The organism is Streptomyces sp. NPDC096310 (genome assembly GCF_044763125.1).
Taxonomy (GTDB): domain Bacteria; phylum Actinomycetota; class Actinomycetes; order Streptomycetales; family Streptomycetaceae; genus Streptomyces.
The window spans coordinates 79084-189563 of sequence record NZ_JBIWFO010000012.1; the positions used below are offsets into that span (position 1 = coordinate 79084).

General features: G+C 69.9%; 102 protein-coding genes and 3 pseudogenes. 58 read left to right on the plus strand and 47 right to left on the minus strand.

Features of this window, described 5'->3' with window-relative positions:
- The 7 genes from ACIQ7D_RS22465 to ACIQ7D_RS22495 form a co-directional block, all read left to right on the plus strand.
- A partial coding sequence (locus ACIQ7D_RS22465) for a hypothetical protein (RefSeq protein WP_403940157.1) occupies positions 1-253 on the plus strand: 253 nt, incomplete at its 5' end.
- A gap of 189 nt (positions 254-442) precedes the next feature.
- Complete coding sequence (locus ACIQ7D_RS22470) at positions 443-1261, plus strand: cupin domain-containing protein (protein WP_403940158.1); 819 nt, start codon at positions 443-445, stop codon at positions 1259-1261.
- Complete coding sequence (locus tag ACIQ7D_RS22475; RefSeq protein WP_403940160.1) at positions 1258-2283, plus strand: hypothetical protein; 1026 nt, start codon at positions 1258-1260, stop codon at positions 2281-2283. Before ACIQ7D_RS22470 ends, ACIQ7D_RS22475 begins: the two co-directional genes overlap by 4 nt.
- Positions 2280-3266 carry a hypothetical protein gene (locus ACIQ7D_RS22480; RefSeq protein WP_403940161.1) on the plus strand — a complete coding sequence of 329 codons (987 nt, stop codon included), beginning with the start codon at positions 2280-2282 and terminating at the stop codon, positions 3264-3266. The genes ACIQ7D_RS22475 and ACIQ7D_RS22480 overlap by 4 nt, the downstream gene beginning before the upstream one ends.
- Complete coding sequence (locus tag ACIQ7D_RS22485; protein ID WP_403940163.1) at positions 3263-3808, plus strand: hypothetical protein; 546 nt, start codon at positions 3263-3265, stop codon at positions 3806-3808. Before ACIQ7D_RS22480 ends, ACIQ7D_RS22485 begins: the two co-directional genes overlap by 4 nt.
- A 96-nt stretch (positions 3809-3904) precedes the next feature.
- Positions 3905-5719 (plus strand): asparagine synthetase B family protein, encoded by a 1815-nt coding sequence (locus ACIQ7D_RS22490; RefSeq protein ID WP_403940165.1) that lies wholly within the window; start codon positions 3905-3907, stop codon positions 5717-5719.
- A 58-nt stretch (positions 5720-5777) separates the two neighbouring features.
- A complete protein-coding gene (locus ACIQ7D_RS22495; RefSeq protein ID WP_403940167.1) occupies positions 5778-7169 on the plus strand; it encodes an aldehyde dehydrogenase family protein in 1392 nt (463 codons plus the stop codon).
- A 15-nt stretch (positions 7170-7184) separates the two neighbouring features.
- Here the strand turns inward: ACIQ7D_RS22495 and ACIQ7D_RS22500 are convergent, their stop codons facing one another.
- Genes ACIQ7D_RS22500 through ACIQ7D_RS22515 form a run of 4 tightly spaced genes read right to left on the minus strand, consistent with a single transcriptional unit; the run spans position 7185 to position 12779 of the window.
- Positions 7185-8507, minus strand: coding sequence for a CHAT domain-containing protein (locus tag ACIQ7D_RS22500; RefSeq protein WP_403940169.1), 1323 nt, complete (start codon positions 8505-8507; stop codon positions 7185-7187).
- A complete protein-coding gene (locus ACIQ7D_RS22505) occupies positions 8501-10270 on the minus strand; it encodes a hypothetical protein (protein ID WP_403940171.1) in 1770 nt (589 codons plus the stop codon). Before ACIQ7D_RS22505 ends, ACIQ7D_RS22500 begins: the two co-directional genes overlap by 7 nt.
- Complete coding sequence (locus ACIQ7D_RS22510; RefSeq protein WP_403940173.1) at positions 10270-11358, minus strand: hypothetical protein; 1089 nt, start codon at positions 11356-11358, stop codon at positions 10270-10272. The genes ACIQ7D_RS22505 and ACIQ7D_RS22510 overlap by 1 nt, the downstream gene beginning before the upstream one ends.
- Entirely contained in the window at positions 11358-12779 is a 1422-nt protein-coding gene (locus ACIQ7D_RS22515) for a hypothetical protein (RefSeq protein ID WP_403940175.1), read from the minus strand. The genes ACIQ7D_RS22510 and ACIQ7D_RS22515 overlap by 1 nt, the downstream gene beginning before the upstream one ends.
- A 121-nt stretch (positions 12780-12900) precedes the next feature.
- Between ACIQ7D_RS22515 and ACIQ7D_RS22520 the strand changes: the two genes are divergently transcribed.
- Positions 12901-13698 carry a hypothetical protein gene (locus ACIQ7D_RS22520; protein ID WP_403940176.1) on the plus strand — a complete coding sequence of 266 codons (798 nt, stop codon included), beginning with the start codon at positions 12901-12903 and terminating at the stop codon, positions 13696-13698.
- Positions 13699-13713: 15 nt separating this feature from the next.
- On the opposite strand, the gene ACIQ7D_RS22525 is transcribed toward ACIQ7D_RS22520, so the two are convergent.
- Both ACIQ7D_RS22525 and ACIQ7D_RS22530 read right to left on the minus strand, forming a co-directional pair.
- The gene (locus tag ACIQ7D_RS22525) at positions 13714-14337 is read right to left on the minus strand and encodes a TetR/AcrR family transcriptional regulator (protein ID WP_403940178.1); all 624 of its coding nucleotides are present in this window, start codon (positions 14335-14337) and stop codon (positions 13714-13716) included.
- Positions 14338-14465: 128 nt separating this feature from the next.
- Positions 14466-15182 (minus strand): hemolysin III family protein, encoded by a 717-nt coding sequence (locus ACIQ7D_RS22530; RefSeq protein WP_403940180.1) that lies wholly within the window; start codon positions 15180-15182, stop codon positions 14466-14468.
- A gap of 335 nt (positions 15183-15517) precedes the next feature.
- Between ACIQ7D_RS22530 and ACIQ7D_RS22535 the strand changes: the two genes are divergently transcribed.
- On the plus strand, positions 15518-17395 hold the full coding sequence (locus ACIQ7D_RS22535; RefSeq protein ID WP_403940181.1) for a phosphoenolpyruvate carboxykinase (GTP): 1878 nt from the start codon (positions 15518-15520) through the stop codon (positions 17393-17395).
- Between the two features lie 93 nt (positions 17396-17488).
- Here the strand turns inward: ACIQ7D_RS22535 and ACIQ7D_RS22540 are convergent, their stop codons facing one another.
- The 5 genes from ACIQ7D_RS22540 to ACIQ7D_RS22560 all read right to left on the minus strand — a co-directional run bounded on the left by ACIQ7D_RS22540 (position 17489) and on the right by ACIQ7D_RS22560 (position 22853).
- Positions 17489-18727 carry a DUF6183 family protein gene (locus ACIQ7D_RS22540; protein WP_403940183.1) on the minus strand — a complete coding sequence of 413 codons (1239 nt, stop codon included), beginning with the start codon at positions 18725-18727 and terminating at the stop codon, positions 17489-17491.
- A gap of 175 nt (positions 18728-18902) precedes the next feature.
- A complete protein-coding gene (locus ACIQ7D_RS22545) occupies positions 18903-19163 on the minus strand; it encodes a hypothetical protein (protein WP_403940184.1) in 261 nt (86 codons plus the stop codon).
- A gap of 7 nt (positions 19164-19170) precedes the next feature.
- Complete coding sequence (locus ACIQ7D_RS22550) at positions 19171-19434, minus strand: hypothetical protein (protein ID WP_403940186.1); 264 nt, start codon at positions 19432-19434, stop codon at positions 19171-19173.
- Positions 19435-19498: 64 nt separating this feature from the next.
- A complete protein-coding gene (locus ACIQ7D_RS22555) occupies positions 19499-21685 on the minus strand; it encodes a hypothetical protein (protein ID WP_403940188.1) in 2187 nt (728 codons plus the stop codon).
- A complete protein-coding gene (locus tag ACIQ7D_RS22560) occupies positions 21624-22853 on the minus strand; it encodes an ALF repeat-containing protein (protein WP_403940190.1) in 1230 nt (409 codons plus the stop codon). Before ACIQ7D_RS22560 ends, ACIQ7D_RS22555 begins: the two co-directional genes overlap by 62 nt.
- Here ACIQ7D_RS22560 and ACIQ7D_RS22565 point away from each other — a divergent pair.
- A complete protein-coding gene (locus ACIQ7D_RS22565; RefSeq protein ID WP_403940192.1) occupies positions 22782-23504 on the plus strand; it encodes a hypothetical protein in 723 nt (240 codons plus the stop codon). The genes ACIQ7D_RS22560 and ACIQ7D_RS22565 overlap by 72 nt on opposite strands.
- 79 nt (positions 23505-23583) lie before the next feature.
- Here the strand turns inward: ACIQ7D_RS22565 and ACIQ7D_RS22570 are convergent, their stop codons facing one another.
- Positions 23584-23835, minus strand: a complete 252-nt coding sequence (locus ACIQ7D_RS22570; protein ID WP_403940194.1) for a DUF397 domain-containing protein — start codon at positions 23833-23835, stop codon at positions 23584-23586.
- The gene (locus ACIQ7D_RS22575; RefSeq protein WP_403940195.1) at positions 23832-24707 is read right to left on the minus strand and encodes a helix-turn-helix domain-containing protein; all 876 of its coding nucleotides are present in this window, start codon (positions 24705-24707) and stop codon (positions 23832-23834) included. Before ACIQ7D_RS22575 ends, ACIQ7D_RS22570 begins: the two co-directional genes overlap by 4 nt.
- Before the next feature lie 198 nt (positions 24708-24905).
- Between ACIQ7D_RS22575 and ACIQ7D_RS22580 the strand changes: the two genes are divergently transcribed.
- Together ACIQ7D_RS22580 and ACIQ7D_RS22585 are read left to right on the plus strand one after the other, a co-directional pair.
- Positions 24906-25298 carry an ATP-binding protein gene (locus ACIQ7D_RS22580; protein ID WP_403940196.1) on the plus strand — a complete coding sequence of 131 codons (393 nt, stop codon included), beginning with the start codon at positions 24906-24908 and terminating at the stop codon, positions 25296-25298.
- 44 nt (positions 25299-25342) lie between these two features.
- Positions 25343-25624: a hypothetical protein gene (locus ACIQ7D_RS22585; protein WP_403940198.1), complete on the plus strand. Its 282-nt coding sequence runs from the start codon at positions 25343-25345 to the stop codon at positions 25622-25624.
- Between the two features lie 53 nt (positions 25625-25677).
- Here the strand turns inward: ACIQ7D_RS22585 and ACIQ7D_RS22590 are convergent, their stop codons facing one another.
- From ACIQ7D_RS22590 to ACIQ7D_RS22610, 5 genes are all read right to left on the minus strand, one after another.
- Positions 25678-26106, minus strand: a complete 429-nt coding sequence (locus tag ACIQ7D_RS22590; protein ID WP_403940200.1) for a hypothetical protein — start codon at positions 26104-26106, stop codon at positions 25678-25680.
- 97 nt (positions 26107-26203) lie between these two features.
- Positions 26204-27415, minus strand: coding sequence for a pyridoxal phosphate-dependent aminotransferase (locus ACIQ7D_RS22595; RefSeq protein WP_403940202.1), 1212 nt, complete (start codon positions 27413-27415; stop codon positions 26204-26206).
- 90 nt (positions 27416-27505) lie between these two features.
- Positions 27506-28336, minus strand: a complete 831-nt coding sequence (locus ACIQ7D_RS22600; RefSeq protein WP_403940330.1) for a polysaccharide deacetylase family protein — start codon at positions 28334-28336, stop codon at positions 27506-27508.
- Positions 28337-28673: 337 nt separating this feature from the next.
- Complete coding sequence (locus ACIQ7D_RS22605) at positions 28674-30323, minus strand: amidohydrolase family protein (protein ID WP_403940204.1); 1650 nt, start codon at positions 30321-30323, stop codon at positions 28674-28676.
- A gap of 16 nt (positions 30324-30339) precedes the next feature.
- On the minus strand, positions 30340-31614 hold the full coding sequence (locus ACIQ7D_RS22610) for an alanine racemase (RefSeq protein WP_403940206.1): 1275 nt from the start codon (positions 31612-31614) through the stop codon (positions 30340-30342).
- A gap of 211 nt (positions 31615-31825) precedes the next feature.
- On the opposite strand from ACIQ7D_RS22610, the gene ACIQ7D_RS22615 reads away from it, so the two are divergent.
- The 23 genes from ACIQ7D_RS22615 to ACIQ7D_RS22725 all read left to right on the plus strand — a co-directional run bounded on the left by ACIQ7D_RS22615 (position 31826) and on the right by ACIQ7D_RS22725 (position 53692).
- Entirely contained in the window at positions 31826-32950 is a 1125-nt protein-coding gene (locus tag ACIQ7D_RS22615) for a sugar kinase (protein ID WP_403940209.1), read from the plus strand.
- A complete protein-coding gene (locus tag ACIQ7D_RS22620) occupies positions 32947-33762 on the plus strand; it encodes an IclR family transcriptional regulator (protein ID WP_403940211.1) in 816 nt (271 codons plus the stop codon). The genes ACIQ7D_RS22615 and ACIQ7D_RS22620 overlap by 4 nt, the downstream gene beginning before the upstream one ends.
- Positions 33759-34187, plus strand: a complete 429-nt coding sequence (locus tag ACIQ7D_RS22625; RefSeq protein WP_403940214.1) for a RidA family protein — start codon at positions 33759-33761, stop codon at positions 34185-34187. Before ACIQ7D_RS22620 ends, ACIQ7D_RS22625 begins: the two co-directional genes overlap by 4 nt.
- A gap of 130 nt (positions 34188-34317) precedes the next feature.
- On the plus strand, positions 34318-35826 hold the full coding sequence (locus ACIQ7D_RS22630) for a GntP family permease (protein ID WP_403940215.1): 1509 nt from the start codon (positions 34318-34320) through the stop codon (positions 35824-35826).
- Between the two features lie 157 nt (positions 35827-35983).
- Positions 35984-37366, plus strand: a complete 1383-nt coding sequence (locus ACIQ7D_RS22635) for an Nramp family divalent metal transporter (RefSeq protein WP_403940217.1) — start codon at positions 35984-35986, stop codon at positions 37364-37366.
- 539 nt (positions 37367-37905) lie between these two features.
- Complete coding sequence (locus ACIQ7D_RS22640; protein ID WP_403940219.1) at positions 37906-38784, plus strand: hypothetical protein; 879 nt, start codon at positions 37906-37908, stop codon at positions 38782-38784.
- Between the two features lie 238 nt (positions 38785-39022).
- Entirely contained in the window at positions 39023-39727 is a 705-nt protein-coding gene (cpaB, locus tag ACIQ7D_RS22645) for a Flp pilus assembly protein CpaB (RefSeq protein WP_403940221.1), read from the plus strand.
- Between the two features lie 7 nt (positions 39728-39734).
- On the plus strand, positions 39735-41021 hold the full coding sequence (locus ACIQ7D_RS22650; protein WP_403940223.1) for a CpaE family protein: 1287 nt from the start codon (positions 39735-39737) through the stop codon (positions 41019-41021).
- Positions 41022-41182: 161 nt separating this feature from the next.
- Positions 41183-41566, plus strand: coding sequence for a TadE family protein (locus tag ACIQ7D_RS22655; protein ID WP_403940332.1), 384 nt, complete (start codon positions 41183-41185; stop codon positions 41564-41566).
- 4 nt (positions 41567-41570) lie between these two features.
- Positions 41571-41966, plus strand: a complete 396-nt coding sequence (locus ACIQ7D_RS22660; protein WP_403940225.1) for a TadE/TadG family type IV pilus assembly protein — start codon at positions 41571-41573, stop codon at positions 41964-41966.
- Between the two features lie 77 nt (positions 41967-42043).
- Complete coding sequence (locus ACIQ7D_RS22665) at positions 42044-43381, plus strand: CpaF family protein (protein ID WP_403940333.1); 1338 nt, start codon at positions 42044-42046, stop codon at positions 43379-43381.
- A gap of 10 nt (positions 43382-43391) precedes the next feature.
- The gene (locus ACIQ7D_RS22670) at positions 43392-44330 is read left to right on the plus strand and encodes a type II secretion system F family protein (RefSeq protein WP_403940226.1); all 939 of its coding nucleotides are present in this window, start codon (positions 43392-43394) and stop codon (positions 44328-44330) included.
- Positions 44331-44344: 14 nt separating this feature from the next.
- On the plus strand, positions 44345-45229 hold the full coding sequence (locus ACIQ7D_RS22675) for a DUF5936 domain-containing protein (RefSeq protein ID WP_403940228.1): 885 nt from the start codon (positions 44345-44347) through the stop codon (positions 45227-45229).
- Positions 45230-45275: 46 nt separating this feature from the next.
- The gene (locus ACIQ7D_RS22680) at positions 45276-46589 is read left to right on the plus strand and encodes a sensor histidine kinase (protein ID WP_403940230.1); all 1314 of its coding nucleotides are present in this window, start codon (positions 45276-45278) and stop codon (positions 46587-46589) included.
- 61 nt (positions 46590-46650) lie between these two features.
- Positions 46651-47760, plus strand: a complete 1110-nt coding sequence (locus ACIQ7D_RS22685) for a response regulator (protein WP_403940232.1) — start codon at positions 46651-46653, stop codon at positions 47758-47760.
- A 344-nt stretch (positions 47761-48104) separates the two neighbouring features.
- A complete protein-coding gene (locus tag ACIQ7D_RS22690) occupies positions 48105-48335 on the plus strand; it encodes a Flp family type IVb pilin (RefSeq protein WP_385117911.1) in 231 nt (76 codons plus the stop codon).
- On the plus strand, positions 48335-49015 hold the full coding sequence (locus ACIQ7D_RS22695; protein ID WP_403940234.1) for a pilus assembly protein TadG-related protein: 681 nt from the start codon (positions 48335-48337) through the stop codon (positions 49013-49015). The genes ACIQ7D_RS22690 and ACIQ7D_RS22695 overlap by 1 nt, the downstream gene beginning before the upstream one ends.
- A gap of 31 nt (positions 49016-49046) precedes the next feature.
- Complete coding sequence (locus tag ACIQ7D_RS22700) at positions 49047-49643, plus strand: hypothetical protein (RefSeq protein ID WP_403940235.1); 597 nt, start codon at positions 49047-49049, stop codon at positions 49641-49643.
- Positions 49644-49651: 8 nt separating this feature from the next.
- Entirely contained in the window at positions 49652-50302 is a 651-nt protein-coding gene (locus ACIQ7D_RS22705) for an OmpA family protein (RefSeq protein WP_403940335.1), read from the plus strand.
- 241 nt (positions 50303-50543) lie between these two features.
- Positions 50544-51002 (plus strand): hypothetical protein, encoded by a 459-nt coding sequence (locus ACIQ7D_RS22710; protein ID WP_403940237.1) that lies wholly within the window; start codon positions 50544-50546, stop codon positions 51000-51002.
- Positions 50999-52552: a hypothetical protein gene (locus ACIQ7D_RS22715; protein WP_403940239.1), complete on the plus strand. Its 1554-nt coding sequence runs from the start codon at positions 50999-51001 to the stop codon at positions 52550-52552. The genes ACIQ7D_RS22710 and ACIQ7D_RS22715 overlap by 4 nt, the downstream gene beginning before the upstream one ends.
- 35 nt (positions 52553-52587) lie before the next feature.
- Positions 52588-53199, plus strand: a complete 612-nt coding sequence (locus tag ACIQ7D_RS22720) for a hypothetical protein (protein WP_403940240.1) — start codon at positions 52588-52590, stop codon at positions 53197-53199.
- A gap of 55 nt (positions 53200-53254) precedes the next feature.
- Positions 53255-53692, plus strand: coding sequence for a DUF3592 domain-containing protein (locus ACIQ7D_RS22725; protein ID WP_403940242.1), 438 nt, complete (start codon positions 53255-53257; stop codon positions 53690-53692).
- A 22-nt stretch (positions 53693-53714) separates the two neighbouring features.
- On the opposite strand, the gene ACIQ7D_RS22730 is transcribed toward ACIQ7D_RS22725, so the two are convergent.
- Positions 53715-54086 carry a DUF192 domain-containing protein gene (locus ACIQ7D_RS22730; protein ID WP_403940243.1) on the minus strand — a complete coding sequence of 124 codons (372 nt, stop codon included), beginning with the start codon at positions 54084-54086 and terminating at the stop codon, positions 53715-53717.
- A 126-nt stretch (positions 54087-54212) separates the two neighbouring features.
- Between ACIQ7D_RS22730 and ACIQ7D_RS22735 the strand changes: the two genes are divergently transcribed.
- Positions 54213-55262: a prepilin peptidase gene (locus ACIQ7D_RS22735; RefSeq protein ID WP_403940245.1), complete on the plus strand. Its 1050-nt coding sequence runs from the start codon at positions 54213-54215 to the stop codon at positions 55260-55262.
- A gap of 85 nt (positions 55263-55347) precedes the next feature.
- Positions 55348-56154: a class I SAM-dependent methyltransferase gene (locus tag ACIQ7D_RS22740; protein ID WP_403940247.1), complete on the plus strand. Its 807-nt coding sequence runs from the start codon at positions 55348-55350 to the stop codon at positions 56152-56154.
- A 589-nt stretch (positions 56155-56743) separates the two neighbouring features.
- Here ACIQ7D_RS22740 and mgrA read toward each other — a convergent pair.
- A complete protein-coding gene (gene mgrA / locus ACIQ7D_RS22745) occupies positions 56744-57781 on the minus strand; it encodes an L-glyceraldehyde 3-phosphate reductase (protein WP_403940249.1) in 1038 nt (345 codons plus the stop codon).
- 149 nt (positions 57782-57930) lie between these two features.
- Here mgrA and ACIQ7D_RS22750 point away from each other — a divergent pair, with 149 nt between their 5' ends.
- The 4 genes from ACIQ7D_RS22750 to ACIQ7D_RS22765 all read left to right on the plus strand — a co-directional run bounded on the left by ACIQ7D_RS22750 (position 57931) and on the right by ACIQ7D_RS22765 (position 63168).
- A complete protein-coding gene (locus ACIQ7D_RS22750) occupies positions 57931-58692 on the plus strand; it encodes an isoprenyl transferase (protein ID WP_403940337.1) in 762 nt (253 codons plus the stop codon).
- Positions 58693-59108: 416 nt separating this feature from the next.
- On the plus strand, positions 59109-60434 hold the full coding sequence (locus tag ACIQ7D_RS22755) for a PhoH family protein (RefSeq protein ID WP_384913042.1): 1326 nt from the start codon (positions 59109-59111) through the stop codon (positions 60432-60434).
- Between the two features lie 387 nt (positions 60435-60821).
- Positions 60822-61547, plus strand: a complete 726-nt coding sequence (locus tag ACIQ7D_RS22760; protein WP_403940250.1) for a transglycosylase SLT domain-containing protein — start codon at positions 60822-60824, stop codon at positions 61545-61547.
- 151 nt (positions 61548-61698) lie between these two features.
- Positions 61699-63168, plus strand: a complete 1470-nt coding sequence (locus ACIQ7D_RS22765; protein WP_403940252.1) for an AI-2E family transporter — start codon at positions 61699-61701, stop codon at positions 63166-63168.
- 116 nt (positions 63169-63284) lie between these two features.
- On the opposite strand, the gene ACIQ7D_RS22770 is transcribed toward ACIQ7D_RS22765, so the two are convergent.
- Together ACIQ7D_RS22770 and ACIQ7D_RS22775 are read right to left on the minus strand one after the other, a co-directional pair.
- Positions 63285-63830: an alkyl hydroperoxide reductase gene (locus ACIQ7D_RS22770; protein WP_403940254.1), complete on the minus strand. Its 546-nt coding sequence runs from the start codon at positions 63828-63830 to the stop codon at positions 63285-63287.
- Positions 63831-63836: 6 nt separating this feature from the next.
- Positions 63837-64391, minus strand: a complete 555-nt coding sequence (locus ACIQ7D_RS22775; RefSeq protein ID WP_329829033.1) for a peroxiredoxin — start codon at positions 64389-64391, stop codon at positions 63837-63839.
- Positions 64392-64524: 133 nt separating this feature from the next.
- Here ACIQ7D_RS22775 and ACIQ7D_RS22780 point away from each other — a divergent pair, with 133 nt between their 5' ends.
- Positions 64525-65604: a LysR substrate-binding domain-containing protein gene (locus tag ACIQ7D_RS22780; protein WP_403940256.1), complete on the plus strand. Its 1080-nt coding sequence runs from the start codon at positions 64525-64527 to the stop codon at positions 65602-65604.
- A 16-nt stretch (positions 65605-65620) separates the two neighbouring features.
- Here ACIQ7D_RS22780 and ACIQ7D_RS22785 read toward each other — a convergent pair whose 3' ends face one another.
- The 7 genes and pseudogenes from ACIQ7D_RS22785 to ACIQ7D_RS22815 all read right to left on the minus strand — a co-directional run bounded on the left by ACIQ7D_RS22785 (position 65621) and on the right by ACIQ7D_RS22815 (position 69616).
- Positions 65621-65758: a hypothetical protein gene (locus ACIQ7D_RS22785; protein ID WP_403940258.1), complete on the minus strand. Its 138-nt coding sequence runs from the start codon at positions 65756-65758 to the stop codon at positions 65621-65623.
- Positions 65759-65763: 5 nt separating this feature from the next.
- Positions 65764-66909, minus strand: coding sequence for an FtsX-like permease family protein (locus tag ACIQ7D_RS22790; protein ID WP_403940339.1), 1146 nt, complete (start codon positions 66907-66909; stop codon positions 65764-65766).
- Positions 66906-67244 (minus strand): hypothetical protein, encoded by a 339-nt coding sequence (locus tag ACIQ7D_RS22795; RefSeq protein ID WP_403940343.1) that lies wholly within the window; start codon positions 67242-67244, stop codon positions 66906-66908. Before ACIQ7D_RS22795 ends, ACIQ7D_RS22790 begins: the two co-directional genes overlap by 4 nt.
- Positions 67245-67266: 22 nt before the next feature.
- Positions 67267-67724: pseudogene (locus ACIQ7D_RS22800) on the minus strand (ABC transporter ATP-binding protein); the annotation flags it as partial.
- Positions 67721-68245, minus strand: a complete 525-nt coding sequence (locus tag ACIQ7D_RS22805) for a PadR family transcriptional regulator (protein WP_403940260.1) — start codon at positions 68243-68245, stop codon at positions 67721-67723. The gene ACIQ7D_RS22805 and the pseudogene ACIQ7D_RS22800, both read right to left, overlap by 4 nt.
- A gap of 115 nt (positions 68246-68360) precedes the next feature.
- The gene (locus tag ACIQ7D_RS22810; RefSeq protein WP_403940341.1) at positions 68361-68702 is read right to left on the minus strand and encodes a hypothetical protein; all 342 of its coding nucleotides are present in this window, start codon (positions 68700-68702) and stop codon (positions 68361-68363) included.
- Entirely contained in the window at positions 68648-69616 is a 969-nt protein-coding gene (locus ACIQ7D_RS22815; RefSeq protein ID WP_403940262.1) for an SPFH domain-containing protein, read from the minus strand. The genes ACIQ7D_RS22810 and ACIQ7D_RS22815 overlap by 55 nt, the downstream gene beginning before the upstream one ends.
- 271 nt (positions 69617-69887) lie before the next feature.
- Between ACIQ7D_RS22815 and ACIQ7D_RS22820 the strand changes: the two genes are divergently transcribed.
- The gene (locus tag ACIQ7D_RS22820) at positions 69888-72122 is read left to right on the plus strand and encodes a transglycosylase domain-containing protein (RefSeq protein ID WP_403940264.1); all 2235 of its coding nucleotides are present in this window, start codon (positions 69888-69890) and stop codon (positions 72120-72122) included.
- Between the two features lie 81 nt (positions 72123-72203).
- Here the strand turns inward: ACIQ7D_RS22820 and ACIQ7D_RS22825 are convergent, their stop codons facing one another.
- From ACIQ7D_RS22825 to ACIQ7D_RS22845, 5 genes are all read right to left on the minus strand, one after another.
- On the minus strand, positions 72204-73667 hold the full coding sequence (locus tag ACIQ7D_RS22825; protein WP_403940266.1) for a catalase: 1464 nt from the start codon (positions 73665-73667) through the stop codon (positions 72204-72206).
- A 230-nt stretch (positions 73668-73897) separates the two neighbouring features.
- A complete protein-coding gene (locus ACIQ7D_RS22830) occupies positions 73898-75772 on the minus strand; it encodes a SpoIIE family protein phosphatase (RefSeq protein WP_403940267.1) in 1875 nt (624 codons plus the stop codon).
- 430 nt (positions 75773-76202) lie between these two features.
- Complete coding sequence (locus ACIQ7D_RS22835; RefSeq protein ID WP_403940269.1) at positions 76203-76868, minus strand: DUF402 domain-containing protein; 666 nt, start codon at positions 76866-76868, stop codon at positions 76203-76205.
- 62 nt (positions 76869-76930) lie between these two features.
- A complete protein-coding gene (locus ACIQ7D_RS22840) occupies positions 76931-78328 on the minus strand; it encodes a class II fumarate hydratase (protein ID WP_403940271.1) in 1398 nt (465 codons plus the stop codon).
- Positions 78329-78428: 100 nt separating this feature from the next.
- On the minus strand, positions 78429-80114 hold the full coding sequence (locus tag ACIQ7D_RS22845; protein WP_403940272.1) for a fumarate hydratase: 1686 nt from the start codon (positions 80112-80114) through the stop codon (positions 78429-78431).
- 185 nt (positions 80115-80299) lie between these two features.
- On the opposite strand from ACIQ7D_RS22845, the gene ACIQ7D_RS22850 reads away from it, so the two are divergent.
- The gene (locus tag ACIQ7D_RS22850) at positions 80300-81016 is read left to right on the plus strand and encodes a DUF1707 domain-containing protein (RefSeq protein WP_403940274.1); all 717 of its coding nucleotides are present in this window, start codon (positions 80300-80302) and stop codon (positions 81014-81016) included.
- A 204-nt stretch (positions 81017-81220) separates the two neighbouring features.
- Positions 81221-81592, plus strand: a complete 372-nt coding sequence (locus ACIQ7D_RS22855) for a WhiB family transcriptional regulator (RefSeq protein WP_365808065.1) — start codon at positions 81221-81223, stop codon at positions 81590-81592.
- A gap of 141 nt (positions 81593-81733) precedes the next feature.
- Here ACIQ7D_RS22855 and glpX read toward each other — a convergent pair whose 3' ends face one another.
- A complete protein-coding gene (glpX, locus tag ACIQ7D_RS22860) occupies positions 81734-82765 on the minus strand; it encodes a class II fructose-bisphosphatase (RefSeq protein ID WP_403940276.1) in 1032 nt (343 codons plus the stop codon).
- Between the two features lie 123 nt (positions 82766-82888).
- Here glpX and ACIQ7D_RS22865 point away from each other — a divergent pair, with 123 nt between their 5' ends.
- Complete coding sequence (locus ACIQ7D_RS22865) at positions 82889-83476, plus strand: DUF4245 domain-containing protein (RefSeq protein WP_403940278.1); 588 nt, start codon at positions 82889-82891, stop codon at positions 83474-83476.
- Positions 83477-83769: 293 nt separating this feature from the next.
- Positions 83770-85173 carry an IS1380 family transposase gene (locus ACIQ7D_RS22870; protein WP_403940280.1) on the plus strand — a complete coding sequence of 468 codons (1404 nt, stop codon included), beginning with the start codon at positions 83770-83772 and terminating at the stop codon, positions 85171-85173.
- A 138-nt stretch (positions 85174-85311) separates the two neighbouring features.
- On the opposite strand, the gene ACIQ7D_RS22875 is transcribed toward ACIQ7D_RS22870, so the two are convergent.
- The 3 genes from ACIQ7D_RS22875 to ACIQ7D_RS22885 form a co-directional block, all read right to left on the minus strand.
- A complete protein-coding gene (locus ACIQ7D_RS22875) occupies positions 85312-85560 on the minus strand; it encodes an exodeoxyribonuclease VII small subunit (RefSeq protein WP_403940282.1) in 249 nt (82 codons plus the stop codon).
- 79 nt (positions 85561-85639) lie between these two features.
- Positions 85640-86851 carry an exodeoxyribonuclease VII large subunit gene (gene xseA, locus ACIQ7D_RS22880; protein WP_403940284.1) on the minus strand — a complete coding sequence of 404 codons (1212 nt, stop codon included), beginning with the start codon at positions 86849-86851 and terminating at the stop codon, positions 85640-85642.
- 81 nt (positions 86852-86932) lie between these two features.
- Positions 86933-88351, minus strand: a complete 1419-nt coding sequence (locus ACIQ7D_RS22885) for an APC family permease (RefSeq protein ID WP_403940286.1) — start codon at positions 88349-88351, stop codon at positions 86933-86935.
- A gap of 86 nt (positions 88352-88437) precedes the next feature.
- Between ACIQ7D_RS22885 and ACIQ7D_RS22890 the strand changes: the two genes are divergently transcribed.
- Both ACIQ7D_RS22890 and ppgK read left to right on the plus strand, forming a co-directional pair.
- A complete protein-coding gene (locus tag ACIQ7D_RS22890; protein WP_403940288.1) occupies positions 88438-89463 on the plus strand; it encodes a 4-hydroxy-3-methylbut-2-enyl diphosphate reductase in 1026 nt (341 codons plus the stop codon).
- A 132-nt stretch (positions 89464-89595) separates the two neighbouring features.
- On the plus strand, positions 89596-90333 hold the full coding sequence (gene ppgK / locus ACIQ7D_RS22895; protein WP_403940290.1) for a polyphosphate--glucose phosphotransferase: 738 nt from the start codon (positions 89596-89598) through the stop codon (positions 90331-90333).
- Between the two features lie 27 nt (positions 90334-90360).
- Here ppgK and ACIQ7D_RS22900 read toward each other — a convergent pair whose 3' ends face one another.
- Entirely contained in the window at positions 90361-90975 is a 615-nt protein-coding gene (locus tag ACIQ7D_RS22900) for a DUF6542 domain-containing protein (protein ID WP_403940292.1), read from the minus strand.
- A 246-nt stretch (positions 90976-91221) separates the two neighbouring features.
- Between ACIQ7D_RS22900 and ychF the strand changes: the two genes are divergently transcribed.
- A complete protein-coding gene (gene ychF, locus ACIQ7D_RS22905) occupies positions 91222-92310 on the plus strand; it encodes a redox-regulated ATPase YchF (protein ID WP_403940294.1) in 1089 nt (362 codons plus the stop codon).
- Positions 92311-92418: 108 nt separating this feature from the next.
- On the opposite strand, the gene ACIQ7D_RS22910 is transcribed toward ychF, so the two are convergent.
- A complete protein-coding gene (locus tag ACIQ7D_RS22910; protein ID WP_403940296.1) occupies positions 92419-93537 on the minus strand; it encodes a tyrosine-type recombinase/integrase in 1119 nt (372 codons plus the stop codon).
- Between the two features lie 24 nt (positions 93538-93561).
- Positions 93562-94059, minus strand: coding sequence for a helix-turn-helix transcriptional regulator (locus ACIQ7D_RS22915; protein WP_403940298.1), 498 nt, complete (start codon positions 94057-94059; stop codon positions 93562-93564).
- A gap of 120 nt (positions 94060-94179) precedes the next feature.
- On the opposite strand from ACIQ7D_RS22915, the gene ACIQ7D_RS22920 reads away from it, so the two are divergent.
- From ACIQ7D_RS22920 to ACIQ7D_RS22935, 4 genes and pseudogenes are all read left to right on the plus strand, one after another.
- Entirely contained in the window at positions 94180-94374 is a 195-nt protein-coding gene (locus tag ACIQ7D_RS22920) for a helix-turn-helix transcriptional regulator (protein ID WP_403940300.1), read from the plus strand.
- A gap of 143 nt (positions 94375-94517) precedes the next feature.
- A complete protein-coding gene (locus tag ACIQ7D_RS22925; RefSeq protein ID WP_403940302.1) occupies positions 94518-95981 on the plus strand; it encodes a DUF3631 domain-containing protein in 1464 nt (487 codons plus the stop codon).
- Positions 95982-96159: 178 nt separating this feature from the next.
- A pseudogene (locus tag ACIQ7D_RS22930) lies at positions 96160-96814 on the plus strand (hypothetical protein).
- Positions 96804-98509, plus strand: a pseudogene (locus ACIQ7D_RS22935) (relaxase/mobilization nuclease domain-containing protein). Before ACIQ7D_RS22930 ends, ACIQ7D_RS22935 begins: the two co-directional pseudogenes overlap by 11 nt.
- A gap of 51 nt (positions 98510-98560) precedes the next feature.
- Here the strand turns inward: ACIQ7D_RS22935 and ACIQ7D_RS22940 are convergent.
- The 6 genes from ACIQ7D_RS22940 to ACIQ7D_RS22965 all read right to left on the minus strand — a co-directional run bounded on the left by ACIQ7D_RS22940 (position 98561) and on the right by ACIQ7D_RS22965 (position 102949).
- Complete coding sequence (locus tag ACIQ7D_RS22940) at positions 98561-99094, minus strand: SMI1/KNR4 family protein (protein ID WP_403940304.1); 534 nt, start codon at positions 99092-99094, stop codon at positions 98561-98563.
- An 82-nt stretch (positions 99095-99176) separates the two neighbouring features.
- Positions 99177-99842, minus strand: a complete 666-nt coding sequence (locus tag ACIQ7D_RS22945; protein WP_403940306.1) for a hypothetical protein — start codon at positions 99840-99842, stop codon at positions 99177-99179.
- A gap of 115 nt (positions 99843-99957) precedes the next feature.
- Positions 99958-100503 (minus strand): HAD domain-containing protein, encoded by a 546-nt coding sequence (locus tag ACIQ7D_RS22950; protein WP_403940308.1) that lies wholly within the window; start codon positions 100501-100503, stop codon positions 99958-99960.
- A gap of 15 nt (positions 100504-100518) precedes the next feature.
- On the minus strand, positions 100519-101211 hold the full coding sequence (locus tag ACIQ7D_RS22955) for a class I SAM-dependent methyltransferase (RefSeq protein ID WP_403940310.1): 693 nt from the start codon (positions 101209-101211) through the stop codon (positions 100519-100521).
- Positions 101212-102123, minus strand: a complete 912-nt coding sequence (locus tag ACIQ7D_RS22960) for an aminoglycoside phosphotransferase family protein (protein ID WP_403940312.1) — start codon at positions 102121-102123, stop codon at positions 101212-101214.
- Positions 102124-102199: 76 nt separating this feature from the next.
- Positions 102200-102949: a hypothetical protein gene (locus tag ACIQ7D_RS22965; RefSeq protein WP_403940314.1), complete on the minus strand. Its 750-nt coding sequence runs from the start codon at positions 102947-102949 to the stop codon at positions 102200-102202.
- Between the two features lie 181 nt (positions 102950-103130).
- Here ACIQ7D_RS22965 and ACIQ7D_RS22970 point away from each other — a divergent pair, with 181 nt between their 5' ends.
- From ACIQ7D_RS22970 to ACIQ7D_RS22985, 4 genes are all read left to right on the plus strand, one after another.
- Positions 103131-104498, plus strand: coding sequence for a tetratricopeptide repeat protein (locus ACIQ7D_RS22970; RefSeq protein WP_403940315.1), 1368 nt, complete (start codon positions 103131-103133; stop codon positions 104496-104498).
- Position 104499: 1 nt separating this feature from the next.
- Positions 104500-105030, plus strand: coding sequence for an NUDIX domain-containing protein (locus ACIQ7D_RS22975; RefSeq protein ID WP_403940317.1), 531 nt, complete (start codon positions 104500-104502; stop codon positions 105028-105030).
- Positions 105031-105361: 331 nt separating this feature from the next.
- Positions 105362-108898, plus strand: coding sequence for an AAA domain-containing protein (locus ACIQ7D_RS22980; protein ID WP_403940319.1), 3537 nt, complete (start codon positions 105362-105364; stop codon positions 108896-108898).
- A gap of 65 nt (positions 108899-108963) precedes the next feature.
- Entirely contained in the window at positions 108964-110391 is a 1428-nt protein-coding gene (locus ACIQ7D_RS22985; RefSeq protein ID WP_403940321.1) for a phospholipase D-like domain-containing protein, read from the plus strand.
- Positions 110392-110480: the final 89 nt, after the last annotated feature.

The window sequence follows — 110480 nt, forward strand, 5'->3', positions numbered from 1 at the left end:
GGCGGGATGCGACCGGCACTACGGATCGGTGAACGTCTGCGTACCGACGGTCTTTCCGGAGACGGTCACGGGTGCGGGTGCGGGTGCGGGTGCGGACGCGGGTGCGAGCCGTGAGGTGACGAAGGCGCGCTGCGCCTGGCTCGCGGCCAACGACTACGGCCGGCTGAAGGTCAACGGCAAGGACGACCCGCTCCGTCTGGACCCGGACAGGGACGGCCTCGCCTGCGGAAAGGGCGACCTGAGGACGGGGTGACCGGCGGCCGGGAGACGAAATTCGCCTGGGGGGGGCGCGCGGCGCCGTGTTGTCCCCGGCGTCCTCGTGGGGCCGGGCGGGCGCCGCGACTTCACCGGGATGTCAGTGGCCCGCCCTATCATCGGTTCCGAGTGTTCCCGATCACAGCTCTACGCTGCGATCGTGGTCGGCAGCGCGAGGGGGGCGTTGATGTTCGACGTGGAATCAGGGACCCGGTCCGATGTGCCCGGGGTGCGGGGGATGGCGCGGCTGGCGCGGGGGCTGCCGTCCGGCGTGGAGGTGTTCCATCTCCGGCCCGACGGCCGGGTGCTCCTCGCGGACGGGGAAGGGGCCCGGGAGCTGGGGCCGAGCGAGGAGTTCCTGCGGTTCATCGACGAGGGGCAGTTCGCCCACTATCTCGTCGGGGACGCCCGGACGTCCCCCGAGCGGCCGTCGAACGCGACGTTCAAGCTCGGGGTCGTCGGACCGCGCAGCGCGTTCACCCCGCACGCGCACGGTGGGGAGCACATCGTGCTGAGCCTCGGGCACGCGTCCTGCGGTCTGTACGACCCGGTGCGGCGCCGGGTCGCCGACGTACGGCTGTTCCCCGGGGCGATGATCCGGATACCCGAGATGATGCCGCACTCCTTCGCCAACCGGGGGGCGAAGCCGCTCAACATCCTCGCCGCCAACACCGGTTTCGGTATCGACCACGAGGACTACGCGATCACGGCGGACGAGGCCGAGCGGCGCTGCGCGGATGCGGATACGCGTGCCGGTGCGGGAGCTGACGTGGAGGCGGGGGCGGGGACGGCTCGTCCGGCCTCGTCCGCGGGCGGCGGTCAGGTCACCACCGTGGACCGGGCCCCGACCGTCGGTCAGGTGGCCACCGACTACGGGAGCCTCGCCGCCGCGCTGCGCGAGATCGAGCGCCTTCAGCGTGCCGGCGGGATCGGTGCCGTCGGCGCACGCGAGCGGATCGCCGCCGTGCTGCGGCGCGCCGCGGCCGTGCTGGAGGGGCCCCGATGATCTGTCCGCACTGTGACCAGAGCCTGCTCCAGCGCGAGCGCACGGGCCGTACCTGCTCCAAGTGCAACCGGCAGTTCGCGCTGGACCCCAAGACCAACTCGCTGCGGCTGAGCGACGTACGGATCCGACGTGTCGTCGCGAAGCTCACCGACGGCGGCCGGACCCGGATCACCGTCAACCAGCTCTGGTACGCCCTGACCCGCAAGGAGACCAAGCGGGGCAGCGGCCGGGCCGGTGCCGTCGGATGTCTGGCGGCCGGGCTGCCCGTCACGCTCCTGCTGCTGGTCGGCGGGGGGTCCGCCGGCGCCGGGGTGGTCGTGTTCCTCGGCTTCCTGCTCGGCGCCGTCACGATCCTCGTGTACGTCTCGTCCCTCAGGCGCCGACACCGCGCCGTCGAGGAGCACCCTCTCAGCCACTTCCGCTCCACCTCGATGAGCCTGTGGACCTCGGTCTACGGATCGCTCCCGTCCGGCGTCGTGGACGAGCGGCACTTCCGGCACCCGGAGCCGCCCGCACGGCCCCGGGCCGTGCTGCTCTGCGGTGACGCGAGCATCGCCGTCTTCCTCGCGGCCAACGGGATACCCGGGAGATTCGGCATAGCCCTCGTCACCCGCGCCGACCAGGTGGCGCCCGGTTCCGTGCCGGTGATCGTGCTGCACGACGCCGATGTGAAGGGCAGTCAGTTGGCCCAGGACATCCGTGCCGCTCTGCCCGGCCGGCGCGTCGTCGACGCCGGGCTGCCGCCCCGGGCCGTCATGAACGCGCCGGGCGCCGTACCCGAACGCGGGCCTCAGCCGTCGTCCGGGACGCTGGACCGGCTGCGCGCGAGCGGGACGCTCACCGACGCGGAGCTGGAGTGGCTGGCGAAGGGGTGGACGAGCCCGCTCGGCGCCGTGCCGCCCGCCAAGCTGCTCGCCGCCGTCATCCGCGTCGTCGAACGCGTCACAGGAGCCAAGGACGCCGATGTGACGAAGGCCGAGGCGGTCGGATTCCTCACCTGGCCCGGCGAGGCCGCCACATGACCGGCGGCGGGGCCGTCGACCGGGCCGGTGACCGGCTTCTCGACCGGGCCGTGGACGCCGTGCTCGACCGCGCCCTGCTCACCGCCGTGAGCCGGGCCGGGGCGCCCGCCCGGATCCGTTTCACCGAGCGTCAGCTCTACTACGAGACCTGCCGGGTCCTGCGTCCCGTGCGTGCCGTGCCGCGCGCGGTGCCGCTCACCCCCGCCCCGCCCGTACGGTACGAGCGGTTCGCGGAGGCGCTGCGCCGGCAGACGGCGCGGGGGAGACTCCCCGGGCTGCTGCCGCCCGTGGCGCCCGAGCCAGGGCCGGAGCCGGAGAGGGAGCGTGACGGCGACCTGGCCGGGGCGCGGTCCGGCGTGCCGCCACGGGCGTCCGCCGAGCCGGATCTTCACGACTACGGGCTGCCCCGGCTGCTGATCTGCCAGAGCCGGTCCGTCGCGCGCATGCTCCTCGCCAACGATGTGCATCTGGAGGCCGCCTGCCCGGTGTTCGCCGCCGCCGACCTGCCGCTCGACCCCCGGCTGACCGCCGGGCTCGGGCGGGTCGAGAACGCCACCGTGCATGTCCTGCACGACGCGAGCGTGGCGGGCATCGCGCTCACCGCGCGGGTGCGCGCCGCGCTCCGGGACCCGGCCCCCGGTGTCCGGGTCGCCTCGATGGGGCTCGTACCCCGGCACGCGGTGGCGCTGCGTCTCCTCTCCGGGCGCGGGGGCGACGCGGAAGCGGGAGACGGGCACACGCGGCTCGCCGCCGTTCTGCCGTCCGCGCTCCAGGCCCGCGAGCTGGCATGGCTCGCGCGCGGGCGCTCCGCCGAGGTGGAGTCCGTCCCCCCGGCCCGGCTGCTGCGCACCGTCCTGAGACTGGTGCGCGGACCGAGGACCCCCGACCACTCCGTGTGGACCGGCCTGCGCGAGCTGCGTACGACGGGCTTCATGACCTGGCCGGTGGACCCGGCCCGGCGACACGAGGACAAGAGGCGATGAACCGGCCACGCGAAACCCCGTACCGGGACGAACTCCTCGCCGACGGGAGCGTCCACCGCACCTACGAGTCCGGCCGTGAGGAGTGGCGGCGGCGCGACGACGGCACCCTCGTGCGCTGGCACGACAACCAGGGCGCCTCAGGCACCGACGAACTGCTCGGCGACCGGATCATCAAGCGCCGGTACGCGGACGGCACGGTCACCTACGGCCGGGACATCGGCTACGGCCGTACCGTCTGGGGCCAGGGCGAGTCGGTGATGGTCAACAGGACTTCCTTCGGCGGCCGGATGGGCGTCGTCCTCGGCGGCATCGGGCTGGCGGCCCTCACGGTCACGGCCGCGCAGTTCCCGCCGGCCGCCCTCACCCCCGAAGAGGAGGAGGCGCTGCGGCAACAGCAGCAGGCGGCGGGCCAGGGCCCCTCCGGCGGTGGTGACACGGGCGGCGGTGACGGCGGTGGTGACGGCGGCGGCGGTGACTGGGACGCCGGGGACGGCTGGGGCTCCGACGACGGCGGCGGCTGGAGCGACGACGACTTCGGATGACCGGCCCCGGGGCGACGGACGGCCTCCCAGGAGACGGACGCCCCCGGAGACCACCCGTCCGGAACGGAGAGCAGCGAGACGAGAGGAGGGGTGACCATGGCGCGTTTCTGTGCCTGCCTGGCGGCGACCCCCGAACGGGCGCGGTCACACCTCGCCGCGATGGGCGCGGCCGTACGGTACGACGCGGGCGCCGGCGGACCCGGCGCGGCGCTGATCCACGACGAACCGGGCCACGCCACAGGACCGTTCACCGCCTGCGGCCGTACCGCCGTGGGCGAGGTCACACTGCACAACCGGCCCGAGCTGTTCGCCGCGCTCGCCCGCTCCGGCGCGCCCGCCCGGCCCGACTGCCCCGACGGGGAGCTGCTGCTGCGCTGCTGGGCGCGGCTCGGGGCAGCCGGGATCCGGCTGGCGGAAGGCATGTTCGCGCTCGCCGTGCACGACGAGGGTGACCTCGTCCTGATCCGCGACCACGTCGGCGCCCGTACGCTCTTCTACGCCCGCGCCGACGACTCCTGGGCCGCCTCCACCTCTCTGCGCGCCCTGCGCCGCTGGCCCGCGCTCCCCACCGGGCTCGAACTGGCCGCCGTCCGCTCCTTCCTGACCTTCGCCTATCTCCCCGGCGAGGAGACCCTGCTGCGGGGGGTACGGGAAGTTCTCCCCGGCCGCTGCCTGCGCCTCGCCGACGACGGGACGCTGACGGAGGAGCACTACTGGGAGCCCGAGGAGCGGATCGGCCACGGGCTGAGCGCGCGGTACGAGGGCGGCGACGCGCCCGCCGAGGAGTACGCCCTGAAGCTACGCGGCCTGCTGGAGGAGGCCACGGCCCGCCGGCTGCCCGACGCGCAGGCCGTGGCCGTGCTGCTCTCCGGCGGCGTCGACAGCTCGCTCGTCACCGCCCTCGCCGCCAAGCTGCACGCACACCCCGTCCACACGTACTCGATCAGCTTCGGCGACGAACTCCCCAACGAGCTGGGCTACTCGGGCCTGGTCGCCACCCACTGCCGCACCCGTCACCGCGTCCTCAGCGTCTCGGGCGCCGCCGTCGCCGCCCGCCTCGCGGAGGCCGCCGCGCTGCTGGACAGCCCCGTCGGCGACCCGCTGACCGTGCCCAACCTGATGCTCGCCGAGGCCGTGGCGGCCGACGGCCCGCGCGTCGTCCTCAACGGGGAAGGCGGCGACCCGGTGTTCGGGGGCCCGAAGAACCTGCCCATGCTGGTGTACGAGATGCAGCGCGGCGACATCGCGGGCGGGGCCACCGAGGACGCGGCGGACGCGGCGGACGCGCGCGAGAACGCGTATCTCCGCTCGTACCGCAAGTGCTTCACCGACCTCCCCGACCTGCTCACCGCCGACGCGCTGGACGCCTTGGAGGGGCTGCCGCGCCCGGAGCGGTTCATCACCCCGTATCTGCGGCCCGAGGCCAGGGACGGCCGGATGGACCATCTCCTCAACCAGCTTCTGCACTGCAATCTGCGCACCAAAGGCGCCCACCACATCCTCACCAAGGTCGAACGGCTCACCGCCTCCCAGGGCGTCCAGGGCCGCTCCCCGCTCTTCGACCGCCGGGTGGTGGACCAGGCGTTCGCCACGCCGCCCCGCTGGAAGCTCAACGGTGACATCGAGAAGTGGGTCCTCAAGGAGGCCGTACGGGACCTGCTGCCCGCCACGGTCGTGGACCGGCCCAAGAGCGGCATGCGCGTACCGGTGCAGCAGTGGCTCGGCGGCCCGCTGCGCGAACTGGCGGGCGATCTGCTGCTCGGCAGGGAGGCACGGGCCCGGGGGCTGTTCCGGCAGTCCACGGTGCGCGCGTGGATGAAAGGGCAGGGCGCGCTGCTGCCCCGGCAGGGCGGCAAGCTGTGGCTCGTGCTCACGCTGGAGCTGTGGCTGCGCGCGTACGACGTGACGTGAACCCGACGGGCACCCGTCCACCACCCGTCCGCCACCCGTTCGATTCGATGGAGGCACCTTGAAGACCGACGCCGACTCCCGCACGGTGTCCTTGACGGACCCACGGACCGGCCGGACCCGGGGCAGCTCCCCGGTGGGCCGCGCGCCGCAGGTCGCCGCCGCCGTCACGGCGGCCCGCCGGGCCTTCACGAGCTGGCGGGCGCTGACCCCGAGGGAGCGCTCCCGGCGCCTCGACCGCCTCGCCGCACTGATCGAGGAACACGCGGACGCCTACATCGCCGCCGAACGGGCGGGCACGGGCAAGCCCGCGCACGAGGCCGCCGGAGAGGTGGAGAACGCGGCGGACCTCTTCCGCTTCTACGCCTGGGCGGCGCGCACCCGGTCCGCACCGGCGGCGGGCGGCTTCGTCGCGGGTCACGAGAGCTGGGTCCGCTGGGAACCGCTCGGTGTCGTCGGCGTCGTCGTCCCCTGGAACTACCCGCTGATGATGGCCGCCTGGCGGTGCGCGCCCGCCCTCGCCGCCGGGAACACGGTGGTGACGAAACCGGCCGAGACCACCCCCGACTCCCTGCTGCTCCTCGCCGCACACGCACGGGAGGCGCTGGGCGAGGCGGTGGCGCAGACCCTCCCCGGCGACCGTGAGACGGGACGGCTGCTGGTGGCGGCGGACGGTGTCGACGCGCTCGCCTTCACCGGCAGCGCGGCGGCGGGCGCCGATGTCACGGCCCGCGCCGGGACGAAGCGGGTCAGCCTGGAGCTCGGCGGCAACAGCCCGGTCCTGGTCCTGCCCGACGCCCCCGACGACACCTGGGCGGAGCTGGCGCGGGCGACGACGTACAACGCGGGGCAGAGCTGCGCCGTACCCGCGCGGGTGATCACCCTCCGGGACAACCACGCGTCGGTGGTCGCCCTGCTGACGGCGGCGATGCGGGAGCGCGCGGCGGGCCGGGACTTCGGACCGCTCAACAACGCGGACCAGGCGGCCCGTTACGACCGGATCGTCGGCGCCTCGGCCGCCCGGGCGAGCGCTGAGGGGGAGTTGGTGCTCGGGGCGGGCGAGGAGGGCGGCTTCTGGCGTCCGGCGCGTGTCCTGGCGGAGCTGCCCGACGACGATCCGGCCGTGCTGGACGAGGTGTTCGGCCCGCTGCTGACGGTGCAGGCGGCCGACGGGGTCGAGGAGGCCGTGACCCTGGCGAACGGGGTGCCGCAGGCGCTGGCCGCGAGCGTCTGGACCAGCGATCTGGAGACCGGGCTCGCCCTCGCCGGGCGGCTGGACGCGGGCGAGACCTGGCTGAACTGCCATCTCGTGCAGACGGCGGAGCTGCCGCACGGCGGCCGGGGCGCCTCGGGCCACGGTACGGATCTCAGCACGCTGGCCCTGCACGAGTACCAGCGGCCGAAGACGGTCACGGCCCGGATCCGGCAGCCGGGGGCCCTCAGGCCGAGCTGACGGCGCCGGGGGCCGTCACGCCGAGCCGACGTCCCCCGTGCGGGCGGTGCTGATCGTGGCGAACGCGCCCCACAGCACTGGCGAGTGCTCGACCGTACGCAGCGCGCGCCACGCCGCCAGACACTCGCGCTGCCAGTCGCCATGGGCCAGGACCGCGTCGTCCTGCTCGTGCGCGGCGTCGATCGCGCGGACCGCGTCCTGGAGCGGGTGCGATGTCGGCGCCGCCCCGCCGATCCGGTGGAAGGCCAGATCGGTGGGGAGCGTCCAGCGTCCCGTGGTGACGGTCTCGGCGCCGCCGTGCACCATCGCCGTGGCCAGCCCGAACGCCTCGCCGAACCGCAGGTCCCCGCCGCTCTCACAGGCGATCAGCGCCACACGGCTGGGGATCGGCCACCGCTCCCGGCCGGAGGTGTGCGCGGTGTCCGCGTCCGGCGGCCCGTCCGTTCCCGGCAGCCCGTACCCGCCCAGCAACAGGTCCTTCGCGGACAGCGGCCGGTGCGCACGGACCGGCGGAGCGAAGCCCACGGTCCCCGCACCGCAGGCCAGATGGAGCTGGGCGTCCTCGCTCTGCCCGGTGGCGGGGGCCGCCGCCGTCACATGGCCGACGTACAGCAGCCGCGAGGCGCCCGCCCTCAACGCCGCGCCCAGCCATTCCCGGTCCATGTCGGTACGGCGGAACGCCTCGACCGGGTCCGCCACTTCAGGCCGCCAGCGCCCTTGCGCCAGGTACCCGGCGACCATCCCGGCCACCGGCGCGTCCGTCGTCATCCGGCCCAGCACCGAGCCGAGCGCAGAGTCCGCGCGGAACCCGGGCACCCGTGGATCCAGGACGCCCACGACCGGCAGATGACGGGAGTCCGCCCACGCCCTGGCCGGCCGGCCGGCGGCGTGCACGACGCTCGCCGGGGCCAGCAGACTGAGATCGGCGATCTCCACCAGACGCACGTCCGGGTCGGGCGCGAGGAGTTCCCAGGGAACCTGCGCCACCCGTGGCGACGGCTGTATCCGCAGATGGGGGCGGATACCGCGCCGGTAGAGCTCGTAGAGCTGCTGGGCCAGGCCGTACGGGAGGAAGGTCCGCGACAGCAGCTCGGCCAGGGCGAGTTCGCTCCGGTACGAGGCGAAGGCGCCGTCGGTCAGCGCGTGCGCGGGCGGGGCGGCGCCCGCGTCGGGCAGGGCGTCGTTCAGCGCCGTGATCGCGGCGGTGAGCTGGGCACGGGGAACGATCCCGATACCGGTCGCGGCCAGATCGTGCGTCCAGCGCCAGGAGATGTAGAGATCCCCGGCGTCCGCCATGCGCACCAGGGCGGTCGGCCGGGCCAGGGGGGCGTTCACCATGTCGGCACCACCCTGGCGGTACGGATCCGGGCGCCGTAACGCGCCTCGGCCTGCGCGAGGTAAGCGGCGAGGGCGACCGTTCCGGTACGGGTGAGGGCGAGCCGGGGCGGCGGGTCGACCGGCAGCCCCGCCTCCGCCGCGACCCCGGCGAGGGCGGCGCCGAGCTGGAAGGCGTCGCCGGGCTCCTCCGGGTGGGGAGAGGCGGCGTTCATCCGGCCGGGGAACGTCAACGGGTGCAGGAAGTCGGGCGGTTGGAGCCCCGGGGGACCGGCCCCTGGGGCACCTGTGGTGCCTGCGGCCTCCGAGGCACCTGGGGCCCCTGGGATCCCCGCGTCGTCGGGTGGGCCGGCTCGCAGCGGGGTCCCCGCGCACCGCGACTCGATCAGCTCCGCCACCAGATCCGCCGCGCCCGCGCGCACGGCCAGCCGGAACGCCAGCCGCATCGCCGGCTCCGCGAGCGCGCGCCGCCACCGCTCCCGCTGCGCGCCGCCGGCCAGCGTGAACCGCACCGCGTCGAGGGCGAGCGCGGCCGGTACGGCCAGGCCGACCGCCCGGCCGAGCAGGGCGGCGCCCGCCGGGCCGACGGCGGCGCCGGGCACGGTTCCCGGTACACGGTCCGCCAGCAGCGTGGCGTGGAAGAAGTCCGTCTGAGCGCGCCGCAGCCCGAGCCCGCTCGCCATGAACGCCTCCTGCGCCCGGTCCAGTTGCGCCTCGCTCTCGTCGTACCGCCGCCGGGCGTGCAGACCGGCCGCCAGCCGGACGCGCACCTCGGCGGCGCCGATCGGCGCCCCGCACGCCTCGAACCGCGCCAGGCTCCGGCCGTACAGCTCGACCGCGCGGGCCTGATCCCCGCGCAGCGCGGCCGACAGCCCCAGCAGGTCGAGACCGAAGGCCGACTGGCGGTCCATCCCGGCCCGGTCGAAGAACTCCTGGCTCGCGGCGAGCAGCGGCTGCGCCTCCGCGATCCGGCCGGAGCGCAGACAGAGCTGCGCCAGGCTCTGCCGTGTCTCGGCGACCCCGGAGGGGGTGTCCGACGCCTCGAACGCTGCGATGGCCTGGTGCGCGAAGTCCTCACCGAGGTCGGGCCGTCCGGTGGCGAGATGGACCGCCGAGAGATTCATCAGCGGACGCCCGGTCAGTGCGGGACGGTGCCGCAGCACCACATCGAGGGATTCAACAGCCAACTCGTGTGCCCTGGACCACTCTTCGCGCTGGATGGTGAGGGCGGTGAGCGCGACCAGAGTGGCGATGAAGAGATCGGCGGTGTCCTCGGGAAGGATCTCGTCCTTCGGGTCGAGCAGTTCCCTGGCCTGTTCCAGGGTGTACAGCGCCGCGCTCAAGTCGCCCGTGTTCAGCAGGGCCTGGGAGAGATTGACCAGGGCCGACGCCCGCATCGCGGTGACGGCCGCCGCGATGACGGGGTCCTCGGCGGCGACCGTCCCCGCCAGCCGCTCGCAGAGCCCGAGCGCCTCGCGGAACGAGGCGACGGCGGCCGGGTGGTCGCCCATCCGGTCGGCCGTGCTCGCCCGGTTGACCAGGGCCCGCGTACGGAGGTCGAGGGTTTCCGGATGGTGGGCGGCGGCCTCGGCCGCCTGGTCGAACCGCGCGAGGGCGACGGGGAACTCGCCCCGGAGGAAGGCGTCGTTCCCCGCGTCGATGAGCGCGGATATCCCGGACATCGCCCGTTCGGTGGGGTCAGTGGGTACGGAGGCGGAGAGGTGGTCCGTGTCCGGGGCGGCCGGGGAGGGCCCGTCGGCCGCCATCAGAAGTCCGAGTCGTCGGAGGACGCGGCGATCTCCGCCCGCAGCGGCGCACCGTGACCGGCCGGGGAACCGCTCCGCGCTCCCGCCAGCCGCGCGCGGGCGAGGTCCCGTATCCGCTCCCTGGCCGGACGGTCCCCGGGCCCCGGCCGTACGGGCGGCGGGCCGAACCCCGGGAGGTAGACGTCCACCGCCATCCCCGCACCCGGAACCCCCTCTGTGCCGCGCACCTGAGCGTCGCCCAGCCAGGCGTCGGCCACCCGGCGCAGCCCGATGTCCAGCGGATCGGCCACCCCGCTGACGGCGGCGCGGGGCGTCAGCCGCAGGTCCGCCGGGGGCGGTCCGGGCGCGGCGACGACCTGCACCATGACGGTGGTGCGCGCGGCGGCCCGTACGAGCTGCCAGGACACGGCGCGCTCCGAGGCGTCGACCAGCCCCGGCGGACACCGCCGCCAGTCGGAGCCGCCCATGCCGCGCGCGAGCGTCAGCCCGTCCGCCGAAGTCCCCGGATCCCCCGAAGTCCCCGGACCGGAGGAGGGGCCGGGACCGGCCGTGAGCGCGTAGTCGCCGGGGCGGGGGAGCGGCTGCCCGGTGCCGGCGGTGGCACCCGGAGCGGCACCCGCCGGCTCCGCCGGATCGTCCCGGCCCGCGAAGAGCGGATCGCACGCCTCGGTCAGCTCCACGATCTCCCGGTCGAGCAGCCGCTCGTCCAGCGCCGGGATGGAGTCGATCACCGAGGCGGGCCACCAGCGCGCCGCCCAGTGCGCGTACGCGAGCCGGCGGGCGCTCTCGGCCAGCGCGGGCTGCGCCGGTTCCGTACCGCCGACCACGCCGCCGCCATCCGCCAGGGCCAGCGCGACCCGCTCGCCGTACACCGCCCACACCCACTCCTGGGCCAGACCGGCGTCGTCCAGCACGGCCACCGGCGGGGCCTCCAACGCCAGTACGCTCCAGGTCAGATGGCCGCCCGCCACCTCCAGCACGGCGACGTCCACGCCCGGATCACCGTCCAGCACGCTCGGTCCGGCCGCCGGGTCCGGGGCGATGAGATGCAGGTCCTCGGCGCGGCTGATCCGTACGGTGGCGGCCATCAGAGGGTTCCTTCCGGTACGGAACGGGTGCTGAGGGCCCGTCTGACCCGGCCCCGGTGGTCGAGGATCACCGAGCGCGCGACCCCGTCCAGGACGTCCCACAGCTCCGCGAGATCGTCCATGGGCGCCTCTCGCACATCGCGCCCGTGCAGCCGTACCCACAGCCGCCGCAGATACGCCCGCCACGGGGCACGGAGGTCTTCCGCGATCCGCGCGAGAGGTTCCGCCACGGGTCCTCCCAGGGGCCCGCCCTCGGAGCCGCCCTCGGAGCCGCCCTCGGACTCGCCCTTCGCACCGGAAGGGGAGAGCGCGAGCCGCCGTGCCTGGAGGACGTACGCCTCGCGCCGCCAGCGGCTGTTGACGATCCGGTGTGCCCGCGTCGGGGCCTCCGTATCCACCACCTCCGCCGATGCCGCGCCCAACGGGTGCAGTCCCAGGGCGAGTTCGGTGCCCACGGTCGCGGCCACGCGCAGCGACTCGTCGGACAGCGCCCAGGGTGCGCAGCTCCGGGCGATCTCGCGCCGCACCAGTTCGGGTACGGGGGCGAGTCCGGCCCGGTCGTGCGACGCGTGCAGCACGCTGAAGACCCGCTCGTGGACCGTACGGTCGAACGGTGGCCCCATCGCCGAGGTCGAGGCGGACCCGCCCAGCCCGGGGGCGGCCGGCACCGGGCGCGCGGTCAGCCCCAGCTCCCGCGCGGGCCGCCCCGGACGCCCGGGCGTGTCCCACAGGGCGTGGCCCGCCGCCGTTCCCGCGGCCCCGGCGACCAGCCGCAGCAGCGCCGCACCGCCGTCGCGGCCGTCCGTGCCGGGACAGGCGTCGAGCACGTCCCGTACGGCGGGCGGCTCCGCCCCCGGAGTGGCCGGAACACGCGGGTGCGCACGGTGCCGGTCCGCCCACGCGCGCTCCAGCGCCGCGGTCAGCTCGCCGTGGTGGGCCGGGTCCGTGACGTACTCCCGCAGCGCCCGTGCCGTACGGCCGCGCGCGGATCCGTGGACCTCGCGCAGCGTCTCCTCGGCGGTCGGGCGGCCCGTGGCGGCGTCGGGCGCCCCCAGGGTGGCGGCCAGTTCGAAACAGCGCTGGAAGTAGAGGTCCTGCGGGTGCCCCTCGGTAAGGCGCAGCTCCCGCCTTACCCGCTTGAGGAGGGCGAACCACGCGGCCGTCGCGCGCAGCGTGTCGCCCGCGGCGTGGACGAGCGTGGCGAGCAGCGCCGCCCCGTCGGCCGTCACCAGCGGGCCCGCGCACCGGGGATGGAGGACGGGGCGGATCACCAGCGGGTCGAGGACGAGCTTCACCGTACGGCTGAGAGGACCGCCCTGCGGGCCGCTGAGCGCGCCGACACCGTCGAGTTCCCGCCACACCTCGTCGAGGACCATCGCCCGTGGCCGGACCCCCCGCCCCGCACCCACCCCTGTCGGCATGACGTCAGGCTAAACGCGGGCCCCGGCGGCGCCAAACCTGGGATCGGTAGGCGGACGGCCGTTCCTACGGTCCTCGTAACGGCCCCTCGGGGGCCCTCGGGGAAAGAAGGACGTGACCATCATGAAGAAGCTCATCCGGGCCCTGGCCCTGCTGTTCCTCCTCGGCTCGGTCGGCTACTACCTGTGGAACGGGTTCACCCAGGAGACCGAGGAGGGCTTCGGCTTCCTCGCCTGGGTCGGGCCGCAGATGATCGCGCCGATCCTCGCGTGCACGGTGGTGCCCCTCGCCTTCGCCTTCACCGGCGACAGCGTGATGGCGGCGTTCTCCGGACGTAACAGCGCCGCCTTCCGCGACGGTCTGATCGGCGTCGGGACCGTCACCGGGACCCGGCCCACCGGGATGTCCCTCAACGACCAGCCGGAGCTGCGGATCGACCTGTCGGTGCAGGGTGCGGACGGTGCCACGTTCGCCTCGTACGCCCGGCTCGTCGTGCCGATGACGGACGTCGCCCTGTTCCAGCCGGGCACCATGCTGCCGGTCCGCTATCTGCCGGGCCGTACGGACAAGGTGGAGATCGACCGCACCGGCGACACGGCCCAGGCCCAGCACGCCCTGAACGAGGTGATGGTCCGCCAGGGCCTCACCTCCCGGGAGAACCTTCGGATCGCCGAACGCGGGGTGGCCGCCCAGGCGGTGGTGCGCTCCCTGGAGGTGCCGGGGGAGCTGCGCGGCGGCAACCCGCGGCTGGTGATCGGTCTGGGGGTCACCCGCCCCGACGGCACCGGCTTCACCACCGAGGTCGTGAAGTACCTGCCGCCGCGCGCCGTCCAGCATGTCCAGGTGGGCCGGGTGGTGACCGTGCACTATCTGCCGGACAACGAATCCGCCCTGGTCATCGCGTTCCCCGCGAACGCCTGAGCGCCAGGGCGGTGCTCAGAGGCGCAGGCCGCCTTCGAGGCCGTCGAGGGCCTGGTGGAGCAGGGCCACCGGGTTGCCCTGGCAGCCGTGCTCGCCCCAGTGGAGGGTGACCTCGCGCAGCGCGCTGAGCACGGCGCCGACGAAGACCCGCAGGTCCAGGTCGTCGGGGCGCCGGCCGGTGCGCTCCGCGAGGACGTCGGCGAGGAGCTTCGCCGTCACCGACATGGTCTCGGTCATCCGCGCCCGGACGGCGGGGACCCTGACCAGCAGCCGTGTCCGCTGGGTCAGCTCCTCAGGCTCGTGGGCCATCGACCTCTCCAGCACCTCCGCCATCACGGCGCGCAGCGACGCGAGCGGGGACTCACCGGCCGGCCGCTCCCGCAGCGACGACGCGATCGCCGGGTCGTACGCGTCGGTGAGGACGATGTCCTCCTTGGTGGGGAAGTACCGGAAGACCGTCGAGGGGGAGACCTCGGACGCCTCCGCGATCTGCTCGACGGTCGTCGCCTCGTACCCCTGCTCGGTGATCAGCCGGTAGGTCGCGCGGCGGATCGTCACGCGTGTCCGCAGCTTCTTGCGCTCGCGCAGGGTGAGCTGGGAGAGCTGCTTGTCGAGGGGGGTGTGAGAGATCGCGGCCATGTCTCTCATTGTCGTGCATCTGCCACCCCCTGGACCCCGTCACGACGCTCTCCGGTCATGTGCCGGAGCCGTGGCGGCCCTGATCCGTCCGACGCCTGGCGCGTGGCCGCTCCGGCCGCCCCCTCCGCTCAGGAGTGTTGCGAGGCGACCAGCGAGATACCGACGAAGTGCACGACGAACGCGGCGAGGGTGAAGGAGTGGAAGACCTCGTGGAAGCCGAACCACCGCGGTGACGGATTCGGCCGCTTGAGCCCGTAGATCACACCGCCCGCGCTGTACAGCAGGCCGCCGACGATCACGAGGACCAGGACGGCGATCCCGCCCGTACGCAGGAAGTCGGGCAGGAAGAAGACCGCGGCCCACCCCATCGCGATGTAGCACGGCGTGTAGAGCCAGCGCGGGGCGCCGACCCAGAAGACCCGGAAGGCGATGCCCGCCGCGGCCGCCGCCCAGACCGCCCAGAGCAGGGTCCGGCCCGTCGAGTCCGGCAGCAGCAGCATCGTCAGCGGGGTGTACGTGCCCGCGATGATCAGGAAGATGTTGGCGTGATCGAGGCGGCGGAGCACGGCCTCGCCGCGCGGGCCCCACTCGCCGCGGTGGTAGATCGCGCTGACGCCGAAGAGCAGACAGGCCGTCAGGACGTAGATCCCGCACGCGATCCGGGCGCGGGTGGAGCCGGTCAGGGCGATCAGGGCCAGGCCCGCGACCAGGACGGCCGGGAACATGCCCGCGTGCAGCCAGCCGCGGAGTTTCGGCTTGACCGGGATCGGCAACGACAGGAGCGCGGCCGGCCCCCCTTCGCTCAACGGGGGGTTCGCGGGCGCGTCGGGCGCGGCAGGAGTCATGGGGTTCATGCTACCTACGGCTCCGTAAGTTACGTCCCGGTACGGAGGGTCGGCTCCGTTAATTCCGCCACGGCCGGGGCGGTCGGCGCCCGGCCGCCTCCCCGTGCCGCGCACATGGCGCGAGGGTGCCTTTCCGGTGCCGTACGTACGCCCTTCATGTGTCCCCGGGGTGCTCCCGGAGTGGCGATGCTCACGTGTGCGGCCCTCTGGACATATGGGCGGATGGGTCGGATGATCAAATGAGTGCGGTCGGCACCGGATGAGCGGCTACGAAGCATCCGGGTCGGAGCCCCCAAGGGGCAGACAACCTCAAAACCCCTCACCAAGGAGCGATCGTGGCGCGCGACAACGCGGCTCCCAGCACCTCCAGCATTTCCGGCACCACCCTCGGCACCGCCTCCGGCGCGGCGCCCACCGCTCACCAGGGCCTGATCTCCTGGGTGGACGAGATCGCCGCCCTCACCCAGCCGGACAGCGTGGTCTGGTGCGACGGGTCCGAGAGCGAGTACGAGCGCCTGTGCGGGGAGCTCGTCGCCAAGGGCACGTTCAAGAAGCTCGACGCGGGCAAGCGGCCCAACTCGTACTACGCCGCCTCGGACCCCTCCGACGTGGCGCGTGTCGAGGACCGGACCTTCATCTGCTCCGAGAAGGAGGAGGACGCGGGCCCGACCAACCACTGGAAGGCCCCCGCCGAGATGCGGGAGATCTTCACAGGGGAGGACGGTGTCTTCCGCGGCTCGATGCGCGGCCGGACGATGTACGTCGTCCCGTTCTGCATGGGCCCCCTCGGCTCGCCGCTCTCCGCGATCGGCGTCGAGATCACCGACTCCGCGTACGTGGCGGCGTCCATGCGCACCATGACCCGCATGGGACAGCCCGTCCTCGACGAACTGGGCTCCGACGGCTTCTTCGTCAAGGCCGTCCACACCCTCGGCGCCCCGCTCGCCGAGGGCGAGGCCGATGTGCCCTGGCCCTGCAACTCCACCAAGTACATCTCGCACTTCCCGGAGTCCCGCGAGATCTGGTCGTACGGCTCCGGCTACGGCGGCAACGCCCTGCTCGGCAAGAAGTGCTACGCCCTGCGCATCGCGTCCGTCATGGCACGCGACGAGGGCTGGCTCGCCGAGCACATGCTGATCCTCAAGCTGACGCCCCCGCAGGGCGAGCCGAAGTACGTCGCGGCGGCGTTCCCCTCCGCCTGCGGCAAGACCAACCTCGCCATGCTGGAGCCCACCATCTCCGGCTGGACCGTGGAGACCATCGGCGACGACATCGCCTGGATGCGGTTCGGTGAGGACGGCCGGCTCTACGCGATCAACCCCGAGGCGGGCTTCTTCGGCGTCGCGCCCGGCACCGGCGAACACACCAACGCCAACGCCATGAAGACCATGTGGGGCAACTCGGTCTTCACCAACGTCGCGCTCACCGACGACGGCGACGTCTGGTGGGAGGGCATGACCGAGGAGCCGCCCGCGCACCTCACCGACTGGAAGGGCAACGACTGGACCCCCGAGTCCGGCACGCCCGCCGCCCACCCCAACGCCCGCTTCACCGTCCCCGCCGGACAGTGCCCCATCATCGCGCCCGAGTGGGAGGACCCCAAGGGTGTCCCGATCTCGGCCATCCTCTTCGGCGGCCGCCGCGCCTCCGCCGTGCCGCTGGTCACCGAGTCCTTCGACTGGCAGCATGGCGTCTTCCTCGGAGCCAACGTCGCCTCCGAGAAGACGGCGGCCGCCGAGGGCAAGGTCGGTGAGCTGCGCCGCGACCCGTTCGCCATGCTGCCGTTCTGCGGCTACAACATGGGCGACTACATGGGCCACTGGGTCAAGGTCGGCCAGGACGCGGTACGGAAGGACGGCGGCGCGAAACTGCCGAAGATCTACTACGTCAACTGGTTCCGCAAGGACGACAAGGGCACGTTCGTCTGGCCCGGCTTCGGCGAGAACAGCCGCGTCCTGAAGTGGATCGTGGAGCGCCTGGAGGGCACGGCCGAGGGCGTCGAGACCCCGATCGGCATCCTGCCGACCAAGGAGTCCCTGGACACCGAGGGTCTGGCGCTGTCGGGGGCCGAGCTGGACTTCCTGCTCTCCGTCGACAAGGACGTCTGGCGCGAGGAGGCGGCTCTCGTCCCCGAGCACCTCAACACCTTCGGCGACCACGCCCCCAAGGAGCTGTGGGACGAGTACCACGCCCTGGTCGCACGCCTGGGCTGACGCCCGCTCACGGAACCCCGGGCGGACCTTCACCGCGAAGCGCCGTGGGCCCGGAGCCTGTTGAGGCTCCGAGCCCACGGCGCTTACCGGTTCTCAGTCGGTGTCGGTGGCGGTCAGGACCGCGATCTCCTGACCACCCGGACGCAGGGCGGCCACGGCGAGGTCCCAGGCCACCTCGTTGAACCAGTCGGACACGGGCGCGATCCGGAACCAGTGCGTCTGCTCGACCAGCTCCGTGACGCGGGCCGGCGGGGCATCGGCCGGGGCACCGGTCAGCCCGCCGAGGGACTGCCAGGCGGCCAGCCGTCCATAGGCACGGCCCAGGCCGGAGCCGTAGGCCGAGCGGAGGACGGCTGCGGTGAGAAGGGTCCGCAGCACCGTGTCCGGGGTCGTCGGAGCTACCCGCACGGGTGGCTGACCCTCGGGCCATGCCGTCAGCGGAAGCCTCCGGAGTACGGCCGCGAAGTCGTCCGGTGACACGGCGTCGGGAGACCAGAAATCCTGCGCCGCGACAACCCCGTTGGACTCCGAACACCATGGCCTCACCGCGACGCCCATGGCCGCGGCGGACGGCGCGTCGGTGATCTCCGTCATGTCGATGCCCGAGGTACGGCGGAGGGCGTCCGGCGAGGCGAGCAGCTCGGGCTCGTCGAACGCGGACACCGACGCCGGAGGCATCGCCCAGGTCCAGTCGTCCGCCGCGCTCCGTGGCCGCCGGAGCCCACGTTCCGACGGGAGCAGCCGCAACGGCAGCACCGCGAGGGGATGTCCCTCGGAGACCAGCGTGCCGGCGAAGGCGCGGAGCGCCGGGTATTCCTCCACCGGGATGGACAGGAACACCAACTCGTGGAGAAGGCACGCCTTGAACTCCCGGGACAGCGTGGAAGCGGCCCCGGCAGCGAACACCACCCCGGCGATGTCCTCGACGCGGTGGCCGTCCGCGACGAGCCGCGCCAGACCCCGCTCGGCCCGCACCCGTTCCTGGGCGTCGGCTCCCCGAGAAGCCACTACGGCTGTCAGGATGCGCAGGCTCTGTGGCCCGGGATGGGCGGCAAGTGTGCGGCGGACACGGTCGAGGACCACCTGGTAGTGGAGTCCCTCACCGGTCCCGGAGGCGGCCCGCAGGGCCACGGCCTCCGCGAAAAGATCAACCCACTCGAATTCTCCGGAGGAAAGACGGCGTTCGATTTCATCGCCGAGTGCGAATATCTCTGAACCACTGGCCCCGGACAGGCTTTCCAGCCTGCGGGCCACGTCGCTCTTCATGGCGGGAATGTCTCGTTCCTCTCGCCGGGTGGGGCTGATCTCCCCCGACCTCAACGATATCTTCATTCGCTCCGTACGACAACGCCGGCCTTCAAGGCCACAATATGGTCTCGAAGGCCGACGTTGAGTACAACTCCGGATTAACCGTCAGCGTTCTCTGATGAGGCTCCGTGAGTACGGTGCTACGGGTGGCCCGCGGGATGGCGCCGGGGAACGGCGGCACGGCGCACGGTCGTCGGTGTCAGCACCACCGAGACGGAATGTTCCGCATCTGCTCGTTCACATCCCACCCACGGGGCTTGATGGACGCGTCGGCCCAGGCGAAATCCGTACCGACCCAGTGGGCCCGGAAATCCCTTACGCCCTCCAGTAGATTGTCCTCGTAGCCGAAGGTGACGCCGCAGCAGTCGCAGATGTCGTGGTTGCCGGCGCCATCCTCCCGAATGGAATAACCGCCGTAGTCGTATCCGCACACACGGCAGATATGTTCGACGTCCGTCATCTCGGCGTCAGCGCCACTGGGGCGGGATGTTTTCCAGCTGCTTCAGCAGGTCCCAGTGGTCCGGCTTCCGCGTCGGCGTACTCCACTTCGCGCCGTTACCCACCCAGTAGCCGCGATAGCTGCGGACACTTTCCAGATCGGTGTCGCCGATCCCGGATTCCAGTCCGCAACAATTGCAGATGACGTAATTGGGAACACTGTTCTCCCAGGTGGGGTCACCCGGGAAAATAGCCCCGCAGATACGGCATGCATGCTCGATTTCACTGCTCATCTTTCCCATTCCGATTGCTCGTGTACCTGTCCCACCGGAGTGACATCCAGGGGATCACGAAACGCTAGCGTCTGGCCGTTCCGCGAGCGGGATCCTGCAGCCATTGCTCCAGCGTTCCTTTGTACCTCGTGGGATTGGTCTGCTGATTGTACGGACGAGGTTTGTACATCGTCTGCGGAATTCCGTTTTTATCGTACGCGACGAATGTATTCGTCAGAATGTCGTATGCTGCCGTCGATCCGCCGTTCTGGTCCCATACTCGCATTCCGGCAGGTGGCTTCGGCGTCAGGGTGGCGATTCTGTAACTGTGCGCCAGTTCCACGTATTCTCTGGCGCCCTTAAGCTCGGGAAACTCCGCCTTGTGTTTCCCCCAGTGCTGCGCGGCATTTGCCGCATGTGTGGACTTCTTGCCTTTGCTCCAGATGTGAGGAGTTTTACCGGCGGCGCGTTGTGCCTTGAAAAACGCTTCGACGGCGGTGAATCCTTTGACGCCGAGTTTGCCACCGGTGGCGCCCCAGCCGAGGATGGGGATGGCGGCGGCGCAGGAGAGACTACTGTTCAGGGCATCCCCTTCGGCCCCGTACCAGCCGCAGTTGATGAGATCGGCAGGCTCCCCGACGACGGGGATGAGGCCGGCGATGTCGAGGACGAGATGGCCGCCGGCGGCGAGCATCTGCCAGACACTGGTTTCCTCGTCGGCCGCTGCGGCGAGGAAGGAGTCCTCCATGTCCTGGAGTTCACCGGTCGCCTTCCGGTCCTCCTCGTTCTGGCGGACCGCTTCGGCTTCCTGGCGGAGTTTGGCGGTAGCCGCCGTGAGGGCTTCCTTGGCAGCTTTGTCGGCGGCCTTGGAGTCCTTGCCCGCGGCGAGGGCGGAGGCGCGGGCGTCGTTGGCGGCGGCCCAGGCTTCGTCGGCGGAGCCACGGGCGGCGGACGCAGAGGCTTCGGCGTTGGAGGCGGAGACGGAGGCGCGGCGCGCCGCCTGGTGGGCGTCGGCCTCCGCAGCTCGGGCGGTCTTGGCCGACTGGGCCGCCTGGGCGGCCGAGGTCTCCGCGTCCTTCGCGGACTTGGCGGCCTGGTCGGCGTAGTCCTTGGCCTGACTGGCCGATGCCTTGGCCTGCTTGGCGTACTCCTCGGCCTCGGCGGCGGCCTCGCGGGCGATAGCGGCGACGCGTGCGGCCTCGGACGCGTTCTGCTGGGCGGTGGCGGCGATGGAGGCCGCTCCGGCGATCAGGCGCTGGACCTGGGCGATATGGGTACTGGTCAGCTTGTCCTTGCGCTCGGCCTGGTACTGGCCGTTCCGTACGAAGGCGTGCAGGAGTCCGGGTGGGCCTTCCAGGGCGATCCTGGCAGCTGCCTTGACCTCGGGGCCGCCGTTGGTCATGAGCTGGACGGCGGTGACGCGGTTGTCGTTGTCGCGTGCGGTGTACTGCCCGGTGCTGATGAACGTGCGTAGCGCGTCGGTGGTTCCGGTGGCCAGAGCTGTCTGGGCGGCTTCCTTGACGCCTCGTTCGGATCCGTCCATGAGCTGGACGACCTGGACACGGTAGTCGTTTGCTGCGGCCTCGTGCTGTCCTGTGGTCAAGAACGAGTGGACACGCGAGGCGTCGCCCTGGAGAGCCTCCTCTGCCGCGGTGCGTACCGCCGTGAACTCCGAATCCTGTGCGAGGCGTTCGACGCGCGCGTACTCGTCCTGCTCCTCAGCCTGCTGCCACCCGGTGCGGATGTATTCGACGACTTCGTCGTCAGGACTGGCGAGGGCGACCTCGGCGGCGGTGCGGCTCCAGGGGCCGCGGGTCTTCATCGCCAGCAGGGCGACCTGGCGTCCCTTGCCCGCGACTTCCCCGGTGTCCGCGTCGGGGCGGCCCGCCTCGGCTGCCAGCCGTACGGCCTCGGCGTCGAGGTCTTTCGCCTCCTTGGCCGCGCGGGCCGCCTCCCTGGTGCGTTCCGTGTCCTCAGCCTTGAGGTCCTTGGCCTGTTCGACGGCGGCTTCGGTGCGTGCGGCGAGTTCTGCCGCCTCGACCTTGCGGGCGAGGTCATGGATCTTGCGGGCCTTGGCGACCGCGTCGCTCGCGGCGTCGGCAGCCTTCTTCGCCGCTGCGGCATGCGCGGTCGACTTCGTGGCGGCCTGCGCTGCGTCCCCGGCGTGTTCAGCCGCCTCGTCCGCGGCCTTGGCGGCCGCCTCGGCGTGGTCAGCGGCCGAGTTGGCGGCGTCCCTCGCCTCGTAGGCGGCGATCGCGGACTCTGCGGCCAACGACTGGGCAGTGTTCGCCGCGCGGGTGGCCTCCTGAGCGTGCCGGCGGGCCTGGGCCGCCGCCGCGCGCGCGGCGGCGGAGCTGGCGCCCGCCTGGTCGGCATAGCCGCTGGCCTCCAGGGCCGCGTCCGCCGCCGCGTCGGCGTTGGCGCCCGCGCTCAGCGCGCCCTTGGCCGCGATACCGGCCTGAGTCGCGGCTACACCGGCCTGCTCGGCCGCCTGCGCCGCCAGGCGCGCGCCCTTCCGCGGTACGCGCGCCCTCGGCCGCCATGCGCGCCGTCGACGCCTTGCTCGCGTCGGTGGCGGCGTCGGCCGCCGCCCCGCGTGCTTTGGAGGCCGCCTGCGCCGCACCGGCCGCGGCGGAGGCGGCCTGGGCCGCCGCGTTTGCCGCGACACGAGCCGAGGTGTTCGCGGCGGCAGCCGCGTTGATGGCCTGCTGGGCGGCCTTCGCGGCCTGCCCCGCTGCATCGGCGGCTCTGTTCGCCGCGCCCGCCGCGCGATTGGCGTCGTTCTTCGCCGCCTCGGTCTCCTTGGCGGCCTTCTGCGCGGCTTCCTTGGCCAGCTTTGACGCGGCGACCGCGCGCGCGGAGGCTTCCTTTGCCGCCTCCGTCTCCACCCCGGCCTGTCGGCCGGCCTCGCGTGCCTGTTCCGCAAGCTGCGCGACTGTGGAGCGTTCCTGGTCACGGGCGCGTGCCACATGCTGGCCGACCTGGAGGAACTCGCGGATGTCCTCAATGGACCCGGCCGCCGCGACCCGGGCGGCCTCCCGGATGGCGGGCCCGCCGGTGCTCATGATCTGCACCAGCTGGACCCGGTCGTCGTTGTCCCGGGCCGTGAACTGGCCCTTGTCCAGGAAAGCACGGACATCCTCGATCGTGCCGTTCAGCGCGGCCTGTCCGGCCTTCTGGACCCCGGGGCCACCAGCGCTGATCAGCTGGGTGACCCGGACTCGCTGGTCATGCTCCAGCGGTGCCTGCCAGCCGCTCTCCAGAAAGGTCCGCAACTGCTCCGGTGTGCCGGCCAGCGCGCTCTGCGCGGCCTCCTGTACACCCCGGCCACCGAACGAGAAGATCTGGACCGTGGCGATCCGGTCGTCGTGCAGCTCGGCGATGTCCTTCTCGGCGTCGAGGAAGAGCCGTACGTCCGTGTCGCTTCCCGTCAGCGCCACCTCGGCGGCTGCCTTGACCCCGGGACGACGTCGCGGATCGCGGTCACCTCGACAGGCAAGGGGCTGGCCCTGGTTGCCCTGTCGGACGGCAACGTCTACCACTCTGTCCAGGACGCGGACGAGAAGTGGAGTAACTGGGGCAACGTGACCACGAAGCTCGGTGTCCTCGGCAACGCCACGGAGGTCACCGTCTCGGGGACATCAGGCGGCCTTACTCACATCGGCGTCGTCGCCGACAAGAAGGCATACCACGGCCTGCGGAACGCGGACGGCATCTGGACCGGATGGGGCCGGATCTCCAATCAACCCACCGGACTCGACTCCGTCAACGGGATTGCCTTCGCCGGCATCGGCGGTGACCTGCAGATCATTCTCTCCAGCCCCACTGGCGACATCAAGCACGCGATCCGCGCGGCCAGCGGGAGCTGGAGCGCGTTCGGCGACTTGAGCGGGAAGCTGGGCCCTCATCAGCCCGCCGTCAGCGTGGACGCGGCGGCTGTCGAGGGTGAGTTCCAGACCGCGGTCCTCACGGCGGACGGACGGATCAAGCACACGCTGCGCCACGCCAACGGCAAGTGGGATGCCGCGGAGGAGCCCACGGGCTACCCGGGAACGGCCACCATGGTGGCCGTCACCGGCAGCACCAGCTGAATCCACTTCGGAGGCAGGCACTCGGCTGGGGCCCAGCCGAGTGTTCTGCGGACAGGGGGCCGTTGATGCGGCCGGTGGGTCAGAGTTCGGTGCCGTCGGGGATGAGGTGGTCGTACTGGCCTGCCTTGACGGCGAGTATGTGGGCCAGCATCTCCTTGTCGGTGAAGCGCAGAGCACCGTCGAGGTCGCGCCGCTTGGTGTCACCGAAGGCGACGCCACCGTTGATGGGCATGATCTGGACGCAGTCATTTCCTGAGCCGGCACTGTACGAGGACTTCTCCCACTCGCCGTCGAGCGGTGTGGCGTACAGGTCATCCTTTGAGTTGCTCACTGAAGGTCCTTCTCGATCTCTTCGATACGGCGCAAGGATTCTTCTCTGTCCAGCGCGTGGCCTGCGAGGTCTGCGAACTTCCGTCGACTGCGACGCACTTGGGCAGGATCGTCATCGAGCGTATCGCCTCTCGACAGCTCCTGCGAAACCACGCTGCGATTGCCGGAACCGGCGAAATCAATGATGGTGAACATGGCACTGGCGATGTTCGCCGCTCCAGCGGAGAAGGGGATCACCCGCAGGGTGATGTTCTGCTGCTGGGCGCACGACACCAGATGCCGGAGCTGCGCACGCATGACCTCCGGTCCGCCCACGAGGGATCGCAGGGCGGACTCCAGACAGATGGCGTCCATGGCAAGGGGGTTGCGTCGAGTGAGGACGTCCTGCCGCTTCAACCGGGCCTCGATGAACGTTTCACGGCGCTCCGTGCTTTCGTGCTTCTGGCCGAAGGCGACGATCGCCTCAATGTATTCACGCGTCTGAAGGAGCCCCGGTACGTACGTTCCCGAGTGCGTCGAGACGTGTTCCGCGGCGTCTTCGAGCGACAGGAAACGGTAGGAGTCTCCGCTGAACAGGGCCTGGATTTCGGGCTGTTCGTACCAGGCGCGGCCGTATGACCTGCCTTGCTCGATCGCTGCGACAATCCCGGCGCGCTCATCGGCTGTGACATCCAAGATCTTGAACAGCTTAGGGAGCTGCTCGTCGGTGGGGAATGCTCTGCCGCGCTCGATCTTGCCCACCGTATAGCGCGAGACGCCGAGCGCTTGTCCGACGGCCTCCTGCTGGAGGCCGGCTTCGGTGCGGAGGCGCTGGATTTCCTCGCCCACGCGGCGCATGGCGAAGATCGCGTTCGCGTTGACGCTGACGGCCACGAGTTCCCCTCTCGGCGGCGTGGTCCTCGACGACGCCACAGTATCGGTCAGCTGACCACCCTATGACTCCTCGGATCGGTCCGAGTACATTGAGTTGCACTGGGTGAGTCACGTGACCCAAACTGGGCGGCGCACGTAGCGAAAGCAGATGACTGCTGTGTGTGCTCTTCTCCCCTGCGCGCCTGAAAGGTGTGGGTAATGGATCAGTACGGTTACGTCCTGGCGGTCGAGCGCTACCCCTGCACGGCTGTTGCCGTGTCCGAGGCCCGCGCCATAGCGGGCCGTGCGTACGCACCCTTTCCTCGCGTGGATCACGAGACTGTGAAGTTGCTGGTCAGTGAGACCGCCACCAACGCCGTACTGCACGCCGGGGGTGGCGGGTTCGATCTGATCTGTCATGCGCCGCGCGACGGGGCGATCCAGTTGGAGGTGCACGACCGGAGCGAGGCGGTGCCCGAGCGGCGGCGGCACGGTGTCTGGGATCAGTGCGGCCGGGGGCTGGGGTTGCTCGATCTGCTCGCCCCGGGATGGTCCGTTGTCCCCACCCTGCGTGGGAAAGGGCTGATCTTCCGGCTGGCGGTGGCCCCGTGAGTGGCCGGCTTCCCCCGCCCGTGACCCGTGAGGATCCTGCCTGTGTGCGCTGGCTCAAGGTGGTGCTGGTGGGGCTGGGTGGGGCCGTACTGCTGGAGGCCGACGAGGGCCAACCGGTCAGAAGGCGTGAACCCGTGACCGACGTGCCCTACCCTTGTGCCACCTGCGGTGCCACCCGATCCGTACGGAAGGTCGGGGCCCGGCCCTCCGCGAGTGGCCTGGGCGTCGATGTGTACGGCTGTCCCCATCACGCTCCGGCCCTTGTCGCCGGGGTGGACGACTTCCTGCCCGACCTGGAGTGGCTGCTCGCGCGGCGACCTCGGTGAGTCGAACGGTGGCACCCGGTCCGCGCGCCTCCGCGGCCCGCGGACCGGGGCCGTCAGTGAGCGCCTACGAGGCGCTGATCAGGGAGACTCCGGTCGGGGAGGCTCCCCTCCGGCACCAGCTCCGCCAGCGCGGCGGTGTGCGCGTCCATGCGTTCGGCGGAGAGGATCGCCGACGCCGTGTCGGCACGCGCGGCGGCGACGACGAGCGCGCGTCCCGCGAGCGCGAGCGCCCGGCGGTGCAGCGCGGCCGGGTCGGCGCCGGTCAGCCCGGCGTGACGGGCCGGCGGGGTGCCGCGCAGTCTGCCTATCTGCCCGGCGATCGCCTCCGCGGCCTCGTCGAGCCCCAGCTCGTCGGTGACCGCGAGCAGCGCGGCGAGATGGCCGGAGAGCTGGATCTTCAGCTCGTCCTCGCGGCTCCGGTGCGGAAAGTCGGCGTCGTCGGCCGACGTGTGGACCGACTTCGTACGGATGGGCTCGTACATGGGACGGCCTCCTTGCGTGGTCAGGAGACCATCCTACCTTGGAATCAGTCTAAAGTTGAGTGCGTTCCGGCATCCGTGGTCCGGAGCCCGGAAACCTCTACGGCTGGGAGTAACCGTCCAGGAACGTCCCGATCCGCGTCACCGCGTCCGTCAGGTCCTGGGCCGCCGGCAGCGTGACGATCCGGAAGTGGTCCGGCTCCGGCCAGTTGAACCCCGTACCGTGCACGACCATGATCTTCTCGGCCCGCAGCAGATCGAGCACCATCTGCCGGTCGTCCTTGATCTTGAAGACCTTGGGATCCAGCCGGGGGAAGAGATACAGCGCGCCCTTGGGCTTCACGCAGGTCACGCCGGGGATCCCGGTGAGCAGTTCGTACGCCGTGTCCCGCTGCTCCAGGATCCGGCCGCCCGGCCGCACCAGGTCCTCGATCGACTGCCGGCCGTTGAGCGCGGTGGCCACCGCGTGCTGCGAGGGCATGTTCGCACACAGCCGCATGTTGGCGAGGATCGTCAGCCCCTCGATGTACGAGGAGGCGTGCGCCTTGGGGCCGCAGACCGCCAGCCAGCCGGAGCGGAACCCGGCCACCCGGTAGTTCTTGGAGAGCCCGTTGAAGGTGAGGGTCAGCAGATCGGGGGCGACGGCGGCCGTCGGGGTGTGCGTGGTGCCGTCGTACAGGATCCGGTCGTAGATCTCGTCCGAGCAGACGACCAGGTTGTGGCGGCGGGCGATCTCCGTGAGCGAGCCGAGCATCTCCTCGCCGTACACGGCACCCGTCGGGTTGTTCGGGTTGATGATCACGATCGCCTTCGTACGATCGGTGATCTTCCGCTCGATGTCCGCCAGGTCCGGCATCCAGTCGGCCTGCTCGTCGCAGCGGTAGTGCACAGCCGTACCGCCCGCGAGGGAGACCGACGCGGTCCACAGCGGATAGTCGGGGGCCGGTACGAGCACCTCGTCGCCGTCGTCGAGCAGCGCCTGCATCGACATCTGGATCAGCTCCGAGACACCGTTGCCGAGATAGATGTCCTCGACGCCCAGCTCGATGCCCTTGGTCTGGTAGTGCTGCATGACCGCGCGGCGGGCGGACAGCAGCCCCTTCGCGTCGCCGTAGCCGTGCGCGCCGCTCAGGTTCCTGAGCATGTCCTCCAGGATCTCGGGCGGGCACTCGAAGCCGAAGGCGGCCGGGTTGCCGGTGTTGAGCTTGAGGATGCGATGGCCCGCCGCCTCCAGCCGCATCGCCTCGTCGAGGACCGGCCCCCGGATCTCGTAACAGACGTTGGCGAGCTTCGTCGACTGGATGACCTGCATGTCCGCCACCTTACGGCCGTGTAACGCAGCCCGCGTGGTGTTCTTCCCCACGTTGGTCCGCACGGCGTACAGAGCGGCGTGCCCCTGGGCTCAGCGCTCCGGGAAGCCGAAGGCGTACCCCTTCCCGCGCAGCCACGGCAGCAGCCGCTCCATCGCGTGCGCCGTCTGGGAGCGGTCGCCCCCGCCGTCGTGGAAGAGGAGGGTGGGGCCGTTGCCCAGCTCGTCCTTCACCGTACGCAGGATGGCGTCCGAGCCGGGCGTCTCGAAGTCCTTCGAGTCCACGTTCCAGCCCAGCGGCCGCATCCCCGCGCCCGCCGCGATCTGCCGGCTGTACGGGGTGAAGGCGCCCCCGGGCGCCCGGTAGTACAGCGGCTTCACCCCGCCGGACGCCTCCTCGATCTGGCGGGCCGCCGTACGGATCTGCTCCCGCTGGTACGCCCTGGACCTATGGTCCATTCCGGTGTCGTGCGTCACGGAGTGGTCGCACAGCCGGTGGCCCTCCGCCACCACCCGCCGCACCAGCGCGGGGTGCGCGGCGGCCTGCGGGCCGATCATGCAGAAGGTCGCCCGCGCCCCGTTCTCCCGGAGGATCGTGAGGATGCGCGGCGTCCAGACCGGGTCGGGGCCGTCGTCGATGGTCAGGCTGACCGCCTTGCCGCCGCCCTCCACCGCGTGGGCGATGTCCATGCTGACCAGGGGCGGCGCCAGAGCAGGGTCGGGCGACGAGGTCTGCCGGGGCGGCGCGGGCGCAGGCCCGTCGCGCCGGTCCCGCGCACTGTCGCGTGCGCCGTCCCGCGCGGAGCCCTGCCCGCCGTCCCGTGCGCCGTTCCGGCCGTCGTCCGGCGTGCCCTTCCGCCCGTCGTCGTCCCGTCCTTCCGCGCCCTTTCCGCCGTCGTGCGGGGACGGTACGGGCGAGGTCACCCCGGGGCGCGGCACCGGTGCCGGCGCGTCGCTCCCGTCCACCGTCCGCTCGCCGCACCCCGCCAGCAGCGCCGTCCCGGCCAGCGCGAGCGCCGTCGACAGCAGCCGTGTCCCGACCGGTCGCCCGCCCCCGCGCGCCTTCCCCGAGCGCCCCATCGTCCCCACCGCTTTCGCCTCTGATCACCGTGTCCGGGGAGAGAGACGAGCGAAGGACGGGTGAGGATCCGTTTCCGGCGGCTCGGTCACAAGTTTGTGTGAAGCGGCTCGCCCACCCGTTCCCACCAGGCACGTCCGTGCCAGGGCGTGGACGCCCGGTCAGAGGTCACCCGCCAGGCTCTCAGGCGCCGCGCCGGACCGACCTCCCCGCCAGCACATCCGTACGGCGCCCGTCCTCGATCACGAAGCGGCCGTCGATCAGTACGTAAGGGATCCCCACCGGCAGCGTGCGCGGCGCCTCGAAGGTCGAACCCGCCGCCACCGTGTCCGGGTCGAAGAGCACCAGATCGGCGCGGTGGCCCACCCGGACCAGCCCCCGGTCCCGCAGCCCCAGCCGGGCCGCCGGGCGCGCCGTCAGATGGGCCACGCACTCCTCCAGCGGGAGGACGCCCAGATCACGCGCGTACCGGCCGAGATAGTGCGGGAAGGTGCCGTACGCACGCGGATGCGGTTTGGCGCCCTGGAGGATGCCGTCGCTGCCACCCGTGTGGACCCGGTGGCGCATGATCGCGCGGACGTTCTCCTCGTGCCCGACGTGCTGGAGGATCGTCGGGCCGAGCCGGTCCTCGATCAGCAGCCGGCGCGCCGTGGTCCACGGCGTCTCGCCCGCCGACGCCGCCGCCTCGGCGACCGTCCTGCCGACATGGTGGGCGAGCGCCGGGTCCGTGACCCCGGAGATCTCGATCGTGTCCCACTCGATGGGCACGCCGTGGCAGCCGTCCGCGCCGACCTCCTCCAGCACATACCGGATCCGCTCGGCGCTCGCGTCGTCCCGCAGCCGCTCCAGGATCGCGCCGGGCCCGCCCTCGCTCGCCCAACTGGGCAGCATCGCCACGAGCGTGGTGCATCCCGGGGTGTACGGATACGTGTCCAGGGAGATGTCCGCGCCCGCGTCCAGCGCCCGGTCGAGCAGACCGAGCAGTTCGGGCGCCTTCCCCTTGTTCACCCCGAAGTTCATGGTGGCGTGGGCGAGATGGAGCGCGCAGCCCGCCCGCCGGGTGAGCGTCACCATCTCCTCGTACGCGCGCAGCGCCCCGGCCCCGTACGAGCGGTGGTGCGGGCAGTAGTAGCCGCCGTACCGCGCCACCACCCGGCACAGCGCGGCCAGTTCGGCACCGTCCGCGTACATCCCGGGCGTGTACGTCAGCCCGGAGGACATCCCGACCGCGCCCTGCTCCAGCGACTCGGCCACCAGCCGCTCCATCGCGGCCCGTTCGCTGCCCGTCGCGGGGCGGTCGTCCCAGCCGACCACCCGGGCGCGGACCGTGCCCTGCGGGACCAGATAGGCGGCGTTGACCGCGATGCCGCCGCCGTCGAAGCCGCGCCCCTCGAAGGCGTGGTCGAGCCGGTCGAGGTATTCGCCGACGGTGCGCCAGTCGAAGTCGACGGAGTCGGCAGCGTCTTCACCGCCGCCGTTCCAGCCCGCGATGGCCTGCCGGACCTGGGCGAGGGTGGCGTCGTCCACCGGCGCGTACGACAGGCCGTCCTGGCCGATGACTTCGAGGGTCACCCCCTGCGCGGCCTTCGCGGAGTGGTCGGGGTCGCGCAGCAGCGCGAGGTCGCTGTGCGCGTGCATGTCGATGAAACCGGGCGCCAGCGCGAGCCCGGCGGCGTCCACCACCCGGGCCCCGGTGGGGCGCGGTGTTCTCGGGCCGCCGCCGGACTCCGGCCGGATGGCGGAGATCCGGCCGGCCGTGACGGTGACGTCGGCGCGGTACGAGGCACCGCCCGTACCGTCGATGACGCGGACGTCGCGGATGACGAGATCCATACGGCCCTCCCTGTCGTCAGAAGTAGGTGCGGATGAAGTCCGTGACCGTGCCGTCCGCCTCCACCAGCGGGATGAGCTGCCACTTGTCGAACGACGTGCACGGATGCGACAGCCCCATCCCGACCCAGTCGCCGACCTCCAGCTCCGCCTCGGGCGAGGTGGCGAGCCAGCCGTGCTGGTCGGACAGGCCCGTGACCGTGATCCCGGTGGCCGGGCGGATCGCGCCGGTGCGGCCGTCCCGTACGACCTGCGCCTCCGGCAGGTCCAGGTCGTACGCGGCGTCCCGCTTGCCCGCGTTGACGAACGCCTGCGCGGCGGAGGGGCGCGAGACGACCTGGGCCCAGAGCCGGAACGCGGGCTGGAGGGCGCCCTCCCCGGCGACGCGGTTGAAGGGGGTGAGCCGGCGGTAGTGGCCGTCGTCGTGCGAGATGTACGCGCCGGAGCGCAGCAGCTTGCACACCGGGCGGGAGAGCGCGGGAACGTCCGCGAAGACCTCCGCCACCGCGTCGAACCAGGCGCTGCCGCCCGCGCTGAGCACGATCTCGTCCGTGCCGGCGAAGCGGCCCGCCCGGTCGAACTGCGCAGCCAGCGCCACGAGCCGCCGCAGCCAGTCCCGTACGGTCGTGCGGTCGGCGCCGGGCACCTCGCCCTCGTAACCGGCGACACCCGTCAGCCGCAGCGTCGGTACGGCGGCCACCGCGTCCGCGACCGCCGCGCACTCCGCCTCCGTACGGACTCCGGTACGGGCGCCCTCGCCCGCGCCCAGCTCCACCACGACGTCCACAGGACGGCCCGCGCCGGCGGCGCGCAGCGCCTCGTCCATCAGCTCGACACCGCGCACGGAGTCCACGTAACAGACGAAGCGGAAGCCGGGGTCCCGGCCCAGCTCTGCGGCGAGCCAGCGCAGGGCCGCCGCGTCGACCAGCTCGTTGGCGAGGAAGATCCGCGGGATGCCGAACGCCCGGTAGACACGGACCTGGTGGGGGACCGCGGCCGTGATGCCCCACGCGCCCCGGTCGAGCTGGCGCGCGAAGAGCTGGGGGGCCATGGACGTCTTGCCATGCGGGGCGAAGGCGAGGCCGTGGCGTTCCGCGTACGTCTCCAGGAGCGCGAGGTTGTGCTCGACCGCCTCGGCGGACAGGGCGAGCACGGGGGTGGTGAAGCCGCCGGTGAACAAGGAGCGCCGCTCGGCGGCGAGCGCCCCGACGGTCAGACCCTCGGCGTCCGGCGGGAGGCCCTTGAAGCGGTGGTCGACGTACTCGGCGTGCTCGGCGTGCTCGTCGGCGGCCATGGGTGCCTTCCCGTCGTCGGTGCCGTGATCGTGATCGTGCCCGTGGCGTACCGCATTCTGTTGCATTCTCCGCAACGAGCATTGCGTATGTCGCTCCACGGTGTCTAACATCCGGGCAGACACCGGGTCAATGGTGCCCCGCTCGACACCGTCGACCCCTCCCGGCGTCGGCAACCTCTCCCGACCCTTCCGACCCCTGAGGAGCCCCAGCGTGACCGGAACCGTAGCCGCGGACCGCGCCGTCGCCCCGAGCGTGGACGCCGTCTGCCTCGGTGAGTCCATGGTCACCTTCCTGCCCACCCGCCCCGGCAGGCTCGCGGACGTCCCCTCGTACGACCGGACGATCGGCGGGGCCGAGTCCAACGTCGCCTGCGCGCTCGCGGGCGCGGGGCACACCGTGAAGTGGGTCAGCCGGGTCGGCGCCGACGGCTTCGGCGATCACCTGGTCGAGGCGATCGGCGCCTACGGCGTGGACACCTCGGGCGTCCGCAGGGACCCGGACCGGCCGACCGGGATCTACTTCCGTACGGCGACGGACCGCGCCACCGATGTCCACGAGGTCGCCTACTACCGGGCCGGCTCCGCCGCCTCCGCGATGGCACCGGGCGCCCTGCCGTACGAGGACCTGTGGGCCGGGCGCGTCCTGCACCTCTCCGGCATCACCCCCGCCCTCTCGGACGACTGCCTCGCCCTCACCCGGGAACTCACCCGCCGCGTACCCGGCCGCCCCCTCGTCTCCTTCGACATCAACCACCGCCCCGGCCTGTGGCGCGACGCGGACGGCGCCCGGGTGCTGCTCGACCTGGCGCGCGGCGCCGACCTCGTCCTCGTCGGGGAGGACGAGGCGGCCGAGGCGTGGGACCTGCACGGCGCGGACGCGATCCGGGCGGCGCTGCCCGAGCCGGAGACGCTGGTGGTCAAGCGCGGCAGCGAGGGCGCGACGGCGTACACCCGTACGCGCACCGCCGGCGGTACCGGTACCGGTACCGGCATGGGCATCGGCTCCGGCTCCGGCTCCGGCTCCGGCTCCGGCTCCGGGGACACCGTCACCGACGTGCCCGCGCTCCGCGTCGACGTCGTCGCCCCCGTCGGCGCCGGTGACGCCTTCGCCGCCGGCTTCCTCTCCGCGACCCTGCGCGGCCTGCCCGTCGCCGCCCGGCTGCGCCACGGCCACCTCATGGCCGCCGCCGCCCTCACCGTCGCGGGCGACCTCGCCACGCCGCCCTCCCGGGACCACGCCGACCGCCTCGCCGCACTGGACGGGAGCGCCTGGGGCACACTTCGTCTCGGACCGGGCTGGACGGGCGCGGGTGAACCGGAGGTACGTACCGCATGAGCCAGACCGTCGACCGCGCGCTGAGCATCCTTCCGCTGCTCGCCCAGGGCCCCGCCGACCTCGGGCAGGTCGCGGAGCGGCTCGGTGTCCACAAGTCCACCGCGCTCCGGCTGCTCCGTACGCTCCACGAGCACGGGCTCGTCCACCGCCAGCAGGACCAGCGCTACCGCCTCGGCGCCCGGCTCTTCGCGCTCGCCCAGGAGGCCGTCGAGAATCTGGACGTCCGCGAGATCGCCCACTCCCATCTCGCCGCGCTCAACGACCAGTGCGGCCACACCGTCCATCTCGCCGTGCGCGAGGAGGGCGACGTCCTCTACATCGACAAGGTCGAGAGCCGCTACCCGGTCCGGATGTACTCGCGGATCGGCAGACCGGTCGCGATCACCGTCGCCGCCGTCGCCAAGCTGCTCCTCGCCGACCTCCCCGAAGCCGAGCGCCGCGCGGTCGCGGAACGCCTCGACTACCCCGCGTACACGCCCCGTTCGACGACCGACGCGGCCGCCTTCCTCAAGGAGCTGGCGACCGTACGCGAACAGGGGTGGGCCACCGATCTCGGCGGCCACGAGGAGTCCATCAACTGCGTCGCCGCCCCGATCAGGGGCACGGACGGCCGGGTCGTCGCCGCGATGTCGGTCTCCGCGCCCAACGTCGTCGTCGGCGCCGACGAACTCCTCGCCCTGCTCCCGCTGGTGCGGCGTACCGCCGACGCGATCAGCCGGGAGTACTCCGGCACCGCGCCCCACTCAGACCCCCACTCAGACCCCCACCCAGACCCCCATCCAGACCCCCACCCGGACAAGGAAGCCCGATGACCGAGCAGACCGCCCCCACCGCCAAGACCGCGCTGACGCCCGCCACGCACACCACCCCGCCGGCCCGGTTCTCGCACGGCGTCCGCAAGGGCAACATCCTCCAGGTCGCGGGCCAGGTCGGCTTCCTCCCGGCCGTCGAGGGACAGCCGCCGACGCCCGCGGGCCCGACCCTGCGCGAGCAGACGCTCCAGACGCTCGACAACGTCAAGTCGATCCTGGAGGAGGGCGGCGCGAGCTGGGACGACGCGATGATGGTGCGCGTCTACCTCACGGACGTCGGCCACTTCGCCGAGATGAACGAGATCTACAACACCTACTTCGCGGAGCAGGGGCTGACGCAGCCGCCCGCCGCGCGGACCACGGTCTACGTCGGACTGCCCGCCGGACTCCTCGTCGAGATCGACGTCCTCGCCGTTCTGGGCTGACCCGCCGTCCTGGGCCGACCGGCCCCCGGCCTCGGTCCCGTACCGCTTTCCCGCACACAGCACCCGTTACAGCACCAGCCGCTCCGCGATCCTCCATGTCCCTGCCCGACCAGAGGTCCAGAGGTCCCCCATGCTGCTCGCCGCTGACGCCCCCGCGACCCCGCCCCACACGGGCGGCCTGCTCCTTCTCATCGGCGGAACCGCCGGTCTGCTGACCGTCGCCGCCCTCGGTATCGCGCTGCTGCTCGTTCTGATCATCAAGGTGAGACTCCAGCCCTTCGTGGCGCTGCTCGGTGTCTCCATAGCCGTCGGCCTCGCCGCCGGGCTCTCCGTCACCGAACTCTTCGGCACGGTTCAGAAGTCCGCCGCCGTCTCGATGATCGAGTCGGGGATGGGCGGCATCCTCGGCCATGTCGCGATCATCATCGGACTCGGCACGATGCTCGGTGCCATCCTCGAAGTCTCGGGCGGCGCCGAGGTGTTGAGCACCCGGCTGCTCCGGCTCTTCGGGGAAAAGCGCGCCCCGCTCGCCATGGGCGTCACCGGGGTCGTCTTCGGTATCCCCGTCTTCTTCGACGTCGGCATCTTCGTCCTGGCGCCGATCGTGTACGCCGCCGCCAAACGCTCCGGCAAGTCGATCCTGCTGTACGCGATGCCGCTGCTCGCCGGGCTCTCCATGACGCACGCGTTCCTGCCGCCGCACCCCGGTCCCGTCGCCGCCGCCGGGCTCTTCGAGGTCGACCTGGGCTGGGTCATCCTGATGGGGACGATCGTCGGGATCCCGGCCGTCCTCGCCGCGTGGGCCTACGCCGCGTGGATCGGCAACCGCCTCTTCGTCGACGTACCGCAGGACATGGTCGAGGCGGCGGAGGAGGCCAAGGCCGCCGTCGCCGCCGAGCAGCGGGCCTCGGGGCTCACCCCGCGGGAGACCCCCGTCGCGCTCGGCACGGTCATCGCCATCATCGGCACCCCGCTGATCCTGATCCTGCTCGCGACCTTCTCGTCCATCGCGTTCGCCCCTTCCCCAAGCTCTCCGACAGGCTCCGAGCAGGGGATACCCCATCCCCTCCGCTCCGTCATCGAGTTCTTCGGCCACCCCTTCGTGGCGCTGACGATCGCGCTGCTGCTCGCGTACTACCTGCTGGGCGTACGGCGCGGCTGGTCGCGCGGCTCGCTGGAGACGGTCTCCACCGCCTCCCTCAAGCCCGTGGGCAACATCCTTCTGGTGGTCGGCGCGGGCGGGGTCTTCGGCGCGGTCCTCAAGGGCAGCGGGATCGCGGACGCGCTCGCCGACACCTTCAACGACGTGGGCCTGCCGGTCATCCTGCTGGCCTGGCTGATCTCGGTCGTGCTGCGGGTCGCGCAGGGCTCGGCGACGGTCGCGATCGTCACCACGGCGGGCATCGTCGTCCCGCTGGTCGAGGGCCAGGGGCTCTCGCAGGCGCATCTCGCCCTGATCATCATGGCGATCTCGGCGGGCTCCATCTTCGCGTCGCACGTCAACGACGGCGGCTTCTGGATGGTCGCGAAGTACTTCGGGATATCGGAGCGCGACACCCTCAAGTCCTGGACCGTGCTGGAGACGGTGCTGTCGGTGGCGGGGTTCGTGGTGGCCGCGCTGCTGAGCCTGGTGATCTGAGCCGCGTACGGGCGGAATCGCCCACACGTCCCGCCCACACCTCTCCCGCGCCCCCGCGCACCCACCGAACCCTCACCGCAGGCCCTCTTGCGCGATGATCGCCGCCCCGCTTTGGTGACTCGGGTCACGTAACGAGACGAGCGGGAGGCGACAACGTATGGCAGGAACCACGGAGACCGGCACGGGCGGTGCCGGCACGGACGAGGCCGGCACCGCCGCATCCCGGCCCCGCAAGTCGAGTTGGACATACATCGGCCCCGGGATCGTGGTCGCCGCGACCGGCGTCGGCGCGGGTGACCTGGTCGCCACCCTCATCGCGGGCAGCAAGTTCGGCTACACCCTGCTGTGGGCGGCGGTCATCGGCTGCGTCGTCAAGATCTCCCTCGCCGAGGCCGCGGGCCGCTGGCATCTCGCCACCGGACGCACTCTCTTCGACGGCTGGCGCAGCCTCGGCCGGTGGACCACCGGGTACTTCGCGGTGTACGTCGTGGTCTGGGGCTTCGTCTACGGGGCCACCGCCATGTCCTCCAGCGCGCTCCCGATCGTCGCGCTCTTCCCGGACGGCCCGGGGCTCAAGACCTGGGCCGTCATCACCGGTCTGGTCGGCCTGGTCTTCGTCTGGTTCAACCGGTACGCCGTCTTCGAGAAGGTCATGACGGTCCTGATCGGCGTCATGTTCGTGGTGGTCGTGTACGTCGCGGTCCGTGTCGCGCCCGACCTGGGCGCCGCCTTCGCCGGGCTGGCCCCGGTCCTGCCGGACGGCTCGCTGCTCTACACGCTCGGGCTGATCGGCGGGGTGGGCGGCACCATCACCATGGCGGCGTACGGGTACTGGGTGAACGCCAAGGGGTGGACCAACTCCGCCTGGATGAAGGTGATGCGGCTCGACAACCGGGTCGCGTACATCACCACGGGGCTCTTCGTCGTCGCGATGCTGGTGGTCGGCGCCGAGCTGCTGCACTCCTCGCACATGGCGCTCACCTCCGGCGACCGGGGGCTGATCGATCTCGGCACGATCCTGGAGGACCGGTTCGGCCCGGTCACCGCCAAGCTCTTCCTGATCGGTTTCTTCGCCGCGTCGTTCTCGTCGCTCATCGGGGTGTGGCACGGGGTGAGCCTGATGTTCGCCGACTTCGTGGAGCGCGTACGCGCGGACCGCGCGGCGGCGTCCGGGGGCGGTGGGTCCGGAGCCTCCGGTGTGTCCGGTGTATCCGGTGTGTCCGGGACCGCGGCGCCGGTCGTGGAGGTCGCGTCCGGTGAGCGGGAGCGTTCGGTGCCGTTCCGCGCGTATCTGCTCTGGCTGACCTTCCCGCCGATCTCGCTGCTCTTCCTGGACGAGCCCTTCGGGCTGGTCGTGGTCTACGGCGTGCTGGGCGCCTTCTTCATGCCGTTCCTCGCGCTCACCCTGATCTGGCTGCTCAACTCCCCCCGTACCCCCGCGGAATGGCGCAACGGGGCGCTGAGCAATGTGATGCTGGCGGCGGGTGGGCTGCTGTTCGTCGTGCTGTGTGTGCAGCAGGTACGGGACATTCCCTGGTAGGCCCGGAGGGCCGCCGTCGACCGCCGCCGCCGCCACCGACCGCCACCGACCCCGACGCCGCCGCTGTCGCGTCCGGTGCCCGCCTCGGTGCCCGGCCGGGCCCGTATGACGCCCGTACCGCGCCCGCGGTGAAGATCGATGTGATTGCTCTTGCCGAGTCCCTGTTCGCCGGGCGTAAAGTTGGTTCAGGCCAATGGAGTTGTGGCGGTGAGCGGGGACGGCGGCCTGCTGTCCTCGCGGTGAAACGTTTATGACTCTGAAATTTCGGCAAAGTGAACTTGTTTCGTTTTCACATTCGAGTGGAGGCGGTGGCGGATGCGATGCGTGCGAAATCCCCACAGTTCGCATTCGTGGTCGAAATCGCCGCTTCGTTTTGTCCAATTCGGCTGGCTATCCACCCTTATGACGTTCCGCCTGGTGAAAAGCTTGGTAGTCATGGATTGGGCTGGATAAAGTGCCGACGCGGGTGTATTCAGCAGTAGGCGGCCCGCGGTTCCCGGCGGGCTCCGCCGGTAACGGATGGAACGGGGAATCAGCACGTGTCGACCGCAATCGCCGTCACCAGCGCCGACCTGGTGCTGCCGGCACAGGACCAGCAGACGCCCACCGCCGCGGCGTTCAAGCCTCCCGAGGCGCAGTCGTTCGAGGACGCCCTCACCGACATGCAGATGCTGGTCGAGAGTTACGGCTATGTCGTCGCCGTCTATCCCTCCTCGATCCCGGCCGCGTACGAACGCCGGATGCACGCCGTGCGGTCCGTCCTGGAGACGGACCGCGTCGCGCTGCTCAGGTCGGACCTGCCGCCGCTCGGACTCGCCGTACTCGTACGCCAGTTGCGCCAGTTGTCCATATGTGACTTCAGCCCCGGTGTGGTCGCCTCGGCCGCCCGGCTGCTGTCCCATTACATCCACGCGGGCGCGCTGCTCAGCTCCGTGGCCAAGCTCGACCGCGTTCCCGTCAGCCTCAAGGCGCACGCCAGGTCCTGGGTGCCGGGTTCGCAGTTCGGTGTGGTCGCCACCCCGCAGCCGCAGCTCGTCAAGATCGGCTCCGGTGAACTGACCGGCCCCGACTTCGCCACGCGGCTCCTGGTCGCGCGCGGGCAGTCGCAGTCCGACTGGGTCACCGAGACGCTCGCGCCGGCCTGGCAGGTCGCCGGGGTGTCCGAGGCCGAACTGCCCGGGGAATCGGCGCGCTGGTGGGGTACCGGCAAGCTGGTGGAGTTCGTGGCACACCTTCCGGACATCTCCGTGATGTACCAGTTGGTGGCGTCCGTCCGGCGCGAGCGATGCCATTGGTGCGGAATGGAGTTGATAGGCGACCGGTGCGGCTTCTGTTCCTCTCCGCTGCACACTCCCGAGAACCAATCTCAGCCAACCGGTGTCCTGAACGATGAGGCTCCCGTGAGTCAGGAGCCGTAGTCATGGACCCGTGGGTCGCCGTGGAACCGCGACGGAACCGGTACGCGGCCCCCGCGGACACCTGACACACAACAGGCGGACACTGCCGGGAAGTGCGCGGCGGTCTCCGCCGTAACAGAGCCTTCCACCCGACCCGACCCGACCCGTCCGTCCGGCACCACTCCGCTCAGCACCGCTCACCTGCTCCTGTCCGTTCGTCCGTTCGCCACCAACGTCCCCGATCGAGGTTGTACGGTTCATGAACTCCCGCCAGCGCCGTGGCGTCATACTTCTGCTTCTTTCCGTCCTTTGCGCCTTCGCCGCGTTCGTCGGTGTACTTTCCGTGATCAGCGACGTGAATTCGAAGGTCGGACCGGAAGTGGCCGCCTACCGGCTGAAGTCGGATGTGGCCCCCTACGAGGCCCTGCGGAATGATCAGTTCGAGAAGATCACCATGCCGAAGCGCTGGCTCTCCGACAATGCGGTCACCAACCTCTCCGAGGTCGGTGGCAAGGTGGCCATCACCCAGCTGCGCAAGGGCTCGCTTCTCCAGAACGACATGATTGTCAAGCGTCCCGCGCTCCAGCCAGGAGAGCAGGAGATCGCCATCATGATCGACGCAGCCACGGGTGTGGCGGGCAAGATCACCCCGGGCGCCTCGGTGAATGTCTTCGCCACGTTCGCGGCCGAGAGCCAGGGCGCCGCGGCCCAGTCGAAAATCATCGTCTCCAACGCGAAGGTGCTCGACGTCGGCAAACTGACCGCGCTGGAGCCCAACCGGGACTCGAAGAACCAGACCACCGAGGCCGTCCCGATCACCTTCGCCCTCAAGACCCTCGACGCCCAGCGCATCGCGTACGCGGAGTCCTTCGCGCAGCACGTCCGCCTCGCGCTCGTCGCTCCCGGCAGCGACACCACCCTCCGCCCCGGCGAACGCACGTACGAGCTCGGCAAGGACAAGTGAGGTACTGATGTCGACGAGGATCATCCCGGCCGTCGGGGACCCCGACGCGGCCAGATCCATCACCACGCTGCTCAGCCAGCTCCCCGACGTGGAGCCGGCGCCGCCCGTGTCGGACTCGACGCAGCTCGTCGACCTGCTCGCCCGGCTCGCCGGCGAATCGCTCGACGAACTGCCCGAAGTGGTGCTGGTGCACGAGCGGATCGGCCCGGTCCCGGCGCTGGAGCTGATCCGCGAGGTGGCGCTCCGCTTCCCCGCGGTCGGGGTCGTCCTCGTCACGGCCGACGCCAGCCCCGGCCTCTTCGCGGCGGCCATGGACTCGGGTGCCCGCGGCCTGGTCGCGATGCCCCTCAGCTACGAGGAACTGGCCAACCGGCTCCAGGCCGCCGCCCAGTGGTCGGTCGGCGTCCGCCGCCATCTCGGCCACGGCGGCGACGTCTTCACGGGCCCCGGTGGCACCGCCGTCACGGTCACCGGCGCCAAGGGCGGCGTGGGCACGACCCTGGTCTCGATCCAGCTCGCCCTGGCCGCCCAGGCGTCGGGCCGTACGGTCGCCCTGGTGGACATGGACCTCCAGGCCGGCGATGTCGCCTCGTACCTCGACGTCCAGTTCCGCCGCTCGATAGTCGACCTGGCCGCCATCACGGACATCTCGCCACGCGTCCTGTCCGACGCGGTCTTCAGCCACGACAGCGGTCTTGCCCTGCTCCTCGCCCCCGGCGAGGGCGAACGCGGCGAAGAGGTCACCGACCGGGCGGTCCGCCAGATCATCGGCGCGCTGCGCTCCCGGTACGAGGTGGTCGTCATCGACTGCGGTACGCAGATGACGGGCGCGAACGCCGCCGCCGTGGAAATGGCCGACACCGCGCTGCTGATCACCACACCGGACGTGATCGCGGTACGGGCGGCGAAGCGCATCGTACGGCTGTGGGACCGGCTCCAGATCCGCAAGGCGGAGGAGACCACCACGGTCGTCAACCGCTACAGCCGCGCCACGGAGATCCAGCCGGCCCTGATCCAGAAGATCACCGGAACCCGCCTGGCGAACTCCGCGGTCCCGGCGAACTTCAAGGAACTCCAGGGCGTGGTGGACGCGGGCCGGCTGCACGAACTGGAGAGCAAGAGCGTCGTCAAACAGGCGCTGTGGGGACTGGCCGGGGAACTCGGCCTGGTGAAGGTCCCCGAAGCCGCCGAAAAGAACGCCAAGTTCCGCAACGACCGGGGCGCGATCGGCACCCGCCGCCGCAGGGGCGGCGGGGGCGGAGCGGGTTCCGGCTCCACAGAGGGGAATGGCTGACCATGTGCGCTTCGGGGGAACGAACTGGCCGGCAGAGGCAGACGCGGGTGCGGGTCCAGAGGCGGACGTACGGCCCGGACACGGCTGTACGACGCCTCCGCACCCGGATTCGCTCCCACATCCGCTCCCACGCCCGCACCCACTCCCACTCCCACTCCCGGATCCGTCCACGGTCCCGCGACCGGGGCCAGACCGCGATCGAGTTCGTGGGCGTCACACCGCTGATCATCCTGCTCCTGGTGGCGCTCTGGCAGTGCGCGCTGATCGGGTACACGTTCATTCTGGCGGGGAATGCGGCGGACATGGGGGCGCGCGCCGGTTCCGGGACCGAGGGCGGCTCGCAGACCCGGAAGGCGGCGTGCGAGCAGGCGGCGCGTGAGGATCTGCCGGTCGCCTGGACCGAAGGCGTGGGCTATGAATGCAATGGCAGGGAACCCGGTCTCTACCGCGCCAAGATCACGCTCAATGTCCCGGTGATGGTGCCGGGCGTGCTGAACTTCCCGTTCCCGGTCGACGGCGACGCCGCGTCCGTCAAGGAGAACTGAAGCCATGGCAGAGCGCCAAGACACCAGAAGCCGCCGAGGCGGCCACCGTCAGTCCGGCCAGGTCGCCCTCGAATATCTGGGCTTCGTCCCGCTGTTGCTGCTCGTGGGGTTCTTCGCCATCCAGATGGGGATCGTGGCGTACACGGTGAACCAGGCGGGTACGGCCGCGCGCGCGGCCGCCAGGACGGCGAGCCAGGACGAACAGGACCGCGAACTGCTTCCTGAGACGGCGGGCCGCAGGGCCACCAGCGATTGGCTCTCCCGTGCCGAGAGCATGAGCTTCACGCATCGGGGCGGCGACAACGTGACGTACACCGCCAAGGTCAAGATCCCCTCGGTGGTTCCGGGTATCGAGGACTGGGGATGGGTCGAACGCAGTTCGACCATGCCGCGCGGCTGACCGATGCGGACGAAGACGGCTCAGGGACCAACCGCACCGACGCACCAACGGTCAGCACCACCGAGGAGTTACGCACCATGAGCCTGCGGGCACGGATCACCTCTCCCGAGGACCACGGCACGACGGGGGAGGACAGCCACCTCGTCGTCACCTACCGCGCCAAGCTGCTGGAAGAGATCGACCTCGCCGAGATGTCCGCCCTGGCGGCCGCCGACCGGCGTACCCGGTTGGAGCGTGTCCTCGGGCACATCATCAGCCGTGAGGGCCCGGTCCTCTCCACCGTCGAGCGCGCCCAGCTCATCCGCCGGGTCGTCGACGAGGCCCTCGGCCTCGGCATCCTGGAGCCTCTGCTGGAGGACGCCTCGATCACGGAAATCATGGTGAACGGGCCCGACCAGATCTTTGTCGAGCGCGGCGGCCGGGTGGAACAGCTCCCGATGCGCTTCGGCTCGCACGACCAGCTCATGCAGACCATCGAGCGGATCGTCTCCACCGTCAACCGGCGTGTCGACGAGTCCAATCCGATGGTCGACGCCCGTCTGCCCTCCGGTGAACGTGTCAACGTCATCATCCCGCCGCTCTCCCTGACGGGCGCCACGCTCACCATCCGCCGGTTCCCCCGTGCCTTCACCCTGACCGAGATGCTCAACTTCGGCTCGCTGGACCAGCAGATGGTCCTTCTGCTGTCCGGGCTCGTCCAGGCGAAGTTCAACATCATCGTCTCGGGCGCCACCGGCACCGGCAAGACGACCCTGCTCAACGCGCTCTCCGGACTGATCCCCGAGGGCGAACGCATCATCACCATCGAGGACTCCGCCGAACTCCAGCTCCAGCAGTCCCATGTGATCCGGCTGGAGTCCCGTCCGGCCAACGTCGAGGGCAAGGGGCACATCAGCATCCGTGACCTCGTCCGCAACTCCCTGCGTATGCGCCCCGACCGTATCGTCGTCGGTGAGGTCCGAGGCGGCGAGTCCCTCGACATGCTCCAGGCGATGTCCACCGGCCACGACGGATCCCTCGCCACGGTCCACGCCAACAACGCGGAGGACGCGCTGATGCGTCTCCAGACCCTGGCGTCGATGTCCGAGATCAAGATCCCCTTCGAGGCGCTGCACGACCAGATCAACAGCGCCGTCGATGTGATCGTCCAGCTCACCCGGCACGCCGACGGCTCCCGCCGGGTCACCGAGATCGCGGTGCTCGACTCGCACGGGAGCGACGCGTACCGCATCGTCAGTGCCGTCCGGTTCAACGCGCGCCCCATGGACGGCGACGGACGGATCCACGGCACCTTCCAGTACTTCCCGCTCCCGCGACGCGTGGCCGAGCGTCTCTACATGGCCAACCAGCCCATTCCGCAGGCCTTCGGAGTCGCCGCGTCCGAAGAACAGCTCCTCACCCGAGAGGCCAAGTAGGTAGCCCGTCATGGACAATCTCGTTCTCCCCACGATCGGTGTCACGCTGCTGTGCTGCCTGCTCGGCGTCATGGGCGTGCACGCCTACGCGTCGGGCAGGTCCCAGCGCCAGGCGCTCGTCGACCGGCTCTCGACCACCGGTCAGATACCGATCGTCGGCCGGAAAAGGCGTTTCGGCGGCCTCGATCGCCGACTGCGCAAGACGAGGATCGGCAAGAAGATCGAACTGAAGCTGGCCGCGACCGGTCTCGATCTCACACCGGGCGAGTACTTCGTCTACATGATCGCCGCTGTGGTCGTGCTGTGGCTGACGGCGTCCTCCCTGCTCACCTCCTTCTTCGGGCCGCTCGCCGGGCTCGCGGCGCTGTGGGGTTCGAACACCTTCCTCAACTGGCAGCGCACCAAGCGGACCGAGCGTTTCATCAACCAGCTTCCCGAACTCTCCCGCATCCTCGCCAACGCCACTCAGGCCGGACTCGCACTGCGTACGTCCATCGCCATGGCGGCCGACGAGCTGGAGGCGCCGGCGGGCGAGGAACTGAGCTGGGTGGCACGCCGGCTGGCCATGGGGGAGTCCCTCGACAACGCCCTCGGTGAGCTGTCCGAGCGGCTGCCCTCCCGTGAACTGGTCGTCCTGGTGACCACACTGGTGCTCTCCAACCGGGCCGGCGGTACCGTCGTCAGCTCGCTGCGCAACCTCACGGAGACCCTGGAGGAGCGCAAGGAGACCCGCCGCGAGGTCAAGACCCAGCTCTCGCAGGTGACGGTGACCGCCTACGCCGTACCTGCCTTCGGGTTCGCCGCCCTGCTGCTGCTGAACGCCGTGATGCCGGGCGCGCTCGACCGTATGACCGGCGCGCTGGCGGGCCAGGCCGCTGTCATCGCCTCGCTGGTCCTTTACGCCATCGGATTCGTTGTGATCCGCCGCCTGTCCCGTATCGACATCTGAGGGGAGAGGCAGACATGGAACTGCTGCTCGCGCTCGTGATCGGACTCGGTGTCTACGGTGCCATCCACGGCATCCGTATGTACCGGGCCGACGCCAAACTGCCCGGTGACCTCGCCATCGCCCTGGAGGTCGGGTCCACCCGTACGAGTGCCGTCGGCTCCGGCATCGACCGGCTCGGTATGCGCTGGGCTCCCGCCGTGCTGCGGATGATGGGCCCCAAGCAGGTCAACAAGAAGCGCCGCCAGATCGACCTGGCGGGCAACCCGGGCGGTCTCACGATCGACCGCTACGCGGCACGGCGCGCGGTCTACGGCGCCTTGGGTGTGGCCGGTGCCTTCTCGATGATCATACGTGGGCAGGTCTTTCCGGCCCTGCTCATGATTCTCTTCGCCCTCTTCTGGATCGAGGTGGGTATCTGGTCCGCCATCCGCGTCCGGCGGGACCACATCGAACGGACCCTGCCCGACTTCCTCGACGTCCTCGCCGTCGTCGTCAGCGCCGGCCTCGGATTCCGGCAGGCGCTCGACCGGGTGTCAGAGAAGTACGCGGGCCCTTGGTCCGACGAACTGCGCATCACCCTGCGCCAGATGGACATGGGTGTCAGCCGCCGCCAGGCGTTCGAGGAGCTGCGCAAGCGCAACGACTCCGAGCAGGTCGCGATGTTCGTCACCGCGCTCCAGCAGGGCGAGGAACTGGGCGCGCCGATCGTCGACACGCTGATCGCCATCGCCAACGACATGCGCCGTACGGACGCCCAGAACGCGCGGCGGAAGGCGGCGAAGGCTGTCCCGAAGGCGACCTTCGCCGTCACCTCGTTCCTGCTGCCCGGCACGCTGCTGCTGCTCACCGTGGGCTTCTACTACGGCGCGAACGTGGACTTCGGCAATTTGGGCGGCTGAGGTGCAGCCTCGCACGCGACGTCGGAAAGAAGGGGGTGTCAGGCACATGGCATTGCAACTGCCGCGGCTGCGAGCCGGGTTGGGTGCGGATCTACGCCTGAGCCCCACCGAGCCGGAAGCGACTCCCGCGCTTGCGATCCAGCTCAACGCGCTCCAGGCGATGTGCCGCCAAGTCTTCGGATTCCGGCTGGCGATGATCGCCATGGCCACGCCGTTCGCCCTGGCCGGCACCGCGCCCGGTGCACCGACGGTGCTGGTCAGCGGCGCCGTCCTGGTCACGTTCATGGGCTCGTACGTCCTGTTCCGCGACTGGGAGCGGTTCGGCCCGCTGCTGCTCAAACACCCCTTGCTGCTGGGGGCGGACACCGTCTTCGGCGCCCTCCTGCTGGTGACCGCGACACCCGACTCGACCCTGGGGTACGTCACCGTCTGCACCCCGCTGCTGGCGGGCCTCGTCTACGGCTGGCGGGGCGCGGCGCTCTTCACATCGCTGCAGATCCTGGTCCTCGCACTGGTCTATCTGACCAGCGAGAAACTGACCGCCACCGTCGCCACGGCGCTGCTCCTGCCCGGCTTCTGTGTCATCGCGGGCGCCGTCGGTGTCACCCTGCGCGGCCTGCTGCTCCGCTTCGGCAGCGCCAGCCAGGCCCTGACCGAGACGCGGGCGCGGCTCGCCGTGAGCGAGGCGATCGAGGAGGAACGGGCCCGGCTCGCCCGGGAGATGCACGACTCGGTCGCCAAGACGCTGCACGGACTGGCGATGGCGGCCGAAGGGCTCGCGGGCTCCGCGGGGCGGATGGACCCGCAGACCGTACGGCAGCAGGCCGAGCTGGTCGCGCGCTCGGCCCGCCGGGCCGCGGGCGAGTCGCGGGAACTGCTCTCGGACCTGCGCCGCGAATCGGGGCTCGACGGGGGAGTGGCCGTCATCGGCGAACTCGCCGCGCGTACGGAGGACTTCGGCCACCGCAGCGGTCTCACGGTGTCGTTCCGGCAGTTCGGTGACGAGAACGTGTCCGCCGTGCCCCATGCGGTGGCACGGCAGTTGCTCACGATCGCCTCCGAGGCGATGGAGAACGCGCACCGTCATGCCCGGCCGGAGAGGGTGGATGTCTCCGCCGGCACGGTCGGTGACCAGTTCCGTATCAGCGTCTACGACAACGGCCGGGGGCTCCCGCCCGGAACCACCCTGGACGGGCTCCGGCGGGCCGGGCACTTCGGCCTCGTCGGGATGGTCGAACGGGCCGCGGCGATCGGGGCCCGTATCCGGATCGGCAGGGGCAAGGCCGCGGCCGGTACGGAAGTACGTGTCGACCTGCCCCTGGTGGCGCTCCGCTCGGCGCCACCGCCCGAACAGACCTGACTCCCCGCTTTCCGCTCCCCGACTCCCCGACTCCCCGACTCCCCAGAGAGGAGACCGCACGATGCCGGACGACCCTTCCCGCACTTCAGGGCAGCAGCACACGCCACGTCATGCGTCCCAGTACACGTCGGCGCACGACGGGGCTCCTCACTCCCCCCTGCCCTCCATACCCCTGCCGTCTCACCCGCCCGCCGCCGAGTCCACCGGACTGCCGGACTTCCCGGGGCCTGCGGCCGCCGTACCGCTGCGGGTGGTCGTCGCCGACGACAACCCGGTCGTACGCGCCGGGCTCACGGCGCTGCTCTCCGGCCGGGACGACATCCAGGTCGTGGGCGAGGCCGCGGACGGCCGCCAGGCCTACGAGGTGGCCCGGCGGACCCGCCCCGACGTCGTCCTGCTCGATGTGCGGATGCCGGGCGTCGACGGCATCTCGGCCCTGCCCCACCTCGTACGGATATCCCCGGTCATGATGCTCACGTACAGCCGGGAGAGCGAGATCGTCCACGAGGCGCTACGGCTGGGGGCCGGCGGCTATCTGGTCCACGGAGAGTTCACCGCGGACCAACTCGTCGCGGCCGTACGGGACATCAAGCAGGGCCGGGCCCACTTCACGCCCACGGCGGCCAACGCCCTGCTGGACCACATGCGCAGCGGTCCGGTTCCCGCCCAGGGCAGGTCACTGCCGGAGGGGCTGGGCACTGTGTACGCGACGGGTGTCCCTTACGGCGGCGACGCGGGGCCCCCGGCGGGGCCCTCACATGATGCGAATGCACATGCAAATAGTTCGGGCGTCCCTTCCCTTCGAAGCGCCAGAACTGGCCAAAGGGAGGGTGAGTTGGTGTCCACGGACCCGCGATTTCCTCAAAGCGTTTCGCACATGCAATCGGATGTGGCACAGTCTGGGGGTGGCTCGCGGAGTGCCCTCGCGGGCCGCAACCGGGATGAGTTCGGGATGAGTTCGAGGGAGGTGGAGATCATGGACCTGATCGCGTCCGGCATGAGCAATCAGCAGATCGCCGCCACCTGCTTCATCAGCGAGAAGACGGTCAAGAACCACATCAACCGGATCTTCGCCAAGCTGCACTGCGGCAGCCGCAGTGAGGCGATAGCGAAGTGGCTCGGCACGACGCCGGGCGGGGGCGCGGGAAGGGGCGGGGTCGGCCATGGCTGAACGGGCGAAGGCGCGGGGGGTGGCGACCGGGCGGAGTGGCCCGCACCAGCCGGGGCGCCCCCATGTGGGCGTGGACGCAGACGTCGTATGCGCGAGTACCAACAGGCCCGCAGACCTGGGTCCGCGGACCCAGCAGTCGCGTGGAAGGGCCCAAGCCCCGCTTTGGGCCCGGCATTGGGCCCTGGGGCCCTCTGGCGTACCCGGCGTCCCGGCGTACGTTTCTCCTGTCGCCAACGGAACCGGCCGGGAGGAAGTCGGTAACGGGGGCGGCACCGAAGAGACGCACATGTCGGCCGGCAGGCGGTCGGCCGAACCCGGAGGGGAACCCCATGTCGAAGAACACCATGCTGAAGGCCGCCGTCGACACTCAGATCCGTGTGAACGGCTGGGCGAACACCGCGGTCACGAGGATCCAGAAGCGCTACGCCAACATGGACCGCGGTCAGACCGCCTTCGAGTACCTGGGCATCATCCTCGTGGTCGTGGCGATCATCGGTGGGATCGTGGCCTCCGGTATCGGCGGCAAGATCCAGGGGAAGATCACCGAGCAGGTGGACAAGGTCAAGGCTGGCTGATGGGCGCAGCGCGCCGCAGCGACCGAGGGCAGGCTTTCCCCATCTACATTGTGATGGTGGCGGGCCTGCTCTTTGTCGCGTTCGCTTTCTTCACGGTCGGCAAGGCATCCGCGGTACGCAACGGTGCTCAAGGGGCGGCTGACGCCGCGGCGCTCGCCGCGGCACAGGAGGCCCGGGACGAGATGGGGACCGGTTTCCTCAAGGCCCTGCTGCTCCCGGGTGGTCTGAACGACTTCTTCAAGGGTGACAAGTTCTTCGGCCACGGCCCGTGCGCCGCGGCTCGCGAACTCGCGGGAGAGAACCGCTCAAAGGTCACTGCTTGTGACCCGAGGCTCGGTTTCCTGCGGGACGAGATCACCGTGAAGGTCAGGACCGATTACACCGTGGGCAAGTCTGTGATTCCCGGTACGGAGCGGAAGCACGCCACGGCCGAGTCCACCGCGGTGGTCGAGTTCCGGTGCTCGTTGCCAGAGAAAGATCCCGACGACGGTGCTTCCCCCGACGACGGTGCTTCCCCCGGCGAGGGCGACGACTCGGGCGACGATGAGGCCGACAAGCCGACGCCGGTGGAATTCAGCTGTGACGGTGGTAGCGACGTCATCATTGACCCGAGCGAACCGGGCCTCTGGGACGCGCTGAGCAAGACCCTCTTCACCGTGCACCTGGTCGACGTGAACTGACAAGCGAATGACGAGCAAAGGAAAAGCAGACATGAGCATTCGGCGCACGATGAAGGGCCGCAGGGGAGTGGCGGCGGCCGCGATAGCGGCTGCCCTGGCCCTGACTGTGGCTGGTTGCGGGAGCGGTGATGGGGACGCGAAGGCGAAGGAGAGCGCGTCGTCCAAGCCGTCCGCCAGCGGTACTCCTCAGGGCGATACCGCTGCCGGGGACGAGGCCGATCCGAATGCGAAACTTGCCGTTGTCAAGGGTGCCGGTGGCATGGAGTACACCATCAATTCGGTGGTCCGTGACAAGGGTGGGTTTGTCACGGTGACGGGCCAGATGAAGAACACCACCGACAAGGCGTTCTACGAGGTTCCGAGTTGGAGAGGGAACGAGCAGGAGATCATCAGCGGCAGTGGAAACGCGGTGAGTGGCGGAACCCTGGTCGACAGTCAGGGCAAGAAGCGCTACTACGTTCTCCGCGACACAGACGGCAGGTGCCTGTGCACCATGGGTATCCAGTCGGTCGGAGCCGGAGAGTCGGTGCCGGTCTTCATGCAGTTCCCCGCGCCGCCGGCGGAAACCACGGTGGTCGATTTCATGCTGCCCACCTTTGCCACGACCTCGATCAAGATCTCCGGGTGATCGTCGTCATGAATTCCCTCACCACGAGGACGATCTCGTCACGTCATGCGGTATCGCTGATCGCGACAGCGGTGCTGATCACCGGTGTGCAGGCTCTCGGCGTCTCAGGCGCCCATGCCGATGAGGGCCCCAGCGTGCCCCCTGGCACGGAGGCTTCGGCCGAGCCGCCCGTACAGATCGACGCGAACAGCGCAGGACTCAAGCTTGCCAAGGGCGCGACGCTCGCACCGTCCAAGGTGCTGGACATCAAGTCCATCGTCGAGGACCAGGGCGGCGAGGAACGTCGCGAGGACACGAACGAGACGGTGAAGTTCGCCCTCCAGGCCGAGGTCCTCTTCGGCAAGGACAGTGCGACCCTGAGCGGACAGGCGAATGGCCGAATCGCTGCCATAGCCAATGAGATCAAGAAGCAGAACGCCACGAAGATCCGTGTCTTCGGCTTCACGGACAACCTGGGCTCCTACGAACACGGCAAGGTCCTCTCCAAGCAGCGCGCCGACGCGGTCCAGAAGGTTCTCGGTGAGGAGCTGAACAACTCCGGTATCACCTATGAGGTCCGGGGATACAGCGAGGACTTCCCGATCGCGGACAACAGCACGGAAGAAGGCCGTAAGAAGAACCGCCGCGTGGAGGTCTCCTTCCCGCGCGGCGATTCGTAGGCTCACCCGTCACGAAACCGAGCGGCGGATCTGATCACGACGGGTGGATCCGCCGCTTCGCTCGTTCCCGGAGAAGAGGACGCGCGAAGACAGACCGGGTGGGCGCCGCGTAAACAGCGGAGTTCTCGCCACACGCACGCGCGTTTGGGCCTGCCTCTGGGCCCACGGGCCCACGACCTCGCCTTCCCCTCCCCCTACGGTGGACCGGTCGAATCCGGCCAATACACAGGGGGAAGCGCGGATGCGTGGGACAGGAGGGCCGCCGTACCGGGGAGCCGGTTACGGGGATGCGGCGTCGGAGAGCGGGGGGCTGCCCGCGATGGCTCTCGCCTGGGCGGCGGGGTTTGTCGTGCTGGCCTTCACCTCGTACCTCCAAGTCACCTACATCTACGAGACGTTGGGGTCGACCGAGCGGCTGGAAACGTTCGGCGGCCGGCTGCTGGTGATCCATCTGCCGAACGCCGTCTGTGTGGCGCTCGGCGCCTGGGCCTCCTCGCGCGCGCATCGCGAGCCCTTCAGGGAGCTGCCCGTACGGCACGCCTTCGCCGTCTTCACCGTGCCCGTTCTCGCCCAGGCTCTGAATCTCGCCCTCAGGTGGGAACGGGTGTCCGTCGAAGGCGTGCTGATGTCCAGCGCCGTCGTCGTGGCCGGAGCGGTCACCGGATACGCCGTGGACCGCATACGCGAGGGGGAGCGATGAGCAGGGGACGTACGGGGGGCGCGCGGCGCCGGTTCAGATCGGACGGCGGGGCCACCGCCCTGGAGTACCTGGGCGCGATCATCGTCGTCGTCGCCCTCGTCCTCGGTGTCAGCGCGGCCGGTATCGGCGGCTCCATCGGTGACCGCATCCGCTGCGCCATCCCCGCACTCGGCGGCGGTGGCGGTGGCGGCGCCTGTGCGTCCGGCGGGGACGGCAAGGACGACAACGAGCCCCTCGCCGACAAGGACTTCGAGCCCCCGCTCTGCACGATATCCACCATCTCGGACACCGCGGGCGGCAAGGCCAAGCTGGGCTGGTTCGAGTGGGGCCAGGACTACGGCTTCCAGGACAAGACGATGCAGGCCAACTACGACGTCAACGAGGACGGCAAGGTCGACGACAAGGACCAGCTCATCTACACGACGTTCACCGACTCCGCGAGTGCCGGTGTCACCGGGGGCTTCGGCGGCAAGATGGGCAAGCTCGGTACGGGCTCGGTCGACCTCGGCGCCGGCGTCAAGGTCAGCAACGGCGACACCTGGGTCTTCAAGAGCCGGGAGGAGGCCGAGTCCTTCCGCGAGGACCTGGAGAAGCTGAAGATGTACGAGATGCGCCGCACCTCCCCGGGCGGCGCCGAGGCCAGCGTCGGCGACAGCATCCTCTACCTCTTCGGCAAGGGCGCCCTCAAGGACGAGGAGAACATCCGCAACCGCGTCGAGGACAAGCTCAAGGACCGCCACATCAGCCAGGCCTCGGTCGGCGTCTACGGCAAGGCGGGTGGCGAACTGTCGGTCAACGCCGACGCCGAGGGAACGCTCAGCGGCAAGCTGGGCGCGGACGTGAAGATCAGCGGCGACGCGCTCGTCACCAAGGACGACTTCCGCGGCACCAAGTCGTACACGTACTCCGTGAAGGCGGACGGCACGGTCGGCGCGGGCGTCGACGCGGGCGGCGTCAAGAAGGGCAAGCACCTCACCGGCGAACGCTCGGCCACCGTCACCGTCACCCGGGACCAGAAGACCGGCGAACTGCTGCGCATCGACTTCACGCAGACCACCGAGACCTTCAGCGGCCAGACCGGCGGCGTCGGCGGCGACAACGGCAAGGACGGCAAGGACAAGCGCGGCGGAAAGGGTAAGAACACTGACAACTCGGGCGGTAGTGACATCGGTGTCGTCACCAACACCATCGCCTTCGAGAAGGGCGAGAAGGGCGACGCCGACCGCGCCGTCGGCCAGGCGTGGCTGGACGGCAACGGCGACCACACCGCGGCCTTCGAGTACCTGCTGGACACCAACACCCCGACCAGCCGCCCCGGCGCGGACGACCCCTTCGGGCGGCTCCTGTTCGACAAGGGCAAGTCGAGCAGGACATCGTACGATGGCATGTCCGACGCGCAGGAGTACGGCTTCGAGCTGAACCTGGGGATCTCGATCGGGGCCTCCATCTCGATGGAGAACAAGTCCGAGACCCTCAAGGACGCCGAATTCCTCGGCGCGCCGAGGGACGGGAAGCGGGACTACGTGCCGTACAGCTACTGCGCCAAGTGACCCCCGCCGGTCCGGTACCAGTGAGGAAAACAGGGATGATCTTCAAGTCCACGCCGAAGCCGACAGCTTCGAGGCCACGGCGGCACGGTGTCCGTACGGCCGTGACCGCCGGTCTCGCCGCCGCGCTCCTGACCGCCTGCGGAACCGGCGGCAAGGAAGCGGCGACGACCCCGCAGGGCTGGTCCACGCTGACGACGGACCGGCTCACGGTCGCGCATCCGGCGGAGTTCAAGCAGGTCGCCGCCGCGGACCTCGCCGAAGGGGACGCGGCGGGAGCCGTCCGTACGAAGGACGGCTCCCCGGTCGGCTCGATCTACGTCGAGTTCGACTACGGGCAGGGCATCAACGACGCCGACATGGCCGGTACGGCCGCCGAGGCGCGCGTCCAGCTCGGCGCGACCCCCTCCGAGACCACCGAGATCGAGGTCGCGGGGCCCGACGGCAAGGCGGAGGCGCGCCGTGTCGACTGGACCTCCACCTCGACCGGCGCGCAGGGACAGCCGCCCAAGGGCACGAAGCTCGCGGGTGTGATGATCGCCGGCCTGGACACCAAGGACCGTCCGTACCTCATCACGGTCAACGCCGAGAAGGGGCTGCTGTCCGACAAGGACATCAAGGACATCATCGCCGGCGTTTCACTCAAGTAGCGAAGCCGGCGAAGTCAGCGAAGTAGGGACAGCGGAGAACAGATCGGAGTACTGCGTGGGGATCGAAGCGCTCTTCCTGCTCGTGGGGGTCGCGGCCCTCGGCGTCTCGGTGTACTTCGCCCGGCGCGTCCTGATGGTGCTCGCCCTGCTCCGGAGCGGACGGCGGGCCGAGGGGCGTTGTGTGGACCGCCGGGTCGTCAGGAACTCGGGGCTGGCGACCGGATCGTCCAGCTCCCACCCCGAGTTCGTCTTCGCGTTCCGTACGGAGGACGGCACCGACGTCGAGTTCAAGGACCGGCCCGGCATGTTCGGCCACCAGGTGGGGGCGCCGGTCAGGGTCAGTTACGACCCGAGGTCCCCGCACAAACGCGCCACCGTCGCGGGCCCCGGCACCTGGGGCCCGGTCTATGTCCCCGCGCTGATCTGCCTGGGCACCGCTCTGTTCGCCCTGGTCCCGCTGCTGGCCGTCGCGGCGAAGGAAGGGCTGCTGTAGATCCGCGGGCGGACCACCGCTGTCAGCCCGGCCGCTGTACCTCCACGCTCACCCGGGTCCCCGGCCGCAGCCCCCACCGCTCCATCGCCCCGGCCTCCGCCTCCAGGACGTGGCGGGCCCGCAGCCGTGGCAGATGGAGCCGGCCCGGCTTCATCGTGTGGACCTGGACGACCTTCAACGACCGGTCCAGGTAGGCCACATCGATCGTGAAGCCCATCCGGAAGGTGTGCACGCTGTTGCACGGCGTGATCAGCAGCGCCCCGTCGATCCCCGTCCGGCCGAGCAGCCCGCGCCGCCGTGTCCCGTACGACGCGGCGATCTCCAGCTCCACTTCCACCGGGGCGTCCTGCGCCGCGACCGTCAGCCGTCCCCTGCCGTTCCGCCATGTACCCATGGCCGTAGACCGTAGCGTCCGGTGGTGGCGGCGGCCGCTCCGGCGGGCGTATCTGGGTCCTGGGGCGCGGGAAGTGGGCCCCAGGACCCATGACCGGGCCTGGCGGGTGGACCTAGGGTCGGTGGGGTGTACGCCACGCTGATCGTCCTCGCCGTTCTCTGGGGCGCCGCTACCGGAGTGCTGCTGCCGCGTGCCGCGTACCGGTTCTCCGTCGAGCCGGGCGACCCGTGGCGCGACCGCTGCCCGGCCGGGCACCTGATCGGCGGGGCGGCCGGCGGCTGGCTCGGCATGGCGCGGTGCCCGGAGTGCGAGGCCACCGGCACCGACGTCACAGCCCCAGGCGTCACATCTCCAGGCGTCACGGTCCCGGGCGCGGCGGCTCCCGGTGTCACATCTCCTGGCCTCCCCGCTTCCGGCGGTACGGGGACGAGTGCGGGCACCGGCGGCGGTGCCCCGACCGACGACACCGGCGCGATCGCTGCGTCCGGAGCACCAGGGACACCAGGAGCCCCCGAAGCCGCCGACGCATCCGTGGCCCCCGGAACCGCCCCCGTCCCCGAGACCGCCCCCGTCCCCGATCACTCCGGCGCGCCCGACGCCTCCCTCGTCCGCTACGCGCCCTCCCGCCTCGTCCCCGTCCTCGGCGCCCTCGGCTGCGGCGCCCTCGCCGCCGCCACCGGGCCCCGCCCCGAGCTGGCCGTCTGGCTGCTGCTCGCGCCCGTCGCGCTGCTCCTCGCCCTCGTCGACCGCAATGTCCACCGCCTCCCCGACCAGCTCACGCTGCCCCTGGCCCTCGCCGCCGCCGTACTCCTCGGACTGGCCGCACTGGTCCCCGGCGGTGGGGACGGCGGCGACGGCAGCCGCTCCTGGACGACCGCGCTGCTCGGCGGGGTGGTCCTCGGGGCCTGCTACTTCGTGCTGTTCCTGATCAACCCGAACGGTATGGGCTTCGGTGACGTCAAGCTCGCCCTCTCCCTCGGCGTCGTCCTCGGCTGGTACGGCTGGCCGGTGCTCTTCGTGGGCGCCTGCGCCGGGTTCCTGCTCGGGGCGCTGTACGGGGTCGGGCTGATGGTGCTGCGCCGGGCGGGGCGCAAGTCGGTGATCCCGTTCGGGCCTTTCATGATCGTCGGCGCGCTGCTCGGCCTTCTCCTGGGCGCCCTGTCCGTCTCCGCCTGACTCTCCCCGGGCCGGCCCGGCGCCCGGCCCGGCCCGTACGAAAAGTGTTCGCGACGCCGCTCCCGGCCCTGTCACCATCGCCCCCATGCCCACCTTCGAAGAGCTGATCGCCGAAGCCGCGGCCGTGTCCGTCGACGGCTGGGACTTCTCCTGGCTCGACGGCCGGGCCACCGAGGAACGCCCCGCCTGGGGGTACGCCCGCTCCCTGGCCGCCCGGATGGCCCACGCAGGCGCCGCGCTCGACATCCAGACCGGCGGCGGGGAAGTCCTCGCCTCCGTACCCGCGCTGCCGCCGCTCACCGTCGCCACCGAGTCCTGGCCGCCGAACCTCGCCCGCGCCGGCGCGCTGCTGCGCCCTCGCGGGGTCACGGTCGTGGCGGACCCGGACGAGCCGCCGCTGCCCTTCGCGGACGGCGTCTTCGACCTGGTCGTCAGCCGCCACCCGGTCCGGGTGTGGTGGGACGAGATCGCGCGGGTCCTGCGCCCCGGCGGCCGGTACTTCTCTCAGGAGGTCGGTCCTGCCAGCGTCTTCGAGCTGGTGGAGTACTTCCTCGGGCCGAGGCCGCCCGAGGCCCGGTCCGCGCGCGACCCCGGACGGGCCGTGGCCGCCGCGGAGGCGGCCGGTCTCGATGTCGTGGATCTGCGGACGGCGTTCCTGCGCACCGAGTTCCACGACATCGGCGCCGTCGTCTACTTCCTGCGCAAGGTCGTCTGGATGGTGCCCGGCTTCACCGTCGAGGCGTACGCGGGCCGGCTGGCGGAGCTGCACCGCCTGATCGAGGCCGAGGGGCCCTTCGTGGCGACGACGACCCGCTTCCTGATCGAGGCGGTCCGTCCGGAGGGTTCGCCCGTGTCCTCAAGCCCCCGCCGAGAGGGTGCGCGGCGGCCCTGAGCGCTCCCCGCGTCAAGGTGAGGCTCCACCGGATCGCCCTTGAGAGGGACGACACGGTATGGCGACTACTCGCCATTTTTCTCGCCCGTCACTGGAAAAGCCTGGTGGCGGGCGTCTCCCGTCATGGACCGCCGCTTTCGGAGCGTCATCTTGCTGCACGAGGGGCCCCACGATCCCTCACGAAGGGTTATGGTGGAAACCCCCCCTCGGGCCGGTCCGTATCCCCCCCCCCACGGACCGGCCCGTTTTCTGTCCCGGTCCGGTCACCGGGCCGGGGCAGGAGACGCCGGGTGGCCCCGCTTCCGCTTCCCTCCCCGGCCGGCCCGCGCCTCGTCCTCCTTCACCCTTGGTCCAGTCCAGGTCCGGGCCCAGGTCCAGTCCAGGTCCGGTCCGGATACGGTCCCGATCCGGGCACGAGGCCGGCCCGGCCCGGGCCGGATCCCGGCCTGGCGCCGGGCCCCCGCTCCGGCCCCGCCCCGGCCGCTCCGGCTTCCGTACGGGCACGCCGTCGCCCGTATCGCCGCCCTGGCGCGCGGGCCGCGCGCCTTCCGGGCGCTCACAGCGTGTCAGCCCCGGGCGTCACGGAATGTCAGCTTCGGCCGGCCCAGATGTTGGTTCCCGCCGTGTCCACGGCGAAGCCGTCGATCTCCTTCAGCTCCTGTGCCGACAGCTTCGGCGCGGACAGCGCCGCGACGTTCTCCTCCAGCTGCCGCACGCCGGACGCGCCGATCAGCGCCGAGGTCATCCGCGGATCCCGCAGCACCCACGTCAGCGCGAGCTGCGCCAGCGACTGGCCCCTGCGCCGCGCGATCTCGTCCAGCCCGCGCAGCCGCCGTACCACGTCGTCCGAGAGCAGATCCGGGTCCAGGGACTTGCCCTGGCTGGCCCGGGACCCCTCCGGAATGCCCTTCAGATACTTGCCCGTCAGCAGCCCCTGGGCGAGTGGCGCGAACGAGATGCACCCCATCCCCGCCGTCTCCAGCGTGTCCAGCAGCCCGTCGCTCTCCGTCCAGCGGTTGATCATCGAGTACGAGGGCTGGTGGATGAGGGCGGGGACGCCCATCTCCCGCAGCAGCCGCGCCGCCTCCGCCGTCTGCTCCGAGGTGTACGACGAGACCCCGGCGTACAGCGCCTTCCCCTGCCGTACGGCGGAGGCCAGCGCCCCCATCGTCTCCTCCAGGGGAGTGTTCGCGTCGAAACGGTGGGAGTAGAAGATGTCGACGTGGTCCAGGCCCATTCGCTTCAGCGAGGCGTCCAGCGACGACAGCAGGTACTTACGGGAACCCCATTCCCCGTAAGGGCCGGGATGCATCAGATATCCGGCCTTGGTCGAAATGACGAGTTCATCCCGGTAGGCCGAGAAATCCTGCGCGAAGATCTTGCCGAAATTCAGCTCGGCGGATCCCGGCGGCGGCCCGTAGTTGTTGGCCAGGTCGAAGTGTGTGACGCCGAGATCGAAGGCGCGGCGCAGAATCGCGCGCTGCGTATCGAGCCTCCGGTCATCACCGAAGTTGTGCCACAGACCGAGCGAGATCGCGGGCAGTTCCAGGCCGCTGCGCCCGGTACGGCGGTACTCCATGGAGTCGTACCGGCCATCGGCCGCGAGATAAGAGGGAGAATTGGTCATGCTTCCCTCCTTATCACGGACTTGTGACAGACCGGGTTGGGTGACCATGAGGGGTCCGCAGTAATGTGACGGCTTCGGGGTCCCCGGGCCGGCCCCAGGATCCCGCCAGCGGACGCGCCGGTCCCCACGGAATCGAGAGGGTGGACTCAGTGAACGTGCGCGACCTGGTGTATCGGCTCTACGCACGCCGGGTGGAAGGCCGCCTCGACCACGCCCAGGTGCCGAAGCACATCGGCGTCATCCTGGACGGCAACCGTCGCTGGGCGAAGGCCTCCGGCGGCACGGCCGAGCAGGGCCACAAGGCCGGCGCCAGCAAGATCCAGGAACTGCTCGGCTGGTGCTCCGAGACCAAGGTCGAGGTCGTCACCCTGTGGATGCTCTCCACCGACAACCTCGACCGTCCCCAGGACCAGTTGGCCCCGCTCGTCGCGATCATCGAGAACGCGGTCCGCGACCTCGCCGCCGACGGCCGCTGGCGGGTGCACCACGTCGGCACGCTCGACCTGCTGCCCGCCCAGACGCAGACCGTGCTCAAGGAGGCCGAACAGGCCACCCTGGGCAACAAGGGAATACTCGTCAATGTCGCCGTGGGCTACGGCGGCCGCCAGGAGATCGCCGACGCGGTCAGCTCCCTGTTGATGGACCACGCGAGCAAGGGCACCTCCTTCGAGGAACTGGCCGGGATCGTCGACGTCGACCTGATCTCGTCCCATCTCTACACCCGCGGCCAGCCCGATCCCGATCTGGTCATCCGCACCAGTGGGGAACAGCGTCTCTCCGGCTTCATGCTCTGGCAGAGCGCCCATTCGGAGTACTACTTCTGCGAGGTCTTCTGGCCCGCCTTCCGCAAGGTCGACTTCCTGCGCGCCCTGCGTGACTACGCGGCCCGTCACCGCCGCTACGGAACCTGACCTTCCCCGTACCCCGCAAGGCCTACGTACCGCCGCGGCACCCGTTTCGGCCAGGTGTCCGCCGCCGCCCGCGCGCGCCCCGTCCGGTCCCGGAGCCGGCCCCGCCGGCCGCGCGCCCAGGGCACTTCACCCACGGTTCACCCACCGTCCGCCGTATGCCGTGGCATGGCGGCGCGTGTTCGAGGGAATACCTCCCCCAGGTCGATGTCCGAAAAGACAGGTCCGTGGACATCGCATCTCAGCGGACGGCATGGGGCCGTCCGCCCGGGAGGCCCTTTGCACCAGGACGACCGTGCGCCACGTCGTACGGGCGACATGGAGGGCCGGCGCTCGGCCCGCGCATGGGGCCCGAGCCCGGCCCACCCGCCCGCGACGCCGTCGCAACCCCGACCTCATCCGAGGGGGTACGTCCTTCCGTGGTGACCAGCACAAAGCGCCGCATGCCCGACAGGCGCACCTACGTTCTCGACACCAGCGTCCTGCTGGCCGACCCGAATGCCATGTCCCGCTTCGAGGAGCACGAAGTAGTGCTCCCCATCGTGGTGATCACGGAATTGGAGGCCAAGAGGCACCATCCGGAGCTCGGCTACTTCGCCCGTCAGGCGCTGCGCCTGCTGGACGACTTCCGTATCCGTTTCGGCCGTCTCGACGCCCCCATCCCGCTGGGCGACCTGGGCGGCACGCTGCGCGTCGAGCTCAACCACTCAGATCCCGGCATCCTGCCCGCCGGCTTCCGACTGGGGGACAACGACTCACGGATCCTCGCGGTGGCGCGCAACCTCCAGGCCGAGGGGTACGACGTCACGGTCGTCTCCAAGGACCTGCCGCTGCGCATCAAGGCGTCGTCGGTCGGTCTCCTCGCCGAGGAGTACCGCGCCGAGCTCGCCATCACCGACGCCTCCGGCTGGACGGGGATGAGCGAAGTCACGCTCGCCGCCGACCAGGTGGACCTGCTCTTCACGGAGGAGAAGCTCTATGTGCCCGAGGTGAGCGATCTGCCGGTCCACACCGGTCTGGTGCTCCAGTCCGAGCGCGGCAAGGCGCTCGGCCGTATCACCTCCGACGGCAACGTCCGGCTCGTACGCGGCGACCGTGAGGCCTTCGGGCTGCACGGCCGCAGCGCCGAGCAGCGCATCGCCCTCGACCTCCTCCTCGACCCCGAGGTCGGCATCGTCTCCATGGGCGGCCGGGCGGGCACCGGAAAGTCGGCGCTGGCCCTCTGCGCGGGCCTGGAGGCGGTCCTGGAGCGCAGACAGCATCAGAAGGTGATGGTCTTCCGGCCGTTGTACGCGGTCGGCGGCCAGGAGCTGGGCTATCTGCCCGGCTCCGAGGCCGAGAAGATGAGCCCCTGGGCGCAGGCGGTCTTCGACACGCTCTCCGCGGTCGCGGGCCGGGACGTGATCGAGGAGGTGCTGGGGCGGGGCATGCTGGAGGTGCTGCCGCTCACGCACATCCGCGGCCGTTCGCTGCACGACGCGTTCGTCATCGTCGACGAGGCCCAGTCCCTCGAACGGAACGTTCTGCTGACCGTTCTGTCCAGGATCGGGGCCAATTCCCGTGTGGTGCTCACCCATGACGTCGCGCAGCGCGACAATCTCCGGGTGGGCCGTTACGACGGAATTGTCGCCGTGGTCGAGAAACTGAAGGGCCATCCGCTCTTCGCGCATGTCACGCTCACCCGCTCCGAGCGCTCGCAGATCGCCGCGCTCGTGACCGAAATGCTGGAGGACGGCCAGATCTGACCTCGTATCACCACACTTGGCGCCGCCCGGCGAAGCCGAAGAGCTTAGCCGGGCGGCGCTGTGCCGCGCCCCTGTTTCCTTGAAACTGCTGGGACGAACGACGTGTGAGCTTTCCCACGCAACGAAGAATTGCCTCCCGGCGTTGCCTTCCGGCAGAGTCTTGCTTCCGTCAGGCCCCGCATGCGGCACACACGCACCATCAGGGTGCGGCACCACACAACTCCACAACTGCCGCCGCATGCCGCCCGCGCACCACGCGGCACCCTCCGCAAGGAGGTTGTCCACCGGGCCCGTGTCTCCCGTGACCCACGTTGTACGGAGACCAGTGCCAGGGGCACGATCGCGCCCGCGAGGTCACGTAGGCGGGCGATGCTGGAAGGACACCGTGTGAGCCGGATCTCGGTCCGGGGATTTGCCGTGGCTTCTGCCACCGCGGTCACCACCGTCGGCGCTGTGGTGGGTGTCGCCTCGGGCGACCCCCAGACCTCGGGCGACAATTTCGAGGCGACCGCGGCGGACATGACGCTCCTCGCAGAAATCCCCGCGGGCCAGCAGGCCCAGGTGCAGACCGCTTCGCTGACGCAGCAGGCGGACGCCCAGGCCGCCGCCGCCGACACCACGGCGCGGAAGTCCGCCGAGGAGTCGGCCCGTATCCAGGCCGCGAAGGACGCCCAGGCGAAGAAGCAGGCGGCCGACGACAAGGTCGAGGCGGAGAAGAAGGCCGCCGAGGAGAAAGAGAAGAAGGAGGCCGAGGAGCGCGCGAGCCGCAGCGAGACGCGGTCCACCTCCACTTCCGGGTCCTTCCCGCAGCAGGGCTCCTACACGGTGGCCGAGGTCCAGGCGATCGCCCGGTCCATCGTCCCCGCGGACCAGTTCCAGTGCTTCAGCAACATCGTGAACCACGAGTCGACCTGGAACTACAAGGCGCAGAACCCGTCCTCGGGCGCGTATGGACTGGTCCAGGCCCTCCCGGGGTCCAAGATGTCCTCGGCGGGCGCCGACTGGCAGACCAACCCCGCCACCCAGATCAAGTGGGGCCTCGGGTACATGAACGACCGGTACGACAGCCCCTGTGGCGCCTGGTCGTTCTGGCAGGCCAACAACTGGTACTAGTACCTCTTCCCGAGCCCTTCGCGGTGCTCGGCGCTCAACCTCGGGAAGCCCCCCGCCGTCCTACGGTGGGGGGCTTCTCCCCTGTACGGTTCTTATCGAGCAGGCTCCGGGAGTGGGCGTGGAGAGCAAGACGGGGGGAAGTGGAAGCTTCATGTCAAGACTGCCAGCGTGGCTCGGTCAGGTGGGTGCGGAGCTCACCCGTTTGGGGGAGCGCCTCGACCAGCGCCAGGCCGAGGCCGACGCCGACGAGGGGGTTGTGGCCGGGGAGGTACGGGACAGCGTCCCGCCGCCCGCGCCCGAACCTGCCGACGCTCCCGCTCCCGCTCCTGCCAGGGCCGCTCCCGCCGCCACCGTGGCCGCCCCCGAGCCCGACCCCGCCACCGCCATCCCCTGGGGCATGCGTGTCGCGGGCGAGGCGGCCTGGCGGCTGCTGGTCCTCGGCGGGCTGCTCTGGGTGCTGATGCGCGTCATCAGCGCCCTGCAACTGGTCGTGATGGCCTTTGTCGTCGGCCTGCTGATCACCGCGCTGCTCCAGCCGACCGTCGCCTGGCTCAGGGGACGCGGTGTGCCCCGGGGACTGGCCACCGCCCTCACCGCGATCTCCGGATTCGTGCTGATGGGGCTGGTCGGCTGGTTCGTGGTGTGGCAGGTCATGGAGAACATCGACGATCTCTCCAACCGGGTCACGGACGGCATCGACGAACTGAAACGCTGGCTCCTCGACAGCCCGTTCCATGTGACCGAGGATCAGATCAACGGCATCGCGAAGACGCTCAGCGACGCCGTCGGCGCCAACACGGAGGCGATCACCTCCGCCGGGCTCCAGGGCGTGACCGTCATCGTCGAGCTGCTGACCGGCGTGTTCCTCGCCATCTTCTCGACGCTCTTCCTGCTGTACGACGGCCGCACGATCTGGAACTGGTCGCTCAAGCTCGTCCCCGCCCAGGCCCGCGAGGGCGTCGCCGGCGCCGGACCGCGCGCCTGGCACACGCTCACCGCGTATGTGCGCGGCACGGTCCTGGTGGCGCTGATCGACGCGCTCTTCATCGGCCTGGGGCTCTACTTCCTCGATGTCCCGCTCGCCGTGCCGCTCGCGGTCATCATCTTCCTGGGCGCGTTCATCCCGCTGGTCGGCGCGGTCATCTCGGGCGCGCTCGCCGTGGTCGTGGCGCTGGTCACGCAGGACGTGTTCACCGCGCTGATGGTGCTGCTCGTCGTCCTCGGTGTGCAGCAGATCGAGGGCCATGTGCTCCAGCCCTTCATCCTGGGCCGGGCCGTCCGGGTGCACGCCCTGGCCGTCGTCCTCGCGGTCGCCGTCGGCGGTCTGGTGGCGGGCATCGGCGGGGCGGTCGTGGCGGTGCCGCTGGTGGCCGTCACCAACACGGTCGTCGGCTACCTCCGTGCGTACAGCCAGGAGAAGGAGCTGAGGAACACACCTCCGCCGCACGGCGCGACGGCCCACACCCTCGCGCCGACCCCGGCGCCCGCCCCCGCCGCCCCGGCTCAGGATGCGGCGCCGGCTGCGGCGCCGGAGCCCTCCGACGCACCGGCCCCCGCCCCGGCCGCCCCGCGGCCCTCGGCCTCGCCCGCCGTGGCGGAGGCGGGGGACGGTCCCGGATGACCTGATGGCCACGCTCAAGGAGTGACGGACGGGGCCCGGCCTGGCCGGGGAAACGGCTTCGCCCCGCCCGGCCCGTGAGGGTCCGGCGGGGCGAAGCGTGTGACGGCCGTACGCGGTTACGCGGAGACGGCCTCCGCGAGGACCGCCTCGGCGTCCAGCGTCGTACCGACCGCCTGGATCACCGCGGCGATCTTGAAGGCTTCCTGGACCGTCTCGCGGTCCATGCCCGCCGTGCGCAGCACCTGTTCGTGCGAGTCGAGGCACTGGCCGCAGCCGTTGATGGCGGAGACGGCGAGCGACCACAGCTCGAAGTCGTCCTTCTCCACCCCCGGCTTGCCGATGACGTTCATGCGCAGACCGGCGCGGAGCGTCCCGTACTCCGGGTCCGACAGCAGGTGCCGGGTCCGGTAGAAGACGTTGTTCATCGCCATGATCGCGGCGGCCGACTTGGCGGCGGTGTACGCCTCCGTGCTCAGGTTCTCCCTGGCCTCCGGCTCCAGTTCGCGCAGCACGCGCGGGGAGCGCGAGGCGATCGCGCAGGCCAGCACCGTGCCCCAGAGCCGCTGCTGCGGCAGCTCGCTGTTGCCGATGACCGAACCGAGGTTCAGCCGCAGGTCCTTGGCGTACTCCGGCAGCGCCGACTTCAGCTCATCGAGTGACATCGCGGATCACTCGCCCGACAGGAGCTTGACGGGGTCGAGCGTCGTCTCGCCCTTGGTCCAGTTGCACGGGCACAGCTCGTCGGTCTGGAGCGCGTCCAGGACCCGCAGGACCTCCTTGGGGTTACGGCCCACGGAACCGGCGGTCACCATCGTGAACTGGATCTCGTTGTTCGGGTCCACGATGAAGACGGCGCGCTGCGCGAAGCCGTCCTCGCCCTCGATGCCCAGGTCGCGCATCAGCTCGTGCTTGGAGTCCGCGAGCATCGGGAAGGGCAGGTCGGTCAGGTCCGGGTGGTCCTTGCGCCAGGCGTGGTGCACGAACTCGGAGTCGCCGGAGAAGCCGAGGATCTGGGCGTCACGGTCGGCGAACTCGTCGTTCAGCCGGCCGAAGGCCGCGATCTCCGTCGGGCACACGAAGGTGAAGTCCTTGGGCCACGCGAAGACGACGCGCCACTTGCCTTCGTACGTCTTGTTGTCGATCGTCGCGAACTCCTTGCCGCTCTCCAGCGAGACGCAGGCGGTCAGTTCGAACGAGGGGAACTTGTCACCAACAGTGAGCACGTGCTCTCCTTGCAGGGGAGGAAAGTACCTTTTAAGGCTTTCCAGGGGGTTGGGCGTATCACTGATGGTGGCACATTCGGTATTGATCACAGAAATAGCTAGACTCGGTCTCCGTGATCGGAGGTACCTATCAGTGGCCGTCGTACCAACTCCCCAGCGGGGGAAACAGCCCAGCCTGTCCCAGTTGCGCGCCTTCGCGGCCGTCGCGGAACATCTCCACTTCCGGGACGCCGCCGCGGCCATCGGGATGAGCCAGCCCGCGCTCTCCGGCGCGCTCTCCGCGCTGGAGGACGTCCTCGGCGTCCAGCTCGTGGAGCGTACGACCCGTAAGGTCCTGCTCTCCCCGGCGGGCGAACGGCTCGCGGAGCGCGCCACCGCCGTCCTGCGCGAAGTGGGCGCGCTGCTGGACGAGGCCGAGGCCGTACGGGCCCCCTTCACCGGGATACTGCGGCTCGGGGTCATCCCCACCGTGGCGCCGTATCTGCTGCCGACCGTGCTGCGGCTGGTGCGGGGGAGCTACCCGGAGCTGGATCTCCAGGTGCACGAGGAGCAGACCGCGTCCCTGCTCGACGGACTGACCACGGGCCGGCTGGACCTGCTGCTGCTCGCCGTACCGCTCGGCCAGCCCACCGTCACCGAACTGCCGCTCTTCGACGAGGACTTCGTCCTGGTGACCCCGGACGGGCACCCCCTGGCCGGCCGCCACGACCTGCCCCGCCAGGCGCTGCGCGAGCTTCCGCTGCTGCTGCTCGACGAGGGCCACTGCCTGCGCGACCAGGCCCTGGACATCTGCCGCGAGGCGGGCCGCACGGACGGCATCCCCGCGACGACCACCGCGGCGGGCCTCTCCACCCTGGTCCAACTCGTCGCGGGCGGCCTCGGCGTGACGCTGCTGCCCCGTACGGCCGTCCAGGTCGAGACCGGCCGCGGCGGACGGCTGGCCACGGCCTGCTTCGAGGCGCCGGCCCCCTCGCGCCGGATCGCCCTGGCCATGCGTACGGGCGCGGCCCGCGGTGAGGAGTTCGCGACGTTCGCGGAAGCGCTCCGGGCCGCGCTGCGGGACCTTCCCGTACGGGTGGCCACGCCCCGGCCCGTACGGGACGACGCGTGGGACCCCGTACGGGACGACGCGCGGGCCGCCGCGCCGCACCCCGTACGGGACGCCCCTCAGGACCCCGTACCGGGGCAGCGGCGGGCACCCGACAGGCTCTGAGGCGCCGGGAGGCCCGTCACTCGGCGTGCAGGCCCTCGGGCCGGTTCAGCCGCCACAGGGCGGGCAGCGTGGCCACCGTCACCAGCAGGACGGCCCCCGCGCCTGCGCCGGCCAGCGGCAGACAGGCCCACCAGCCGGTGTACGGCTTGCCCATCAGCCTCAGCATGACGACGCCCAGGGCCCGCCCGCCGTCGCCAGGGCCGTGCCGATCACCACCGGGACGGCGGTCTGCCAGAGCACCGACCGGACGAGGGTGGAGCGGCGGGTGCCGAAGGCGGCCAGGATCGACAGCAGACGTGCCCGCTCGCGCAGTTGCTCGATCTGCGCGACCAGCAGGGACAGGGCGACCACCGCCATCGTGACCGTACCGGCGGCCAGCAGGGCCGTCCGCGCGCTGTGGAACGCCTTGTCCCGTTCGACCACTTGAGCGCTCGACACCCGCAGGGACAGATCCACCCGGGCGGCGGCGTCCCGTACCCGCTCCTCGGCGGCGGGGCTCCGGTCGGCCATCCGCAGCATGGCCCGGGTCCGCCCGCCGGCCAGTAGACGCGCGTCGACCGCCGCGGGGGTGGCGAGGATGCCCGTCCCCGCGACCGCCACGGTGATCCCGCTCACCGCGCGTGCCGCCGCGCCGCCGCCGTCGAGCTGGAGCCGGCGCACGGCGAGCTGCCAGGACACCGGGCCGCCGCCGGGCAGCCGGGCCACCGACGCGTCGACCAGCCAGGGCAGCAGCGCGGTCAGCCCGACGAGCAGCAGGGCCGCGCCGGCCGCGATCGGATACGGGTCGGTGTCCACGACATCGTCCCCCGGGAGCCGCGCCACGTCGGCGGCCGTCCGTGTCCTGATCAGCACGGCGAGTCCCACGGCCGGCAAGAGCAGCCGCCACCACAGCCGCCGCCGGCGAGGCCCGGTGCCCCGGACGACCCCCAGCGGCTCGACGGTGACGCCGCGCAGCGCGACGAGCGTCACGGCGACCGCCAGGGCCGGTACGGCCACCACGATCAGCGCGGCGACCGCGGGGACGGGCACGATGTCGGCGGGGAACGCGCTGAGGTTCCACACCTGGATGCCGCCCGCGAGCCGCCGCAGCAGCAGGAAGAGCACGCCGCCGGTCAGCAGCCCGAGGACCGCGCCGAACAGGGCCTCCCCGGCGGCGATGCGCCGGGTCGTCCTGATGCCGGCGCCCACCAGCCGCAGCGCGGCGAGCCTGCGATCCCTGCGCTCGCCGCCGAAGCGGACGGCGGTGGCCATGAAGACGGTCGCCGGCACCAGCAGGACGACACAGATCAGGCCGATCAGCGTCACCAGCACACGGTCAGGTCCGCCCAGCGGGGTGGCGAAGCCGTAACCGGCCGTCCGCTCGCCGCCCTTGGCCGGGTGAGGGTGTCGCTGCCCGCGTAGAAGGCGAGTTCGGAGGGGTCGGTCAGTCCGCGGTCGCCGATCGTGCCGACGACGCGGTGGCCGAGGCGCCGCTTCAACTGGGCGCCGTCGGGCGAGGAGAGCAGGTCCCGCAGGGCGGGGGAGGCCACCATGGCGCCGGGGCCCGGCAGTTCGGCGACGCCGGGCGGTAGCGGCGGGTGGGCGCCGTCGGGGCGGAGCAGTTCGCCGCGTACGGTGTCGACCCGGTACTCGTTGGTCACGTCGAGGTGGACCAGCGTCGTAGCGCTGACCCTGGCCGCCGGACGCCTCGGTGGGCCGCTTGGCCGCCACGTCGGCGACCTCCAGCCACTCCAGCCACTCCAGCGCGGCGCGCTCGGCGTCCTTGCGCCGGGCGCCGGCGAGACGCAGCGGCAGCGCCACGTTCTCCGCTCAGGTCAGCTCGGGTACGAGCTGCCCGAACTGGAACACGAAGCCGAACTCGGTACGGCGCAGGGCGGAGCGCTCGGCGTCGGCCATGGCGGTCAGGTCGCGGCCCCGGTAGGTGAGGGTGCCGAGTCGGGGCGGACGATCCCCGCGAGACAGTGCAGCAGGGTCGACTTGCCGGAGCCCGACGGGCCCCTGACGGCGACGACCTCGCCGGGGCGGAGCGAGAACGCCGCCCCGTCCAGGGCGGCGGTCGCGCCGTACGCCTTGCGCAGCGCGCGGGCGACGAGCAGCGGGTCCGCGGCGGCGGGTGTCACGGCCTGACCTCCGCGGCGAGCCGGTCCAGCCGTGCCGCGACCAGTTCGAGCCAGCGCAGGTCGGCTTCGAGGTGGAAGAGCGCGTGGTCGCAGATGAGCTGGTCGGCGAAGTCGCCGTCGCGCTTGCGGGTGGTCAGGTCGCGCATCATCCGCAGATGTTCGGCGCGCTGGGTGTCGAGCAGGCTCTGGGCGCTGCGGCCGGTGAGCAGCGCGATGACGACCTTCGTGTAGAGGGTCGACTGGAGGTACGGCCGCGGGCTCTCCGGCCGGCCGAGCCACTGCTCGACATCGGTGACGCCGGCGTCGGTGATGGCGTACCGCTTGCGCTCGGGGCCGCCACCGCTCTCGACCCCGTCGACGGCGACGAGCCCGTTCTTCAGCAGCCGGGACATGGTCGAGTAGACCTGCCCGTAGTGGAGGGGGCGGTCCTGGCCGAACTGGTCGTCGAAGGTCCGCTTGAGGTCGTAGCCGTGGCGCGGCCCCGACTCCAGGAGCCCGAGGAGGGTGTGGCCGATTGACATGAACCGCACTCTACAGCGCGTGTATAGCGGGGTTCCGGGGTCCGGGGGTTCCCGCTACGGGGTTGCTGTGGCACCAGGAGGGTAAGTACGGGGCTCCCCGGGTGCCCCGTACCGCCTACTCGGTCTCGCGCGGCTCCTGCCGTGCCTTGGGCGGCCGGCCCCGGCGCGGGATCGGGGCCGCGTTGCCCGGGAGCCGGCCCGCCTCGCCCAGGGCGCGGCGGAGCAGGAACTCGATCTGCGCGTTGGCGCTGCGCAGCTCGTCGGAGGCCCAGCGCGCCAGCGCGTCGTACACCGTCGGGTCCAGTCGCAGCAGCACCTGCTTGCGCTCCGCCCTGCCGCCGCCCCCGCGGCCCTGCGCGTGGCCGGGCCCGGGTGCCGGCTCGGGCCCCTGCTCGCCCCCGGTCACTGGTAGAGCGTGCCCGTGTTCACGACCGGCTGCGCGGCGCGGTCCCCGCAGAGGACGACGAGGAGATTGCTCACCATCGCCGCCTTGCGCTCCGAGTCCAGCTCGACGATGTCCTGTTCGGTGAGCCGGGTCAGGGCCGCCTCGACCATCCCGACCGCGCCGTCCACGATCAGCCGGCGGGCCGCGACGACGGCGCCCGCCTGCTGGCGCTGGAGCATCGCCGAGGCGATCTCGGGCGCGTACGCGAGATGCGTGAAGCGGGACTCGATGATCTGGACCCCGGCCGCCTCCACCCGGGCGTGCAGTTCGACGGCGAGCTTCTCGGTGATCTCCTCGGCGTTGCCGCGCAGCGAGAGCCCGGCCTCCTCGTGGGCGTCGTACGGGTACTCGATGGCGATGTGCCGTACGGCCGCCTCGGTCTGCGTGGAGACGAACTCCAGGAAGTTGTCCACCTCGAACGTGGCCCGCGCGGTGTCCTCGACCTTCCAGACCACGACCGCCGCCAGCTCGATCGGGTTGCCGTAGGCGTCGTTGACCTTGAGGACGGCCGTCTCGTGGTTCCGTACCCGCGTCGAGATCTCGGTGCGTGAGGTCAGCGGGTTGACCCAGCGCAGTCCGTCGGTACGGATCGTGCCGCGGTAGCGGCCGAAGAGCTGGACGACCCGGGCCTCGCCCGGCGCGACCATGTTCAGCCCGCCCATCGCGAAGAGCGCGCCGATCGCGACCAGGACACCGACGATGATCAGTATCGCCTTGGCGCCGCCCGAGCCGGCCGCCGCGCCCGCGACGACCAGGACCACGCCGACGACGACGCCGAGCAGTCCGAGGAGGAGCGCGAGCCCGCCACCGATGCTGTGCGCCGGGAATTCCCTCACCTGTGGCTCGGGAATCTCCGGAGCGCCGTCGACGGTTCCCGCGGTGTCCCGTGCGCCGGGTGTGCCGGTGTTTGTGCTGGTGGAGGCCATGTTCGTTCCCCGTTTCCGATCCGCCCCGCCGGGCGGCGGTGGCTATCAATGTGATTACACATTAACTCATCCGGCAACCCTTTGGCGCTCACAGGAGTCGGTTCCAGTGGGATGGGTGCTGATTGTCACGTCCTAAAAGACCGGATCGGTTGGCCTTTGTCACAGGCACCGGTGTTAGCTTTCTGAGCTGATTCCGGTGGGGGAGCGCCGTGAACGAGTCCGGACGGACGACCCGACAGGTGACCTGACACGAGAGCGGAGCGACACGGCGATGGGCCGAGCGGACGAGAGACTGGCCCGGCAGCGGGACGCGCGCCGGACGGGCCGGAAAGGCGGCATACGCCGCCTCTTCACGCTGCGGAAACTCCTCGGCACCTTCTTCGTCCTCTGCCTGCTCGGCATGGGCGGGCTGTTCGTGCTCTACCTGGTCGTCCCGGTGCCGAGCGCCAACGCCCAGGCCGAGATGCAGAGCAACGTCTACAAGTACAGCGACGGCACGATCCTCGCCCGTACCGGCCAGGTCAACCGCGAGATCGTCGGACTGGACAAGATCCCCAAGCAGGTCCAGCGCACCTTCGTCGCCGCCGAGAACAAGTCCTTCTACAAGGACAACGGCATCGACCTGAAGGGCACGGCCCGCGGCGTCCTCAACACGCTGTCCGGCAAGGGCAGGCAGGGCGGCTCGACCATCACCCAGCAGTACGTCAAGAACTACTACCTGAACCAGGACCAGACGGTCACCCGCAAGCTCAAGGAGCTGGTGATCTCCCTGAAGGTGGACCGGCAGAAGGAGAAGGACGAGATCCTCGCCGGCTACATCAACACGAGCTACTACGGCCGCGGCGCCTACGGCATCCAGGCCGCGGCCCAGGCGTACTACGGCGTCGACGCGCCCAAACTGAACGTGGCGCAGGGTGCGTACCTCGCCTCGCTGCTCCAGGCGCCCAACCAGTACAACTGGTCCGAGGCCACCGCCCGCGGCAAGCGGCTCGTCACCGAGCGGTGGAACTACGTACTCGACAACATGGTCGAACAGCGCTGGCTGGACGCCTCCGAGCGCTCCGGGCTGAAGTTCCCCGTACCCAAGGAGCCCAAGGCGGCCCCCGGCATGGAGGGCCAGACCGGCTATCTCGTCGAGGCGGCGCAGGACGAACTGGCGCGCCAGGGCGTCGACAAGGAGGCCATCGCCCAGGGCGGCTGGACGATCACCCTCAACATCGACAGGAAGCGGCAGCAGTCCCTCGTCAAGGCGGTCGACCGGGAGCTGGAGTCCAAGATCAACCGTAAGAAGAACTCCACGGACGCGACGGTCCAGGCGGGGGCGACCTCCGTCGACCCGAAGACCGGGCACGTGGTGGCCCTCTACGGCGGCGTGGGCGCGACCCAGCACTGGATATCCAACGCCACCCGCTCCGACTACCAGCCGGCCTCGACGTTCAAGCCCCTCGTGCTCACCTCCGCGCTGGAGAACGGCTCGGAGACCCAGGACGGCCGGAAGATCGACATCGGCACCGTCTACGACGGCACCAGCAAGCGGCCGGTCGAGGGCAGCGACACCCCCTTCGCCCCGGAGAACGAGGACGACCAGGACTACGGCGACGTCAGCGTCCAGACCGCCATGAACCAGTCCATCAACTCCGTCTTCGCGCAGATGGTCGTGGACGTCGGGCCCGCCGCCGTCAAGAAGACCGCCCTGGAGATGGGCATGCGCGACAAGGGCTTCCCGGAGCGCCCCGCGATCACCCTCGGCACCATGAACGCCTCCACCTGGGACATGGCCGGGGTGTACGCGACGCTCGACAACCACGGCAAGAAGATCACGCCGTCGATCGTCAAGTCCGCCGATCACAAGGACCGTACGGTCGAACTCGCGGACCCGGTCGGCACCCAGGTCGTCGGCCGCGAGACCGCCGACACCGTCACCCATGTCCTCCAGGGCGTGGTCGACAACGGCTCGGGGCACGAGGCCGACACCACGGACTACGACGCGGCGGGCAAGACCGGCACCTCCGAGAACAACAAGTCCGCGTGGTTCGCCGGATACACCCCGCAGCTCACCACGGTCGTCGCGCTGTTCGGTGAGTCCCCCAAGGAGGGCGGCGGCCAGGTCACCCTGACCGGAACCGCCAACTCCGGCCGGGCCAACGGCGGTGGCTTCCCCGCCAGGATCTGGGCCGACTACACGCGCGGCGCGCTGAACGGCGGCTCCGGCACACCGTTCGACCTGGACGTCACCCAGCCCGTCAAGCCGACCCCGACCGTCGACCCGTCGACCCCGACGCCGACCCCCACCCCGACCCCGACGCCCTCGGAGTCCGAGACCAACTCGCCGGGGCCCGAGCCGTCCGACACGACGAGCGAGCCCGGGACCCCGGAGCCGCCCACCACGTCGCCGATCTTCCCGGAGCCCAGCGACGACGTGACCCCCACCGACGGGGGCGGGGAGACCGGCGGCTTCCCCGGCGACGGCCCGACCAACACCGGACGGCCTCCGTGGGGCCAGTAGCGCTCACGAGCGCGCGGGCGAGGGGCGGACACCACCGGGTGTCCGCCCCTCGCCCGCTTTCCCGCATGTTTCCGCGTGCGCTCAGCCGCCGTTCGTCTTCTTGGCGATCCGGTCGCCGATCTCCTTGTCGATGTTCCGCCAGTACTGGAGCGCCCGGTCCACCACCGGACGGGACACCCCCTGCGCGAGATGGCCGCTGACGTTCCCCACCAGCCGCTCACGCTGCGCGTCGTCGAACACCTTGCGCACCATCGTGCCCGGCTGTCCCCAGTCGTCGTCCTCCGCGCGCAGCTTGTACGCCTCGCGCACCATCTCGCCCGCCGAGGCCCAGCCGGCCGGGTCCCCGAACCGCGCCATGTCGGCCGCCGGACCGCCGTACGAGTTCGGCGCGTACGGCATCGCCGCGCTGGACGCCTCGTACCGCATCGGACCGTCCTTGGCGTACGAGTGCACCTGCGAGCGCGCCCGGTTGGGCGGGAGCTGGCTGTAGTTCGGGCCGATCCGGTAGCGGTGCGTGTCCGGGTACGAGAAGAGCCGCCCGAGCAGCATCTTGTCCGGGGACGGGCCGATGCCCGGCACCAGGTTCGACGGTTCGAACGCGGCCTGCTCGATGTGGACGAAGAAGTTGTCCGGGTTCTTGTTCAGGGTCATCCGGCCGACGTCGATCAGCGGGTAGTCGCCGTGCGGCCACACCTTGGTCAGGTCGAACGGGTTGAACCGGTAGGTGGCCGCGTCCTCGAACGGCATGATCTGGACCTTCAGGCTCCAGGTCGGCGCGTTCCCGGACTCGATCGACTCGTACAGATCCCTGCGGTGGTGGTCGCCGTCCGAGCCGGCCATCTCGTCGGCCTCGGCCTGGGGGAGATAGTCGATGCCCTGGTCGGTCTTGAAGTGGTACTTCACCCAGAACCGCTCACCCGCACCGTTCACCCACATATAGGTGTGCGAGCTGTAGCCGTTCATATGCCGGAACGACTTCGGGATGCCCCGGTCGCCCATCAGCCACGTCACCTGGTGCGCGGACTCGGGCGAGAGGGTCCAGAAGTCCCACTGCATGTCGTTGCTGCGCAGCCCGGTCGCCGGATGGCGTTTCTGCGAGCGGATGAAGTCCTGGAACTTGATCGGGTCACGGACGAAGAAGACCGGCGTGTTGTTGCCGACCATGTCGTAATTGCCGTGCTCCGTGTAGAACTTCAGCGCGAAACCGCGCGGGTCGCGCCAGGTGTCGGGCGAACCCAGCTCCCCGGCGACGGTGGAGAAGCGGGCCAGCATGTCCGTACGCCGGCCGGGCTGGAAGAGGTCGGCCTTGGTGAACTGGCTGACGTCGTTCGTCACTTCGAAGAAGCCGTACGCGCCCGCGCCCTTGGCATGCACCACACGCTCGGGGACCCGTTCGCGGTTGAACTGGGCCATCTTCTCGATGAGGTAGTGATCCTGGAGCAGGATGGGACCGTCGGGGCTGATGGTGAGCGAGTGCTCGTCGCTCTCCACCGGGATACCGGCGTTGTTGGTCGTGTACGGCGTCTTGGGGGATGAGGCGGCCACGATATGTCCTCCCGTCGGGGGTCGGGGAGCCAGGGCCCGGAAAGGGCCGGGGGAGGCCCCCGATACGTCCCGGGCCGGGGCAGCGGTCACTACTGGCCGCGTGCCCCAGCTAACCCCGGCGACACCTTGTCGGCAACATATGCGCGCCCGGCCCCGGCGGGGGGCCACGCCGGGGCCACGCCGGCCACGAGCGGGCGGGCCCGCCCCTCACGCTCCGGGACCGCGACCCCTCACACCCGGGTCGGGATCTCGAACCAGACCACCTTGCCGGTCGAGAGCCGGGTGGCCCCCCACCGCCGGGCCAGCCGGTTGACCAGGAACAGCCCCCGGCCGCCCTCGTCCGTGTCCCGCGCGCGCCGCTGCCGCGGCAGCTGCGGCGAATCGTCGCCCACCTCGCAGCGCAGTACGTCCGTACGGAGCAGTCGCAGCGTCACCGGACGCTCCGCGTACCGCACCGCGTTCGTCACGACCTCGCTGATCAGCAGCTCGACCGCGTCGCTCAGCTCCTCCAGGTCCCAGCGGGCCAGCGCCCGCCGGGCGAGCCGCCTGGCCCGCCCCGGCGCCGCGTCCTCCGGGTCCAGGAACCAGTACGCCACGTCGCTCGGCGCGATCCCGTCGAAACGGGCGGCGAGCAGCGCGATGTCGTCGTCACGGTCGCCCGGGCCCAGCACGTCGAGCACGTCGTCGCAGAGTGCTTCCAGCGGCGGCGAGTGATCGGGCCCGGTGAGCTGCGCGGTGGCCGCCAGCCGCTCCCTGAGCTGCTCGATCCCCGTCCACACGTCACGCAGCCGCGACTCGACCAGACCGTCCGTGTAGAGCAGCAGGGTCGCCCCGGCCGGCGCGTCCAGCTCGACGGCCTCGAAGTCCACGCCGCCGACCCCGATCGGCGCCCCGGGCGGTACCCGCAGCACCTCGGCCCGGCCGCCGAGATGGAGCAGTATGGGCGGCGGATGGCCCGCGTTGGCGATGGTGATCCGGTGCGCGACCGGGTCGTACACCGCGTAGAGGCAGGTCGCCATCCGGTCGGTGCCGAGCCGCTGCGCCTGCTCGTCGAGGTGGTGCAGCACCTCCTGCGGCGGCAGGTCGAGACCGGCCAGGGTCTGCGCCGTCGTCCTGAGCTGGCCCATGATCGCGGCGGAGGTCATGGAGTGGCCCATGACATCGCCCACGACCAGCGCGACCCGGCTGCCGGGCAGCGGGATCGCGTCGTACCAGTCGCCGCCGACCCGGGCGGTCTCCGCGGCGGGCAGATACCGCGAGGCGAGCCGTACGCCGGTGGGCTGGGGCAGGTTCTCCGGCAGCATCGTGCGCTGGAGCTCGTCGGCGATGTACGCCTCGCGCCCGTACAGCACCGCCTTGTCGATGCCCAGCGCGGTGTGCGTGGCGAGCTGCGCCGCGACCAGCAGATCGTTCGGCTCGAAGGCCGCGCGGTCGGGGCGGCGCAGGAAGACGGCCGCGCCGATGACCCGCCGCCGGCCGCGCAGCGGCGCGAGGATGGCGCGGTGCCCGGTCGGGACGATGCGGTCCGCGCCGAGCAGTTCCGGCAGCGCGGCCCGGGCCGCCGCCGAGTCGCCGAAGACCGGGCGCACCCCGCGCAGCACCTCGGAGAGCGCGCCCCCGGAGAACACCTCGCAGAGTTCGGCGGCCGGCATGGCGTCGGACTGCGGATCGAGGATCGGCAGCCGCAGGCCCTCGGTGATCTGCGGGGGCAGCGCGCCGCTCGTGGGGTTCTCCGCGTCCTCGTCGGTCAGCCGCAGCCGGTCCGTACGCCGCAGCCGCAGCACGAACGGCGACACGGGACGCTCGTCGCCGACCGGCAGAGGATCACGCAGATAGACGAGTATGGCGTCCGAGAAGGTGGGTACGGTCGCGCGGCACAGGCCCAGCACGATCTCGTCCAGGTCTATGCCGCGGGCGATCCGCCGGGTGGCGGCCCCCACGAAACGCAGCCGGTCCCCCTCGCGCCGGGCCGTACCGGCGGGGTCCGGGGCGGGCCCGGCGGGCTGCGGCACGGAGGCGGCGGACTCCTGCCGCGGCCGGGTGCGTTCCTGCTGCCGGGCAACCAGGGGCTGCCGGCCTTCGTGGGAGGGGGGATGCTCCGTCACGCGTGGGATTCCGTCCGTCCGGGCCGGGGGTGCGATGCGCTCTCTTCGACTGGGTGCCGGCCCTGGCGCACGGCTCCACTCCCCTCAAGTTGAGTCACTGTCGTTGTGGCGTGCGGTCGTAGCGGTCAACGGCGGTGTGTCTGTGGTGCGGTGACTGGTGGTCAGGCAGGTCGCCGGGTCACTCCGCTGACCAGATGCGACCGGATGCGGTGTTCCGGAGGACGATCCTACGTTTGCACCCTGGGGGCACATCAAGGATCTCATGAGGTCGTATGCGCCGGGGCGGATACCCGGGCCCGAATCCGTCACCGCGGCAGGCGTCCCGTCCGTCACCAGTCACCTCGTGCGGCACCGCGACACACTCAGGGAAATGTTCGAAGGGTGCCCGGCGCCGCTCCGGGCAACGCCCGCGGGGTGGCCGTGCCGGCGCTCAGGTGACCAGCCCGGCCGGGGTGCGGTCCCAGCCGTCCGGGAGACGGGGCACCGGCCAGTGCGGCTCGGGGCGCCAGTGCTCCCAGCCGTCACGGAACGGGGTGCCCCACGCGTCGATCAGTTCGATCGCCGCGCGCCCGGCCGCCTCGACCCGCCGTGCCTGGTCCGGTGACATCAGGCCGTCGCGCTGGGCCTGGGCGAACTCGTCCTCGTCGCGCCACCGCCAGCTCCGGTCCGGGTAGACCTCGATGTCGAGGAAGTGGTCCTCGGAGTCGATGCCCCCGGCCCAGCGGGTGCGGGGCTCCTCCAGGTTCACGTACCAGTTCTGGAAGCGCCAGCCGCGCTCCCACCACAGCCAGACCGACCAGGGGTCGCCGGGGCGCGCGAGCTTCAGCACGCCCATCCCGTACCACCGGTCGCGCACCACGGTGCGCGGCGCGGTGTAGCGGGTCGCCAGCGGCTCGTGGTGCACCGGGGCGCCGTCCGCGCGGGCCGGCCGGACACACGGGGTGTCCGGCGCCAGCCACACCGCGAGCAGTTCGTCCGTGTCCTGCACGACCGTGACGGGGCGGCAGATGTGCACGCCCTCCCCGGCGTTCTCCCGGTACCGCCACAGGATCTGGGTGCCCGCCGCCCAGTGTTCGTTCGCCGCCGTCTCCTTCATGGAGGGATCTTACGGGGTGTACGCGGCCGGTGCCGGGCCGTCGCCGGCTCCACCGTCGCCGTTCACGGATGTGTCATGCGCAGGACGTCCAGAGCCTCGTCGAGCTGTTCCAGGGTGAGTTCGCCGCGCTCCACGTATCCGAGCGCCAGCACGGTCTCGCGGATCGTGGTGTGGTCCGCCAGCGACTTCTTCGCGACCTTCGCGGCGGCCTCGTACCCGAGGTACTTGTTCAGCGGCGTGACGACGGACGGCGACGACTCCGCGTACGCGCGGGCCCGTTCGGCGTTGGCGGTGATCCCGTCGACCGTACGGTCCGCCAGCAGCCGCGAGACGTTCGTCAGCAGCCGTACGGACTCCAGGAGGTTCTTGGCGATCACCGGGAGCATCACGTTCAGCTCGAAGTTCCCGGCGGCGCCGGCCGCGGCGATCGTCGCGTCCGCGCCCGTGACCTGCGCGGCGACCATCAGGACGGCCTCCGGGATCACCGGGTTGACCTTGCCGGGCATGATCGAGGAGCCGGGCTGGAGGTCGGGCAGCGCGATTTCGGCGAGGCCGGTGCGCGGGCCCGACGCCATCCAGCGCAGATCGTTGGAGATCTTGGTGAGCGAGACGGCGAGCGTACGGAGCTGGCCGGAGGTCTCCACGAGCCCGTCGCGGGCGCCCTGCGCCTCGAAGTGGTTGCGGGCCTCCGTCAGCGGCAGCCCGGTCGCGCGCGCCACCTCGGCGATGACGGCGCCGGAGAAGCCGGGCGGGGTGTTGATGCCGGTGCCCACCGCCGTACCGCCCAGCGGCAGCTCGGCCAGGCGCGGCAGCGACGCGGTCAGCCGCTCCACCGCGTACCGGATCTGGGCCGCGTACCCGCCGAACTCCTGGCCGAGGGTGACGGGCGTGGCGTCCATGAGGTGCGTACGGCCCGACTTCACGACGTCCGCGAACTCCTCCGCCTTGCGCTCCAGCGAGGCGGCGAGATGCTCCAGCGCCGGGATCAGCCCGCCGGTGACGGCGGCGGTCGCGGCGACATGGATGCTGGACGGGAAGACGTCGTTGGAGCTCTGCGAGGCGTTGACGTGGTCGTTGGGATGGACGTCCCGGCCCAGACGCTCGGTGGCGAGCGTGGCGAGCACTTCGTTCGTGTTCATGTTCGAGGAGGTGCCGGAGCCCGTCTGGAAGACGTCCACCGGGAAGTGGTCGTCCCAGCGGCCCTCCGCGACCTCGGCGGCGGCCTCCTGGATGGCGTCCGCGATGTCCTGGTCGATCACTCCGAGCCCGGCGTTGACCTTGGCGGCGGCGGCCTTGATCCGGGCCAGGGCCTCGATGTGCGTACGCTCCAGCCGCTGGCCCGAGATGGGGAAGTTCTCCACCGCGCGCTGCGTCTGCGCCCGCCACTTGGCGTGCGCGGGGACCCGTACCTCGCCCATGGAGTCGTGCTCGGTCCGGTACTGGTTCTCATCGGTCGTCATCGTCGTCATACCTCCGTCAAAGGTGAGCGTCCGGTCGATCCGATGTGTTCCCGGACGGCCCGCTCCCGCACCGGAAGGGGCCGTCCGAGGGGCCGGCCGATCAGCCGAGGCCGGGGCCGCGGACCGGGATGCTGGTGAAGGTGGGCGCCGGGGCGGGCTCCGTGAAGAAGTCGTTGCCCTTGTCGTCCACGACGACGAACGCGGGGAAGTCCTCGACCTCGATCCGCCAGACCGCCTCCATGCCCAGCTCCTCGTACTCGACGACCTCGACCTTCTTGATGCAGTCCTGCGCCAGCCGGGCCGCGGGGCCGCCGATCGAACCGAGGTAGAAGCCGCCGTGCGCCTCACAGGCGTCGGTCACCTGCTTCGAGCGGTTGCCCTTGGCGAGCATCACCTTCGAGCCGCCCGCCGCCTGGAACTGCGCCACGTAGCTGTCCATCCGGCCGGCCGTCGTCGGGCCGAAGGAGCCGGAGGCGTACCCCTCGGGGGTCTTCGCCGGGCCCGCGTAGTAGACCGGGTGGTCCTTCAGGTACTGCGGCATCTCCTCGCCCGCGTCCAGCCGCTCCTTGATCTTGGCGTGCGCGATGTCACGGGCCACCACCAGCGGACCGGTGAGCGAGAGCCGGGTCTTGACGGGGTACTTCGTCAGCTCGGCGAGGATCTCGTCCATCGGGCGGCGCAGATCGATCCGTACGACGTCGCCGCCCGCGTTCTCCCCTTCGCCCTCGCCCAGGTGCTCGTCCGTGGTCTCCGGCAGGAAGCGCACCGGGTCCTTCTCCAGCTCCTCCAGGAAGACACCCTCGGCGGTGATCTTCGCTACGGCCTGGCGGTCGGCCGAGCAGGAGACGGCGATCGCGACCGGCAGCGAGGCGCCGTGCCGCGGCAGCCGCACCACCCGTACGTCGTGACAGAAGTACTTGCCGCCGAACTGCGCGCCGATCCCGATCCGCTGCGTCAGCTCGAAGACCTTCTGCTCCAGCTCCTTGTCACGGAAGCCGTGACCGGTGGGGGAGCCCTCGGCGGGCAGCTCGTCCAGGTAGTGCGCCGAGGCGTACTTGGCGGTCTTGAGGGCGAACTCCGCCGACGTACCGCCGACGACGATCGCGAGATGGTACGGGGGGCACGCGGCGGTGCCCAGCGAACGGATCTTCTCCTCCAGGAACTTCATCATGGAGGTCTCGTTCAGCACCGCCTTCGTCTCCTGGTACAGGAACGACTTGTTGGCCGAGCCGCCGCCCTTCGCCATGAAAAGGAACTTGTACGCGCCGCCGTCCGTCGCGTACAGCTCGATCTGCGCGGGCAGGTTCGAGCCGGTGTTCTTCTCCTCCCACATGGTGAGCGGAGCCATCTGCGAATAGCGCAGATTCAGCTTCGTGTACGCGTCGAAGATTCCGTGCGAAAGGGCTTCCTCGTCGCCGCCCTCGGTCAGCACCTGCTGGCCGCGCTTGCCCATCACGATCGCCGTACCGGTGTCCTGGCACATGGGGAGAACGCCCGCCGCCGCGATATTCGCGTTCTTCAGAAGGTCGAGCGCCACGAACTTGTCGTTCGAGGACGCCTCGGGGTCGTCCACGATCCGGCGGAGCTGCGCGAGGTGGGCCGGGCGCAGGTAGTGCGAGATGTCGTGCATCGCCTCGGCGGCGAGCGTGCGCAGCGCCTCGGGGGCGACCTTGAGGAACGTACGCCCGTCGGCCTCGAAGGTGGAGACACCTTCGGCGGTCACCAGGCGGTAGGGCGTGGTGTCCTCTCCCAGCGGAAGCAGATCGGAGTACGCAAATTCCGGCATTACGGCCATTCCTCACTCGACAGACGGCGGCGCGGCCCCCATTGGCTGCGGCATGCTCCAGCCTAGGGCGCGCCACCGACACCGCTCCTGTGAGGTAAGGCTCAGTGGGAAATCCGGGCGTACCGCCGAGACCGGCACCGGACAGGCTCTAGTCGCGATCTATCGCGTTTCGCTAGGCTGGGGGCGTGGACCTCGAAAAGCAGCCTCAGCAGCCTCAGAAGCCGGCCGAGCGGAAGCCTGTCGCGCCGGCGGAGCCCGGGCCCGCGGGTCTCCGCGCCTCCGACGCCGACCGGGACAGGACGGCTGACATCCTCAGGGAGGCGCTGGCGGAGGGCCGACTGGACGCCGAGGAGCACGGCGAGCGGATCGACGCCGTCTACCGGGCGAAGACGGTCGGTGAACTGGAGCCACTGGTAAGGGACCTGCCCGCCCCCGGCGGCGAAGGCCGTGCCGCGGGACCGGCGCGCGGCACGGGCGGCGGGTACGGCTACGGGCCCGAGGATCCGGCGGCCCCCGCCGAGAACATGATCGCGATTTTCAGCAGTTCGACGCGGAAGGGCCGTTGGCGTATCGGCGCCAAGGTCAACGCGTTCGCGCTCTTCGGCAATGTCGAGATCGACCTGACAGAGGCACTCTTCGGCCAGCGGGTCACCGTGATCAACGCGACGTCCATTTTCGGGAATGTGGAGATCACGGTTCCGGAGAACATCACGCTGCGCGGCAACGGCAACGGCGTCTTCGGGAATTTCGAGGTCCGTACGCTGGAGGCCCCGGACCGGGACGCGCCCACGGTCGTGGTGAACGGCACTTCCGTCTTCGGCAATGTCGAGGCCAAACCGAAGCGCGGCAAGTGGATCGCGAATCTCGTCAACGACGCTCTCCGTAAGCACCTCGGTCACTGACGTTTCCGCGCCTCGGCCGCCGTCACTTCCGTACCCGGGCCGCCGATTTCCGGCCAAAAGCGGTCGGTTGGGGTGCGGTGTCCGAAATTCCGTACGGCGTTCCGGACACCGGAACTGGGTGCCACTCAGTGCATAGGCGTGCGCACAGCGGGTAGGGAAAGCTGCATCGTCTCTCGCTCGCGAAGCCGTCGTCAGGAGTAGACCGTGCTGCAACTGCCGCATCAGCCCCTCCAGGTGGCCGCCCTTCCCACCCAGCGGAGTCCCGCTCGGGAGGACCAGGCCGGACCCTGGCATTCGGAGGCTGTATGCCGTCGGGACGAAGCCGGATTGTTCTTCGCCCCTTCCAAGGAGCCGACAGCCGCGAGGCTGGCGCGGGAGGAGGCCGCGAAGCGGGTCTGCGCCCGGTGTCCGGTGATGCTCGAATGCCAGGAGCACGCGCTGCTCCAGCCCGAGCCCTACGGGGTGTGGGGCGGGCTGACGGCGGCCGAGCGCCGGGTGGTGCTGGCGCGCCGCAGGCGGCGCGAGGTGGAGCTGAGAAAGGCGGCGGCCGGCGACCGTATCGCCGCCGCGGGCTGAGGCTTCCGGCGGAGGACCTGAGTACGGGGGACGCGTACACGAGGACGTGAACGGACGGAAGGGGCACCCCGCCGCACAGAGGGGCACCCCTTCCGCCGAGTCCGTCGCACGGGACCCGGCCGGCGGGCGTTACCGGCGGGGTTACTTGGCGCGGTCGAAGTCGATCGTGCTGTAGGCCCGCAGCTTCGACAGCCGGTGGGTCGAGTCGATCTGCCGGATCGTGCCCGACTTGGAGCGCATCACCAGGGACTGGGTGGTCGCCGTCTCCGAGCGGTAGCGCACGCCCCGCAGCAGTTCGCCGTCCGTGATACCGGTGGCCACGAAGAACACGTTCTCGCCGCTGACCAGATCGTTGGTGGAGAGCACCCGGTCCAGGTCATGACCCGCGTCGATGGCGCGCTGCCGCTCCTGGTCGTCCTTGGGCCAGAGCTTGCCCTGGATGACGCCGCCGAGGCACTTTATGGCGCACGCGGAGATGATGCCCTCGGGGGTGCCGCCGATGCCCATCAGCAGATCGACGCCGGTGCCCTCACGGGCGGCCATGATCGAGCCGGCCACGTCGCCGTCCGAGATGAACTTGATCCGGGCGCCTGTCTCGCGGATCTCCTTGACGATGCCCTCGTGGCGGGGCCGGTCGAGGACGACGACCGTCACGTCCTGGGGTGAGGAGCGCTTCGCCTTCGCGACCCGGCGGATGTTCACCGCGACGGGTGCGTTGATGTCCACGAAGTCGGCGGCCTCGGGGCCGGTGACCAGCTTGTCCATGTAGAAGACCGCGGACGGGTCGAACATCGTGCCGCGATCGGCCGCGGCGAGCACGGCGATGGCGTTGGGCATGCCCTTGGCGTTGAGGGTGGTGCCGTCGATCGGGTCGACGGCGATGTCGACCTCTGCGCCGGTGCCGTCCCCGATCTCCTCGCCGTTGAACAGCATCGGGGCTTCGTCCTTCTCGCCCTCGCCGATGACGACGACACCGTTCATCGAGACGGTGGAGACGAGGGTGCGCATGGCGTTCACCGCGGCGCCGTCCGCGCCGTTCTTGTCGCCGCGCCCGACCCACCGGCCGGCCGCCATCGCGGCGGCCTCGGTGACCCGCACCAACTCCAGGGCGAGGTTGCGGTCGGGGGCCTCGGGAGACACCTCAAGGGGGGTCGGAAGCTGATGTTCGGTCAACGGAGCGCACCTTTCTGTACGGCGACGACCGGAAAAGAGGGTGATACGACTCTATCCGCACATCGACATATTGAGCAGAGGGGCCCACGTATGAGCGCGACCGGGTGATGCGACGATGGGTCCGTGGCAGGTATGCGAGGCAGACAGACAGTGCGGGACATGTTCCTGTCGATGGCGGTCATCGGGGTCGTCGTCGCCGCGATCTACATGTTCATTCCGCATGACGACACACCGGCCCCGGTCAAGGCGGTCGACTACCGGGTCGAGCTGGTGACCGCGCGCCGCGCGGCCCCGTACCCGGTGCTGGCCCCGGTGGGGCTGGCGCAGACGTGGAAGCCGACCTCGGTCACGTACGAGCGGCAGAACGCCGACGCGTGGCACCTCGGCTATCTGGACCCGGACGGCGAGTACGTGGCGGTCGAGCAGTCGACGGCGCCCGCGAAGAAGTTCGTGGCGGAGGTCAGCCACCAGGCCGAGAACACCGGCGAGACCCAGCAGGTGGCGGGCGAGACCTGGCAGCGCTGGAAGGGACCGAAGTACGACGCCCTGACACGTACGGAGGGCGACGCCACGACCGTGGTGACCGGCACCGCGTCCTACGGACGACTGGCGGAGATGGCCGGGGCCCTGGAGGCCGACAAGGCCTCCGACACGGGCGCCGGCGCGAGCACGGGCGCGAGCGCGGAAACGGTCACGGAAGAGAGCCGGTAGGAAGAGAGCCGGTAGGACGGCACGGGGGCCGGGCGCGTGGCCCGGTCAACGGCCCGGGCGGCGCTGACGGCCCGACGGCACTGACGTTCCCGACGGTCCAGACGCCCCTACGGCCCGGGCGGGGCCCGCAGCGGAGAAGCGGGGCGGGGCGAGGCGGGGCGCGACTCCTTAACCTCGCCGTTTCAGTTGGGCTTTGGTCCGGATCTTGAGCGGGAACGCGAAAGTGCCTTCTGAGCTGGGACGATGAACCTTGTCGAGGGGTTCTGTCGGTCCAGGTGGAAGGCACTTTCTGCGTGCAGGGTATCGGTTCGCGTCCCAGGCTTCATGTCTCCGCCGATGGTGCGGGGGTGGTCGGGCATGCCGGGGCACGGCTACTGGCTGATCTCGCCGACGTCACCGGACTGACCAGCGCTTACTCCACCGCGTTGAGACCGCTTCGGCCCCGCGGCACCGGCCATGACCCGGGCCGGATCGCGGCCGACCTCGCTGTGATGCTCGCTGACGGCGGTCAGACCATCACGGATCTGGCCGTCCTGCGCGACCAGGGCGAGGTGTTCGGCCCTGTCGCCTCGACACCGACTGCCTGGCGGCTGCTGGCCGCCGTCGACGAACGCATACTGGACCGCCTGCGCCCGGCCCGCGCCCAGGCCCGGGAAGTGGCCTGGCTGCAGGCATCCGAGACTCGTGGCGGCATACCGGCGGCGAAAGCCGGCGGCCAGGAACTGCCCGGCCTGGTCCTGGACATCGACGCCACGCTGATCACCTGCCACTCCGAGAAGGAGGCGGCCGCACCCACCTATAAAGGCGGCTTCGGCTTCCATCCTCTGGTGTGTTTCCTGGCCAACACCGGCGAGGGCATGTCCGGGCGGCTGCGGCCCGGGAACGCCGGAGCCAACACGGCCGCGGACCACATCGCGGTTCTGGACGACGCTCTCGCGCAGATCCCCGACGCCCACCGGCACGGCACCGACATCCTCGTCCGCACCGACAGTGCCGGCTCCGCGAAGGTCTTCCTCACTCACGTCCGAAACCTGCGAACACGCGGAATCCGCACCTTCTTCTCGGTCGGATACGCGGTCACCGAGCCGGTCCGCCGCGCGATCCGCGCCCTGCCCGACCAGGTCTGGCACCCTGCCCTGGACCAGGACGGCACCCTCCGCGAGTCCGCCGAGGTCGCCGAGCTGACCGGCATGACCGACCTTGCCGGCTACCCGGCCGGCACCCGCATCATCGTCCGCCGTGAACGTCCCCATCCAGGAGCCCAGCTCTCGCTCTTCGACCAGGACGAGGGCATGCGGCACCAGGTCTTCCTCACCGACACCCCGTTCACCTCCGGCTCGGCCCAGTTCCTGGAGGTCCGCCACCGCGGACACGCCACAGTTGAAGACCACATCCGGTGCGGCAAGACCACCGGTTTCGGCCGCTTCCCCTCCCGCCGCTTCCCGGTCAACGCCGCCTGGCTCGAACTCAGCCTCGCGGCGATCGACCTCCTGGCCTGGACCCGCATCCTTCTGCTGGACGGCGAACTCTCGGCTGCCGAACCCAAGAAACTCCGCTACCGGCTCCTGCACGTCGCCGCCCGGATCACCCGGGGCGGCCGCCGCCTCCGCCTTCGGATATCGGCGACCTGGCCCTGGCGACATGAGCTCACGGCCGCATTCCACCGCCTGGCCGCACTGCCCCGCCCCGCCACCTGACCCGCCGTCCCCGCCCACCTCGACCCAAGGACCTTGGAGAACCCGGCCCCGCGTCGGGCCCTCACCATGTCCACCCAGCCGACGCGGCCTCAAACAACCTCGCTCAGCCGCCCAGCAGCCCCAACCGAAACGGCGAGGTTAATCGTCCCGTGCCTCCGGGGTCTTCTCGGCCAGGGACGCGTCCAGCCGGGCCCGCGCGCCCTCCAGCCAGTGGCGGCACACCTCCGCCAGCTCCTCGCCGCGCTCCCACAGCGCGAGCGAGTCCTCCAGCGACGTACCGCCCGCCTCCAGTCGGCGTACGACCTCGATCAGCTCGTCGCGCGCCTGCTCGTAGCCCGGTGTGTCCGTGGCGGGGGCCGCTTCCGCGGTGTTGTCCGTGCTCGTCATGTCATCCACCCTATGTACGCGCGTGACCGCGCGATCCGACAACGATTCGTCCGCGCCGCCCACCCCGCGGTCGCGCCGCTCACTCCGCGACCACCCGCACCGTGAACTCGCCCTCCGCCACCCTGGCCCGCAGCTCCTCGGGCGCCGTGACGTCCCCCGGCGCCCGTACCACCGTCCCGTCCGGACGCTGGAGCACCGCGTACCCGCGCTCCAGCGTCGCCGCGGGCGACAGCGCCACCACCCGCGCCCGGGTGTGCGACAGCTCCGAGTCGGCCCGGTCCAGCAGATGACGCAGCACCCGGCGGCTCCGGTCGGCCAGCGCGGCCACCTCGGCGTCGCGCTCCTCCACCATCCGGTGGGGGCGCTCCATCACGGGCCGGGCGAGCGCGTGGGCCAGCCCGCGCTCCTCGCGGTCCAGCAGCCCCCGTACCGTACGCAGCGCCCGGTCGCGCAGGCCCTGGACGCGGTCCAGCTCCTCGCCCACGTCCGGCACGGTCTTCTTCGCCGCGTCGGTCGGCGTCGACGCCCGTACGTCCGCCACCAGGTCCAGCAGCGGCGCGTCCGGCTCGTGCCCGATCGCGGAGACGACCGGCGTACGGCACGCCGCCACCGCACGGATCAACTGCTCGTCCGAGAACGGCAGCAGGTCCTCCACGCTGCCGCCGCCGCGCGCCACGATGATCACGTCCACCTCCGGCAGCCCGTCCAGCTCCTTGACCGCCTGGACGACCTGCGCCACCGCGTTGACCCCCTGCACCGCCGTGTTGCGGACCTCGAAGCGCACCGCGGGCCACCGCCGCCGCGCGTTCTCCAGCACATCGCGCTCGGCCGCCGACGCCCGCCCGCAGACCAGCCCGACGAGCTGCGGCAGAAACGGCAGCGGCCTCTTACGGTCGGCGGCGAACAGCCCCTCCGCCCCCAGTGACCGCTTCAACTGCTCCAGCCGCACCAGCAACTCGCCGATCCCCACCGGCCGTATCTCCGTCGCCCGCAGCGAGAGCTGCCCACGCGGCGCGTACCACTCGGGCTTGGCCCGCACCACGACCCGCGCGCCCTCCGAGACCACGTCCGCGATCGCGTCGAACACCTGCCGGTAGCACGTGACGCTCACCGAGATGTCGTACGAAGGGTCCCGCAGGGTCAGGAAGACGACCCCCGCGCCCGGCCGGCGCGAGAGCTGGGTGATCTGCCCCTCGACCCAGATGGCGCCGAGGCGGTCGATCCATCCGCCGATGAGCCGCGAGACCTCACCGACGGGCAGCGGAGCGTCCGCGGACGTGTGGAGTGCCATGCCGAGGAGCGTATCGGCCGCCTCTGACAACGCCCCGGTTCTCCGCCCGCCCCGTCCCGTCGCCGCGCCGGGCCTCGCGGCTCATCCGCCGGCCGGCGTGGCGCCCGCCCGTCCCCCGCGTCCCCGCTGCACCAGCAACACCACCAGCCCCACAGCCAGCCAGATCGCGCCCACCACCTGCGCCGAGACCGCCGCCTCCACGATCACCGCGATCAGGATCGCCGCGCCGATCACCGGCAGCACCACATGCGCGAACCAGCGCGGCGGCCCCTCCCGGCGCCGTACCGCGAACCACCCCACCACCGACGCGTGCAGCAGCACGAACGCCGTCAGCGCCCCCACGTCCACCACCGAGACCAGATGGTCCAGACCGTCCGGGCGGCGCGCCGCCCACACGGCGGCCACCAGCGTCACCACGGCCGCCAGCAGCAGCGCCACCCGGGGCACACCCGCGCTCGTACGGGACAGCACGTGCGGCAGCCGCCGCTCGCGGCCCATCGCGAAGAGCAGCCGGCCGGCCGCCGCCTGCCCGGCCAGCGCCGCGAACGCCGCCCCGATCGCCTTGCTCACCGCCACCAGGTCGTGCAGCCACGTCCCGACCGCCGTGTCCACCGCGTCGTAGAACGCCGACCCCTGCTTCGCGGGATCGGCGGCCAGCTCCGCCGAGGTCATCGGCTCCAGCAACGCCACCAGATAGGTCTGCGCGATGAACAGCACGCCCGCCAGCACCAGACAGAACAGCACGGCCCGCGCCACCTGCCGCGAACCCCCCGTCACCTCCTCGGCGAACGAGGCGATCGCGTCGAACCCGAGGTACGACAGCACCGCGACCGACACCGCGCCGAGCACCGACGCCAGGGAGAACCCCGTATCGCTCGTGAACGGCGACGACCAGCCGCGCGTCGCCCCGTCCCGTACGAGCACCACCACGGCGGACACGACGAAGACCAGCAGGACGACGAGCTCCATCGCCAGCACCGCGAAGCCGACGCGGGCCGCCGCCCGTACCCCCCAGAGGTTGAGCAGCGTCGTGACCACCACGGCGATCGCCGTCCACACCCACCGGTCCACCGAGGGCACCAGCGCCTCCATCGCGATGCCCGCGAAGAGGTACGCCACCGCCGGGATCAGCAGATAGTCGAGCATCGCCATCCACCCGGCGATGAAGCCGGGCCCCTCACCGAGCCCCTTGCGCGCGTACGCGAAGACCGATCCGGCCTGCGGGGCGACCCGCACCATCTGGGCGTAGCTGAACGCCGTGAACGCCATCGCGACGGTCGCCACCACATAGACCAGGGCCACGGCGCCGTGCGACCGGGCGTCAAGGGTGCCGAAGACGCCGACGGGGGCCATGGGGGCGATGAAGAGCAGCCCGTAGACGACCAGATCCCGGAAGCCCAGCGACCGCCGCAGCCCGTCACCGCCCGACGTGGCCCCCGCCCCCGCGGCTCCGGCGGTGGCCCTGTCCCCGCCGCTGCCACCCGTGCCGCTGTCGGCCATCGGGTCCCTCCCTCGATCGCGTACGCACCAGTGTCGTGCAGAGGCAGGACGTTCCGCCTCTTCTGCACGGCCTTACGATGGGAGGCATGACTGCAACGTCCCGCCCGTCGCCCGCCGCCACCCCCAGTGGAGACGCCGCGCGCCGCGCCGGCAAACGCGTCCTCCTCGCCGCTCCGCGCGGTTACTGCGCGGGTGTCGACCGTGCCGTGATCGCCGTGGAGAAGGCCCTGGAGCAGTACGGGTCGCCGATCTACGTCCGGCACGAGATCGTCCACAACAAGTACGTCGTGAAAACCCTGGAGAACAAGGGAGCCATCTTCGTCGACAGGACGGCGGAGGTCCCCGAGGGCTCCATCGTGATGTTCTCCGCGCACGGCGTCGCACCGGTCGTCCACGAGGAGGCGGCCGAACGCGGGCTCGCCACCATCGACGCCACCTGCCCCCTGGTCACCAAGGTCCACAAGGAAGCCGTGCGCTTCGCCAACGAGGACTACGACATCCTTCTCATCGGCCATGAGGGCCACGAAGAGGTCATCGGCACCTCGGGCGAGGCCCCGGACCACATCACGCTGGTCGACGGCCCCGAGGACGTCGCGAACGTCGAGGTACGTGACGAGTCGAAGGTCGTCTGGCTCTCCCAGACCACGCTCTCCGTGGACGAGACCATGGAGACGGTCGACGCCCTCAAGGAGAAGTTCCCGCTGATGATCGCGCCCCCGAGCGACGACATCTGCTACGCCACCCAGAACCGTCAGATCGCGGTCAAGCAGATGGGCGCCGACGCGGACCTGGTGATCGTCGTCGGCTCCAAGAACTCCTCCAACTCGGTCCGGCTCGTCGAGGTCGCCCTCGGCGCGGGCGCCCGTGCCTCGCACCTGGTGGACGAGGCCGCCGAGATCGACGAGGCATGGCTCGACGGCGTCTCCACGGTCGGGGTCACGTCGGGTGCCTCCGTACCGGAGATCCTGGTCGACGGAGTCCTGGAATGGCTCTCCCAGCGCGGCTTCCAGGACGTCGAGATCGTCAAGGCGGCCGAGGAGTCGATCACGTTCTCGCTCCCGAAGGAGCTGCGCAGGGATCTGCGGGCCGAGGCCGCGGCGCTCTCGAAGTAGGACGAACAAGGCCGGAGCGAACCGTTCCGGTCGGGGTGCGGTCTTTCCGGAGCGAACCGTTCCGGAAAGCCGGACCAGCCGTTCCGTCCTCCGCGCACGTCGCTGTCAGCATCTGCCCGTAACGTTGTGTCCATGAACGTCTTCGGAGTGGACATCGGCGGCTCGGGGATCAAGGGTGCGCCCGTGGACCTCGACCGCGGCGACCTGGTCGAGCCCCGCTACAAAGTACTCACGCCGCACCCGGCGACGCCCGAGAGCGTCGCCGACGGTGTGGTGGAGGTCGTCCGGCACTTCGGCTGGTCCGGGCCGGTCGGCATCACCTTCCCCGGAGTGGTGACGGGCTCGGTGATCCGTACGGCCGCCAATGTCGACAGGGCATGGATCGACGTCGACGCGGGCCAGGTCCTCGGCGACCGGCTGAGCCTGCGGACCACCGTCCTGAACGACGCCGACGCGGCGGGCGTGGCGGAGATGGCCTTCGGCGCGGGGCGTGGCCGCAAGGGCACGGTCTTCCTGCTGACCTTCGGTACGGGCATCGGCAGCGCGCTCTTCACCGACGGCCGCCTGGTGCCCAACACGGAGCTGGGCCATCTCGAACTGCACGGCCACGACGCCGAGAAGCGCGCGTCCACGAAGGCCAAGGACGACGAAGAGCTGAGCTGGCACCACTGGGCGCACCGGGTCCAGAAGTATCTGGCCCATGTGGAGATGCTGTTCTCGCCCGAGCTGTTCATCATCGGCGGCGGGGTGAGCCGCAAGGCCGACAAGTTCATCCCGCTGATCGAGGGGATCAGGGCCGAGATCCTGCCGGCCGAGTTGCAGAACAACGCGGGGATCGTCGGTGCGGCGATGGCGGCGGCGGGCCGCTGACGCGCGCCGGGCGGCCGGGGGTGGTGGCTATCCCCGCCGGACCGCCCGCGAGGCGATGGCGCCGCTCCGCGGGGCCGGTGTCCGGCCGCTCCCGGGCGCCCGACCCCGGGGCCCGGCGCCCGCGCGGGTCGCGGCCCGGGTCGCGGCCAGGTCTCTGGCGAGCTGCCGCCGCCCCATCTCGCGCACCTTCCGTACGGTGGCGATGAGCCCGGCGACGAGCGTGCCGCCGTACAGCCAGCCCGCTTGCACGGCCAGCGTGGTGACGAGCCCCATGACCTGCCCGCCGAACCCGCCGCTCCCGCCCGCGATCGGCAGCGCGCCGACGGCGAAGGCGATCGGGACGGTGATCGGCGCGGTGACCAGGTCGGCGGGGCGTACCCACAGCGCGGTCACGGCGCTGACCGGCAGGAACAGCACCCCGTACACCACCGGCTCGGCATCGAAGAGCAACGTGTCCAGGAACGCGAAGAAGAGCATCGAGGCCGTGGCGAAGAGCCCGGCGCCCAGCCCGGTGAGCCGCGGGTTGGGCAGTCTGCGCAGCCGCTGCACGACGGGCGGCACGCGCCGCCGGCGCGCGGCGGGGAGGTGCCGCGGCCGGGGCCGCCGCTGGGGCTGCTGACGTGTCCTCTGCTGCTGCTCCACCGGACCAACGTAGGTGGCGGAGGCGGACGAACCGGGGAACCGGGGTCGGGACACGCCCTCCGGGTGACGCCGGAGGTGAGTTCGAGGTGCCCGGCGGCGGGCCGGCCGCCATGAGGCGCCGTACGACCGCCGCCGCGCACCCGTCGTCGGCCGCCGCGCCACGCCCGTAAACTGGGCGATCGGGCCGCGAAGGTCCTCAGCCAGTCCTCGGCCGCCGGCCGGTCCTCACTCCAGGAAGTCGCCAACGTGTCGCTCACGATCGGAATCGTCGGTCTGCCGAATGTCGGCAAGTCGACCCTGTTCAACGCCCTGACCAAGAACGACGTGCTGGCGGCCAACTACCCGTTCGCCACCATCGAGCCCAACGTCGGCGTGGTCGGCGTACCGGACCCCCGCCTGAACAAGCTCGCGGAGATCTTCGGCTCGCAGAAGGTCCTCCCGGCCACGGTCGACTTCGTCGACATCGCGGGCATCGTGCGCGGCGCCTCGGAGGGCGAGGGGCTGGGCAACAAGTTCCTGGCGAACATCCGCGAGTCGGACGCGATCTGCCAGGTCATCCGGGCCTTCAAGGACGAGAACGTCGTCCACGTCGACGGCAAGGTCTCGCCCAGGAACGACATCGACACGATCAACACCGAGCTGATCCTCGCCGACCTCCAGACCATCGAGAAGGTCCTTCCGCGCCTCCAGCGCGAGTCGCGCATCAAGAAGGAGGTCCTGGGCCAGGTCAAGGCGATCGAGGAGGCCCAGGCCATCCTGGAGACCGGCGAGACGCTCTTCTCCGCGGGCATCGTCCAGGGCGCCGAAAAGGCCGAGCCCCTGCGCGAGCTGCACCTGCTCACGACCAAGCCCTTCCTCTACGTCTTCAACGTGGACGAGGAGGAGCTGACGGACGACACCTTCAAGGACGAACAGCGCGCTTTGGTCGCCCCCGGCGAGGCGATCTTCCTCAACGCGAAGCTGGAATCCGACCTCGCGGAACTGGACGACGACGAGGCCCTGGAACTCCTCCAGTCGGTAGGCCAGGAAGAACCGGGCCTGGCCACCCTCGCCCACGTGGGGTTCCGCACCCTGGGCCTCCAGACCTACCTGACGGCAGGCCCGAAGGAATCCCGCGCCTGGACGATCAAGCAGAACGCCACGGCCCCCGAGGCGGCCGGCGTGATCCACACCGACTTCCAGAAGGGCTTCATCAAGGCGGAGGTCATCTCCTTCGCGGCCCTGGTGGAGACCGGCTCGGTGGCGGAGGCGCGCGCGGCGGGCAAGGCGCGGATGGAGGGCAAGGAGTATGTGATGCAGGACGGCGATGTGGTGGAGTTCCGGTTCAACGTGTAATACGTTCGGCGAAAGGCCGTCTGACCTGCGGTGGAGCGGGTTGGGCGGCCTTTAAGGTCCGCACGGAGTCCGCAGCGTGCTGGACGAGTCCGGCACGCGGGGGAGCGGTTACGCCGCTTCGTCGACCTGTGGCTGAGCCTCGGCGGACCGGTCCGCGTACGCCTTGTCGACGGCGGCCCGGGTCCGCTCCTCGGAGTCGGGCCACAGGTGGGTGTAGATGTTCAGCGTCATGGCCGCGTTGGTGTGGCCGAGGCGCTCGGAGACCGTCTTCACGGACTCGCCGTGCTTGATCAGCAGGCTGGCATAGTGGTGCCGGAGGGCGTGAGGTCCGGTGCCCTTCGGTATGCCGGCCTTCGCACAGGCGGGCCGCCAGGACCCGTCCATGAAGTGCGTGTAGACCACGGGTCCGCCTTGCGGCGCCGTGAAGATCCAGCCCTCGGGCCCATCGGCGGGGAAGTCCCGCAGGTGGGCCTTCATCGCATCCACCGCCATGCGAGGGAGCGGGACCGTGCGGTGCGAGCGAGCGGTTTTGGGCGGGCAGACGTACACGCCGTGCTTGGCGGTCTGCTGGATCTGCTGCTCGACCGAGACGGTGGCGTGCAGCAGGTCCACGTGCCGGAGCTGGAGGCCGAAGAGCTCGCCGGGGCGGAGCCCTGTGCAAGCGCCCAGCAGGACCAGGCCCTTGTAGCGGCCGGGTATCTCCTCGGCCAGCGTCCGCACCTGCTCGACCGCGAGCGGCACTACCTTCTTTCGAGGCACGGAGGGCAGCTTGGCATCGGTGCAAGGGTTGTGCGGAATCATGCGGTCGCGGACTGCTGCCCTGAAGACCGCGTTGACCGTGTTGAAGACGGTGCGGGAGGTGCTTGCGGCGAGCTTGTGGGCGGTCGCCAGGCTGGTGATCCAGCTCTGCACGTCACCGGGCTTGATCGCGCCGAGTGCCCGCTTCTCCCCGACGGGGTAGACGTAGCAACGCAGGTGCTGCGCTACTGCCTTGGCCGTCGACGGCCGGTGCGGCTGGCTGGCCCGCCACTCCTCCGCGTACTCCGTGAAGGGCTTCTTCGCCGACCGTGGGTCGACGTACTGACCGGTGACCACGCTGGTCGTGACCTCGTCGAGCCAGCGTTGGGCGTCGAGTTTCCGGTCGAAGTGGCGGGCGTGCTCCTTGCCGTCGAGGTCGCGGTAGCGGGCTCGCCATTTGCCGTTCGGTCGCTTCTGGATGTTCGCCAAGTGACTTCTCCTTGGTGCTGGTTGTCAGTAGTGGCCCCCGTCCTCGATGTCGCCGTTGAGGGTGCGGGCGTCTCGCTCGTCGCCCATGAGGCGGAGGCACTGCTCGTGGATCGCCTGCGAGCTGTCGGGGTGGGCCTTGATGTGGCCGGCGACGGCGACCACGGCGCGGTGCAGACGGTCGCGGGCGTCGCGGGTCTCGTAAAACGCTTCGACGGCCTCCTGGACGAGCCGTCTGCTGTCGATGTCGAGCCCTTCCAGGGGCGGGGACATCAGCTCTTCAAGGGGGAGCTCGAAGACGCGGGAGAAGGCGAGCGCCTCGTCGAGGTTGATCCGGCGGCGGGGTGAGCCGTTTTCGATGCGCCAAACGGCGGTCTGGTTCATCTTCACGCCGGCTCTGGTCACGCGTTCGGCCAACTCGGTCGTGCTCCAGCCTCTGACCTCGCGCTCCAGGGCCACGCGGCCCGCCACGTTGCCCTCGCTGTAGAGCAGGGGCACCTCGCCCCCGGTCATGCCCTCGTCCATCGAACCTCCATCGCGACCATCGCTATCCGAATTGAAACATGCGCTTCCCGGTTTGGCTAACCGCCGATCATGAGGTACTGATTATGCAGATCGAATCGACACCTAGCCGAATGGGAACGCATGCGATACCTGACCACCGCTGAGGTCGCCGAGCGCTACCGCACCGCCGAGAGCACCGTCCGTTACTGGCGCCATCTCCAGAAGGGACCGCGCGGTATCAAGATCGGCAAGCGGGTGCTCTACCCCGAGACCGAATTGCTGCGCTACGAGCGCGCGCTGATCGACGGCGGAGAGGACTGGGGCCTGGCCTCATGAGCCACCGACAGGCCCAGACACAGCAACGGCCCCCGGCGCGCCAACGCCGAGGGCCGGAGATCCCCATGCACGTCGCCCATCCCTGAACGAACTGGTCGGGGGTGAGACCTTGCCCGTCTCGCCCCCACCCGAGAGGAACATCTGTGGACGACCCTACGTCCCCCGCCGCCCCGAACCCATCCGGTGCCGTCTGGCCGCCCATCGCCGTCCCGGGCCAGGGCCTGCCCCGGCATCGGAAGGGAGCGACGGAGCAGAGGCCAGATTCCGCTCCCACCGCGACCGATGCTTCGGCTGGCGTCCCGAATCGGAACGCGCCGGAGACGCGGCTTGGGGAAGCCGGCACCCCGACCACCGTGCCTTACAGCGCGGACGATACTGCTCGCCACGCACCGGAAGCGCAGGACGGCGACAGCGCGGCAGGCCCAGGCACCGCTCTGCTGGACGATCTCCGTACGGCGATCGGGCGGTACGTGGTGCTGCCGAGCGACGAGGCCCTGACCGCGGTCACCCTCTGGGTCGCCGCCTCGCACATTCAGCCCGGCCTTCAGCACGCGCCACGGCTGGCGGTGGTAGGGCCGACCAAGGGGTGCGGCAAGTCCCGTCTCCTGGATGTCCTCTACGAGACGGTCCACCAGCCGATGATGACGGTGAACACCTCCCCCGCCGTCGTCTTCCGCGTCATCGGCAAGAATCCGCCGACGCTGCTGGTGGACGAGGCCGACACCATCTTCGGCCCCAAGGCGGGCGACAAGGAGGACCTGCGCGGCCTGCTGAACGCCGGGCACCAGCGCAACCGCCCCGCCTGGCGGATCTCCGGGCCGGAGCACAAGCCGACCGCGTTCCCCACCTTCGCGATGGCGGCGCTGGCCGGCATCGGCGACCTACCGGACACGATCATGGACCGGGCGATCGTCATCCGTATGCAGAAGCGCAAGCCGGGGGAGCGGATCACCCCGTTCCGCTCGCGGTACTCCGTGCCGGAGCTGCACGCGATTCGCGACCGGCTGGCCGACTGGCTGGTCCCGCTGCGCGGCGCCGTCGCAGGCATGGTGCCGAAGATGCCCGTCGAGGACCGCGCGGCCGACACATGGGAGCCGCTCGTCATCGTCGCCGATCTCGCCGGTAGGCACTGGCCCGCGCGGGCCAGTGCCGCCTGTCTGGCGATGACGCGCAGCGAGGTGGTCCAAGACGAGCAGACGACGCTGAAGACGCGGCTGCTGCGTGACATCGGCCGAGTCTTCGACCAGGAGGGCAGCAAGGAGGCACTACGCAGCCAGGACCTGCTCGCCGTGCTGATCCAGGACGCCGAGGCCCCGTGGGCGGAGTACGGCACGAAGGGTCTGAACGCCTACCACTTGGCGAATCTGCTGCGCGATTTCGGTATCAGCCCGGCCAACTACCGGTTCGAGAACGGCAGGCAGGCCAAGGCGTACGCCCGCAACCAGTTCGTGGACGCCTGGGCCCGCTACTGCCCCGACCCCGCCCCGTCGGTACCCACCGCTGAGGTCCCGGCACGGCCGACCCCGGGCAGGCCACCCGCCCCTCCGTCCGGGACGCTGCCCACCGGCCCGCCGGGCGGGCCCGCAGGCCCCAGGCCCGCTCGCTGACACCAGGTCCGCATCAATCCGTCGCATCCGTCCCCGCGCAGGTCAGCGCGGGGACGGATCTCCTCGCCGTTACGGATCACTCCGTACCTGCGGCTACCTCCGTACCTGTGCTGACCAGCCATGCGACGGATGCGACGGACGCGACGAACCGCCACCCCTCGACTGACGGAGCACCACCATGCCCGAATCCAGCACCGACGACACCACCTCCTGCCGTCGCAGGAAGCTGTTCAGGCTCCCCCGACGACCAGCAGCAAGCTGGAGCGAACGAGCCTCTAACGAGGCTTCGTCCGCGCTTGTCCCCGCCCCAGGGGTGGCGGAGGACTCCGGCCGGCCCGCTGCCGCCACTACTCCTCCCGACACGCCGGCTACGACACCGCCGCCCGTCGAGCAGCCCTCCTGGCGGGATCTCGACGCCCCCGCCCTACCCGCCCAGGTGAACCGCAAGCGCACCGTCGAGAGGCGCGACCAGGAAAAAACCATCCGCTTCACGCCCAGCGCGGTTGACGAGATCAACGTCGCCGCTCAGCAGCGTGGTCAGAGGTTCGCCGGATTCGTCGGGGACGCCGCCCTGGCCGTCGCACGAGGCACAGCAGGGATGCTCGGCAGCCCGGAGGACGATCCTCTGCGCCCGCTGATCGAGGCCGTCGAGGCACACACGGTCGCGCTCAACCGCATCGGCAGCAACCTCAACCAGATCACCGCAGCCATCAACCGAGGAACCGTGCCCGAGCGAGTGGAAGCGGTCCTCGACCACGTCGAGCAAGCGGCACACAGCAGCTACCACCTCAATGGACCAGCTCCTCGCGGAAGGCGCGCCCCATGGTTCCTGACGTCTCCACCGGCTCCGACAGCCGCGGACTGATCGCCTACCTCTTCGGCCCCGGCCGCCGCGACGAGCACACCAACCCCCACATCGTCGCCGCCTGGGACATGGCCGGCGCCCCCGACCCCGGCCGCGACCCGGCCGCCACCTACACCCAGCTCGCCAAACGACTCGACCACCACGTCGACCTCCGCACCCGCGAGCTCGGCGGCAAGAAGCCCCCTCAGCACGTCTGGCACTGCCCGGTCCGCACCGCCCCCGGCGACCGCTACCTCACCGACACCGAGTGGGCCGAGGTCGCCCGCCGCGTCGTGCACGCCACGGGCATCGCCCCCGACGGCGACGAGAGGGCCTGCCGATGGATCGCGGTCCGTCACGCCGACGACCACATCCACATCATGGCCACCACCGTCCGCGCCGACGGACGCCGCCCCCGCACCCACCAGGACGGCCGACGTGCCCAGGCCGAGTGCCGCAGGATCGAGACCGAGTTCGGCCTGCGCCGCCTGAAGTCCGGTGACCTCACGGCTCCCCGTACCCCCACCGGCGCCGAACGCGCCAAGGCCGAGCGCCAGGGCCAGACGGTGACGGCACGGCACTGGCTGCGCGAGCGGGCCTACGCGGTCGCCGCCGCCGTGCACACCGAGGCCGACTACTTCACCGTGCTGCAGTCCCTCGGCATCAAGGTCAAGACACGCCTCGGCCCCGAGAGCGGCGACGTCATCGGCTAGAGCCTCGCCGCACCCGGCGACACCAACAACGCCGGCGAACCCGTCTGGTACGGCGGCTCGAAACTCGCCCCCGACCTCTCCATCAACCGCCTCCGCGAACGTCTCCCTGACCAAGAGATTGCTGACCGCCCCCGATTCCCGGCGGATCCCGCGGAGCCGTGGCAGCACACCATCGCCGCGATACAGATGGCGCACACCGCCCTCGACTCCGACGACGATGCCGCCGCCCAAGGTCACCTCGCCGCCTTCGGCGGCGCCCTTTACAACATCGCCAGCGCCACACCCGGCCCCCACCGCGCAGAGCTCCGCGCAGCCGCCTCGGCCTACAACCGCGCCCGCCGATCCGCCACCCGCGCCGACCACCAAGCAGCCCACGCCCTACGCCAAGCCGCCAAGCCGCCAAGGAACTCGCCTACGCCCCCAACGAACCCGGCGGACTCGCCATCGCCCTTCTCCTCGCCACCGTCCACCTGGCCCGCGCCGCCGCCAAGTGGCACGAACAGCGCGGCCACCAACAGCAAGCCGCAGCAGCCGACGAAGCCCTCCGCCACCTCCAGGCCGGCTACCAGCAGGCCGCCACCCCGGTCCTGGCAGATCTGACCCGCCGCGCCCCACGAGCCGAACCCACCCGCCGCTTCGAGCAGGACGTCCGCGCGGCCATCCCCGACCACGCCGACCGCATCATGGCCGACCCTTCCTGGCCTGCGCTGACCACCACCCTCGCCCGCGCCGAGACGGAGGGCCACAACGCTCGCCGCCTCCTGGCCGAGATGGGCTCCCAGCGCGAGCTCTCCAGCGCCGAGCGGCCTGCTGAGGTCCTCAACTGGCGCATCACCGCCCAGCCGAATCGACGGATGCAGGCGGCTCACAGCCGAAGCACCTTCAAGCAGGCGTCGTTGGCTTCTTCAGCACAAGGGGCTTCGGCCGCCCCAGTAGATAGGAGGGCTGAAGACCGCAGTCGGCGCCGCTGACCCCAGCCTGATGCCCTCGCCAGCCATCGCGGCGAGGGCATCGGTTCGGTTTCAACGGCAAAGCTTCTCGATGGTGTCATCGAAGTCTGGGAACTCGTTCCCAGCCTGAGCGATGATCGCTGCGGCCGACGCACGGTGGTCCGGAGCAAATCGCTCCGCAACTGCAGCCAGGTCACGATTGCCCTGCGGAGCCCAATCGGGCTCGGGCTCGTCCGAAGTGGCAGCCTCCCACGGGCCGAAGCCGTCAGCTAGAAGCCACAGGAAGGCACCCATGTCGCTGGCGACGACGCCTGTCTCACCTTCCGACCCCAGGAAGACGACGGGCTGCTGTACGAGTTCCCTACCCGGCCGGACCAACCAAAACGCCGCGTAACCGCCGGTGCCGTCCTGGCCGAAGACACGGAAGTCGTCTCCGTTCAGCTCGGCGTTACCTGTCCACGCGCGAAACCAGTCGGTGGTCTCATCGGCAGTCAGAAAGGACTCGTAGGGCTCGAAATCGACCCTGTCCTCGCCGATGCACTCGAGCCGAACTGCCATCGCAGCGGCAAGGGCGGCAGGAAGCTGGCGATCTCCGTTCGCGATCATGCGAAGAGACTATCGATCGCCTCTTGGTTGGCACCGCTGCCTACCTTGCCTCCATCCCAGCCGAGACAAGGTGAACGACAGGTCAGCCGTCGTCGGCCACACCTCCTCGCAGGCCCCACTCATCGAGGCCGGCGTAGATCACTGCAACGCGGCCTCTGGGGAAGTCCAGCGAAGTGGCCTCACCGCTGTAGAGGGCGACCAGCGCATCGGGTCCTCGCCACCAGGTGTCGGTCAAGCCCATCACCTCGCGTACAGGCACATAACCTCTCAAGTCAATGCTGGTGACATCGTCTCCGACGAGCTTGGTGACCTGTTTCGCCCATTTAGATGCGTGGTGAGCCAAGGCCAGCGCTTCCACCCACCCCTCGATGGTTTTGTGGAGAGGAGCCCACTTTTCCGCCTGGATGCCGAACTCACCGGATGGATCGATCATGAACGAGTAGGGGACTGCGGTCCGCTGCATCCCGGCTTCGAACCACCACCCTGCGGAGTCCTCTTCCGGCGAGTCCGGATCGAGGTACTTGGGGCCTCCGTCGTACTGCGGTGCGGGTGGCAGGAGCAGACCGCCCCATCGGTCCTGGTAGGCCGACATCCGATCAATCACCGCTGGTGGAACGTCCCGTTCGAGCCACCACCCCCGGTGCCCCTCAACGGGGCGAACGTCTACTTTGACGCCATGCGTGCCGACAAAGGTTCGCGCTCGTCGGGTCAGACCGTCGGGCACATCATTGATGAGATGAAGATTCATCCGAGGACGCTATCCCGGCTGGTGCAGGAGGGGCCTTGACCGGCCTCCGGGGAAGAACTCCCCAACAGCGAGACTCGCTTTCCCTCCCCGTCCGTGGCGGCGAGGGCATCGGTCGTCAGGCTGCGCGAGCTGTGGGTACCTGTGTGACCCACCTCGTGACCTCAGTCAGGTGCTCGGGCTGTAGACCGAGGTGCGGGTCGGGCTGAATGAGGAGGGTCGCCGTTCCCTTCGTAGTGCGCTCCGCCGCCCAGTCGCGGTCGAGGCCCGTGAAGTCGTCGTCGATCCAGACGGCGGGGGCGTCTGCCAGCCAGACGTCGACGTGGTCTCGTTTCCAGAGGTAGCCGTCGGGATGGCTGGTGGTGATCTGGGGTCTAGGCAGGTCGAGGTAAGGGAAGTCGGACAGCCCCAGGAGGGGGCCGATGATCGTGGTGGCGTCCTTGCGCCAGCTCGTGCACCACACGGGGGTGACGAGTCCGCTGGTCGTGAGGGCGGTGAGGATGCTGCCCTGACTTGGGTCGAGCCAGATGGGCACGGGGTTGCCGGGATGCCGACCGGTGGGCAGGACGGTGTGGCGGACATGGGTGGGCGGGGTGCTGCCGTCGGCGGCCGGGAACGGGATGAGGACGCCGTCGATGTCCAGGAGCAGGTAGGGCAGGGGCATCGTTTCCTCCATCGGTCAGCGTTTGCGGGCGGTGATCAGGAGGGTGGTGGGCCACGGGTCGCGGCGCGGGTGCCGCAGCTCCAGCGCCGATGTGATGCGCAGGCCGGTCCGGGAGAGGTGGGCTCCCCAGCGGCGGGCGTCGAACTCCCGTCGGGCGAGGGGAAGTCGGGTGCGGTCGGGCATGGTGACGTAGTCCTCGCGCGGACGGTCGTCCGTGGATGGATGTCTTCCGGCCCGTGCCGGGTGAGGGACGGAGAAGGCCAGGACACCGCCCGGTTTCAGGCGTCGGGAGATTGCGGCGAGGAGGAGCTCTGGGGCGACGAGGCCGACGGCGCCGAAGACGGAGTAGATCGCGTCGAAGGTCTGGCCGGTGGCCTGTAGGTGGTGCAGTGCGTGGTCGGCGGCGAAGGTGGCGCCGTCGATGTGGCCGTAGTGGGAGCGGGCCCGGCGTACCTGGAGGCCGACCAGGTCCACGCCGGTGGCGCGGGCCTGGTGGTGCTTCGCGAGGTGGGCCACGTTGTGGCCGGGGCCGCAGCCCAGCTCCAGGACGCGCTTGCCGCAGAGGTCCCGGCCCAGGATCTCGGCGCCGGGACCGAGGCCGGCGTGGGTGCTCCATTCCATCCGGGCAGGCGCGGTGAGGGCGTGTGAGGGGGCAGCGGCTGTGCGCTGGGCTGCGTGGGCGTACCAGGGGGAAATCTGGGCGAGCACCTAGACCTCCAGGAGTTGGACCACGTCGCCCAGGTGGCGGCGGACAACGGGGATGTACGCGGGGTCCTTGGCCGGATCGTCGATCCAGCGGATGGCCTGCTCCATGAACCACTCCACGGCCCACATGCGGTGCCAGCCCAGGGCCCATGCCTCTGCGGCCAGTCCGCCCCGCGCGGCGAGAGCGTCCTCGTGCCCGCCCGCGGTGACGTACTGCTCCAGGAACACCCGCATGCGGAAGGGGCTCGGCACGTCGGTGGTGCCGTGGTACGAGGCGAGGTCGATCAGGCCGGGACCGGTAAAGGCGCGGGCGAAGTCGAGGAGGTGCCAGCCGTGTTCTCCGATGTGGACGCTCGTGGGGTGGAACTCGGAGTGGACCCAGCCGAACGGGTCGAGCGTCGCCCCCTGGACACGGGACTCGGCTGCGGCGGAGATCTTCCCCAGAGCGGTCTCGATGTCGGCGCAGTCCGTCCACCGGTCGGCTTTCCGCAGCCGCTGGAGGTGATCGAGGGCTCGGCCGGGCAGGGCTCCGAGGCCCGCCCCGTCGAGGAGGGACAGACCGCCCGCAGGGCGGGCGGCATGGAGCATGACGGCGGCGGCGACACCGTCGAGGTCGTCTGCGTTCCGTACGGGGGTGCCGAGGTCGTCCATGAGCATCCCGAGCCAGTTGTCCTGCATGGCGGTGGCGTGGAGAGCAGGGACCGGGAGCCCGCGCTGGTGGGCCAGCCGCAGGGCCTGGGCCTCGCGGTCGAAGGGCTCCTTGGCGTACTTGAAAACGGCCGTGGTGCCGTCGGGGAAGGTGACGCGTTCGACGCCGGACATGCCCCAGACGCGAATCTCGGCGCGTTCGGGGAGGGGCTTGCCGACGAGGGTGCACAGGTCGTTCAGCAGGGCGGCGGACAGGCTCTGGTCCATGGGGGTCTCCAGGAGACTGGTGGGCTCCGGGGCGGGCGCGCGAGCTGGCCCGCCCCGGAGCCGTACTGGGTTGGGGTTACTCGGCTGCGGGCACGCGGTGGGCGTAGACCTGCTCGATCCAACCCGCCTTGAACTCGGCCAGGTCGTCACGGAAGTTGGCCATCGAGGCACCGTAGGGCGCGACGACGCCGCCGGACTGGTCCGGCACGGACTGGCAGCCGTGCACGAGCCGGCCGCCGAGCGCGGCGTGGGCCTTGATGGACTCGATCCGGCGGTGCTCGTTGAACCAGCTGCCGTGGTAGACCTCGTCCAGCATTCCGCCCGTCGCTTCGTCCAGGTCGAAGACAACGGAGGTTGCGGCGGGGAAGAACCAGCACGGGCCGACGTTGGAGATGTGCCCGTTCAGCTCGACCTTGTTGAGCGCCATCAGCGTGGCCGCCTCGCGCAGCATGCGCAGGTGGTCGGCTGTGACCTGAGGGAGACCAAGGCTCGCCAGGTGCTCCTTGCGGAAGAGGTACGAGTACACCCCGTACGCCGTCGTCAACACGCGGGCGGCGTCGGAGGTGGACTGGCCGTGGTTCTTGATGAAGTCGAGCGCGAGCTGCTCGACCGTGCTCTCGGTCGTCTCGTCCACGTCGAGGAGCTGGGCCTTCACCAGGTCCCAGTCGGCGACGAGCCAGGGGCTGGACTCGAAGCGGAAGAAGTACTCGGCCGGGTCGATGGTGATGCGCCGGCCGTCCACGTGGATGCCGGGCAGGCGGTTCCAGCGCGGGTCGAAGGCGTCGGGCAGCTCGACCGTGATGGTCGCGGTGTCGATGGTGGTCACCGTGTCTCCGTCTCTGATCGTCCGGGCCGGGGCATAGGAATGCCCGAACCCGTTAGGGCGTACGGAACTTGGGGCCGCCCGGCCTGAGAGTGGGGCGGCTGTCGATAAGTGAACCGCTCGCTACGCAGAGTGGGTACGGTGTGACCGAGGTCAAGCGGTATACACGGTTTACGGATCCGGAGTGGAGGCGATCGTGTCGGCACCGACTAGCGCCAACTCCCGCCTGCGCGACACGATCAACGCGGCCGGGTGCACGTACGACGCGCTCGCCAAGGACGTACGCCGCATCGCCGCCGAGAACGGCGAGTTGCTCCAGACCAACAAGTCGGCGATCTCCCACTGGGTGGGCGGTGCACGCGCGCCGTCCGGCCAGGCAGGGCAGTACCTCGCCGAAGCGCTCTCCCGGCGGCTGGGCCGCGTCGTCACCCGAACCGAGCTCGGTCTCCACTCACCCGACGCGGAGCCGCCACTGGACACCGACCCCGTTACCGCGGTCACCGATCTCGGCCGTGCGGACGTCGAACGCCGCCGCTTCCTCGCCATCGCCGCGTTTACCACGGCCGGCGTGGCCATGCCGCTCCTGCATGACCACGAAGCCACCTCGCGGATGCTCCGCGCCCGCACCGCCCGCTCCCTCGTCGGCAGCGACGACATCGACGTCGTACGACAGATCACGGAAGCCTTCAGCGCCGCCGACGAACGCCTCGGCGGCGGCCACGGCCTAACCACGGTCACCGCGTACCTCGCCGACACGGCAGCCCCCATGCTGCGCGGCCGCTTCCTCACAGAAGCCTTACGCCAGACCGCCTTCGGCGCCGTCGCCGAACTCGCCTACCTCGCAGGCTGGAAACACCACGACCTCGGCCACGAAGGCGCCGCCCAGCGCTACTACCAGTTCGGCTACCAACTCGCCTACGAAGCCGACCCCCACGGCCACGCCGCCTGGATGATGCGCGCCCTCGCCCACCAGTCCCTCAGCCTCAAGCAACCCCACCACTGCGTGGACCTCGTCAAAGGCGCCCTCGCCCGCGGCCTCGGCCACGTGGACGGCCAGACCGAAGCGCTCCTCCACATCACGCACGCCCGCGCCTACGCAGCCGTCGGCGAGAACCCATTGGCCGCCCGCGCTCTCCTCGCCGCCGAAGACGCCCTCCTGCGCGAGGACGGTCCCCAGCCCAGCTTCTCCCGCGTCAGCGGCCCCGCCGCCGGCACCGTGGCCAGCCACACCGCACGCACGCTGACCGACCTCGCCGACCACATCGGTACGGAACAACAGCACCGCGACGCCCTCACCCGCTGGGACCCGGAGAAGTACAAGCGAGTCCATGCCCTCACCCATGCCGACCTCGGTGACAGCCTCGCCGCTCAGGCCCGAGCCGATGAAGCTGTCGCGGCCTGGACCCAGGCCCTGGTCCTCATGGAGGGCATGACCTCCGACCGCACCCGGAAGGCGATCACCTCGATCCGCTCGACGCTCGCGGTCTACCAGCGGCGCAAGGTACCCGGTGCCGCCGATCTCGCTCGCCGCGCTCGCGAGGCCCTCGCCTAACATGCCCAACAACCCGCCTGACGAAGGGAACCCCGTGGCTCAGCAGACCGACGACCGCTCCCAAGCCCTCAAGCCGGCGCTCGAATCGATGACCCTGCTGGTCGCGGCCGTCATCGTCCATGACAAGGCCACCAACCGCGTCGTGCTCCTCCAGCGCAGCGAGAACGCCAAGTTCGCCCAGGGCCTGTGGGATCTCCCCGTCGGCAAGAGCGAGCCGGGCGAGCCCATCACCGAAACCGCGGTCCGCGAGCTCTACGAGGAGACGGGCCTCACGGTGAAGCCGGAGTCCCTCAAGGTCGCCCATATCATCCACGGCGCCTGGGGCGTCGAAGCCCCCAACGGCTTCCTCACGGTCGTCTTCGTCGCCCACGAATGGACCGGCGAGCCAGAGAACCGCGAACCTCGCAAGCACTCCCAGGTCTGCTGGGTCGACGCCAACGCCATCCCCGGGGCTTTCGTCCACACCACCGCCAGCGCCCTTGGCCGCTACCTCCAAAGTGGCACCCAGGTGTCCCTTGACGGCTGGACGTAGGAGTTGTGGATGGACGGCCGATCACCGACTCGGTTGTGGAACCAGTCAACGTGGCCGCTGCCACGGGGTTTCCCGCCGATCACGCAACGTGCACAGGACGAGCATGTTGCCTGTTGAGGGTATCGCCCAAGCTGAGTTGGCAGACCAACGTGGCGTATACCGCCCCGAGATGATTAATATGAGTGCGAAATTGGGCATTTAGTGCATCGTCGGGCTGCAGCCCTGCACGAAATATCCACAAACCCGCCCACTGACTGAATGACTGTTGTACAACTGATCGTGCGCCATCAGAGCGTGGCATCGTCGGTCGCCCGCCTCCGGATGGAATTGGGTGGTGACGTTCAACGGGGAGGAATTAACGTTGCCGATTATCATTGGTCAGCGCTTTGCCATGCCTGACTCTCCCACGAGCGAGGGCGGGCATGCGAAACTATTTAAGTCCGTGGACCTTGGAAACGATAACGAGAACGTCGCAGTTAAAGTATTCAAGCCGTCAAGGATTCTCGACGATCGTGTACTGAAGGCGGCGTGGACTAACGAATTAAGCGCCTACCAGGCTCTCGGAGACCATCCGAACCTGGCCCGCATGATCGACTGGGGCCGATGCGATGACGGAGCACCTTACCTAGTTTTCGAATGGCTCGAAAAAGATCTCCTTGATGGGCTTGAAGCTCTCAATATAGAAGGATGGGACGACTTCTGGCCTGTCGCCCGAGATGTCTTGTCTGGCCTAGAGGTCATTCATGCGGAGGGTTTCGTCCACCGTGACATCAAGCCAGAGAACATTCTTGTTTCAGAACACGGCCGCTTTAAGGTTGCAGATTTTGGGACCACAAGACTTGCTGAAACCGTCAGTCTTGGACAAACTATGGCGCCGCTGGGGACGATTCCCTACGCCCCGGAGGAACGTGGAACACGAACCCCAACGGCTGCCTATGACATCTATTCATTTGCGGTCTTGGTTGTTGTCTGCTTGTCGGGAAACATTCCTGCCGATGAAGCATCAGTAAGATCTAGTTTCGAACAGCTAGATCTGCCTCCGGATATCTATTCAGCACTTTCCCCGTGCTTGTCAAATAAGATAGAAGAGCGTCCAGGGAGTGCTGGCGTTCTCCGCGCTCAGCTATCAGCAATCCAGGACGGCAGGGAACGACGGAGGGCACCCGAAGCCGAACTCTTCCTCGATCTTCCGAACTCGGTACTAGAGGCATTTCACAAGCAATATCGAAACAGTGCGACCAAGGAGCAGATCCTAGAGGATGTCATCGCGGTTGGCGCCCTATCGTACGATGCTCGCGTGGGCGCGATTCCCGACTTGCAGATCGCAGGGCAGACATACATCCTCCGCACTCAGCCCCACCGAGTACGCCAGGGAATCCTTCGTGTGCTTCGTATTCAAATGGCGCCGGCACAACTTCTTGAGTTCGCGCGAGCGAATTGGCATCGCCCTAGGATGAAGCTACGCCTCAGCGTACCTACGGATCCAGTCAGAGCAGCTGGTGAGCTTGCCGACCAGATGGCGATGGTAAGCGAAAGAGACGCCGAGAGAGCTGAGTCTGAGGTCCTTTCGGCTGAGGCGGAAGCTTTCTCGTCCTGGCGCTCGACTCTTAATGCCAAATTCTTCCTCGAGAATGAGAGAGGAAGCCGGGTAGCTTACGATAAATTTCGACGTGATGGAAACAGAGTTCGCTTCACGGTGGCGGACGGCTCAGGATTGGAGCCGGGGGAGTCTAGACTCGTCCGTTCCGGAAATCGTCGAGTTCTATTTGGCGAAGTCGAAGGGGTCGAAAATAACGAGGCGATCCTCTACATCACTAAAGGAAGTGCCGGCGAACTACCTAGGCATGGCATTCTTGAGTTCGATGCCGAGGCATCCAAGTCCAAACTCAAGAGGGAGCGTGACGCGCTGGACCAGATCGTAAATCGCAAATCAGCACGTCCGGATCTGCAAGAAATACTCCTGGATCCGCGCAAGAGCGCCGTGCCACAAGCTGTGGAAATTGACGAATATGCGCAAGCGGGCCTCGATGAAGCTAAACGGAAAGCCGTGGCGGCTTCTCTGGGAGCGCGCGACTTTCTACTTGTTCAGGGGCCTCCAGGGACTGGCAAAACGACATTTATCGCAGAACTCGTTGCGCAACACCTACGCAGCAATCCAGATTCTCGGATCGTGCTCACCTCGCAAACGCACATCGCATTGGACAATGCTCTACTGCGCATTCAGGAATTGGAACCCACAGCCACGCTGCTTAGGCTAGGTCGTTCGGACAGGCTTGCCCAGGATGTGGAGCCTCTGTCGATAATTCCCCAGATGGATAAATGGCGCATTTCTGTCCTGAAGGAAAGTCGAAGGTTTATTAAGGAGTACGCCGCACGTCTTGGTATTGATCTTGATGCTACAGACCTTAAGAATTCTGCTCTCGAATTGCGGCGTCGCCAAGAGCGTGCATGTGAGCTCGAATCTCAACTGAGCAGCGAGCAAGGCAACCGGCGCGTGTTGATGGAACAAATTGAGCGTGTGAACTCCATGGCGGGGCCGATCCTCGATGTCGCGTCGACCATCGAGAGTGCTGCACAACACGGATCCGGGACGGAACTGGCCGCAGCGGCCGAACGGTTCATCCAGATCGGCCTGGATCTTGCCTCGCAACTGGAAACAGGCGGACCGCTTGGAGCGAATCTCGTCGAGATGGAAGCGCGACTTGCCGATTGGCGGGATGATCTTCAAACTCAAGTGACTGCTCGCGAGAATGCTCGCCGCGTCCTGATCGAAGAGATGGGTAAAGATGGCAATACCTCGATCGAGGATCTAATCAACTCGGCCCTCTCTCGATCCGCTGTCGATGACCCACGCTTGACGAGCCTTCAGGCCATTGCCTCTGATTGGGAAGAACGTTTCGGTAGGAGTAAGGATTTTACCGCAGTTCTCATAGCGCGTGCACAGGTCGTGGCAGCTACTTGCGTGGGTCTGACGGGTGTCAGAGGAGCAGAATCAACGCACTATGATCTGTGCATTATCGACGAAGCGTCGAAGGCGACAACAACCGAGTCCCTTGTGCCGTTGGCAGCTAGCCGCCGGTGGGTACTCGTGGGAGATGATCGACAACTTCCGCCATTCGTCGAGCAGGCTCTCGAAGCGCCCTCGCTTTTGGAGCAGTTCAATATCACGCGAGAACAGGTTCGTGAAACACTCTTCTCGGTCCTTTCCGAACGCCTGCCTGATTCATGCAAAGTCTCGCTGACGCATCAGCATCGTATGCACCCTGCCATCGGCCAATTGGTGAGTACATGTTTCTATGGCGGCGACCTCACCTCGGAACCTCGAAACCTGTCACCAGTTGTGCAGATGGCCTTGGGCTCCGCTGCTGTTTGGATGAACACGGTAAAGAGGCAAGACAGGCGTGAAAGCCGCTCGGGTAAAAGCACACGCAATAAGGGTGAAGCGCGAGTAATCGCTGGGATTCTGGATCGTCTTCAATGGGTGGCAGAGCAGCAAAATTCGGATCCCTTGAGCGTTGCTGTGTTGACAGGATACGAAGCCCAAAGGCGCGAGATCACCGAAACTCTTGCCAGCGGTGACTTGGGTCGATCGCTGTTGAAAGTCAGGGTTGCAACCGTAGATTCCTATCAAGGGCAAGAGGCGGATATTGCAATCTTCAGCGTCACAAGGTCCAACGTTAGTGGGGATCTAGGGTTTCTTCGAAGCGAGGAGCGCGTCAATGTTGCAGTCTCTCGCGCCCGGGACGCGCTTGTGATTGTGGGTGACGCCGGATTCATTGAATCTGCTTCCGAGTCGGTCAACCCCTTGTATAAAATTCGCAACTACATGGTCCGTGCCAGCGACTGCAAAATTGAAACGGCGGAGTAGCCATGAATGAATTTGCCGTCGAGGAGACGGTGCGGAGATTGTCCAAGCGCCCCGGGTATCGGTTGGTGACCTACAGAGAGGTAGGACTTCCTCATTGGGATGTACCGATTCGCTGCAGGCTTCTCAAGAATAAGTCGCTAGGCGTTCTCGACGAGTTCATTTTGCGCTGCATCGAGGCTGGGCTCGCGGTCAGTGACGACGTAGCCGGCTTTCTCGTGCTTCCTGTGGAAGTGGTAGATGCTGCCATGGGGCGGCTCGTCCTTTCGGGGCACATTATTGCTGTGCCAGGCACAAGCAAGACGCAAGTGGTTCGGTATGTACTTTCTGACCGTGGAAAGCGGGCGGCAAAAGAGCTGACAGATATTACCCCGGAAGAGCGAACTCTTCGGATGGCATATGATGGATTGACGCGGAAATATGTTTTTGTCGAAAAATCTATGCGCTGGCGCCCTCGGGACCTTAGAGATCTGCACATCTTGGAGATTCCCGCCTTTCCGGCAGACCCTCCGGCTGTGAGCCCAGAGGACACCTCGGCCGTAGCATCGGTCCTTCGGCGTATCACGGAAACTGCCCAGCATGATCTATTGACGGTAATGACTCTCGATGGAAAGCGAGAGAAATTCTTTGTGCGCGCCCTTGCCCTGGTATTTGAATCTGTAGATCGCCCGGAAGAAATTTACGTCCAATTTGCGATTGACGGTAGGGTCAGCGAGGAGCATGATCTAGCCTTCGCGAAAGCGGAAGGGCAGCGAAAAATCGGAATCGTCGGATCGCTTCGGGATGCTGATTCCGTGGTGGATGCGTTGCTTGGCGACGAACTTATTAAGCAACGGGCAGATGACGCCGAAGTTGAAACAATTAGGAGGACGACTGAGAATTTTAGAGTTCAACTCTCCAGCTTGGAAGAGCAGACCGAGAAAGCATCTGCTGAAAAGAGAGAACAGCTCGTAGATCTGGCGACTGGTGTAGCTAGGCGTCTAGATGATGCAGAGGCGACACTGAAGCGTATCCCTGTGCGAGTTCTTGAAGTGCATGAGCACGCACCACTCCTGGCCGACGCTCTTGACGCAGCTAAAGAGCAGCTATTGATTATCTCGCCATGGATTCGGGCTGCGGTAATCGATGATCGATTCGTTAAGAGTGTTAGGCGTCTACTGGAGTCGGATGTTGCAGTCGTGATCGGTTACGGGATTGATGATGGGAAATTTATCAATGAACGTGATCGGGCGGCGGAGAAGAGACTTCAAAGACTGGCTGTCGAATTCGATAAATTCCGTTTTATTCGGCTGGGTGACACTCATGCGAAAATTCTAATCGTGGATCACTCCTATGCTGTCGTGACGAGCTTCAATTGGCTGTCTTTCCGAGGTGACCCGAACCGTCCTTTCCGGGATGAGCGGGGTACTCTTATTACGATAGAGGAAGAGGTTAAACGCCTTCGTTCGGACTACATGGCCCGATTGGGAGCCGCTGACACACCCTCTGCTTACTGAGGTTGAACTCGTGGAGTCGTAGGGGCTGACGGCTCGTCGCCCGTGCGGTATCACGGGGGCATGCGGTATCCACAAGGGGGCGGGCTGAC

Bases quoted from the DNA above. Each gene is read 5' to 3' on its own strand.
- ACIQ7D_RS22685 (WP_403940232.1), top strand. From the start codon at position 46,651: ATGCCGGACGACCCTTCCCGCACTTCAGGGCAGCAGCACACGCCACGT.
- ACIQ7D_RS22485 (WP_403940163.1), top strand. From the start codon at position 3,263: ATGAACCGGCCACGCGAAACCCCGTACCGGGACGAACTCCTCGCCGAC.
- ACIQ7D_RS22475 (WP_403940160.1), top strand. From the start codon at position 1,258: ATGATCTGTCCGCACTGTGACCAGAGCCTGCTCCAGCGCGAGCGCACG.
- ACIQ7D_RS22675 (WP_403940228.1), top strand. From the start codon at position 44,345: ATGGAACTGCTGCTCGCGCTCGTGATCGGACTCGGTGTCTACGGTGCC.
- ACIQ7D_RS22540 (WP_403940183.1), bottom strand. From the start codon at position 18,727: ATGAAGATATCGTTGAGGTCGGGGGAGATCAGCCCCACCCGGCGAGAG.
- ACIQ7D_RS22515 (WP_403940175.1), bottom strand. From the start codon at position 12,779: ATGCCGACAGGGGTGGGTGCGGGGCGGGGGGTCCGGCCACGGGCGATG.
- ACIQ7D_RS22690 (WP_385117911.1), top strand. From the start codon at position 48,105: ATGCTGAAGGCCGCCGTCGACACTCAGATCCGTGTGAACGGCTGGGCG.
- ACIQ7D_RS22605 (WP_403940204.1), bottom strand. From the start codon at position 30,323: ATGGATCTCGTCATCCGCGACGTCCGCGTCATCGACGGTACGGGCGGT.
- ACIQ7D_RS22840 (WP_403940271.1), bottom strand. From the start codon at position 78,328: ATGACGACCGATGAGAACCAGTACCGGACCGAGCACGACTCCATGGGC.
- ACIQ7D_RS22740 (WP_403940247.1), top strand. From the start codon at position 55,348: ATGCCCACCTTCGAAGAGCTGATCGCCGAAGCCGCGGCCGTGTCCGTC.
- ACIQ7D_RS22665 (WP_403940333.1), top strand. From the start codon at position 42,044: ATGAGCCTGCGGGCACGGATCACCTCTCCCGAGGACCACGGCACGACG.
- ACIQ7D_RS22950 (WP_403940308.1), bottom strand. From the start codon at position 100,503: ATGCCCCTGCCCTACCTGCTCCTGGACATCGACGGCGTCCTCATCCCG.
- mgrA (WP_403940249.1), bottom strand. From the start codon at position 57,781: ATGACCAATTCTCCCTCTTATCTCGCGGCCGATGGCCGGTACGACTCC.
- ACIQ7D_RS22610 (WP_403940206.1), bottom strand. From the start codon at position 31,614: ATGGCCGCCGACGAGCACGCCGAGCACGCCGAGTACGTCGACCACCGC.
- ACIQ7D_RS22710 (WP_403940237.1), top strand. From the start codon at position 50,544: ATGCGTGGGACAGGAGGGCCGCCGTACCGGGGAGCCGGTTACGGGGAT.
- ACIQ7D_RS22715 (WP_403940239.1), top strand. From the start codon at position 50,999: ATGAGCAGGGGACGTACGGGGGGCGCGCGGCGCCGGTTCAGATCGGAC.
- ACIQ7D_RS22480 (WP_403940161.1), top strand. From the start codon at position 2,280: ATGACCGGCGGCGGGGCCGTCGACCGGGCCGGTGACCGGCTTCTCGAC.
- ACIQ7D_RS22875 (WP_403940282.1), bottom strand. From the start codon at position 85,560: ATGACGAGCACGGACAACACCGCGGAAGCGGCCCCCGCCACGGACACA.
- ACIQ7D_RS22730 (WP_403940243.1), bottom strand. From the start codon at position 54,086: ATGGGTACATGGCGGAACGGCAGGGGACGGCTGACGGTCGCGGCGCAG.
- ACIQ7D_RS22530 (WP_403940180.1), bottom strand. From the start codon at position 15,182: ATGACTCCTGCCGCGCCCGACGCGCCCGCGAACCCCCCGTTGAGCGAA.
- cpaB (WP_403940221.1), top strand. From the start codon at position 39,023: ATGAACTCCCGCCAGCGCCGTGGCGTCATACTTCTGCTTCTTTCCGTC.
- ACIQ7D_RS22805 (WP_403940260.1), bottom strand. From the start codon at position 68,245: ATGTCAATCGGCCACACCCTCCTCGGGCTCCTGGAGTCGGGGCCGCGC.
- ACIQ7D_RS22885 (WP_403940286.1), bottom strand. From the start codon at position 88,351: ATGGCCGACAGCGGCACGGGTGGCAGCGGCGGGGACAGGGCCACCGCC.
- ACIQ7D_RS22550 (WP_403940186.1), bottom strand. From the start codon at position 19,434: ATGAGCAGTGAAATCGAGCATGCATGCCGTATCTGCGGGGCTATTTTC.
- ACIQ7D_RS22630 (WP_403940215.1), top strand. From the start codon at position 34,318: ATGCTGCTCGCCGCTGACGCCCCCGCGACCCCGCCCCACACGGGCGGC.
- ACIQ7D_RS22510 (WP_403940173.1), bottom strand. From the start codon at position 11,358: ATGGCCGCCACCGTACGGATCAGCCGCGCCGAGGACCTGCATCTCATC.
- ACIQ7D_RS22820 (WP_403940264.1), top strand. From the start codon at position 69,888: ATGGGCCGAGCGGACGAGAGACTGGCCCGGCAGCGGGACGCGCGCCGG.
- ACIQ7D_RS22695 (WP_403940234.1), top strand. From the start codon at position 48,335: ATGGGCGCAGCGCGCCGCAGCGACCGAGGGCAGGCTTTCCCCATCTAC.
- ACIQ7D_RS22620 (WP_403940211.1), top strand. From the start codon at position 32,947: ATGAGCCAGACCGTCGACCGCGCGCTGAGCATCCTTCCGCTGCTCGCC.
- ACIQ7D_RS22835 (WP_403940269.1), bottom strand. From the start codon at position 76,868: ATGAAGGAGACGGCGGCGAACGAACACTGGGCGGCGGGCACCCAGATC.
- ACIQ7D_RS22720 (WP_403940240.1), top strand. From the start codon at position 52,588: ATGATCTTCAAGTCCACGCCGAAGCCGACAGCTTCGAGGCCACGGCGG.
- ACIQ7D_RS22660 (WP_403940225.1), top strand. From the start codon at position 41,571: ATGGCAGAGCGCCAAGACACCAGAAGCCGCCGAGGCGGCCACCGTCAG.
- ACIQ7D_RS22785 (WP_403940258.1), bottom strand. From the start codon at position 65,758: ATGGGCAAGCCGTACACCGGCTGGTGGGCCTGTCTGCCGCTGGCCGGC.
- ACIQ7D_RS22545 (WP_403940184.1), bottom strand. From the start codon at position 19,163: ATGACGGACGTCGAACATATCTGCCGTGTGTGCGGATACGACTACGGC.
- ACIQ7D_RS22500 (WP_403940169.1), bottom strand. From the start codon at position 8,507: ATGGTGAACGCCCCCCTGGCCCGGCCGACCGCCCTGGTGCGCATGGCG.
- ACIQ7D_RS22765 (WP_403940252.1), top strand. From the start codon at position 61,699: ATGTCAAGACTGCCAGCGTGGCTCGGTCAGGTGGGTGCGGAGCTCACC.
- ACIQ7D_RS22650 (WP_403940223.1), top strand. From the start codon at position 39,735: ATGTCGACGAGGATCATCCCGGCCGTCGGGGACCCCGACGCGGCCAGA.
- ACIQ7D_RS22815 (WP_403940262.1), bottom strand. From the start codon at position 69,616: ATGGCCTCCACCAGCACAAACACCGGCACACCCGGCGCACGGGACACC.
- ACIQ7D_RS22505 (WP_403940171.1), bottom strand. From the start codon at position 10,270: ATGGCGGCCGACGGGCCCTCCCCGGCCGCCCCGGACACGGACCACCTC.
- ACIQ7D_RS22670 (WP_403940226.1), top strand. From the start codon at position 43,392: ATGGACAATCTCGTTCTCCCCACGATCGGTGTCACGCTGCTGTGCTGC.
- ppgK (WP_403940290.1), top strand. From the start codon at position 89,596: ATGAACGTCTTCGGAGTGGACATCGGCGGCTCGGGGATCAAGGGTGCG.
- ACIQ7D_RS22770 (WP_403940254.1), bottom strand. From the start codon at position 63,830: ATGTCACTCGATGAGCTGAAGTCGGCGCTGCCGGAGTACGCCAAGGAC.
- ACIQ7D_RS22915 (WP_403940298.1), bottom strand. From the start codon at position 94,059: ATGGACGAGGGCATGACCGGGGGCGAGGTGCCCCTGCTCTACAGCGAG.
- xseA (WP_403940284.1), bottom strand. From the start codon at position 86,851: ATGGCACTCCACACGTCCGCGGACGCTCCGCTGCCCGTCGGTGAGGTC.
- ACIQ7D_RS22940 (WP_403940304.1), bottom strand. From the start codon at position 99,094: ATGATCGCGAACGGAGATCGCCAGCTTCCTGCCGCCCTTGCCGCTGCG.
- ACIQ7D_RS22625 (WP_403940214.1), top strand. From the start codon at position 33,759: ATGACCGAGCAGACCGCCCCCACCGCCAAGACCGCGCTGACGCCCGCC.
- ACIQ7D_RS22960 (WP_403940312.1), bottom strand. From the start codon at position 102,123: ATGGACCAGAGCCTGTCCGCCGCCCTGCTGAACGACCTGTGCACCCTC.
- ACIQ7D_RS22975 (WP_403940317.1), top strand. From the start codon at position 104,500: ATGCCCAACAACCCGCCTGACGAAGGGAACCCCGTGGCTCAGCAGACC.
- ACIQ7D_RS22890 (WP_403940288.1), top strand. From the start codon at position 88,438: ATGACTGCAACGTCCCGCCCGTCGCCCGCCGCCACCCCCAGTGGAGAC.
- ACIQ7D_RS22920 (WP_403940300.1), top strand. From the start codon at position 94,180: ATGCGATACCTGACCACCGCTGAGGTCGCCGAGCGCTACCGCACCGCC.
- ACIQ7D_RS22590 (WP_403940200.1), bottom strand. From the start codon at position 26,106: ATGTACGAGCCCATCCGTACGAAGTCGGTCCACACGTCGGCCGACGAC.
- ACIQ7D_RS22845 (WP_403940272.1), bottom strand. From the start codon at position 80,114: ATGCCGGAATTTGCGTACTCCGATCTGCTTCCGCTGGGAGAGGACACC.
- ACIQ7D_RS22635 (WP_403940217.1), top strand. From the start codon at position 35,984: ATGGCAGGAACCACGGAGACCGGCACGGGCGGTGCCGGCACGGACGAG.
- ACIQ7D_RS22490 (WP_403940165.1), top strand. From the start codon at position 3,905: ATGGCGCGTTTCTGTGCCTGCCTGGCGGCGACCCCCGAACGGGCGCGG.
- ACIQ7D_RS22580 (WP_403940196.1), top strand. From the start codon at position 24,906: ATGGATCAGTACGGTTACGTCCTGGCGGTCGAGCGCTACCCCTGCACG.
- ACIQ7D_RS22470 (WP_403940158.1), top strand. From the start codon at position 443: ATGTTCGACGTGGAATCAGGGACCCGGTCCGATGTGCCCGGGGTGCGG.
- ACIQ7D_RS22705 (WP_403940335.1), top strand. From the start codon at position 49,652: ATGAATTCCCTCACCACGAGGACGATCTCGTCACGTCATGCGGTATCG.
- ACIQ7D_RS22680 (WP_403940230.1), top strand. From the start codon at position 45,276: ATGGCATTGCAACTGCCGCGGCTGCGAGCCGGGTTGGGTGCGGATCTA.
- ACIQ7D_RS22700 (WP_403940235.1), top strand. From the start codon at position 49,047: ATGAGCATTCGGCGCACGATGAAGGGCCGCAGGGGAGTGGCGGCGGCC.
- ACIQ7D_RS22525 (WP_403940178.1), bottom strand. From the start codon at position 14,337: ATGGCCGCGATCTCTCACACCCCCCTCGACAAGCAGCTCTCCCAGCTC.
- ACIQ7D_RS22520 (WP_403940176.1), top strand. From the start codon at position 12,901: ATGAAGAAGCTCATCCGGGCCCTGGCCCTGCTGTTCCTCCTCGGCTCG.
- ACIQ7D_RS22945 (WP_403940306.1), bottom strand. From the start codon at position 99,842: ATGAATCTTCATCTCATCAATGATGTGCCCGACGGTCTGACCCGACGA.
- ACIQ7D_RS22595 (WP_403940202.1), bottom strand. From the start codon at position 27,415: ATGCAGGTCATCCAGTCGACGAAGCTCGCCAACGTCTGTTACGAGATC.